This window comes from Camelimonas fluminis, from assembly GCF_014656355.1.
GTDB classification, from domain to species: domain Bacteria; phylum Pseudomonadota; class Alphaproteobacteria; order Rhizobiales; family Beijerinckiaceae; genus Camelimonas; species Camelimonas fluminis.
This window is the reverse complement of record NZ_BNCG01000007.1, coordinates 1-86,067: the sequence shown is the minus strand read 5'-3', so window position 1 is coordinate 86,067 and position 86,067 is coordinate 1. Positions and strand designations below refer to the sequence as shown.

74 protein-coding genes are annotated in these 86,067 nt (G+C 65.4%); 38 read left to right on the top strand and 36 right to left on the bottom strand.

The annotated features are described in order from the left end of the window. The 9 genes from IE243_RS10320 to phnG all read right to left on the bottom strand — a co-directional run. A partial coding sequence (locus IE243_RS10320; protein ID WP_244643052.1) for an SDR family NAD(P)-dependent oxidoreductase occupies positions 1-580 on the bottom strand: 580 nt, incomplete at its 3' end. 396 nt (positions 581-976) lie between these two features. Beyond that, on the bottom strand, positions 977-1,531 hold the full coding sequence (phnN, locus tag IE243_RS10315; protein WP_191319281.1) for a phosphonate metabolism protein/1,5-bisphosphokinase (PRPP-forming) PhnN: 555 nt from the start codon (positions 1,529-1,531) through the stop codon (positions 977-979). A 1-nt stretch (position 1,532) separates the two neighbouring features. Beyond that, complete coding sequence (locus IE243_RS10310; protein WP_191319280.1) at positions 1,533-2,675, bottom strand: alpha-D-ribose 1-methylphosphonate 5-triphosphate diphosphatase; 1,143 nt, start codon at positions 2,673-2,675, stop codon at positions 1,533-1,535. 90 nt (positions 2,676-2,765) lie between these two features. After that, positions 2,766-3,485, bottom strand: coding sequence for a phosphonate C-P lyase system protein PhnL (phnL, locus tag IE243_RS10305; protein WP_191319279.1), 720 nt, complete (start codon positions 3,483-3,485; stop codon positions 2,766-2,768). Between the two features lies 1 nt (position 3,486). Continuing rightward, entirely contained in the window at positions 3,487-4,281 is a 795-nt protein-coding gene (gene phnK / locus IE243_RS10300) for a phosphonate C-P lyase system protein PhnK (RefSeq protein ID WP_191319278.1), read from the bottom strand. After that, the gene (locus IE243_RS10295) at positions 4,281-5,204 is read right to left on the bottom strand and encodes an alpha-D-ribose 1-methylphosphonate 5-phosphate C-P-lyase PhnJ (RefSeq protein ID WP_191319277.1); all 924 of its coding nucleotides are present in this window, start codon (positions 5,202-5,204) and stop codon (positions 4,281-4,283) included. The genes phnK and IE243_RS10295 overlap by 1 nt, the downstream gene beginning before the upstream one ends. Further along, entirely contained in the window at positions 5,201-6,340 is a 1,140-nt protein-coding gene (locus tag IE243_RS10290) for a carbon-phosphorus lyase complex subunit (RefSeq protein WP_191319276.1), read from the bottom strand. The genes IE243_RS10295 and IE243_RS10290 overlap by 4 nt, the downstream gene beginning before the upstream one ends. Before the next feature lie 4 nt (positions 6,341-6,344). After that, positions 6,345-7,022: a phosphonate C-P lyase system protein PhnH gene (phnH, locus tag IE243_RS10285; RefSeq protein ID WP_191319275.1), complete on the bottom strand. Its 678-nt coding sequence runs from the start codon at positions 7,020-7,022 to the stop codon at positions 6,345-6,347. A 20-nt stretch (positions 7,023-7,042) separates the two neighbouring features. Then, positions 7,043-7,519, bottom strand: a complete 477-nt coding sequence (gene phnG / locus IE243_RS10280; RefSeq protein ID WP_191319274.1) for a phosphonate C-P lyase system protein PhnG — start codon at positions 7,517-7,519, stop codon at positions 7,043-7,045. A 330-nt stretch (positions 7,520-7,849) separates the two neighbouring features. Here phnG and phnF point away from each other — a divergent pair, with 330 nt between their 5' ends. Beyond that, positions 7,850-8,614 (top strand): phosphonate metabolism transcriptional regulator PhnF, encoded by a 765-nt coding sequence (phnF, locus tag IE243_RS10275; protein ID WP_191319273.1) that lies wholly within the window; start codon positions 7,850-7,852, stop codon positions 8,612-8,614. Between the two features lie 40 nt (positions 8,615-8,654). Here the strand turns inward: phnF and phnE (IE243_RS10270) are convergent, their stop codons facing one another. From phnE (IE243_RS10270) to phnC, 4 genes are all read right to left on the bottom strand, one after another. After that, positions 8,655-9,545: a phosphonate ABC transporter, permease protein PhnE gene (phnE, locus tag IE243_RS10270; protein ID WP_373301645.1), complete on the bottom strand. Its 891-nt coding sequence runs from the start codon at positions 9,543-9,545 to the stop codon at positions 8,655-8,657. Beyond that, on the bottom strand, positions 9,542-10,411 hold the full coding sequence (gene phnE / locus IE243_RS10265) for a phosphonate ABC transporter, permease protein PhnE (RefSeq protein ID WP_244643050.1): 870 nt from the start codon (positions 10,409-10,411) through the stop codon (positions 9,542-9,544). Before phnE (IE243_RS10265) ends, phnE (IE243_RS10270) begins: the two co-directional genes overlap by 4 nt. Before the next feature lie 178 nt (positions 10,412-10,589). Further along, positions 10,590-11,507: a phosphonate ABC transporter substrate-binding protein gene (gene phnD, locus IE243_RS10260; protein WP_191319272.1), complete on the bottom strand. Its 918-nt coding sequence runs from the start codon at positions 11,505-11,507 to the stop codon at positions 10,590-10,592. A gap of 77 nt (positions 11,508-11,584) precedes the next feature. Beyond that, complete coding sequence (gene phnC / locus IE243_RS10255) at positions 11,585-12,415, bottom strand: phosphonate ABC transporter ATP-binding protein (RefSeq protein ID WP_191319271.1); 831 nt, start codon at positions 12,413-12,415, stop codon at positions 11,585-11,587. Positions 12,416-12,956: 541 nt separating this feature from the next. Here phnC and IE243_RS10250 point away from each other — a divergent pair. From IE243_RS10250 to IE243_RS10190, 13 genes are all read left to right on the top strand, one after another. Next, entirely contained in the window at positions 12,957-13,400 is a 444-nt protein-coding gene (locus IE243_RS10250) for a MarR family winged helix-turn-helix transcriptional regulator (RefSeq protein ID WP_191319270.1), read from the top strand. A gap of 69 nt (positions 13,401-13,469) precedes the next feature. Beyond that, positions 13,470-14,609 carry a nitronate monooxygenase gene (locus IE243_RS10245; protein WP_191319269.1) on the top strand — a complete coding sequence of 380 codons (1,140 nt, stop codon included), beginning with the start codon at positions 13,470-13,472 and terminating at the stop codon, positions 14,607-14,609. A 206-nt stretch (positions 14,610-14,815) separates the two neighbouring features. Next, the gene (locus IE243_RS10240) at positions 14,816-15,859 is read left to right on the top strand and encodes an acyl-CoA dehydrogenase family protein (RefSeq protein WP_210319831.1); all 1,044 of its coding nucleotides are present in this window, start codon (positions 14,816-14,818) and stop codon (positions 15,857-15,859) included. Then, positions 15,856-17,046, top strand: coding sequence for an acyl-CoA dehydrogenase family protein (locus IE243_RS10235; protein WP_191319268.1), 1,191 nt, complete (start codon positions 15,856-15,858; stop codon positions 17,044-17,046). The genes IE243_RS10240 and IE243_RS10235 overlap by 4 nt, the downstream gene beginning before the upstream one ends. 266 nt (positions 17,047-17,312) lie before the next feature. Further along, on the top strand, positions 17,313-17,711 hold the full coding sequence (locus IE243_RS23455) for a YtcA family lipoprotein (protein ID WP_244643049.1): 399 nt from the start codon (positions 17,313-17,315) through the stop codon (positions 17,709-17,711). Between the two features lie 3 nt (positions 17,712-17,714). Next, on the top strand, positions 17,715-18,764 hold the full coding sequence (gene mdtN / locus IE243_RS10225; protein ID WP_191319267.1) for a multidrug transporter subunit MdtN: 1,050 nt from the start codon (positions 17,715-17,717) through the stop codon (positions 18,762-18,764). Continuing rightward, positions 18,748-20,640 carry an FUSC family protein gene (locus tag IE243_RS10220; protein ID WP_191319266.1) on the top strand — a complete coding sequence of 631 codons (1,893 nt, stop codon included), beginning with the start codon at positions 18,748-18,750 and terminating at the stop codon, positions 20,638-20,640. The genes mdtN and IE243_RS10220 overlap by 17 nt, the downstream gene beginning before the upstream one ends. A 4-nt stretch (positions 20,641-20,644) precedes the next feature. After that, on the top strand, positions 20,645-22,189 hold the full coding sequence (locus IE243_RS10215; protein WP_191319265.1) for a TolC family protein: 1,545 nt from the start codon (positions 20,645-20,647) through the stop codon (positions 22,187-22,189). Positions 22,190-22,270: 81 nt separating this feature from the next. Further along, the gene (locus IE243_RS10210) at positions 22,271-23,395 is read left to right on the top strand and encodes a linear amide C-N hydrolase (RefSeq protein ID WP_191319264.1); all 1,125 of its coding nucleotides are present in this window, start codon (positions 22,271-22,273) and stop codon (positions 23,393-23,395) included. Positions 23,396-23,473: 78 nt separating this feature from the next. Beyond that, positions 23,474-23,965, top strand: coding sequence for a hypothetical protein (locus IE243_RS10205; protein ID WP_191319263.1), 492 nt, complete (start codon positions 23,474-23,476; stop codon positions 23,963-23,965). Positions 23,966-24,097: 132 nt separating this feature from the next. Further along, positions 24,098-25,549 carry a H(+)/Cl(-) exchange transporter ClcA gene (clcA, locus tag IE243_RS10200; RefSeq protein ID WP_191319262.1) on the top strand — a complete coding sequence of 484 codons (1,452 nt, stop codon included), beginning with the start codon at positions 24,098-24,100 and terminating at the stop codon, positions 25,547-25,549. 249 nt (positions 25,550-25,798) lie between these two features. Beyond that, complete coding sequence (locus tag IE243_RS10195; RefSeq protein WP_191319261.1) at positions 25,799-27,460, top strand: hypothetical protein; 1,662 nt, start codon at positions 25,799-25,801, stop codon at positions 27,458-27,460. Positions 27,461-27,584: 124 nt separating this feature from the next. Then, positions 27,585-28,544, top strand: a complete 960-nt coding sequence (locus IE243_RS10190; protein ID WP_244643047.1) for an alpha/beta fold hydrolase — start codon at positions 27,585-27,587, stop codon at positions 28,542-28,544. Between the two features lie 65 nt (positions 28,545-28,609). Here IE243_RS10190 and IE243_RS10185 read toward each other — a convergent pair whose 3' ends face one another. Both IE243_RS10185 and IE243_RS10180 read right to left on the bottom strand, forming a co-directional pair. Then, a complete protein-coding gene (locus IE243_RS10185; RefSeq protein ID WP_191319259.1) occupies positions 28,610-29,821 on the bottom strand; it encodes an MFS transporter in 1,212 nt (403 codons plus the stop codon). 12 nt (positions 29,822-29,833) lie between these two features. Beyond that, positions 29,834-30,658 carry an aldo/keto reductase gene (locus tag IE243_RS10180; RefSeq protein ID WP_191319258.1) on the bottom strand — a complete coding sequence of 275 codons (825 nt, stop codon included), beginning with the start codon at positions 30,656-30,658 and terminating at the stop codon, positions 29,834-29,836. A 186-nt stretch (positions 30,659-30,844) separates the two neighbouring features. On the opposite strand from IE243_RS10180, the gene IE243_RS10175 reads away from it, so the two are divergent. Next, the gene (locus tag IE243_RS10175) at positions 30,845-31,762 is read left to right on the top strand and encodes a LysR family transcriptional regulator (RefSeq protein WP_191319257.1); all 918 of its coding nucleotides are present in this window, start codon (positions 30,845-30,847) and stop codon (positions 31,760-31,762) included. A gap of 27 nt (positions 31,763-31,789) precedes the next feature. Here the strand turns inward: IE243_RS10175 and IE243_RS10170 are convergent, their stop codons facing one another. Next, positions 31,790-32,698, bottom strand: a complete 909-nt coding sequence (locus IE243_RS10170) for a DMT family transporter (RefSeq protein WP_191319256.1) — start codon at positions 32,696-32,698, stop codon at positions 31,790-31,792. Between the two features lie 47 nt (positions 32,699-32,745). After that, complete coding sequence (locus tag IE243_RS10165) at positions 32,746-33,951, bottom strand: ABC transporter substrate-binding protein (protein WP_191319255.1); 1,206 nt, start codon at positions 33,949-33,951, stop codon at positions 32,746-32,748. Positions 33,952-34,472: 521 nt separating this feature from the next. On the opposite strand from IE243_RS10165, the gene IE243_RS10160 reads away from it, so the two are divergent. From IE243_RS10160 to IE243_RS10125, 8 genes are all read left to right on the top strand, one after another. Further along, complete coding sequence (locus tag IE243_RS10160) at positions 34,473-35,483, top strand: ABC transporter permease (RefSeq protein ID WP_191319254.1); 1,011 nt, start codon at positions 34,473-34,475, stop codon at positions 35,481-35,483. Between the two features lie 35 nt (positions 35,484-35,518). Beyond that, a complete protein-coding gene (locus IE243_RS10155; protein WP_191319253.1) occupies positions 35,519-36,592 on the top strand; it encodes a sugar ABC transporter substrate-binding protein in 1,074 nt (357 codons plus the stop codon). A 166-nt stretch (positions 36,593-36,758) separates the two neighbouring features. Further along, positions 36,759-38,939 (top strand): ABC transporter permease, encoded by a 2,181-nt coding sequence (locus tag IE243_RS10150; protein WP_191319252.1) that lies wholly within the window; start codon positions 36,759-36,761, stop codon positions 38,937-38,939. 2 nt (positions 38,940-38,941) lie between these two features. Next, positions 38,942-40,063, top strand: coding sequence for an SMP-30/gluconolactonase/LRE family protein (locus IE243_RS10145; RefSeq protein WP_191319251.1), 1,122 nt, complete (start codon positions 38,942-38,944; stop codon positions 40,061-40,063). After that, the gene (locus tag IE243_RS10140; protein WP_191319250.1) at positions 40,060-41,604 is read left to right on the top strand and encodes a sugar ABC transporter ATP-binding protein; all 1,545 of its coding nucleotides are present in this window, start codon (positions 40,060-40,062) and stop codon (positions 41,602-41,604) included. Before IE243_RS10145 ends, IE243_RS10140 begins: the two co-directional genes overlap by 4 nt. A 239-nt stretch (positions 41,605-41,843) precedes the next feature. Beyond that, the gene (locus IE243_RS10135) at positions 41,844-42,293 is read left to right on the top strand and encodes a VOC family protein (RefSeq protein WP_191319249.1); all 450 of its coding nucleotides are present in this window, start codon (positions 41,844-41,846) and stop codon (positions 42,291-42,293) included. Between the two features lie 102 nt (positions 42,294-42,395). Beyond that, a complete protein-coding gene (locus tag IE243_RS10130; RefSeq protein ID WP_191319248.1) occupies positions 42,396-43,604 on the top strand; it encodes an MFS transporter in 1,209 nt (402 codons plus the stop codon). A gap of 134 nt (positions 43,605-43,738) precedes the next feature. Continuing rightward, entirely contained in the window at positions 43,739-44,881 is a 1,143-nt protein-coding gene (locus IE243_RS10125; RefSeq protein WP_191319247.1) for a hypothetical protein, read from the top strand. A 111-nt stretch (positions 44,882-44,992) separates the two neighbouring features. On the opposite strand, the gene ocd is transcribed toward IE243_RS10125, so the two are convergent. From ocd to IE243_RS10105, 4 genes are all read right to left on the bottom strand, one after another. Then, positions 44,993-46,048, bottom strand: a complete 1,056-nt coding sequence (ocd, locus tag IE243_RS10120; RefSeq protein WP_191319246.1) for an ornithine cyclodeaminase — start codon at positions 46,046-46,048, stop codon at positions 44,993-44,995. After that, positions 46,045-46,980, bottom strand: a complete 936-nt coding sequence (rocF, locus tag IE243_RS10115; protein ID WP_191319245.1) for an arginase — start codon at positions 46,978-46,980, stop codon at positions 46,045-46,047. The genes ocd and rocF overlap by 4 nt, the downstream gene beginning before the upstream one ends. Positions 46,981-47,212: 232 nt before the next feature. Then, positions 47,213-50,881, bottom strand: a complete 3,669-nt coding sequence (gene putA / locus IE243_RS10110) for a bifunctional proline dehydrogenase/L-glutamate gamma-semialdehyde dehydrogenase PutA (protein ID WP_191319244.1) — start codon at positions 50,879-50,881, stop codon at positions 47,213-47,215. Positions 50,882-51,183: 302 nt separating this feature from the next. Continuing rightward, complete coding sequence (locus tag IE243_RS10105; protein WP_191319243.1) at positions 51,184-52,233, bottom strand: hypothetical protein; 1,050 nt, start codon at positions 52,231-52,233, stop codon at positions 51,184-51,186. A 142-nt stretch (positions 52,234-52,375) separates the two neighbouring features. Here IE243_RS10105 and IE243_RS10100 point away from each other — a divergent pair, with 142 nt between their 5' ends. Further along, positions 52,376-52,651 (top strand): hypothetical protein, encoded by a 276-nt coding sequence (locus IE243_RS10100; RefSeq protein ID WP_191319242.1) that lies wholly within the window; start codon positions 52,376-52,378, stop codon positions 52,649-52,651. A gap of 215 nt (positions 52,652-52,866) precedes the next feature. Here IE243_RS10100 and IE243_RS10095 read toward each other — a convergent pair whose 3' ends face one another. The 11 genes from IE243_RS10095 to IE243_RS10045 all read right to left on the bottom strand — a co-directional run bounded on the left by IE243_RS10095 (position 52,867) and on the right by IE243_RS10045 (position 64,182). Further along, positions 52,867-54,087 carry an ABC transporter substrate-binding protein gene (locus tag IE243_RS10095; protein ID WP_244643046.1) on the bottom strand — a complete coding sequence of 407 codons (1,221 nt, stop codon included), beginning with the start codon at positions 54,085-54,087 and terminating at the stop codon, positions 52,867-52,869. 79 nt (positions 54,088-54,166) lie between these two features. Beyond that, on the bottom strand, positions 54,167-54,319 hold the full coding sequence (locus IE243_RS10090) for a hypothetical protein (protein ID WP_191319241.1): 153 nt from the start codon (positions 54,317-54,319) through the stop codon (positions 54,167-54,169). A gap of 43 nt (positions 54,320-54,362) precedes the next feature. Then, positions 54,363-55,817: an MFS transporter gene (locus IE243_RS10085; RefSeq protein WP_191319240.1), complete on the bottom strand. Its 1,455-nt coding sequence runs from the start codon at positions 55,815-55,817 to the stop codon at positions 54,363-54,365. 252 nt (positions 55,818-56,069) lie between these two features. Continuing rightward, complete coding sequence (locus IE243_RS10080; RefSeq protein WP_308432033.1) at positions 56,070-56,693, bottom strand: YdeI/OmpD-associated family protein; 624 nt, start codon at positions 56,691-56,693, stop codon at positions 56,070-56,072. Positions 56,694-56,972: 279 nt separating this feature from the next. Then, positions 56,973-58,013 carry a GDP-mannose 4,6-dehydratase gene (gmd, locus tag IE243_RS10075; protein WP_191319239.1) on the bottom strand — a complete coding sequence of 347 codons (1,041 nt, stop codon included), beginning with the start codon at positions 58,011-58,013 and terminating at the stop codon, positions 56,973-56,975. After that, positions 57,946-59,154 carry a glycosyltransferase gene (locus IE243_RS10070; protein ID WP_191319238.1) on the bottom strand — a complete coding sequence of 403 codons (1,209 nt, stop codon included), beginning with the start codon at positions 59,152-59,154 and terminating at the stop codon, positions 57,946-57,948. Before IE243_RS10070 ends, gmd begins: the two co-directional genes overlap by 68 nt. 312 nt (positions 59,155-59,466) lie before the next feature. Next, positions 59,467-60,687 (bottom strand): FAD-dependent oxidoreductase, encoded by a 1,221-nt coding sequence (locus IE243_RS10065; protein ID WP_191319237.1) that lies wholly within the window; start codon positions 60,685-60,687, stop codon positions 59,467-59,469. Between the two features lie 467 nt (positions 60,688-61,154). Then, on the bottom strand, positions 61,155-61,694 hold the full coding sequence (locus IE243_RS10060; RefSeq protein WP_191319236.1) for an HdeA/HdeB family chaperone: 540 nt from the start codon (positions 61,692-61,694) through the stop codon (positions 61,155-61,157). Between the two features lie 172 nt (positions 61,695-61,866). After that, entirely contained in the window at positions 61,867-62,169 is a 303-nt protein-coding gene (locus tag IE243_RS10055) for a hypothetical protein (protein WP_191319235.1), read from the bottom strand. 301 nt (positions 62,170-62,470) lie between these two features. After that, positions 62,471-62,953: a hypothetical protein gene (locus IE243_RS10050; protein WP_191319234.1), complete on the bottom strand. Its 483-nt coding sequence runs from the start codon at positions 62,951-62,953 to the stop codon at positions 62,471-62,473. A 158-nt stretch (positions 62,954-63,111) separates the two neighbouring features. Further along, complete coding sequence (locus IE243_RS10045; RefSeq protein ID WP_244643044.1) at positions 63,112-64,182, bottom strand: helix-turn-helix transcriptional regulator; 1,071 nt, start codon at positions 64,180-64,182, stop codon at positions 63,112-63,114. Positions 64,183-64,654: 472 nt separating this feature from the next. Here IE243_RS10045 and IE243_RS10040 point away from each other — a divergent pair, with 472 nt between their 5' ends. From IE243_RS10040 to IE243_RS10020, 6 genes are all read left to right on the top strand, one after another. Further along, the gene (locus IE243_RS10040; RefSeq protein ID WP_191319233.1) at positions 64,655-65,764 is read left to right on the top strand and encodes an HlyD family secretion protein; all 1,110 of its coding nucleotides are present in this window, start codon (positions 64,655-64,657) and stop codon (positions 65,762-65,764) included. Positions 65,765-66,099: 335 nt separating this feature from the next. After that, positions 66,100-67,026, top strand: coding sequence for a hypothetical protein (locus IE243_RS10035; protein WP_191319232.1), 927 nt, complete (start codon positions 66,100-66,102; stop codon positions 67,024-67,026). Between the two features lie 152 nt (positions 67,027-67,178). Continuing rightward, complete coding sequence (locus IE243_RS10030) at positions 67,179-68,606, top strand: DUF1254 domain-containing protein (protein ID WP_191319231.1); 1,428 nt, start codon at positions 67,179-67,181, stop codon at positions 68,604-68,606. Positions 68,607-68,912: 306 nt separating this feature from the next. Next, positions 68,913-69,158, top strand: coding sequence for a hypothetical protein (locus IE243_RS10025; protein ID WP_191319230.1), 246 nt, complete (start codon positions 68,913-68,915; stop codon positions 69,156-69,158). Between the two features lie 50 nt (positions 69,159-69,208). Then, positions 69,209-69,331 carry a hypothetical protein gene (locus IE243_RS23770; RefSeq protein ID WP_280514588.1) on the top strand — a complete coding sequence of 41 codons (123 nt, stop codon included), beginning with the start codon at positions 69,209-69,211 and terminating at the stop codon, positions 69,329-69,331. A 139-nt stretch (positions 69,332-69,470) separates the two neighbouring features. Further along, positions 69,471-70,691 carry an alpha/beta hydrolase gene (locus IE243_RS10020; protein ID WP_191319229.1) on the top strand — a complete coding sequence of 407 codons (1,221 nt, stop codon included), beginning with the start codon at positions 69,471-69,473 and terminating at the stop codon, positions 70,689-70,691. A gap of 192 nt (positions 70,692-70,883) precedes the next feature. On the opposite strand, the gene IE243_RS10015 is transcribed toward IE243_RS10020, so the two are convergent. Next, positions 70,884-71,747: a bile acid:sodium symporter family protein gene (locus tag IE243_RS10015; protein WP_191319228.1), complete on the bottom strand. Its 864-nt coding sequence runs from the start codon at positions 71,745-71,747 to the stop codon at positions 70,884-70,886. 156 nt (positions 71,748-71,903) lie between these two features. On the opposite strand from IE243_RS10015, the gene IE243_RS10010 reads away from it, so the two are divergent. Continuing rightward, the gene (locus IE243_RS10010; protein ID WP_191319227.1) at positions 71,904-74,135 is read left to right on the top strand and encodes a hypothetical protein; all 2,232 of its coding nucleotides are present in this window, start codon (positions 71,904-71,906) and stop codon (positions 74,133-74,135) included. Between the two features lie 256 nt (positions 74,136-74,391). Here the strand turns inward: IE243_RS10010 and IE243_RS10005 are convergent, their stop codons facing one another. Beyond that, positions 74,392-75,093, bottom strand: a complete 702-nt coding sequence (locus IE243_RS10005; RefSeq protein WP_191319226.1) for a TetR/AcrR family transcriptional regulator — start codon at positions 75,091-75,093, stop codon at positions 74,392-74,394. Positions 75,094-75,181: 88 nt separating this feature from the next. Here IE243_RS10005 and IE243_RS10000 point away from each other — a divergent pair, with 88 nt between their 5' ends. The 6 genes from IE243_RS10000 to IE243_RS09975 all read left to right on the top strand — a co-directional run bounded on the left by IE243_RS10000 (position 75,182) and on the right by IE243_RS09975 (position 81,625). Then, positions 75,182-76,024 (top strand): TauD/TfdA dioxygenase family protein, encoded by an 843-nt coding sequence (locus tag IE243_RS10000; RefSeq protein ID WP_191319225.1) that lies wholly within the window; start codon positions 75,182-75,184, stop codon positions 76,022-76,024. A gap of 149 nt (positions 76,025-76,173) precedes the next feature. Beyond that, positions 76,174-77,202 carry an ABC transporter substrate-binding protein gene (locus IE243_RS09995; RefSeq protein WP_191319224.1) on the top strand — a complete coding sequence of 343 codons (1,029 nt, stop codon included), beginning with the start codon at positions 76,174-76,176 and terminating at the stop codon, positions 77,200-77,202. Then, on the top strand, positions 77,199-78,053 hold the full coding sequence (locus tag IE243_RS09990; RefSeq protein WP_244643042.1) for an ABC transporter ATP-binding protein: 855 nt from the start codon (positions 77,199-77,201) through the stop codon (positions 78,051-78,053). The genes IE243_RS09995 and IE243_RS09990 overlap by 4 nt, the downstream gene beginning before the upstream one ends. Beyond that, on the top strand, positions 78,046-78,801 hold the full coding sequence (locus IE243_RS09985; protein WP_191319223.1) for an ABC transporter permease: 756 nt from the start codon (positions 78,046-78,048) through the stop codon (positions 78,799-78,801). Before IE243_RS09990 ends, IE243_RS09985 begins: the two co-directional genes overlap by 8 nt. Before the next feature lie 122 nt (positions 78,802-78,923). Further along, positions 78,924-79,607, top strand: a complete 684-nt coding sequence (locus tag IE243_RS09980) for a DUF2270 domain-containing protein (protein ID WP_191319222.1) — start codon at positions 78,924-78,926, stop codon at positions 79,605-79,607. A gap of 83 nt (positions 79,608-79,690) precedes the next feature. Continuing rightward, positions 79,691-81,625 (top strand): alkyl/aryl-sulfatase, encoded by a 1,935-nt coding sequence (locus IE243_RS09975; RefSeq protein ID WP_191319221.1) that lies wholly within the window; start codon positions 79,691-79,693, stop codon positions 81,623-81,625. A 79-nt stretch (positions 81,626-81,704) separates the two neighbouring features. On the opposite strand, the gene IE243_RS09970 is transcribed toward IE243_RS09975, so the two are convergent. Both IE243_RS09970 and IE243_RS23765 read right to left on the bottom strand, forming a co-directional pair. Further along, positions 81,705-83,603 carry a heavy metal translocating P-type ATPase gene (locus tag IE243_RS09970; protein ID WP_191319220.1) on the bottom strand — a complete coding sequence of 633 codons (1,899 nt, stop codon included), beginning with the start codon at positions 83,601-83,603 and terminating at the stop codon, positions 81,705-81,707. Positions 83,604-83,850: 247 nt separating this feature from the next. After that, positions 83,851-84,465, bottom strand: coding sequence for a TetR/AcrR family transcriptional regulator (locus tag IE243_RS23765; protein WP_191319219.1), 615 nt, complete (start codon positions 84,463-84,465; stop codon positions 83,851-83,853). A gap of 120 nt (positions 84,466-84,585) precedes the next feature. Here IE243_RS23765 and IE243_RS09960 point away from each other — a divergent pair, with 120 nt between their 5' ends. After that, a complete protein-coding gene (locus tag IE243_RS09960) occupies positions 84,586-86,037 on the top strand; it encodes an FAD-dependent monooxygenase (protein WP_191319218.1) in 1,452 nt (483 codons plus the stop codon). Positions 86,038-86,067: the final 30 nt, after the last annotated feature.

Here is an 86,067-nt window from a genome sequence, read left to right as displayed (position 1 = left end):
TGGTGTTGCAGCGGATGCCTTCGCTCATCAGGTCGCGGGCGATCGGCAGGGTCATGCCGATGACGCCAGCCTTCGAGGCGGAGTAGGCGGCCTGGCCCATCTGGCCGTCCTCGGCCGCCGCCGATGCGGTGTTGACGATGGCGCCGCGCTCGCGGTGCTCCAGCGGGTCGAGCGACAGCATGCCCTGCGCCGATTTGGCGATGCAGCGGAAGGTGCCGACCAGGTTGATCTGGATGATGCGGTCGAAGGCGTCGAGCGGGAAGTGCGTGGCTTCGCCGGTCTTCCTGTCGCGGCTGGCGGTTTTAACGGCAAGGCCCGTGCCGGCGCAGTTCACCAGGATGCGCTCCTGGCCGTGGGCGGCGCGGGCCCTGGCGAAGCCGGCGTCGACCATGTCCTCGCTGGTCACGTCCACCTTGCAGAAGACGCCGCCGGTCTCCCTGGCGAGTTGCGCGCCCTTCTCTTCGTTGAAGTCGAAGATGGCGACCCTGACGCCCTGGGCGGCGAGCGCGCGGGCGGTCGCGGCGCCGAGGCCGGAAGCGCCGCCGGTGACGACTGCGGAGACGGATGAATCGAGCTTCAAGGCGTAGACCTCCCAAACCGTGGCGCGGTGCATCTGTGGCGACCACGCAAACGAGACTGCGAGCCAGATTGCATGACCTGCCGGAGCGGATTTCGCCGCGGGGCCAGGAGATGCTGCGAGCGCGCGGCCGGCGTTGCCCTTGCGCTGTTGGCAAGGCGGAACCGCGCGCCCATCTGGAGCTTGCAGCGAGGCTGACGTCCCGAAAGTCCGTTGTCAAATAAAAAGACGGACGTTCTTTTTATTTATGAGCCGGCGATGCGCCTTCCCGCCCAGACTGCCCTGGCCTCAAGACTTGCCTGGCGCCAAGGTTGATCCCGGCTCCAGGACTTGCCCCTGCTCCAAGACTTGCCCTTGCTCCAAGACTTGCCCTGGCGCCACGCGCAAAAGGCGCGACGGCTAACGCTCGATGCAGGACAGCAACAGCGCCTTCAGCTTCGCCGCGGCCGTCGCGGGCGCGTCTTCGTTGATGAGGCGCAGGTCGGCCGCCACCTCAGGGGCGCTGTCGCTGCGTCGCATGCGGCTGGCGAGGCCTGCGCCCTGATCGCCGTCGCGGCCGCGCGCGGCGATGCGCGCCGCCAGCACCTCCGGCGCCGCCGTGATCTCCACCACAGCCAGCACCGGCAGCGCGGCGCGGGCTTCGGCGACGCTGCCGCGCGAGATATTGGCCACGACCACAAGGCCAGATTCCGCCTGGCGGCGCGCGGCGGCGGTAAGCGCATAGCAATTGCCATGGGCCTCCCAGGCCAGCGCCCAGTCGCCGGCCGCTTCACGAGCCCGGAACTCATCCACCGTCACGCTGTCGTGGCGCTCGAATGCGTCGGGCGGGCGCGTCACGACGCGCTCCGGAAATGAGAAGCGGCCATCATCCGCCAGTGCGGCGCGCGCCAGGGCGATGAGCGTATCCTTGCCGGCCCCGCTGGGGCCGACAATGAGGACAAAGCCGCCGGCCATCTCAGGAAATCCGCCGGCCGCCGCGCCAGACCTGGCGCACCACCGGGGTCTCGCCCATCATGGTGACGCGCGCCAGGTCCCCCCGCAGGCCCGTGCGGATTTCGCCGCGGTCATGCAGGCCTGTCACCCGGGCCGGATTGCGGGTGACGGTGGCGATGGCCTGCGGCAGGGAGATGTTCGGCGCGGCTTCGGGCAGATGGAACGCCGCCATCAACAGGCTGGCCGGCACGTAGTCCGACGAGAAAATGTCCAGCAGGCCGGCGCGGGCCAGATCGGCGGCGGCGATATTGCCGGAGTGCGAGCCGCCGCGCACCAGATTGGGCGCGCCCATCATCACGGTGACGCCGTGTTCGCGGCAGGCCCCGGCCGCCTCCAGGGTGGTGGGGAATTCCGCAAGGGCGACGCCTTCGGCCACCGACTGGCTCACGTCGTCGACCGTGGTGTCGTCGTGGCTGGCGATCGGGGTTCCGAGCTGTCGCGCCAGCGCCGTCAGGGCGCGGCGGTTGGCCGGAACGACATCGGAGCTGACAGCCTGCTTGCGGCTGATCTCGCCGCGCACGGCCTCGACGCTTTTGCCGCTCTTGCCGCAGTAATATTGCAGGTACTTGTCGATATCGCGGAACTGGCGCTGCCCCGGCGTGTGATCCATCAGCGACATCAACCCCACCGGATAGCGCGCCGCGAAAGCGCCGACGGCCTCAAGCACATCAATTGAGGGAATTTCGCAGCGCAGATGGGTCAGGTGATCGCAACGCAAGAGCCCGGCGTCGCGGGCCTGCTGCAGCGCTTCGCCCAACGCCATCAGTTCGGGGCCAAAACCGCCGCCGTCCACGTCCGATCCGGCGCGCAGGCTGTCGAACACCGTGGTGATGCCGGAGGCGGCGATTTGCGCGTCATAGGCCATGACCGCGCCCATGCGGTTCCATTTGACGCCAGGGCGGGGGCTGTAGTGGCTTTCCAGATGGTCGGTGTGCAGTTCGACCAGACCGGGGATCAGGTAGTCGCCGTTGAGGTCCTCGCCCCTTTCCGGCGCCTTTCCGGCGCCCGTCTCGACAATGACGCCGTCGTGGACCGCGACCCAGCCGTAGGCGATGTCGTCCGCCAGCACGACGCGGGCGTTCTCGAAAATGATTGCGTTGTTCATGGTGCCCTTCCGGCGCCGCTCCCGCCTGCGCGGCGGGACTGTCGGCGCGAAACATGACATTCGGGCGACAAGGCCCAAAACCGCTGGGGGTCAGGCCGCGGGCGCGAAGCGCGTCACGTCGACAATCCGGGTAGCGACCGCGTCGCGCACGTCCTCATCGTGAAAAATCCCGACGATGGCGGCGCCCGCTCGCTGCTTCTCGCGGATCAGTTCGACCACCACGGCGCGGTTGCGGGCGTCGAGCGATGCGGTCGGTTCGTCCAGCAGCAGCAGGGGACGCGGGGCGATCAGCCCGCGGGCGATGTTGACGCGTTGCTGCTCGCCGCCGGAGAAGGTGGCCGGCGGCAGGGCCCACAGATGCCCGGGCACGTTGAGCATGGTCAGCAACGTGCGGGCGCGTTCAGACGCAACGTCCGGGGCAAGTCCGCCTTCGCGCCCCGCCGCCGCCACCACGTCCAGCGTGCTGACGCGCGGGATGACGCGCAGGAACTGGCTGACGTAGCCGATAACATGACGGCGCAGGGCCAGGATGCGGCGCGGCGCGGCGCTGGCCAGGTCCGTCACGCCATCGTCGTGGCGGATGCGGATGGCGCCGTCGGGGCAATGATAGTCGCCATGGATCATTTTCAGCAGTGAGGATTTGCCGGCGCCGGAGGGGCCGCCGAGCGTCACCACCTCGCCAGGCGCCGCCGTGAAGCTGATGGCGCGCAACACATCGCGCCGGGCGCCGCCATGCAGGTGCATGGTGAAGGATTTGCTGACATTGGCCACCTCCAGCAATGGGGTGGCGGATGAAGAATTGCTGGTCATGTCAGGCCGCCAACACGGAGGAAACGAGAAGCTGCGAATAGGGATGCTGTGGATCGTCCAGCACGCGGTCGGTCAGGCCTTCCTCGATCACGGCGCCGCCCTTCATCACCATCATGCGGTGCGACAGCAGGCGCGCCACGGCGAGATCGTGGGTGACGATGATGACGGCAAGGCCCAGTTCCGCGACCAGATTGCGGATCAGGTCGAGCAGCCGGGCCTGCACGGACACGTCAAGGCCGGAGGTCGGTTCGTCCATCAGCACCAGACGCGGCCGCGTCACCAGGTTGCGGGCGATCTGCAATCGCTGGCGCATGCCGCCGGAGAACTGGCGCGGGCCGTCGTCGATGCGGCGTGGGTCGATTTCCACCCGTTCGAGCCAGTCGCCAGCCGTGGCGCGGATGTCGCCATAGCAGCGCGCGCCAGTCATCATCAGCCGCTCGCCGACATTGCCGCCGGCCGAGACGCCCATGCGGAGGCCCTGGGCGGCGTCCTGGCGCACGAAGCCCCAGTCGGTGCGGAACAGCAACCGGCGTTCGGCTTCGCCCATGCCGAACAGATCGCGGGTTTCGCCGCTGCGCAGGCGGTAGGCCACCGAACCGGCGTCCGGCTCCAGTTCGGCGGCAATCAGGTTGAGCAAAGTGGATTTGCCCGAACCGGACTCGCCGACGATGGCCAGCACCTCGCCCTGGTGCAGATCGAAGCTCACGTTGGCGCAACCACGACGGGCGCCGTAGTATTTCGCCAGCCCACGCACCGCGAGCAGCGGAACCTCATCCTGGTCATGCAAGCCGGACATCAGCAGGCCTCCTGTTGCGCTGGCTGGCCGGAGAGCGCGGCGGGCGCCTCGCCCAGCAGATGGCCGCGATGACCGCTGGCGCGGCGCTCCTCGCAAAAATCCGTGTCGGAGCAGACGAACATGCGCTGGCCCCGGTCATCGAGAATGACTTCATCCAGATAGACGCCGCGCGCCGCGCACAGGGCGCATGGCTCGGTGAAGACCTGCGGCGTGAACGGATGGTCGGTGAAATCGAGGCTGCGCACGCTGGTGTGCGGCGGCACGGCGTAGATGCGCTTTTCGCGGCCGGCGCCGAACAGTTGCAGCGCCGCCATGTCGTGCATGCGCGGATTGTCGAATTTGGGGATCGGCGAGGGGTCCATGACATAACGACCCGCCACCTCCACCGGATAGGCGTACGTGGTGGCGATATGGCCGTTGCGGGCGATGTCCTCGTAAAGCTTTACATACATCAACCCGTATTCGCCCAGGGCGTGCAGCTTGCGGGTTTCGGTTTCGCGCGGCTCCAGGAAGCGCAGCGGCTCCGGGATTGGCACCTGGTAAACCAGCACCTGGCCGGCGGAAAGCTGCGTTTCCGGGATACGGTGGCGGGTCTGGATGATGCTTGCGTCCGCGGTCCGCGTCGTCACGGCGACGCCCGCGGTCTTGCGAAAGAAATTGCGGATCGACACGGCGTTGGTGGTGTCGTCCGAGCCCTGGTCGATGACCTTCAGCACGTCCTGCGGGCCGAGGATCGCCGCCGTCACCTGCACGCCGCCGGTACCCCAGCCGTAGGGCATCGGCATCTCGCGCGAGGCGAACGGAACCTGGTAACCGGGAATGGCGATCGCCTTGAGAATGGCGCGCCGGATCATCCGCTTGGTCTGCTCGTCCAGATAGGCGAAATTGTAACCGCTGGCGGGTTCGTAGCTGGTGGGGTTCATTCTGCAGCCTCCCGGGCTGGCGCAGGGTCCGCTGTCAGGGTTTCGTTGTTTGCTGGAGCGTCACGCCGCGCCGCATGGGCGGCGCGCATGCCGCGCACCAGCTCCAGTTCGGCCTGGAAGTCGACGTAGTGCGGCAGCTTCAGGTGCTCGACGAAGCCGGTCGCCTGCAACGGGTCGCAGTGGGCCAATACGAATTCCTCGTCCTGCGCCGGCGAGGTCATCTCCTCGCCCAGCTCCCGCGCCCGCAGGCTGCGGTCGACCAGCGCCATCGCCATGGCCTTGCGCTCGGCCGCGCCAAAGGCGAGGCCGTAGCCGCGCGTGAATTGCGGCGGCCGCTCCTTCGAGCCGTGAAACTGGTTCACCATCTGGCACTCGGTGAGGGTGACGCGGCCGAGCGGCGCGGCAAAGCCCAGTTCCTCAGGCGTGAAGAACACCTCCACATCGCCAGTGCGGATTTCGCCGACGAACGGATGGGTGCGGCCATAGCCGCGCTGGGTGGAATAGCCGAGCGCCAGGATGAAGCCTTCGTCGCCGCGCGCCAGAGCCTGCAAACGCAGGCTGCGGTTCGCTGGAAACGCCAGCGGCTCGCGGGTGAGATCCGGCGCTGGCCCATCGGCGACGGCGTCATGGCGCTCGATCAGGCTTTCGTCATCGAGCAGGTCGGTGACGCGGGGGCAGTCGCGGCTGTCGTCGGCGGGCTCCGCAGTGGCCGCGGCCTCGGGCTCGCCGCCAGCGGCGAGGGCGAAATCCACCAGCCGGTGGGTGTAATCGAAGGTTGGCCCGAGCACCTGGCCGCCTGGCAAGTCCTTCCAGGTAGCGGACACCCGGCGGCGAATACGCATGGCTGCGGTGTCCACCGGCGCCGAGGCGCCAAAGCGCGGCAAGGTGTTGCGCCAGGCGCGCACCAGGAAAATCGCCTCGGTGACGTCGCCGCGCGCCTGCTTCAGCGCCAGCGCGGCGAGGTCCCGGTCATAGACAGATCCCTCCGTCATGATGCGGTCGACCAGCAGACTCATCTGCTCGCGGATTTGCGCCACGTCCAGCTCCGGTACGCTGCGGTCGCCGCGTCGCTCGTCGGCGAGCAGGCGGTGGGCGTTGGCAATGGCGGCTTCGCCGCCCTTCACGGCCACGTACATGACGTCAGCCCTCCAGGATTGCGCTGCGGGGCAGGGCGGACACCGCGCCCGGCGCGACGAAAATCAGGTCGACGCCGAGCGGAAACTGCGCCCGGTTCAGGGTGATCTGCCGGTCGAAGCCGGCGGGCAGCGGCGCCACCGCCAGCACGCCAGATTCGTTCGCGCTGATCCGGGTTTTCTCGCTATCGCTTTGACCTGGCGGAATTCCTTCAGGCGAAGCAGCGTCCACGTCGCCGGACAATGCCCTGGCGTCCGGGGCGAGGCCGGGGCCGCTGAAACGGCGGCTGTCGGGCGCGTCGAAACGGTCGGCCTGGAGCACCAGCGTCGCGGCGCGTTCGGGGAACTGCGGCTCGCCCTGGCGGAACGCCGCCAGCGGTGGGCAGGCTTCCGGCGCGGCGATCAAGGCGAAATCCGCATCGGCGGGGTTGTCCACCAGCGCGGCGCTGGTGTGAAAACGCAGGTAACGCGCCACTTCCGGCGCGGCGCGCAGGGGCGCATCCAGCCACAGAGCCACGTCATTGTCGGCGAGCGTGAGGATCACCGCCGCCAGTTCCGGCGACAGCGGCGCCGGCGGCTGCACGCCGGTGGGCAGCGGCTGCACGCTTGTGGGGCGGGCCATCGCCTCCATGATGGCGCGGAACGCCTGCTGCGATTCAAGCGCCGGATCAGCGAAGCCGGTCATCAGTTGTCTCCCCGGAGCCATCAGTCTTCGCCCCGGACCATCGTGAAAAAATTGACCCGGGTCGCGGCCGTGCGGCTCTCGGCGACCGCCAGGTCGTCGGCGAGGCGCTGGCGCACCGGCGTCATGGCGGCGTCGAGATCACTGGCGTGCGTCGGGCTCTGGACCAACGCGTCAATGATCGCGGCGGCCCGTGTTCGCGCGCCATCACGACCCGGCGTCCAGGCGTAACCCTCAACGCCGTCGTCAAGGCGCACGACGCAGCGGGTCAGCGTCATCTCGCCCAGATTGAAGGCGTCGCCGTCGCCCCCGGCGCGGCCACGCACCAGGACGAGGCCGGTTTCAGGCCGACGCAGGATGGCGACGGCTCCCGGATAGCCCACCGCCGCCACGACGGTTTCCAACTCCTCGCGCGTGGCTTCGGCGCAGATGGCCATGGCGGCGCGACGCGCCTGCTGCAGGGGCGTCAGACTGGAGGCGATTTCTGGCGTATCAGTCATGATCGGGACTTTCGCAGAACGTTGTCTATTTGTATAGACAACTATGGCGAAGATCCGTGACACCCGCATGACGGCGGCGCGTTTCCGGTTGACGCCGCCGCGCGGCGGCGGATCATCTGGAGCCCTTCCAGCGAAGCGGATGCCGTTTCCCGTGAAGAAAATCTATCCATTCAAACGGATAGAGTGAGAATCCGGTACAGCGTGAACCGGCTTTGCCCCGGATCGCAAACCGGTTCATGTTTTCCTGTCTTGAACGGTTTCTGGTCGACCAGCGATTCCGTCCCGTCGGAAGGCGCTCCCGCACAACAGCAACGGCGGATTGACGGATTGATGGACAGCAGACAGGTGCAACGTGGCGGCGGCCTTGCCGCATGGCGGCAGATCGCCGATGCGCTGGCGGCGGATATCGCCGCCGGCCGGCTTGTCTCCGGCGCGCGCCTGCCGGCCGAGGCGGACCTCGCGGGACAGTTTGGCGTCAACCGTCATACGGTGCGGCGGGCGCTGGCGGCGCTGGCGGCCGATGGCCTGGTCCGCGCCACCCAGGGTCGCGGCACCTTCGTCGAGGCGTCCCCGCTGCCCTATCCCCTGTCGCGGCGCACCCGCTTTTCCGCCGCGCTCGCGCGGGTCGGACGCGAGGCGTCGGGGGCGCTGCTCGCGTCGGAAACCGTCGCCGCCAGCGCCGCGGTGGCGGAGGCGCTGGGGCTGGCGGAGGGTGCGCCGGCGCTGCGGCTGGCCACGCTGAGCCGGGCCGACGACGCGCCCTTGTCCCTGGCCTATACGCATGTTCCGCTGCCCCGTTTTGCCGGGTTGGCGGCTCAATACGGAGAAAGCGGCTCCTTCACCCGGGCTTTCGCGGCGCTCGGGGTCAACGATTACACCCGGGCGTCGACGCGGATCGGCGCGCGGATGTCCAGGCCTGAAGAGGCGACCTTGCTGGAACTGGCGCCGGGCCGACCGCTGCTGGTGGTGGACAGCGTCAATGTCGATCTGGACGGTGTTCCGATCCAGGCGACCCGCTCGCTATTCGCGGCGGACCGCGTCGAGTTTGAAATCCGGAACCCGGGTCAGGCGCTTCCAGGCTCCGCCTCCCCTTGAGCGGGGGAACAGGGCCAGCCACAGGTTAGAGCACCCGGTCCTACAGCTTCTGCACGCCGCCGTTGATGATGGCGGCGCGCAGGACACCGGAAATCCGGTCGATAATCGCCACGGCGATCAGGATCAGGATGATGGCGAAGGCGACGCCCTGCCACTCGAACATGCGGATCTGCTCCGACAGATACAGGCCGATGCCGCCGGCGCCGACGATGCCGATGATGGCGCTGGAGCGGGTGTTTGACTCGAAGAAATACAGCGCTTGGCCGGCGATCACCGGCAACACCTGCGGCAGCACGCCGAAGCGCACCTGGCGCCAGTGGCTGCCGCCGGTGGACGCAACGCCTTCAACGGGTTTGCGGTCCGCCGCCTCGATGGCCTCCGAGAACAGCTTGCCGAGCGCGCCGAAGTCGCTGGTCATCACCGCGAGCACGCCGGCGAAGGGGCCAAGCCCGACCACATTGATCCACAACAGCGCCCAGATCAGCATGTCGACGCCGCGCACGCCGTCGAGGCCGCGCCGGGTCAGGAAGCGCGCCACGCCGCTGAACGTGGTGTTGCGGGCGGCAAGAAAAGCCACCGGAAAGGCGAATGCCGTCGCCAGCAGCGTGCCGAGAAACGCGATGGCGACAGTTTCGCCGAGCGCCTTCACCACCGTCCACGCCTCGGCGAGGCCGCCCGGCCAGGGCGGGACCATCAGCACGGCCATGTCGCCGAGCCTGGCCAGGCCCGTCGCGAGCCTGACAGGCGAAAACTCGAAGCGCCACAGGGCGAAGACGGCGAGGGCCGTGGCCAGCGCAACGATCAGGTATGGCGCGGCGCGGCGCAGCGGCGGCGCGTGGAAGGCCTCGGGATGGCGGGCCCGCATGCGGGCGATGCTGGCGGCGTCGGCGTGGGTGAGGCGCATGGCCCCGGGCGCGGATGGGATGGTCATGCGTGCGCCTCGCGTTCAAGCAGGGCGTGGCGCAGCTTCTCCGACAGGAAGTCAATGACGCAGACGCACAGGACGATCAGCAGCAGCAGCGCCGAGACGTCAGCGTAGTAGAACTTGCGAATGGCCTCGATCAGGTCCTGACCGATGCCGCCGGCCCCGACGAAGCCCATGACGGAGGCGCCGCGCACGTTGATCTCAAACCGCATCAGGCAATAGCTCACCACATTGGAGAGAATTTGCGGGATCACCGCAAAGCGGATGGTGGGCCAGCGCGCCGCGCCGGAGGCCATCAGGCCCTCCACCGGCTTCATGTCGATGTTCTCCACCACCTCGGAGAACTGCTTGCCCAGCGCGCCGGCCGTGTGCACGGCGATGGCGAGCACGCCGGCCATGGGGCCCAGACCGAAAGCCACCACAAAGATCAGCGCGAAGACGATTTCCGGCACGGTGCGACAGAATTCGAGAAACCGGCGGGCGGCCACGCGCGCCCACGGATTGGGCGTCAGGTTGCGGGCCGGCGCAAAGCAAAGCGCCAGGGCGCCGAGGGCGCCGAGCAGGGTGCCAAGATACGCCATCAGCAACGTGTCGGCGAGCAGGGGCAGCCATTTGTCGAGGCCCCACAGCCATTCGCCAGGCGCCGTCCAGACCCGCCGCCCCATCGCGGGGCCGGAATCGAGCGTCAGGATACGGTCGAAATATCCGAAGAAATTGCCGATGTTGCTGAACAGCTTCGACAGGTTGACGTCCGACATCCAGGCCGACCACAGCGTCGCCGCCGCCAGTCCAGCGCAGAACATCAGGGTGTGTCCGCGCTTGCGGCGCTGGACCTCGCGCCAGTGGCGGGCGTGATCCGCCTGCGACCCCACAGGGTCCTGGCGAGGAGGCTGGCGGGGCGCCTGGTCAAAAGCGTGAAGAGAAGGAGCTTTCACAACGTTCGGGCTCTGCCGTCAGGGAAGCCCGCCGGCGTGAACCGGATGGCGTCCTGATCTGATGCTTGCGGGATTCCCGGACGGCGCGGCCGCGCCGTCCGGGCGTTTCCAATGGTCAGGAGCGCTTCTTGCGCAGGGTGTCGACAAAGCCGTTGAGCTGGACGATCGGCTCATAGGCCTTGTGATCGACTGGCTGGTAAGAGCCGCCCTTGCCATCGAAGATCTTCTTCAGCACGTCCGGGGCTTTCTGCGGCATGGAGACGACAGCGACGCTGATCGCCTTGCGCAGGTCCTCCGGCAGGTCGGTGAGATAGGCCACCGGCGAGTTCACGATCTGCTCGGAGCGGAAGATGATGCGGAAGTCGTCGGCCTTCACGGCGCCCTTGGCCGCCATGCGCTGCAGGGTCGATTCCGTGTCGCTGACCCAGAGATTGAAGCCGGCGTCGCAGGTCCCCTGGTTGATGGCGAAGATCACGTTCTCATGGCTGCCGGCGTAGACGACCTTGCCGAAGAACTTGTCCGGTTCGATGCCCATCTTGCTCATGGCGAAACGGGGCACGTTGTTGCCGGAGGTCGAGTTGGGATCGACCAGACACAGATTTTTGCCCTTCAGGTCCGCGATCTTCTGGTATGGGCTGCCGGCTTTGGTCCACAGCACCGAATAATAGCCGCGCGTGCCGTCCGGGTTCACCTCGATGGCGAACGGCTCAACCTTCACGCCCGTCATGCGGGCGCGGGCGTAGGAGGCCGGTCCGTACTGGGCGATGTGGATATTGCCGGAGCGCTGGCCCTCGATCACCGCCGCATAGTCGTTGGCGACGCGCAGCGTCACCCTGGCCCCCAGCTCCTTCGAGAGATAGTCGACGAAGGGCGTCCAGCGATCGAGCACCGTGCCGGAATTCTCGGCGGGAATGATGGCGTAGACCAGTTCGGGATACTTCGCTTTCCAGGCGGCGCCGGTTTCGGCGGCGACAGACGGGGCGGCGAGCGCGAGGGTTGCTGCTGCGGCGAGCAGCAGGCGGCGATGCAACATGAGATATTCCCTGGGAGCATTCCGCGACAGGCGCACCGGCCTCTCGCGGGGAAAAAGGACCGGGCGAAAGCCGTGCGTCAGGCGCCGGCCGGGATCAGGCCGCGTGCGGCGAAGGCGGGTTCCGCCTGGGCCGCCTGGGCGGCTGGACGCGGCTGGACGGCGCGGGTCTCGTCGCAGTCCATGCCGTAAAGTTCGGCGATGACGGCGTCGGTCAGTTCGTCCGGGCAGCCGTCGAACACCACACGGCCGTGAGCCATGCCGATCAGGCGGTGGCAATAGGCGCGGGCCAGCTCGATGGAATGGAGATTGCACAGGACGGTGATGCCGTATTCGCGGTTGACCGCGGCGAGACCGTCCATGACGAGGCGGGTGTTGCGTGGATCAAGCGAGGCGATCGGTTCATCGGCCAGAATGATGTCCGGGTTCTGCATCAGCGCCCGGGCGATGGCGACGCGCTGCTGCTGGCCGCCGGAAAGCTGGTCGGCGCGCTGGGTTGCGAGGCTGGCGATGTCCAGCCGCTCCAGCGCGGCGAGCGCCAGCGCCCGGTCCTCGTCCCGCCACAGCTTGAGCATGGCCCGGTGCGTGGGAATGACATTGAGCCGGCCGAGAATGACATTGGTCAGCACGTCCATGCGGCCGACCAGATTGAACTGCTGGAAAATCATCGCGCAACGGGCGCGCCAGGCGCGCAGTCCGGCGCCGCGCAGGGCGGTGACGTCCTGGCCGTCGAAGGCGATGCGCCCGGCGCTCGGCGTCGCCAGGCGGTTGATCATGCGCAGCAGGGTCGACTTGCCGGCGCCGGAGCGGCCGATCACGCCAACGAAGGCGCCGCGGGGGATGTCCAGCGTGACGCCGTCGACGGCGCGTTTGGCCCCATAATGGCGCGAGAGGTTTTCAAAAGTGAGCATTCTGCCCGTCCCGGCGTCGCTGGGGACGCCAACAGACCTGGAAGTCTGGAGTGGCGGATTGCGGAAACAGGCGGCCGCCGCATGGCGACGCCGCATTCTCTTCCCACGATGAACCTGGAGAAGCATGCGCGCGGCGGATGAAAGCGGAATGACGGATGGATGACGCGGCGATGACAGCAGTTGTCGCCGACCGGACGAGACGGGAGGGTGGTGGACGGCGGGCTGGTCTGGCGCATTGTATCGTTGAGGCCGTCAGGACTTGCGCGCGGAACCCGCGCATCCGGCATGCCGGCGTATTGAGGAAATTATTCCGGCATGGTGTTTATGGGGCGTCGCGGCAAGCAGTCGGGAATGCGGGCGGGCGAGGCGCCCTGACGGCTTCCCGCCAGATCCGGTCACAATCCCTTGCGCATCGGGATAAAGTCCGCATCCTGCGGCGCGGGATTTGCCCTGTGTTTGCGGCGGGCATTCATTTTTTGCGGGCAACCGCTCTGAAGTCCAGTCTGGCGCGGCTGTCGCGCCACGTATCCGGAGGCAGTTTGTGACAGGCGAGCCCGAGCCCGACCGGCGCTGGATTCTGCTCATGCGCGTGACCGTCATCCTGCACCGCCTGCTGGAGCGGTCCGGGCAGAACGGCGCGCTGACCGTCGCGCAATACCGGTTTCTGCTGATGCTGAAGCGTGGTCCACGGCGGGCGAGCGTGCTGGCGTCGCTCTCTGGCATCGGCCGGCCCACTGCGTCTGTTCTGGTCAACGCCATGGAGAAGCGCGGCCTGATCGAGCGCTACGCCGACCCGGATGACGGCCGCGCCGAAATGTTGCGGTTGACCGCCGGCGGTCTGGCCAGTTTCGCGGAGTTCGAGCGCATCGCCGCTGGCGAACTCGCCGATTATCTCGATGTCGCCGACGCTGACGCGCTGCTGGATCGCGTTGAAGAGCTGGCCCAGGTCATCGACCGCAAGCGGGACCGGACAGCCCGGCGTTGACAGGCTTTTGCGTAATCTTATAGTTCGCATAACGAACGGTATCGCGTGAAATCAAATGCCGGAGGAAACATGGCGTCGAAACTGTGTGAAATGCTCGGAATCGAGTTTCCGTTGCTGGCCTTCAGCCACTGCCGCGATGTCGTGGCGGCGGTCAGCCGGGCAGGTGGGTTCGGCGTCCTTGGCGCGACGGCGCATACGCCCGAGTCGGTGCGCGAAGAGCTGAAATGGATTGACGATCACGTCGACGGCAAGCCTTACGGCATCGATGTTCTCGTTCCAGAAAACCTCGCCACCCGGGGCGAGGGCAGCGTGTCCGCCGCGGCGCTGGTGCGGCGTATCCCCGCCGCGCACCGTGAGTTCGCTGAGCACCTGCTGGCCGGGGCCGGCGTGACGATCCCTGACGACGCCAGCGACCGCTACCGGAACCGCGCCCAGCCCTTCGATCCGGACACCGCGCTCCGCACGCTGGAGGCGGCCTTCGAGCACCCGATCCGGCTGATCGCCAACGCCCTGGGCGTGCCGCCGCCGGAAATGATCGCCATGGGAAGGAAGCACAACGTTCCCGTCGCGGCGCTGGCCGGCGCGCGCGAGCACGCGGTGCGTCTGGTCGAGGCCGGCGTCGACATCATCGTGGCGCAGGGCACCGAGGCCGGCGGCCATTGCGGCGAGGTCAGCACCCTCGTGCTGGTGCCGGAGGTGGTCCGGGCGGTGCGCGCCATTCGCGACGTGCCGGTGCTCGCCGCCGGCGGCATCATGACCGGCGAGCAGATGGCGGCGTGCATGGCCATGGGCGCCGCCGGCGCCTGGACCGGATCAGTGTGGCTGGCGACGCCAGAGAGCGAAACCTCGCCGGTCTTCCGCGAGAAGATGGTGGCGGCGCGCAGCCGCGACGCCGTGCGGGTTCGCAGCCGCACCGGCAAGCCGGCGCGCCAGTTGCGCTCCACATGGACGGATGCCTGGGAAAACAGTCCCGACAGTCCCGGGGCCCTGCCGATGCCGTTCATGAGCCTTGTCAGCGAGAAATCCCTGCGCGCCGTGGATCGCGCCGCTGAAAACGGCAACGACCAGGCGCGCGACATGGTCACCTATTTCGTGGGGCAGGGCGTGGGTCTGATCGAGGACGTCCGCAGCGCTGGCCAGGTCGTGCAGGACTTTAAGGAAGGTTACCTCGAAGCCGTCGAGCGCATGAACGCGCTGCTGGGCGACTAGGGCGGTTTCCGGTCAGCATGGATCGGAAAACTCTCCAGGCGACCAGCGCCGCCGGGGCTGGCGCCTGTCATGGGTGATCCCGTGTTTTGGCGCTGGATGCGATGCGCCAAAACAGTTTAACCTGCTGCGCGGGCCGGCGCGGACAGACAATAACAGGCCGGACAATGACGCGGGCGCAACGGCGCCCCTGGGAGAGAGACGCTTGCATGACGCAGGTTATGACACACGAAGAACGGACCGCGTTGCGCGACAGCGTGCGGCGGCTCCTCGCTGACCGGTGCGCCGAAACCGACGTGCGGCGGGTCATGGCCAGTGACACCGGGCATGACGACGCCCTGTGGCGTGAACTCGCCGGCCTGGGCGTGGCCGGCATGCTTGTCAGCGAAGACAATGGCGGCTCCGGCCTGGGGCCAGTCGAGCTTGAACTGGTGATGGAGGAATTCGGGGCCGCGTTGTCGTCAGCGCCGATGATCTCCACCGCGATGGCCGCCATGTTGCTTGACGGCGCGCGCGCCCAGGCGCTGGCCGCTGGCGAACTGATTGTCGCCGTCGCTCCGCTGGGCGTGCATGACTGGACAGGCCAGAGCGACGTCCGCGTCGCCGGTGGCCGGGCTGAAGGCGTCGCCCGCTTCGTGCCGGACGGGCAGATCGCCGATCTCGTGTTGCTGGCTGGCGACGACGGCGTTTACGCCGTGGCGCGCGATGCTTTCAGCGCCACCTCGTTGCCCGTTTTTGACCGCACGCGCCGTCTGGCGGACCTGCATATCGATGGTCCGGTCGAGCGGATTTGCGACGGATCGCGGGTCGCCGGCGCCCTGGCGGTCGGATTGCTGGCCCTGGCGGGCGATCAGGCGGGCGGGGCGCGCCGGGTGCTCGAGTTCACGGTGGATTACGCCCGCGAGCGCCGGCAGTTCGGACGCGCCATCGGCAGTTTTCAGGCGATCAAGCACATGGCCGCTGATCTGTTGCTGGAGGCGGAAAGCGCGACCAGCGCGGCGCGAAACGCGGCGGAGCAACTTGCCGGCGATGCGGCGGATCGCGACGGCGCCCTGGCGCTGGCCGCCTTTGCCTGCGCCGACGCGTATGTGCGCTGCGCCAAAGACGGGGTGCAGATGCATGGCGGCATCGCCTTCACCTGGGAGCATCCGGCGCATCTGTATCTGCGCCGCGCCCGTTCCGGCGCGCAACTGTTTGGCGATAGCCGCCACTGGCGCGAACGTTTCATCCAAGCGCTGGAGGCGCAGTCATGACGGACGAAGAATTGAAGGCGGAAGTCACGGCATGGCTGGCGGCCAACTGGCGCGGCGCGCCGCAGCGCACGGAACGCTTTGGGCCTGACCCCCGCGCTGAATGGCTGGCGAAGGTGCGTGACGCCGGCTGGGCCGCGCCGCGCTGGCCGAAGGAATGGTATGGCCGCGGTCTCAGCGACGCCCAGGCGCGCATTGTCGAGAGCTGTTTTGCCGAGGCCAAGGCGCCGGGAACCGGTCAGGACCGCTCCAACCTGTGGGCCAACACGGCGCTGGCCCACGCCACCGAGACCTTCAAGCGACAGATCGTGCCGCAACTGCTGGCCGGCGAAGTGGGCATGTGCCTGCTGTATTCCGAACCCGGCGCCGGCAGTGATCTGGCCGCGATCCGCACCCGCGCCGACAAGGTGGAAGGCGGCTGGCGCGTCACCGGTCAGAAAGTGTGGACCTCCGGCGCCCATATCGCCGACTATGGCATGCTCATCGCCCGCACCGACTGGAGCGTGCCGAAGCACAGGGGCATCAGCTTCTTCTTCATGCCCATGCGCCAGAAGGGCGTCGACGTGCGTCCGCTGCGGCAGATCACCGATGAAACCCATTTCAACGAGGTGTTCATCGACGACGCCTTCATCCCGGAGGAAAACCTGCTCGGGAACCTGGGCGGCGGCTGGGGCGTGCTGCAGACCGCGCTGGCCTATGAACGCTCGGTGATGGGCGATGCGGCGCGCGGCGCCAGATCCGGCGCGAAGGAAGCCCACGGCGACGCCGCCTTGCTGGAGCTTGCCCGGGAGGCCGGAAAGCTGTCGGATCCGCTGGTCCGTCAGGATGTCGCCCAGGTCATCGCATGGCGCATGCTCAACAGCCTGAACACCCGCCGGGCCAAGGCGGAGCTCAAACAGGGCACCTCGTCGTCGATCATGTCGTTGGGCAAGCTGGCCATGAGCCGGATCCTGCATGAGGAGGGCCGGGTGCGCACCGAACTGCTCGGGCCGGAAAGCCTGCTGCAGGGACCTGATCACCCGCGCGCCGAGGACGCCAACTTCCTCAGCCTCAACGCCTATTTCACGTCCATCGGCGGCGGCACCGACCAGATCCAGCGCAACATCATTGGCGAGCGCGTGCTGGACCTGCCAAGGGAGCCGGAAGTTGATCGCGACGTGGCGTTTTCGGCGGTTGTCGCTGGCCGATAAAATCCCCCCCCGGGGCGGCGTGATCCGCCCCGTCGTCCGTCCGGCGGCCGCGTGGGCCCGGCATCGGGAGGAGCCGGTCACGCAAGCCAGACCGCGCCTGGCCATTTTGGGGTAATTGTCCTTGGTTGCTTGCTGCTGCGGCAGGAAGCGGCTAATGCATGACTGCGCCCGATTGTGGCGCTCGCGTGGCGCCATCCGGGCGCAGCATGCGCCAGCGCCTTGTCCTGAAACGCCACGATTTTCTCGCGTGCTCCGGTGGAGGTTCTTTGCCTGTCGTCCAGGATCATCGCCAGGGCATGTCGATGGGAGGCCTTGCTCGTCCTGCCCGTTCGCCCCGCCTCATGCGTCAGCCGCCGGCTTCGCGACGCCATCTGGCGGCGGTCACGGTACCGACGGCCCTTGCCGGCCTCATGACCCTTGCCGGCCTTTTGGCCGGCTGCGCTCCCGTCAGTTCATCATTAGGCGCGCCAGCCATCCCCCTGTTTGACGCCTACTTTCCCGCCTGGCTGCTGTGCGCGTTTGTCGGCGTGATTGGCGCCGTGCTGGTGCGCGTCGCGTTCATTCGCATTGGCCTTGACGACATGTTCCCCGTGCGCCTGCCGGTGTATGTGGCGGTCGCCGTCATCATCGGCCTTCTGGTTTCCTTCTTCGGCTTTGGCAGGTAACGCATGGCTCCCGCGAGCAAACAGCGCGCGCTGAAGGTTTGGGGAACGCTGGCCGGCCTCATCATCATCGGCGTCGCCGTGCTCGGCGGCGAGCGTTTCATGCGGCAGGCCGATCGCAATCCCCTGTCCCAGGACGCCAGCCTGAGCGCCAGGACCGTGGCGATTTCGGCCAGCGTCCCGGGCCGAATCGCCAGTTTCCACGTTGCCGATAACCAGGCAGTCGGCAAGGGCGACCTGCTGTTTGTGCTTGAGAAAGAGCCCTACCAGCTGGCGCGCGATCAGGCCGCGGCCGATCTGCGCATCGCGGAGGCGGCGCTGGCGGACAAGCGCCGGGCCGTCGTGGCGGAACAGAACAACGCCATCATCGCCGACGAACAGATCGCGCGGGCAAAATCCAATCTGGCCCTGGCTGCCCAGACCCTCACCCGCCTGACAGCGTTGCGCCCGAAGGGCTATGTCAGCGCCCAGGAAGTGGACACGGCCCGCACCGCGAAGCAGGACGCGGAGGTGAGCCTGCGCCAGGCCATGCGCCAGAAGGATGCGGCGGACGCCCTGGTCGGCAGCCTGACGGCGGCGGAAGCCCTGGTGGACGCCCGCCGGGCGGCGTTGGCGCTGGCGGAGCGGGGCCTGGCCAACACCGAAGTGCGGGCTCCCTTCGCCGGCAAGGCGTCCAGCCTGAACACCGGCGTTGGCGAGTATGTGATCCCGGGCCAGTCCATATTCACCCTCATCAGTACGGGGGAATGGTTCGCGGTGGCGCCGTTCACCGAGACGGAATTGCCGGCGATCCGCGTTGGCGACTGCGCCACCGTCTACGTCCTGTCCGACCGCAAGCGGCCGATCCGCGGGCGGGTCGAGAGCATCAGCTGGGGCGTGGCCTCGGAGGATGTGATCCGCATTCCACGCAATCTTCCGGTCGTGCCCAAGAGTCTGGACTGGGTGCGCATCGCCCAGCGCTTTCCCGTTCGCATCCGGCTCATCGATCCTCCGGACGGGCTGATGCGCGTTGGCGCTTCCGCTACCGCAATGGTGCATCATGGCGACGGCTGCTGACGCGCCCTGGCGCATGATCGCCCGGCAGGTCTGGAGCGACCTTCAGCCGTTCGAAGGGCGTTTCGGCCTGACCTGGCGCGTGGCCCTGCTCTGCGCCATAACCGCCGCCGTGGCGATGATGCACCGGATCCCGGAATCCGCCATCAGCTGCTATCTGATCATCTTCCTGATGCGGCCCAACGGCGCCGAGTGCGTCGGCCAGGCCATCGGCCTGATCATTCTCGCCACCCTCGTGGTTTTCGGCATGGCGCCGCTGATCCAGTCGCTGGCGGAGACGCCTTTGCTGCGCCTGGCGGTGATCGCCGGGGCGACGTTCATCTTTCTGTTTCTCAGTTCGGCGTCGCAACTCGGCGAGATCGGGGCCATCATCGGCCTGGTCATCGCCTTTATCCTGACCATGGTTGACCTGGTCCCGGTTGGTGAGATCGTCACGCGCGGCCTGCTGTACGCCTGGGCGATGGCTTGCATGCCCATGGCGCTGATGATCGGCTTCTGCCTGGTGCTCGGAACCGGCCCGCACACGCTGCTGCGCCAGACGGTGGCCGAACGCCTGAACGCCGCCGCCGATCTTCTGGCGACGGGCGACCGCGGCAAGGCGATGGCGCTGTTGGCGGAAGGCCAGGCCGAGGTCGACAAACGGGTGCTGATGACCCGGATTTTCTACACCGCCCCCAAAGCCGAGGCGCAATGGCTGGCGGGCGCCGCTTCCGCGACTTACCGGATGCTGCTTGCCGCCGCGGCGCTCGCGGACGACGACAGCAAGAGCGCCGCGCGCCAGTCGCTGGCCGCCGCCAGCCGCGCCGCCGCGCGGGCGGTGCGCCATCGGGGAACGCTGGTTCAGCAGGAGCTCCTGGCGGCCGATGCTGACGACGCGCCCGCGCTGGCGGTGATCCGCAGGACCCTGGCGGGCCTTGGCGCGCCGGACGGCGGCATGACGGCGGTTCCGGCCAAAGTCCCCTTCCTGGCGCCTGACGCCTTCACCAACCCGGACCACCAGCGCTACGCCCTGAAAACCACGGCGGCGGCGGTGCTGGCCTATCTGACGTACTCCCTGCTGAACTGGGAGGGCATCGCCACCGCCATGGTCACCTGCTACGTGGCGGCGTTGGGCACCACGGGCGAGACCGCGCACAAGCTGACGCTGCGCATCGTCGGCTGCCTGATCGGCGCGTTGATCGGCATCCTGTCGATCCTGTTCGTCATGCCGCATCTCACCTCGGTCGGCGGGTTGATGGCGCTGGTCTTTGTCGCCATCCTTCCGGCCGCATGGGTGTCGACGGGCAGCGAGCGCATCTCCTACGGCGGCGTGCAGATTGGCCTGGCCTTTCTGCTGACCATTCTCAACGGTTTTGGCCCAAGCCTTGACATGGGTTCGGCGCGGGACAGGATCATCGGCATCCTGCTTGGCAATACGCTGGTGTTCATCATGTTCACCAATTTCTGGCCAAAGAGCGCGGTTGTGCAGGTGCGTCGCCAGCTTGCCGGGGCGCTTGTGGCGCTGGCCCGCCTGGCCGCCATGACGCCAGCGGCGCGCCCGGACGCCGTCAACGACATCGCCAACGCCGCCACCAGCACGGCCGCCGCGAAAATGGCCCTGGACATGACGCCATTCGAACCACGCAGTCAGAGCCCGGCGCCGGCGGAGTTGCGTCGCCTGTACGGGCTGATCGATGAGATTGTCGCCCTGCTGCCGGCCGTTGCCTTCAGCAACCGGGCGCTTGATGAAGAAGCCGGCCAGTTCCGCGCCGCCTCTGCGGCGCTCGAACCGGAGCGCGCCGCGACATTGACCCCGATTGCCGCCGCCGCCATGACCGAAAGCGGCGCCCCTGACACGCTGGCGCGGGCGCGCCGCATCACGCAGCTTGCCGCCGGATGAGAACATGACGTTACACAACGCCTCCTGGCTCATCGTGAAACGGGTGAACCGCCATCTGCGGTCGGGCCTGCTGCTGGCGGCGGCGGGCAGTCTGGCGGCCTGCGCCACAAGCGCCCTGGAGAACGCGCCCGAGCATCCTGCGACGCCCTGGAAACCGAAGGGCGAACAGGCGGTGGAGGCCCCCGGCGGCGCGCCATCCTTCAGCGTGGCGCCGCAACCGGAAGTGGCGGGGCTGGAGGCGACGCCGGATATTTCGTCGAAGCGGGCCTATGACCTGCCGGAACTGATCGACGTCGCCCAGAACCGCAACCCGACAACCCGTCTTGCCTGGCAACAGGCGCGCCAGGCCGCGCTGTCGGAAGGCATGGTGGCGGCCACCTATCTGCCGGTCATTTCCGCCAGCGTCATCGGCGGTCGCCAGCGGGTGGGCGGTAGCGTCGACAATGCGTTGCCGGGCCTGCGCGACCCCAGCGTCACCGTGGGCGGCGTCACTCCGACGGTGACGCTGCAATGGCTGTTGTTCGACTTTGGCCAGCGCCGCGCCCTGCATGACGCCGCCCGGCACAATTCGGCCGCGGCCAATGTGCTGTTCAACGGCGCCCACCAGAAGATCATCTTCGACGTCACCCGCGCCTATTTCCTCTATGGCGCTGCGCGCAGCCGCGTGCGCATCGCCACACAAACGCTGGGCAACAGCCAGGCGATCGAAGCCGCCGCCGCCGATCGCATGGAAAAGGGGCTCGGCAACACAGTAGAGGTCGCCCAGGCGAAACAGCAGGTCGCCCAGGCGCGCTTTGGTCTGGTGCAGGCCCAGGGGGCGGAGCGCGGCGCCTATCAGGCGCTGCTCGGCGCCATGGGCGTCTCGCCGATGACGCAGATGCAGATCCGCGACGCCAGCGGCCGGGCGCTGTCGGCGAATTTCCAGGCTCCGACCGATGCGGCCATCCGCGCCGCCCTGGCGCGCCGTCCCGACGTGCTGGCCAGCTACGCGGCGATGAAAGCCAGCCGCGCCGGCGTCGCCGCCGCTGAATCGGAGTTCATGCCCAAGGTGTTTCTCAGCGCCGTCGCCGCCAGCGGCTCCAACAGCCTGAGCACCACGGGCCTGCCGACCATTGGCCAGCAGGGCTCCACCACCGGCTTCCTGGTGGGCGCGACCATGCCGATCTACGACGGCGGGCTGCGCGCCGCCCAGCTGCGCAAGGCCGAGGCGCTGGCTGATTCCGGCGAAACCACGTTCAACCGCGTGAAGAACGACGCCGTGCGCGAGATCATCGTCGCCTCCGATACGTTGCGTTCGGCGCTGGCGTCCTACAAGGCGGCCTCGGCGCTGGCCGATGCGGCGCGGGTGACCTATGACGCGGCGTTCGCCGCCTGGAAGTCGGGCGTTGGCTCGATCACCGCCGCCACCGCCGCCGACAGCGGTCTGCTTGTGGCCCGTCAGGCCCAGGCTGACGCCCACGCCGCCTCGCTGGTTGCCGCCGCCAATCTGGCCTTCGTGCTGGGGGCCATGACGTCGCGCGATACGGCGTCAGGCCTCATGCACCGGTGATGGCCCCGGATATGACCATTTTCCTTTTCTCGCGGATCATGTACCGCTTGACGCAATGAAGCCGGACAGGGGGATTTCTGGATGTGCACGTCGCTTGTCTATAAGGACGCCGCCGGCAAGGCCTATTTCGGCCGGACGCTCGAACTGACGGTGGCCTTGCCATACCAGCTTGTCGTCTTCCCCAAGGGCGCCCAGTGCGCGTCGGAAGTCGCCGGGCATCCGGCGGTGACGTTCGAGCGGCGGCGCGATTTCGTCGCCATCACCATGCCGGGTCGGCTGCCGACGACCGCCGCGCCGCTGGGGCCGGATGATCTCAAGGTCATCGAGGGCATGAATGACCAGGGCCTCAGCTTCAGCCTGTTGTCCTATCCTTCGGCTGGCGGCGCACAATCCCTGGACATGACCCAGGCCGCCCTGGCGGCTTCCGATCTGGGCGGCTGGATCCTCGGCAGTTTCGCCACGGTGGCTGAGGTGCGCGCCGGGCTTGAACGCCAGCCTGTGCTGCTGGAGCCGCTGGCCATGCTCGGCGGCGCCGTGTCGCCGTTCCACTATGTCGCCCACGACCCCTCAGGGGCGGCGCTGGTCATCGAATTCACCAAAGGGGTGATGCGTCTGTTCGACAATCCGGTCGGCGTCATGACCAATGGCCCGGAGTTCGACTGGCACCTCACCAACCTCAACAATTACACCTTCCTGAGCAACGTCGACCGTTCCAGCGCCACCTTCGGCGCGTTGGCGGCGCAACAGCCGGATTCGGGCATCGCCACCGCTGGTCTGCCGTCCTCCAGCACCTCGGTCGGACGTTTCGTGCGGGCGGTGTATTACGCCCAATACACGGAGAAGGCCGCCAACCCCGACGCGGCGGTGCGGACGCTGGCGCATATCATGAACAATTTCGACCGCCCGCGCGGCGTGTCCATTGATTGCTCGGCCAATGGCGGCGGCGGTCTGGAGGTGCAGGGCCTCAAGGCGGGGGACGGGGAGGCCTATGCGACGGAGTTCACCTCCTGGACCAGCATGAGCGACCTCGAGCGCAAGCTGTTTTTCGTCCGCGATTACAATGGCCTCAACTTCGTCAGCGTCGACCTGACGACACTCGCCGGCCTGGATGCGCCGCGCGTTGTTCCATTGGCGAAGATCGTGGATCAGGCCGGCGATGTGAGCCGCATCCTGGCCGCCGCCAGCGTGGCGCAACCGCATTCTTGAACCACCGCCGTTGCGGAGCCAGAATTGTCAATCACCCCGGCTGTGAATCGCGGCCTGGGGTCACCAGGAGACGATATCTTGAAGAAGGTGTTTTCCATCGCCGCCGCGCTTGCCGTCATGCTCGCCGCTCCGGCCTTCGCTGCTGACAAGGCTTTCGAATGCCCTGCGATCAAGGCGGGCGAGGAGCCGGCCGCGGTGAAGGATCTGCGCCTGAACTTTGGCAAGCAGGACCCGCTGAACGATCCGGACGCCCTCAACGCCGCCGTCGACAAGCTGCGCAAGGACGGGGCGAACCGCACCCTGGTGATCGATAACCTGATCAGCGCCTACTGCCCTGTGGTCGCGGCCAACACGATGCTGAACAACCAGCAGAAGGCGAGCCGCGTGCAGCGTTTCGCCAGCGTGGTCGTTCCGCTGGTCTACGGGCTTGAGAGCGCCGAGGAGATCATCCTGAACGTGCCGCTGCCGTCGTCGGTGATCGACGCCGTCAATGAAAAGGCGCGCGCGGCCAAAATCTCGCCCGAGGAGTGGGCGGCGGGCGCTGTCGAGCGCGCGCTCGGCGGCAAGTAAGCGGCAGGTCGGCCGCCAGGTCTCTGGAGCGACAGCTTCAGATCATCGAAGAAGGGACGCTCCGCCGCCGGTCATGATAGGCGTGGCGGGGCGGACCGCCACGATTCTGTTTCAGGGGAGGCGTCAGGCTTCATGATCGGGTCCGCGACGTCGCAACAGGCGGATGCGCCATCACTGAATGACGCCACGTCAGTGCAGGGCGCCAGGGTCTACCAGTTCCTCTTTGTGGCGCTCGCCGCGCTCGTTGGCGCCGTTATTGGTCTGATCGGCTCGGGCTTCCATCTCACCATCGACTATCTGTCCGCCTGGCCGCAATGGCTGGCGACCCGGGTTGCGCCCGACCAGCGCATCTGGTGCACCATGGGCGTGACCACGCTGGCGACGGTGGTCAGCGTGTTGCTGGTGCGCCGCCTGGCGCCAGAAGCTGGCGGCAGCGGCGTCCAGGAACTGGAAGGCGCGGTTCAGGGCATCCGTCAGGTGCGGTGGCGCCTGGTGCTGCCGGTGAAGTTCGTTGCTGGCGTCGCGGCGATTTCCTCCGGCCTCGTGCTCGGGCGTGAGGGCCCCACCATCCACATTGGCGCGTCGGTTTCCGCCGCCGCAGCCGACGCGACGCGCTGCACCACGATAGAGCGGCGCGGTCTGCTGGCCGCCGGAGCAGGGGCGGGCCTGGCCTGCGCCTTCAACGCGCCGCTGGCCGGGGCGCTGTTCGTGATCGAGGAAACCCGCAAGCAGTTTCCCTATACATTCCGCACCTATATGGGCGTGATCGCCGCGGCCGTCACCTCAACGATCGTGACCCAGGCGATCGCCGGAACCCGCGTTGATCTTCCGATGATTGGCCAGCAGGCGCCTCTGGCCACCCTGCCAGCCTTTGCGTTGCTCGGCGTCGCGCTTGGCGCCATGGGCGTGGCGCTGAACGCCGCCCTGCTTGCGACCCTGAATCTGGCCGCCGCCTGCAACCGGCGCGTCCCTTACCTGTGGCCGGCGCTGGTCGGCCTTGGCGTCGGCGCCCTGCTGACCGTGGCGCCGCAAACCGTCACTGGCGGTGAAACCGTCATCATGAAATGGGCTGCCCAGACGCCGGCGCTGCCAATGCTGCTGGCGTTCGTCGTCATGCGCTTCATCACCATGGTGGGCAGTTATTCGGCGGGAACGCCAGGCGGGGTTTTCGCGCCAATCCTGGCGCTGGCCGTCTGTTCCGGCATGGCGTTCGGCTGCATGGTCGAGTTCGCCGTTGTCCAGACCGGATTTGGCGGCGACCTGGGCGATGGGGCCTCGCCGCTGGCCTTCGGCATGGTCGCGATGGCCGCGCTGTTCACCGCCTCGATTCGCGCCCCGCTCGTTGGCGTTGTGCTGGCGCTGGAGCTGACCGGCTCCTATGGGCTGACTCTGGCCATGATGTGCGCCTGTCTCACCGCCAATCTGACGGCGCAATGGATCGGTGGACGCCCGCTGTATGAGCAACTGCTGGAGCGGACCTTGCTGTTGGAGGGGCGGGCCCCTCCGTCGGGAAGCGCAGCCGTGGGGCTGGCCTCCTGGGCCGGCGGCGGCCGCGATGCAGGCCCGGCGCGGGGGCGGGACTGACGCCGGTTCGCGCGCAACAGGCCCGGCGTGGCGGATGCATGCAAATCCGGTTGACATTGCCCCTGGCCCGACGCCGATCATGACGCATCTGGCGTGACGGAACCCTGCCAGGAGCTTCACATGAGGCGCTGCCGGCGCCGGTTTCGCCGCATCCTTTGATCCGCGGGATACCGGGCAGACCCACATCACGGCGTCTCACATGCTGCGGACGCACGCTGAAGCGGGGTTTCAGGAGGGGCGGGGCGTTTCATGGACCAGCAGCGGCCGATGGTGCGGGAGTTCCGGCAAATACTGTTGTGGCCGGTGCAGTTGTCGCCGCTGTCCGGGGCCGACGCCAGCATGCGGCATGCCGAACGCCTGGCGCGGCTGGCGAGCCAGTGGGAGGAGGCCTCCGATACCTTTGCTGGCGACGGGAGCGGTTTCGAGGAGCGCCACTACGCCGAGTTCGCCGCTTTCATGCCAGCGGTGCAGCGCTTTCTGTATGGCGAAAGCGACCAGCCGCGCGCTGGCGCGTCCTATGGCGCCTCGCCGGTGCGCATCTTCCGGCGCCGGGACGTGGCCACGGTGCGGGCGCAGTTTCAGCCGGAGAGCGCGCCAGTGGATTTCACGGTCGTTCGCGCTGCGTTGTATTTTTTCTACGACATTGATCTCGCCATTATCACCACCGAGCTTCTTTGCCACGATCTGACGCTGGACCAGGCGCAGGAGGCGCTGTTCCGGCTTGGCCGCGTGTATCCCACGACCTGGGAGGCGGACGGCTCGGGGACCAATTGCTGCGCCAGCATCAGCCTGCTGGACGCCGCCGGCGCTGTGCTGGCCGTTTCCGACTATGCGCACAAGACCCGTTATCTCGATTTCGTCCGGGCGCACCGCACGCCCCGCATTGCGTCGCACTGGCAGTATCTGATGGATCCGCTGGCGCCGGAGCATGAACAGGCGACGGATGGGCGGGAGCCGATCCGCTTCCGTCCGCTTGAGCACCAGCGCCTGCCAGTGTTCGGGTGCCTGGCGGTCGATCATCCGCTGGCCATCAGCCGGGAAGACTGGATGCGGCTGGCCCTGGTGGCTCCTTCCGGTCCCCGGGGCGTCGCCCCGTTCGCGCCGGGCTTTCTGGCCGATTTCGAGGCGCGTTACTGCTATGACCGGTTCTGGGAGCCGGCGGGGGGGCACAACCAGATCGCCACCCGCATTCTGTGTTCGGGCCAGGCGTTCATCATGGTCGGCGACGCCGCCGACCCGCGCTATGCCGATCCGGCGACTGGCATTACCTGCCAGTTCCGGCGGCAGTATTTCCTGCTGGGTCTGATCGCGCACTTCCACCGCGCTGCTTTGCTGATCTTTCGCGACCGGCTGGTGACGGCGATCAGCGGGCTGACAGACTATGCGCCGGAAACGGTGAAGCGTTTCAAGCGCGCGGTGCGGCTGACGCACGAAAATTTCCTGCGTTTTGGCCACCGCTACTGGTTCCAGGAGGTGTCGAACCAGGCGCCGGCCCACGACCTGTTCGCCATGTGGGGGCGGCACCTGGAACTGAACGGGCTGTTCGCCGAGGTGCGGCGGGAAGTGCTCGACATGATCGATTATCTCGACAGCGATTCTTTCCGTCGTCAGGCCAACACGGTGGTGCGGCTGACCGTGGTGACGTTTTTTGGCCTCATCGGCTCGCTGACGGTTGGCTTTATCGGCGCCGGCCTGGTCAGCGTTTCCGGGCGGGGCGCGCTGGAGAAGGTTTTCCATGTGCTGGCGGTGATCATCCCCGTGACGGCGCTCATTTTGTACACCGCCAAAAAATCACACCGGCTCGCCGAGTTTCTCGACGCCATTTCTGATGAGCGGCGCACGTTCTCCCACAAGGCGCGCGCATTCCTGCGCATCTGGCGGCGCAGCAGCGACCGGCCGCCGCGCGGCTGACGATCGGCGTCTGGCCAGACATGGATCAGGGCTGTCGCATTGGGTACGCTGCAACCAGGCGCACGCTCCGTTGCGCCAGCTTGGGGGAACAATGGTCAGCAGCCCAGAGGGTCCGGAATTCCGGATGATTGAAACCAACGGCATCCGTCTGCGCGCCGCCATGGCGGGGGAGGGGCCGCTGGTGGTTCTTGTGCACGGCTTTCCGGAGAGTTGGGCGGCGTGGCGACATCAGATTGGCCCGATTGCCAAAGCCGGCTTCAAGGTTTGCGCCATCGACTGTCGTGGCTATGGCGGCAGCGACAAGCCTCACCCTGTCGAGGCGTATGATCTTGAATCCATGACGGCGGACATCGCCGGCGTCGTGGCGGCGGAAGGCGGCGGCGCGCCTGGCGTGCTGATCGGCCACGACTGGGGCGCCTATCTCGTGTGGAATACGGCCCTGCTGCATCCAGACAGGATCAGGGCGGTGGCCGGCCTCTCCGTGCCGTTCATGGGCGTGTCGGAGCGCACGCTGATCGACGCGCTGAAGCCGGTTTACGCCGACCGCGGCAAGTTTTTCTATCAGGATTACTTCCAGGCGCCGGGCGTCGCCGAGGCGGAGGCCGAGGCCGATCTGGGCGCCTTTGTCCGGCGCTTCTATTTCTGGCTGGCCGGCGAGGCGCCGGATGGACTGGGCGACAACCGTCCGGCCAGCGCCAGGGTGCTCGATGGTCTGCCCGATCCACAGCCATTTCCCGGCTGGATGACCGAAAAGGACATCGCATATCTGGTCAGCGAATTTCGGCAGAGCGGTTTGCGCGGACCACTGAACCGTTACCGCAACCAGCACCGCGACGTCGCCTTCATGACGCCGTGGCGCGGCCGCCAGATCCAGCAGCCGGCGCTTTATATCGGCGGCGCGCGCGACGTCGTGCTCTCCATGGTCCCGGGTCTGGACATGATCGCCGCCATGCGGGCGAACGTTCCCCATCTCACCGACGCGGTCATCCTGGAAGGTTGCGGCCACTGGACCCAGCAGGAGCGCCCTGAAGAGGTGACGGCGGCGCTCGTCAACTGGCTGAAGAGCCTGCCTGACGAGCGTTGACCCGGAAAATGATAACAGGCCCGCTCCCGGAGACCTGGAGAGCGGGCCTGTCGCCGGGCCCTGCGTCAGGTGTCGCAGGCCGCCAGTTGCGGCGTTTGAGACCGGCTGCCGCTGAAGGCCAGCAGCAGACCGGCCGCCGCCAGCAGACCGCCGGCGATGATGACGGCCACATAGCCAAGGCCAAGGCCGATGACCGCCGCCCCGACGGCGGCGCCAACGGCGTTGCCGAGGTTGAACGCGCCGACATTGATCGAGGAAGCCAGCCCTGGCGCCTCGGAGGCGGCTTCCATCACCCGCATCTGCACCGGCGGCACGATGGCGAAGGCCGCCGCGCCCCAGACAAGCAGGCCGATGGCCGCGCCCACGTGGCTGGTCAGCGCCAGCGGCAGGATGAACATGATCGTCGCCAGCGCGCCCAGAAAGATCATCGTGGCGCCGTCAAGCGACCAGTCAGCCAGCTTGCCGCCCAGCCAGTTGCCGGCGGTGAAGCCGACGCCAATCAGAACAAGGCCGAGCGTGACGAAGCCGCCGGATGCGCCGGTCAGTTCCGTGAGGATCGGGGCGACATAAGTGTAGAGCGTGAACATGGCGCCGGCCCCCATGACCGTGGTCGCCATCGCCAGCAGCACCGCGGGCCGGATTAGGACGGCAAGCTCGCGTTTCACGTCCGGCATCACGCCGCGTTCACCCTTCGGCAGGGCGAACCACAGGGCCGCGATGGCGACAAGGCCGATCAGCGCCGTGCCAACGAAGGCGAGGCGCCAGCCGATCTGCTGGCCAATCCAGGTGGCGGCGGGGACGCCGCCAATGTTGGCGATGGTCAGGCCCATGAACATGGCGGCCACGGCGCTCGCCTGTTTGTCCTTTGGCACAACGCTCGCCGCGACCACGGCGCCAAGGCCAAAGAACGCGCCGTGATTGAGGCTGGTGACCAGCCGGGCGGCGAGCAGCGTGTAGTAGCCAGGCGCCGCGGCTGACATCAGGTTGCCAATGGTGAAGATCCCCATCAGCAGCATCAGCGCGGTGCGCTTGCCAAAGCGGCTGAACGCCAGCGTCATCACCGGCGCGCCGACCATGACGCCGATGGCGTAGGCGCTGATCAGCAATCCGGCCGTGGGGATCGACACGTCGACCCCCTTGGCGATGACGGGCAGCAGGCCCATCGGCGAGAACTCTGTCGTGCCGATGCCAAATGCGCCGATGGCCAGCGCGGGCAACGCCCAGCGGGTGTGGGAAGAGGTTTCGGCTGGATCAGCCGTCAGGGATGTGGCGCTCATGGCTGCTGGTCCTCACGCGTCCCAGGCCGGGGCAAGGCCCGCCGGGCTGACGATCCGGCCGTCCGGGCGGGCGAGACTGGCGATCGCCGCCATGTCGGAGTCGTCGAGAGCGAAATCGAAGATGGCGAAGTTTTCTTTGACGCGCTCCGGGCGCGCCGTCTTGGACAGGGCGACGTGGCCCTGCTGGACCAGCCAGCGCAGCGCCACCTGCGCGGCGCTCTTGCTGTATTTCGCGCCAATCTTTTGCAGCGCCGGATCTTTCGGAACGGCGCCATCGGCCATGCCGTAATAGGCGGTGATGGCGACGCCGCTGGCCCGCGACGCCGCCACAAGCGCCGCTTGCGGCAGATAAGGGTGCATCTCGACCTGGTTGGTCACGATCGGCGCCTGCGAGCGCCGGACCGATTCCTGCATTTGCGCGATGTTCTGGTTGCTGACGCCAACGAACCGGGTCTTGCCGGCGGCCTGGGCGGCGTTGAGCATTTCGATCTGCGCCGCGACGGGAACCTTGTCCGCTGGCCAGTGCAGCAGAAGCAGATCGACCTGCTCGACCTGCAACCGGTTGAGGCTTTCATCAATAGAGGCGGCGAAGCGGTCGGCGCTGTAGTTGTCGACCCAGACCTTGGTGGTGAGAAACAGCTCGTCGCGGCGGGCGCCGGCGGCGCGGAGCGCCTGGCCGAGGGCGGCTTCGTTCTGGTAAATCTGGGCGGTGTCGAAATGGCGAAAGCCGGCTTCAAGGGCAGCCGGAATGACGCGCTCCACCTCTGCATCGGACATGCGGAACACGCCGAAACCGAGAGCCGGAATGGTTGCGCCATGGGCGACGACGTTTTGCATGGGATACTCCTGGCAAGAAATCCGGCGATCTTGGCCGCCGCAAAATGGGGCTGCATCAGCATGCTTTCCAGGCAATGCCGGTTGTCATGGCAGGTGAGATAGCCCGCCGCCGGCCCCTTGATAATCCGTCCGTTCTGCACATCATTTGTGAAACGAAATCCAGGACGGACGATCGGCGGGTGAGTCATGGACAATCGCGTGGGAGAGATGCAGGTGTTCCTCCGGGTGGTCGAGGCAGGCAGTTTCTCGGAGGCGGCGCGCCTGCTGCGCATGACGCCGTCGACTGTCAGCAAGCTGGTCTCGCGCATCGAAACCAGGCTTGGCGTGCGTCTTGTCGAGCGCTCGACGCGGCGTCTGTCGCTGACGGCGGAAGGCCAGATTTACTACGAGCGCAGTCAGGCCCTGCTGCATGACCTGGACGAGGCGGAGCGCGAGCTTTCGCAAGGCGCCGCAACCACCGGCGGCACGGTCCGGGTCAATGTCTCTGTGGCTTTTGGCGTGCTCTGTCTGGAGCCCCTGTTGCCAGAGTTCTGGCGGGCCTATCCCAATATCGTGATCGACCTGTCATTGTCGGACGAGATTGTCGACCTGTACCTCGACCGCACCGACGTCGCCTTCCGCACCGGGCCACTGCCTGATTCAGGCATGATGGCGCGCCGCATTGGCGTGGCGCACCGCAAGATCGTCGCCGCGCCGGCCTACCTTGAGCGTTACGGAACGCCCCGGACAGTGGACGACCTGGCGCGGCATAACTGTCTCGGCTTCAATTTTCGCCGGGCCGCGCCGGTGTGGCCCATCAGGGAAAGCGGCCGGATTGTTGATCGCGCGGTGCGGGGCTCGCTGCTCACGAACAATGGAGAAACCGTGCGGCGCATGGCGCTGGCTGGCGTTGGCCTGGCGCGGATGGGCGACTATCACGTGCGGGCTGACGTCGCCGCCGGCCGCCTTGTGGAGGTGCTGGCCGACGTCGTGGCGCCTGACGAGGAACAGATCCATGCGGTGTTTCTTGGAGGGCGGCGCATGCCACAACGCGTGCGCGTCTTTCTCGATTTTGTCGCGCCCCGTCTCCAGCAAATGCTTGAAGGAGCAGAGGCGCCGTGCTGAACCCGGGAAGCGGCCGCCCGGGTTCGCTCAGGCGCGTCCAAGCGCCAGGCCGACGCCGCCAAGCGTCAGGGCGATGGCGATGACCTCGCGCAGGCCAAGCGGCTCGCCGAGAACCCCGGCGGCGGCGACCGTGGCGATCGCCGGCACCAGCAGCATGCCGGCTGCGGCGCCAGCAGGCGGCAGGCGCCGCAGCGTCGCAAACCAGGTCAGATAGCAGACCGCCATGGGGATCAGCGTCATGTAAACGAGGCAGGCAAAACCGGTCAGGGACAGCGCCTGATACGACGGCGTTTCAAACGCCACGCCCAGAACCAGCATGGCGAAACAGCCAATGCCAACCTGCCACGCCACCGCCGAGAAAGGGGGCAGGGGCAGCGGCGTCCGGTTCAGGATGTTGCCCAGGGCGAACAGCACCGCCGCCGCCAGCGACAGGGCGACGCCCAGCATTCTTTCTCCGCTGAAGGAGAAACCTCCGCCGCCCAGGAGCAGCGAGACGCCGGCAAGGCCCAGCAACACGGCGGCGATGTCGCGCAGGGTGGGGCGGGCGCCCCGCAGCGGCCAGGCCAGCAGCAGGGTCCAGATGGGCATGGTGTAGACAATCAGCGCGCCCTCACCGACGGAGATGAACTTCATCGCCACCGTGGTCATCCCCATCCAGGCGAAGACATTGGTGAATGAGGCAAACAGCAGTTGTGGGATCGCGGCGCGCGGTATGGCGAGCGATTGCCGTCGGCTGATGGCGATGGCTGCGAGAATGCCGGCGGCGGCCACGCCCGCGACTCCCCGGGCGAACAGGGGCGGCCAGTCGCGCAGCAGAATCTTCATCAGCGGCCAGTTGAGCCCCCAGCCGATTGCCGTGATCCCGAGGCAGGCAAGGCCTGCGAGACGTGCGCGCCGGGCGGCGTCCGTTTCAGCAGCGTCCGTTCCAGTCGTCATGGGGCCCCGGGTTGGAGAGCGCTTCGCCGTTGTGGCATGGCGCGGGGTCAGTCAATGTCTTCCTGCTTCCATTGTTCCCCGTCGAACACCGAAATGTAGAGTTTCCGGAATGGCGTATAGTCGTCCGGCGTCGCGGAATAGGTCACGCCAGGCAACAGGGCCGGGGCCTTGACGCCGTTCATGCTGGTCATCTGCTTCAGCAGGTTCTTGCGGGTCAGATCATCGCCGCAGCGCTCCAGCCCCAGCGCCAGCACCGTGGCGGCGGAATAGGCGACGAAGGCGAGATCGTTGTCGGGATCGACGTTGGGCAGATACTTCTTGCGGAACGCGTGGAACTGCAGGATTTCCGGATCGTTGGCCCACTCCGGGCTGCCGAGACTGCGGAACGTGCGGGCGGTGGTCAGGCCGACGGCGTTCTCCTTGCCGGCGGCGTTGATCATCGGCGCGCCGACCGCCGTAGAGGAAATGAGGTGGAGCGGCTTCCAGCCCAGCTCCGCCATCTTGCGGATGGCCTGGGACGACGCCTTGCCGGTGGACGCGTTGAGAACGATGTTGGCGCCCGACTGGTAGAGCTTCAGCACCTGGCTGTCGATGGTTGGGTCGGTCAGGTCGTAGGGCGCCTCGGCGATGATCAGCTTGTCGGCCCGATCGCCCAGCGCCTCGCGAAATCCCTTGACATAGTCGCGGCCGAATTCATCGTTCTGGTACAGCAGCGCCACCTTGGGCTCCGACACTTTCTTCAGGGCGTATTTCGCCAGGATGTGGCCTTCGGTCGGGTATAGCGCCTGGCCGGGCACGGTCCACGGGAACTCCTTCGGATTGTTCCAGCGCGAGGCTCCGGTGAACAGGTAGAGCTGCGGCACGCCCTTGCCGTTCAGATATTTCTGCACCGCCAGCTGACCGGCGGAGCTGGTGCTGCCGAAGAGCGCCAGAACGCCATCCTGCTCCACCAGCTTGCGGGTTTGCTCCACGGTTTTGGGGGTGCTGTAGGCGTCGTCCATGCTCAGGAAGATGACCTTGCGGCCGTTAATGCCCCCCTTCGTTTCATTGAGCATGTCGAAATAGGCCTTCATCGACCGGCCGATGACGCCATAAGGCGCGCCGGGGCCGCTATGCGGGATGGTCTGGCCAATTTTGATTTCGGCATCGCTGGCGCCGACGTCATACGCCTTGCCTTGCGTCTTGCTTTGGGCCCAGGCAGGCGCCGACAGGGTCATGGCGGCGGCGATCACGCCGGCAACAAGTGCGCGCATCTGATCCTCCCGATTTGCCGACTGTCCTGCCGGCGATCTGCGCCAGCGAACGAACGGCTGGATTATTTTTCTACAGGCTAGAAGCAGGCGATGCGCAGATCAATGCGCGCCCTGGCATGCCGCTGCTGCATGGGCCTGCGGCGGCGCGCGAAACAGAGCAGCGTCGCCGAGCATATGCCGGCAGGATGTCTGTTGATGGGTCAGGTCGGTGTGGGTGCATGATACGGTATTGAAATTATTGAATAATATAAATCGCCGCCGTCGATCATCCATAAAAATTTCTTATGCGCATATACAAAATTTGTTATTTCTCTTTACGGCCGCCTCATGACGTAATCTGATGCGGTTCAGACGACGGCTGGCGCCTTCGATCATCCTGCGATCATCCTGCCCGCCCGATTGGCCGGGAGCCAGGGGCCGGGCGCCAGGACAGCGTTTTCTTTTTGCGATGCCCTTGACATCGCCGGTTCGTCAGGGCGGCCAACAGCCCGGCGTGGGTGGAAACAGACAGCGGAGCGGGCATGACCCAGGCAGATATCGCGGTTGGCCGGCGCCAGTCGGCGGGAAGTCGCCGGAAGTTGCAGTCACAGGAGCTGGCGATCCTGGCCATCGCGGCCCTGCTGGCTCTGATATTCGCGGTCACGCTGCCCGGCTTCGCCACCATCAACAACATGCTCACCCTGGCGCGCAGTGTTTCCGTGCTCGGCGTTCTCAGCCTCGCCATGGCCCTGGTGGTTATCGGCCGGGGCCTTGATCTGTCGCTGATCGCCAGCATGGCGGCCGGCGCGGCGGCGGTGATGGCCTTGCTGGGCGCCGGCTATGCGTTCCCGGTGGCTGTTCTGGCCGGGCTGGCGGTGGCGATGGCGATTGGCCTCGCCAATGGCTGGATCATCGCCTTCATCGAGGTGCCAGCCCTGTTCACCACGCTGGCCATGTCGCTGCTGGTGTTTGGCGTGGCGCGGTTCGCCTTCAAGACCGTGCTGGTCTATCCGCCGACCGACGCGCACGCCTTTCTGTTCCTTGGCCAGGGCAAGCTGTTCGGCGTGCCCATGCCGATCATCGTGTTCGCCGTCACCGCGGCGGCGATGCACCTGTTCCTGTCGCGCACGACGCCCGGGCGCTTCACCTATGCGCGCGGCGACAACCCCGAGGCCGCCCGGCTGACTGGCGTCGACGTGCGCCGCGACATCATCATTTCCTACATGCTCGCCGCGGGCCTGAGTTTGCTGGCGGGCCTGGTGTCAGCCTCGGCCACCGCCAGCATGAACCTGCAGATCATCACCGGCACGATGATTTTCGACGTGGTGCTGGTCGTCGTGCTGGGCGGGGTCAGCCTCGTCGGCGGGCGCGGCAGCGTGCTCAGCGTCCTGGCCGGAGCGCTGCTGATCGGCGTGCTGCTCAATGGCCTCACCATCATGAACGTCAACAACCAGATGCAGGACGTCGTGCGCGGCCTGGTGCTGCTGGGCGCCATCATTCTCGATAACCGCCTGCATCCGCGAGACGAGGAAACAGCCCGTCAGGGCGACTGAAACTTCCAGAGACAACAAAATCGGGGGAGACTTCCATGCGCGTATCCAGAGCGTTTTCCAGCGGCGGCGCCCGGGCGCCCGGCTCCATCCGGCGCGTCATCGCCAGTTCCGTGCTGGCCGGCAGTTTCGCCCTCGCGGCGTTGGCTGGCCCGGTCCTGGCCGCTGACGCCCCGAAACCTTCCAAGAACGCGCTCGAACTGCAGGCCAGGGCTGAAAAGGCGCTCAAGGGCAAAACCATCGGCTGGGTGCCGGTGACCCTTGGCATTCCGCTTGCCGATGAGTGGACCGCCACCATGAAGCAGGAAGCCGAGAAGCTCGGCATGAAGCTGGTGGTGCGCGATCCCGGCTGGAACGCCACCGCCCAGTTGCAGGCCGTCTCCGCCCTGATCGGCGAAAAGGTCGATGTGATCGTGGTGCAGAACCCCAACGTGCAATTGCTGGCGCGCGAGTTGAAGCGCGCCAACGAGGCCGGCATCTATGTGGTTCAGGTCAACATGGCTTCCAACTATGACGGAGACGCCTATGTCGGCGCCGACTTCATTCGGGTCGGCCAGTTGCTGGGCGAGGACGTGGTGAAGGCCTGCGGCAAGGGCTCAGGCACGTCGGGCAAGGTGCAGATCGTCCAGGGCGAACTCACCGCCACCGCCAGCCTCGACCAGCTCGCCGGCCTGATGGAGGCGCTGAACAAGGACGAGACGATCAAGGTTGTCTCCAACCAGGCCGCCAACTGGGACGCCACCAAGGCGCTGGACATCACTTCATCGGTCATCCAGCAGCATCCGGACCTGTGCGCCAGCGTCGGTTTCTGGGGCGTGATGCAACGCGGCGCCTCCCAGGCTCTGAAGACCGCCGGCAAGCTTGACCAGGTCAAGAGCTACGCCTCCGGCGAGGGCGGGCCGGCCGATTGCGACATGCTGCAACAGGGGCTTCTGCACAAATACATGAACTATCAGGCGCGTCTGCAGGGTCACGACATCATCCAGACCATCAGCTTCCTGCTGCAGAACGGCGACAAGCCAGGGACGAAGCACATCGCCAACTTCAGCCAGCTGGTGATGCTCGACAAGGAAACCGGCAAGGGCGACGCCTGCTACAGCGCGCGCAAGTAACGGCCCGCAACCTCCGGCTCCGGGCGCCGGCGCACGCCGCCGCCCGGATCTCGCGGGGCGTTTCCAGCCGCCGCCTCGCGCAGCGCCATGCGCCAAACCAGAAGGACGCTGTCAGAACCGGCGCTGTTGACCGGGCCTGGCCGCAGGCTTTCGCAGGGAACCCTTCATGTCGGTCGTGACGTCGCCAACCCCGTCCCAATCATCGTCCAGCGACACGCTGAAGGCGCTGCGCTACCGGTTTTCCGCCAAGCTGTTCCTGTCGGAATTGCTGGCGAAGAACTGGATGGAGCCCATTGTCCCGTTCACGCTGATGCTGGCGCTGCTGGGTTATTTCGCCGCCACGGTGCCTGGATACCTCTCCGTCGACAATCTCCAGCAGATGCTGAACCTGTTCGCGGAGATTGGCCTGGTGTCGATCGCCATGGGCTTTGTGATGATTTCCGGCGGCATCGACCTCAGCGTGGGCGCCATCTTCGCCGTGACCAATCTCGCCGCCCTGATCATGTTCAAGATCTTCGGCTGGCCGGTTCCCGTCGCCGCCGTCTGCACGCTGCTGCTCGGCGCCGGGCTGGGCGCCATCAACGGCTGGCTGGTCGGCTATCTGAAGGCGCGACCGTTCCTGACCACCCTGGTCACGCTGATCATCCTGCGCGCCGTCTTCGACATGGTCAGCGGCCGTTACGCAACGGATTTCGCCACCTCCGACGTGGAAAGTCCGGCGTGGGATTTCCTCGGCGCCGGCCGGATACTTGGCGTGCCCACCAACGCCGCGGCGCTGCTGTTGGTGATCGTCATCGGCCACGTCTATCTCAGCCGCTCGCGCTGGGGCTGGCACATCACCGCCGTTGGCTCCAGCCGCAAGGCGGCGCGCCACGCTGGCATCCGGGTCGAGCGGGTGCTGTTCGGCGCCTACGTGCTCTCCGGCGTGTTGTGCGCGCTGGCCGGCCTGTTCTACGCCGCGCGCCAGAACAGCGCTGGCTCCGACACCGGGCAGGGCTGGGAAATGCAGGCGCTGACGGCGGTAGTGCTTGGCGGCATCTCGCTCGCCGGCGGACGCGGCACCGTGTTTCGCGCCTGCCTCGGCGCCATCATCGTCTTCCTGCTGATCAACGGTTTCGTCCGCCTCGGCCTCGAAGGCTATCTGACCCTGTCGGCGCTGGGTCTGGTGCTGCTGATCGCCGTTGGCGTCGACGTCAAATGGGCCAAGAACCGCGGCAAGGCGATCCAGAAAATCTACGTCAATCCCACCTGGCTGAAGCTGCCGCCAACGCCGTCGATCACGCGCGGTTCGGATTCGCCTTTCGCCGAAAATGACCGTCTGTCCCACGCCGAGCCGATCGGCCTTGGCGAGGTGGAGGGGCCGGAAGACGTCATCCTCGACCGCCAGGACCGGCTCTACACCGGCACGCGCGAAGGCTGGATCCTGCGGTTCTCGGGCCCCAATTTCACGCACCGCGAAATCTTCGCGCGCATCGGCGGGCGACCGCTTGGCATGGCCTTTGACAGGGATGAAAACCTGATCGTCTGTTCCGGCGGCATGGGCGTCTACGGCGTCAGGCCGGACGGCGAGGTCTTCAAGGTTACCGACGAGACCAACCGCACCTGGGGCAAGCTCAACGACGACTCGCGCCTGCGTCTCGCCGACGATCTGGACATCGCTCCGGACGGCAAGATCTACTTTTCCGAAGCCACCATCCGCTACGAGATGCACTCCTGGGACATGGACGGCATCGAAGGGCGCGGCAACGGTCGCATGATCTGCTTCGATCCCGCCACCGGCCAGACGCGCACCATCATCAAGAACCAGCGCTTCCCCAACGGCGTTTGCATCGCCCACGACGGTCAGTCGGTGCTGTATTGCTCCACCTGGCTGTGCAAGGTGTTCCGCTACTGGATCGCGGGGCCCAAAAAGGGACAGGTCGAAACCTTCACCGACAACCTTCCGGGCTACGCCGACAATATCAATCGCGCCTCGGACGGCGGCTACTGGCTGGCGCTGGCCGGCATCCGCTCCCCCGCCTACGACCTCGCCATGCGCAACCCGGATTTCCGCCTGCGCATGGTGAAGGAAATTCCGCGCGACGAATGGCTGTATCCCGGCCTCAACAACGGTTGCATCGTCAAGCTCGACGCCAACGGCAAGCCGGTCGAAAGCCTGTGGGACCCCAGCGGCGCCCTGCATCCGGCCGTCACCTCAATGCGCGAGCACCGCGGCTGGCTGTACATCGGCGGCCTCGAAAACAACCGCATCGGCCGCGTGCGGCTCGACGGAGCGGACCCGGACTGGACCGGCCAGGACTCTTACTGGGGCAAGCCGTCTGACCAGAGCGGGCGGCGGGAGAACTGAGCATGGCCTTCTACAGTCACATGCTGCGCAACATGCGTCAGATCCTGTTCCGCGACGAGGACCAGCACGCCATTCCCTCCATGGACGGCCCGCTAAGCCCGAACAACGACCTCGACGCTTTCGCGCCGGTTGTCGATGATCTCACGGAGGTCGATGACGCGGTTGCCGGTCCGGACGGCCTCTACATCGCCAATGGTCGTGACGTCGTGCTGATGGGGAGGGATGGTTCGCGCGCGACCATCGCCCGCTTCGAGGCGCCGTGCGGCGCCCTGGCGCTGCATCCGGACTATCGCGTTCTCGTTTGCGTCGCGGGTCGGGGGCTCGCCGCCGTGCGCGCCGATGGCGGGGTGATCTGGCTCACTGAGGCCGGCGGCGCGGCGCTGACGTGCCTGACAGCGGTCGCGGTCGCGCCGGATGGGGCGATCGTCGTCGCCAATGGCAGCGCCCGCCATCCCGCCGCCGACTGGTTGTGGGATCTGATGGAGAAGAACGCCGGCGGTCAGATCGTCGTCTGCAACGCCGGGCTCGGCGACGCCCGCATCGTCTTTGACCGGCTGGCCTGGCCGCATGGCGTCGCATTCTCCCATGACGGCGCCAGTCTGTGGTTTACCGAGAGCTGGGCCCACCGCGTCAGCCGGGCGCCCTGGTCGTCCGGCGGCCCCGGCGCCCGTGAGATCGTCATCGGCAATCTGCCCGGCTATCCGGCGCGGCTGTCGGCGACGGCGGACGGCGGCTTCTGGCTCGCCCTGTTCGCTTTGCGGACCCATCTGGTGGAGCTGGTGCTGACCGAAGACGGCTTCCGCAAGGAGATGATGGCGACGATCCCGCCGGAGCTGTGGATCGCGCCGCAATACGCGTCCGGCCGCAGCTATCTGGAGCCGCTACAGGGCGGCGGCATGCGCAAGCTTGGCATTCTCAAGCCATGGGCGCCGCCGCGTTCCTACGGCTTCGTCGGCCATATCGACGGCCATGGTGAATTTGACTGCAGCCTGCAAAGCCGCGTGGGCGGCCAGAGCCATGGGGTCGTCAGCGTGGTCGAAAACGGCGGCGACCTGCTGGTTGTTTCGAAAGCGCGCGGCCAGGTTCTGGGCGGCCAACGTCAGGGTGGGGAGAGCAGGCAATGAACAGCCCGGTGGACCACCAGAAGACGGCGACAGCAACCGCGCGCAGGGACGCGCCGGTGCTTGAGGTGCGCGACGGCTCCAAGATTTATGGTGGCGTGCACGCCATCGAAGGCGTGAGCTTCGATCTGTATCCGGGAGAGGTGCACGCCCTTGTCGGCGAGAACGGCGCCGGCAAGTCCACGTTGTGCAAGGCCATCGCCGGCGCCATCCAGCTGTCGGCCGGAGACATCCTCATCGACGGCAAGCCGGTGAAGTTTTCCCGCCCGGGCGACGCCCTGGCCGCCGGCGTTTCCATGGTTTACCAGGAAACCTCGCTGGTGCCGACCATGACGGTGGCGCAGAACCTTGAGCTGGGAAACGAACCGCGGCTGACGCGGTTCCGCTCGCTCAACATCCAGGCGCAACAGCTGCTGCAATCGCTGAATTTCCATGTCGAGCCCACCGCTTATGTGGCGACGCTGGGCGCCGCCCGCCGGCAGATGGTGGAAATTGCCCGCGCGGTGAAGCATCAGGCGCGGGTCATTGTCTTCGACGAGCCAACGGCGACGCTGACGCCAGAAGAAATCATGCATTTCTTCCACCTGGTTGAGGATTTGCGCGCCCGCGGCGTGGCCATCATCTACATTTCGCACGCGCTGGAAGAGGCGCTGAAAATCTCCGATCGCATCACCGTGCTGCGCGACGGCCGCCACGTCGTCACCGCGCCGACGCGGGACCTGACCCGGGCTGACATCGTGCGCCACATGGTCGGCCGCGAGGTCATCCAGGAGCGGCCGCAGCGTTTGCCCGCGGCCGCGAGGGCGTTGCGTGAGAAGGTGCTGACCGTCGAAAACGTCACCATGGGCACGGCGGTGAAGAACATGTCCTTCACACTGTACGCCGGCGAGGTGGTCGGCATGGCCGGGTTGATCGGCTCGGGCCGTACGGAAATCGCCCGGGTCATCGCCGGCGCGCTGAAGCGCAACCTCATTAACGGCGGCAAGATCTATTTGCGCGGCAAGCCAATCCGTTACCGCACGCCGCGTCAGGCCATCGACGACGGCATCGTCTACATCACCGAGGACCGCAAGGTCGACGGTTTCTTCGAAACCATGGCGATCGACGACAATATCTACATCGGTCGTCTGGCGACGAAACAGGGCTGGACCTTCGCGCTCAACGCCGGCGATCGCAACCGCATCGCGTCCGAACTGATCAGGCGGCTGCGCATCGCGGCGCTCGACAGCCGCGCCAAAATCATCGAGCTTTCGGGCGGCAACCAGCAGAAGGTCGTCGTCGCCAAGGCGCTGGCGCAGGAGCCGCAGGTGGTGATTTTCGACGAGCCGACGCGTGGCGTCGACGTGGGCGCCATTCCAGAAATCCACGCCGCCATCCGCAAGCAGGCGGAGGAGGGCAAGGCGGTGCTGGTGATCTCGTCCTATCTGCCCGAAATTCTCTCGGTGTCAGATCGCATCCTTGTGACCCGCATGGGGCGCATCGCCGCCGAGATCGATGCAACGGAAGCAGACGAACAGAAAATCATGTACGCGGCGATTCACTAGAGCTGCCCCGTCATCCGGGAATGCTTCTGCGATACCGGGTTCACGCGCTTGCGGCCGGGGCGTTCCCGCAGATTACAAATATGTTGAAGCAAACGCGATCCGGCCAGGCCCCTGGCCGGATCGCGTTTGCCGGGCCGCATCGTCGCCGGCCGGCCGACGCCGCCATGGGAGCCGGGTTGACATGGCCGGCTATATAAGTTGATATCAACATATATCACGAACCCCATCGGGAGGATCCCATGAAGATCGTCACCAGCCTCAGCTTTCAGGGGCAGTGCCGTGAGGCGTTTGAGTTTTATGCAAAGGTGCTCGGCGGCAAGATCACGGCCGCGTTTCCCTACGGCGATGGTCCGCCCGACATGCCGATCACCGACGACAAGTACAAGTCATGGCTGATGCATTGCTGGCTGGAGGTCGGCGATCAGGCGTTGATGGGCGCGGACATGGACGTTGCCTGGGCGTCAAACATCGACAAACCCAAGAACGGCTTCGACGTCACCCTGCATACGGAGGACAAGGCCGAGGGGAAGCGCTGGTTCGATGAGCTGTCCGCCGGCGGCGCGCAAATGATGCCGTTCGGTGAAACCTTCTGGTCGCCGGGCTTTGGCTCGCTGGTCGACCGTTTCGGCATTCCGTGGATGATCAACACCATCCCGCCGGCTGGCTGGACCCCGACGCAACAGGGTTGAATCCTGACGCCGGGGTTCTCCCCCGACCGGCCTCGCTGACAACGACGGACCCGGTTTCGCAGGGATGCGATACGGCGGGGCGCCAGATGCCTGGAGGACGCCATGGCGCATTCATATCGCTGGGTGATCGTTGCTGCTGGCGGCCTGCTGGGTTGCGTCGCCGTGGGCGCGATGTTCTCATTGCCTGTTTTCCTGCGGCCGATGTCGCAGGACACCGGGTGGTCGATCACCGGCATTTCAGCGGCGATGACGATCGGCTTCCTCGCCATGGCGGTGGCAAGTCTGGTCTGGGGCGGGCTTTCCGACCGGTTCGGCCCCCGACCGGTTGTCCTTGCGGGCTCCATCGTTCTCGCGGCGAGTCTCGCTCTCGCCAGCCGGGCCGGGTCGCTTGTCGCGTTCCAGTTGCTGTTCGGCGTGCTGGTGGGCGCAGCCACCGCGGCGGTGTTCGCGCCGATGATGGCCTGCGTGACCGGCTGGTTCGAAACCCAGCGCGGCCTTGCCGTGTCGCTGGTTTCTGCTGGCATGGGCATGGCGCCCATGACCATGTCGCCGTTGGCGGCGTGGCTGGTCACCGCCTACGACTGGCGCGTCGCCATGCAGATCATCGCCGGCATCGCCGCAGCCCTGATGATCCCGGCCGCGCTGCTGGTTCGCCGTCCGCCGGCGCTGGAAGGCGCCCAGGCCGGGGCAGGCGCGGACGACGCGCAATCCGGCATGACGGTGCGGCAGGCCATGGCCTCGCCGCAGTTCATCACCCTGATGCTGGCGAATTTCTTTTGCTGCGCGACCCACTCCGGGCCGATTTTTCACACGGTCAGCTATGCGGTGACCTGTGGCGTGCCGATGCTCGCGGCGGTGTCAATCTACAGCGTTGAAGGCGTGGCCGGGATGTTCGGGCGCATCGGCTTCGGCCTGGCCGGAGACCGGTTCGGGGCCCAGCGCATTCTCGTTCTCGGTCTGCTGGCCCAGGCGTTCGCCGTGCTCGCTTATGCCTTCGTCGGCCAGCTTGGCGCCTTCTACGCCGTCGCGGTGATGGTGGGGTTCATATACGCCGGCACAATGCCGCTCTATGCGGTGATTATCCGGGAAAACTTCCCGCTGCGGATGATGGGCGCCATCATTGGCGGCACGGCGATGGCGGGCAGCCTCGGCATGTCCACCGGACCATTGCTGGGCGGGCTGATCTACGACCATTTCGGCAGCTATGCGCCGATGTACGCCGGTTCGTGGGTGATGGGCCTCGCCGCCATGATGATCCTGATGACATTCCGGCCATTTCCGCAACGTCAGGCGGCAGTTGTTGTGGCCTGACGCCAGACCTGGTCCGCCTGGTCTGGCGGATGCACCCTGGAGGGGCGGCGCCACAATCGCGTGTGGCCGGTTCTATCGGCGAGGCCGGTGATCTATAGGTAGCTGGTCGCCAACCGGACGTCCTGGAGATGGCCGTGGACCTTGCTACGCTCGTCGCCGCCATCGCCCTGTGGGCGCTGATCCAGGGCGGTATTTTCCTCGTCCGCTGGAACAGGTTGCGCGATGGCGAGGAGCTGCTCTGGTTTGGAGCCGGCTTCGTCGCGGTTGGCGTTGGCGCGGGCCTCATGGGCGCGCGGTATTTTGGTCTTCCCTATCTGCTGACGAATGTCGCGGCGAACATTCTGCTGCTGACCGGCACGTCCCTGTTCATTCAGGGAACCCGGGCGGTTGACGGTCTAAGGCCGGTTCCCCTGTTGATCGTGGCCCCCGGCGCGCTTTGGGCCATCGCGAGCATGTCCGGGAGTTTTCGCGCGGACCCCCACATGGCGGTCCGCCTGTACTCCGTTCTGTCCGTAACACTCGTGGGCGTCGCGGGCGCGCAACTCATTCGTGGCGGGACAACGCTCTGGGGGCGGCGCATCCGGCTAGGCCTCTGGGCTTTCGTGGCGACCGCCATGATCATCCGGATCGTTCATGTCGACGAAATGATCCCGGGCCTCCGCGACCGCTACGCGGCGACGACCTGGCACGTCATTTTTCTGAGCATGTCGGCGGCGTCGATCGTGTCCATTGGCTACATCAATCTGGCCTTGTCCGAGAGTATCGAAAGGCTCGGGGCCTTTACCAGGGCATTGGAGCACAGCCTGTCGACGTTGACGGCGCGTGGACGCCTGCCGCCACAGGCATTGCCGCAGGAACGCGCGTTCCTGTGGTCGCTGCGCATTGACCGGCTGCTGTTCGAACGCGCGCCGGTGGGGGAATTCGGCGACGTGGATATCCGCGACATCGCGCAGGGGATCGTGGCCTGCTGCCCGGGGATCGTGGCGCTCCGGCGGGTCGGCGCCGACAGGCTCATCTGGTGGACAGCGGCCGGCGCGGGTGACGCGGCGGGCCAGTTGCACAAATTGACAGAGATGCTGGCGTGCATCGCCGCGCGTCCGACGTTTCCAGGCATCCCCATGAGCTGTGGCGTTGCGCCCGTCAGTGGCAATGATCTTGCCGACGCCGCGACCGCGGATCGCCGGGCGCGGATCATTCGCGTCGGCGCGCAGCCCTGGCGAACGGCGCCTGACGGCGGGTCGCCTGTTGGTCAGCCTGAGCGTGATCCCGTTCTCTGACACAGCCGCTGCGGTTGTTTCGGGGAAAAGCCGGCTCCATTTTTGTGCGGACAATGCGGTAGACCCAGGGGGAAACCGGCGGTTCTGGCGCTGGCGCGTCCGCAGGTTCGCTCAGGGGCGGGCCGCCCCCGGAGCGGCGCGCATCAGCATCCCGAACAGGTCGCGCGGGTCGTCCGGGTCGGCGAGCAAATCGAGTTCTTCATAGAATTCCGGCGTCAGCCGGTCGCGGACGTAGCGCAACGCTGAAAAGTCCTCTATGGCGAAACCAACGGAATCGAACAGCGTGATCTGTTGCGCTGATGTGCGGCCGGGCGCGGCGCCAGTCAGGACGCGCCACAGTTCGGTGGCGGGATAATCCGCCGGCAATTGCTGGATTTCGCCTTCGGTGCGCGTTTGCGGCAGGTGCTCGACAAAAATGTCGGCGCGCAACAGCAGTTCGCGTTGCAGTTCAGTCTTGCCGGGACAATCGCCGCCAACGCCGTTTATGTGCGCGCCGGCGCCGACCATGTTGTCGCTCAGGATGACCGCGCGCTGTTTGCTGGCGGTGACTGTCGTGATGATGTCGACGTCGGCCACGCAGTTCTGGACGCTGTCGCAGATGCTGAGATCGAACCCGCGATTGGCTAGGTTGCGGGCGCACCTGACGCTCGCGGCCCTGTCAATGTCGTAAAGCCGCAACCGGTTGACGCCGAGCAGGGCCTGGAAGGCAATGGCCTGGAACTCCGCCTGGGCGCCGTTGCCGATGATGGCCATGGCGCGCGCATCCGGCCGCGCCAGATAGCGGGCGGCCATCGCCGATGTCGCTGCGGTGCGCAGGGCGGTCAGCAGGGTCATTTCGGTCAACAGCATGGGATAGCCGCTGCCGACATCGGCAAGCAGGCCAAACGCCGTAACGGTTTGCAGCCCCTGGGCGGCGTTGCGGGGATGGCCGTTGACGTATTTGAAGCCGTACAGCGTTCCGTCGCTGGTCGGCATCAGTTCGATCACGCCATTGCGGCTGTGCGACGCCAGACGCGGCGTTTTGTCGAAAACCTCCCAGCGCCGGAAATCCTCTTCCAGGTATGCGCCAAGCCCGGCCAGAAAGGCGTCGACGCCGCTGGCGTGGATCAGCCGCATCATGTTGTCGACGCTGACAAACGGCACGATATTGCGGGCAGGCGTACTCATGTGAATCCCCTGGTGGGGCGGTCGAGTACGCGGCGTCCGAGCAGGCTGGCGACGAGATCGACCATCAGCGTCGCCGTGCGGCCCCGTTCATCGAGGAATGGATTCAGCTCGGCGAGGTCAAGGCTGCCAACCAGGCCGCTGTCACACAGCATCTCCATGATCAGGTGCGCCTCCCGCACCGTCGCGCCGCCTGGCACGGTCGTGCCCACCGCCGGGGCGACGCCGGGGTCGAGAAAGTCCACGTCAAGGCTGACGTGCAACACGCCGCCGGCGGCCGCGACCTGCTCAAGAAACGCTCGCAACAGCGGCGCCAGGCCATATTCGTCGATCGCCCGCATGTCGTGGGTGATGGCGCCGCTCCGGGCGATGGCGCGCCGCTCGTCCACATCGACGCTGCGCAGCCCGATGAGACAGACGTTGGCCGGATCGATGCGCGCCTGGAGGTCTGGCAAATAGCCGGAAAATCCGGGCAGGCCGCAGGCATAGGCAAGTGGAACGCCGTGCAGATTACCGGAAACCGAGCTGTCGAGGGTGTGAAAATCCGTATGGGCGTCAAGCCACAGCACAAACAGTTTGCGGCCGCTCTGCGCGCAAAGATGGGCCCGCCCCGCCAGGCTTCCGGCCGACAGGCTGTGGTCGCCGCCGAGGCAGATGGTCAGGCCGGCGTCGCCGGCGCGCCAGACGGCGTCAGCGATCGCCGTTGTCCAGGCGGCGATTTCAGGCAGGTTCCGGATGGCGGGATTGGGGTGCGCCATTGGCGGAGGGGCGATGGCCGCCGGCTGGACATCGCCATGGTCAATCACCGTGTGCCCCAGTTCGGCAATGGTTTGGGCCAGGCCAGCGGTGCGGTACGCGGCGGGCCCCATGATGCACCCGGGCCGGCCGGCCCCGTCTTCGACTGGCGCGCCAATAATGTTGCAGATCGTGCTCATGCCGCCGCCTGTTTCAGTTGGAAATATAGCATGCTTGGGAGGGCGCAGCCCTGTCCTGGTGCGGTTTCCGCCAATACCAGATCCGGTGAGCCTGACGCATGGCCTGTTTCCTGAAGTGTTGCCGGCGGGTTCTGGTGGGACCCACGCTGCGGAAGCGTGTCCTGCGAGGCCCTGCCTCCCGGGTTGCCGCGCAGATCGCGGATGCATCAGCAGTTTCGCGACCTGGTCCAGATCAGCCTGGTCCGTCGCCCGCCTCCAGCGCCAGCAGGCCCGGGTTTCCCCCTGCCGCTGCGATATTAAGGGAGAGGGCGGTTTCATCCAGCAGCCGGTCCAGCGCCCACAGGTCAGGCTGCGCCGCGATGGCCCCGGACGTCGCCGACAGGACCGGGACGATTGGCCCCGCGCGCATCGCCAGTTGCCGGCGCAGTTCTTTCAACCGGTCCGGCGCGCCTTCGATCATGGCGGCGCCAAGGGCGGGAAGCTGATCGATGTGCGACGCCCATGTCAGATATTCCGCCGGTTCAGACGGCAGAGGCTGTTCCGGAAGATGGGACGCGACGATGACGGCGCGATTGCCCGTGGCCAGCGTCGCGGCGATCATGCTGTACAGACCCGTTGCTGTGGCCGGCGCCAGCAGAATGGCGCCGACGGGACCGATGCGCAGGCTGTTGTCTTCGCCGGCCGGACCGGGCAAGGCCTCACGCCCCTGCGGCCGGGCGCGCTGCGCCATGACGCGGGCCGCCGCGGCCACGGACGCCTGACCCTGGCGATCCAGCCAGGCCGCGAATGCCTCCGCCGCGCCCGCGCCGGCGTTATTTTCCGCAGGGGCAACCGGCCTGGCGAGCAGGGCGCTGATCATGAGTGGCCCGCCAGCTTTCGGGCCGGAGCCGGAAAGGCCACGACCGCCAAAGGGCTGGGAACCGACAACGGCGCCGATCATGTTGCGGTTCACATAGACATTGCCGGCCCGTATCCGCGCGACCACCCGGGCGATGGTTGCGTCGAGGCGCGTGTGCAATCCGAAGGTCAGGCCGAAGCCGGTATCGTTGATGGCGTCAACCAGCGCCTCCAGCCCGGGACGACGCCAGTGCAATATGTGCAGGATCGGGCCAAACGCCTCGCCCGGAACGTCGTCGAGGCTGTCGATCTCGATCAGGGTCGGCGCGACGAAGGTTCCGTGGATTGTCCCGTCCGGCAACGGCATGCGGTGGATGCGCTTGCCGGCGGCGGCCAGGCGGGAAACGTGCGCTTCCAGCATGTCCCGGGCCCCGGCGCTGATCACGGGGCCGACATCGACGGCGAGGTGGTCACTGCGGCCGACCGACAGCTCCGCCATCGCGCCACGCAGCATATGGATGGTGTGGTCGGCGATCTCCTCCTGCAGGCACAACACCCGCAAGGCCGAACAGCGCTGTCCGGCGCTGTCGAAGGCGGAAGCCAGCGCGTCCGCCACTACCTGCTCCGTCAGGGCGGAGGAATCGACGATCATGCAGTTAACGCCGCCGGTTTCAGCGATCAGCAACGGCGTTTCGCCTGCCACGCCGACCCGTTCCGCCAGCTGGAGGTTGAGTTTTCGGGCGACGGCGGTTGATCCGGTGAACAGCACGCCGGCGACATTGGGCTCCGCCGCCAGCGCCGCGCCCACGGAGCCGTCGCCGGGCGCCAGTTGCAGAACCGCACGCGGCGCGCCGGCCTCATGCAGAATGCGGACAGCTTCGGCCGCGATTAATGGCGTTTCCTCGGCCGGCTTTGCCACCACCGCATTGCCAGCGGCGAGGGCGGCGGCGATCTGGCCGACGAAAATGGCGAGAGAGAAGTTCCACGGGCTGATGCACAGCACCACTCCGCGCGGCGCGGCTTCAGGCGGCAGATCGCGCGCCTGCGCGCCGTAGTAGCGCAGGAAGTCGACGGCCTCGCGCACTTCCCCCAAGGCGTTGGCGGCGGTCTTGCCGGCCTCCCGCATCAACACCCCGGCCAGCGTCGGCGCGTTGGTCTCCAGCAGGTCTGAGGCGCGCGCCAGGCAGGCGGCCCGCTCTGCGCCGGAAGCATCCGACCATACGCGGGCCGCGGCGACTACGGCTCCGGCGCTCTCAGGGGCCAGATCGCAGGTCACGCCAACCTGGTCACGGTGATCGCCCGGGTTGACGATGATCCGCTCCGCCTGCGACGCGACCCCGTCCGCGACGGCGGCGGGCGCGCAGCGCCACTGTCGGGCGGCCGAGGCGTTCAGGCCTCGCCACAAAGCGGCGAGATCAGCCTCGCTGGCAAAATCCATGCCCATGGAGTTGCGCCGCGCCGGCGCGAACAGTTCGGCCGGGGCGCGGATGCCCGGGTGTGGGGCGCCGGGATCAGGCGTCGCCTCCATCGTGGCGACGGGGTCGGCGATCAGCGTCTCAATCGCGGCGCCCGGATCGGCGGCCAGGCGCACGAAAGACGAATTGGCCCCATTCTCCAGCAGCCGCCGCGCCAGATAGGCGAGCAGGGCGCCATGGGGGCCAACAGGCGCGTAGATCCGCGAGGCGACGCCATCGGCCAGCAACTGGTCATGAAGCGGCTCGCCCATGCCGTGCAGGCACTGGAATTCAAAGCTGTCGTGGTCGCGGCCGGCGGTCATGGCCAGCACCGCCGCGACCGAGCGCGCGTTGTGGGTTGCAAACTGCGGATAGATGGCGTCCGCCGCGTCCAGGAGCTGTCGCGCGCACGCCAGCCAGGACACGTCCGTATGGACCTTGCGGGTAAACACCGGGAAGCCAGCGAGGCCGGCGGTCTGGGCCCGCTTGATCTCGGTGTCCCAGTAGGCGCCCTTCACCAGCCGCACCATGATCTGTTCGCCGGAACGGCGGGCAAGATCGACCAGCCAGTCGATGACGCGCGGACAGCGTTTGCCGTAAGCCTGAACCACAAAGCCAAGACCGGCCCAATCGCCCAGATCCGGATCAAGCCTCAGGCGCTCGAACAGGTCCAGCGACAGTTCGAGCCGGTCAGCTTCCTCAGCGTCAATGGTGAGGCTGATGTCATGGCGACGGGCGAGCATCGCCAACGCCTTCAAGCGCGGGGCAAGCTCCGCCATCACCCGTCCTGCGTGAGCCCGGTCGTAGCGGGGATGTAGCGCTGACAGCTTGACTGATATGCCCGGGCCGCGTTTGTATCCGGCGCCATGGGCGGCGGCGCCGACAGCGCGAATGGCGTGTGCGTACTCGCGGTCGTAGCGACTGGCGTCATCCGCGGTGATCGCCGCCTCGCCCAGCATGTCGTAGGAGTGGCGATAGCCGCGCCGTTCGCGCGTCGCGCCATGCGCCAGCGCCGCCTCGATGGTATTGCCGGCGACGAACTGTTCGCCCAGCAGACGCATGGCGAAGTCCATTCCCGCGCGGATGGCCGGCGCGCTGCCCCTGGCAAGGAACTGCTCCAGCGTCCTGGCGGCTTCTCCATCAGGTCCGGCGCCGGCGATCCGGCTGGCAATCAGCAGCCCCCATGTGGCGGCGTTGACCAGCAGCGGGCGGTCCAGCCCCAGATGCTCCTGCCAGTGGCCGCCTGAAATCTTGTCGCGCAAGAGGGCGTCCTGCGTCGCCGCGTCGGGGATGCGCAGCAGCGCCTCCGCCAGACGCATCAGCGCCAGGCCCTCGTCGCTGGCCAGCGAATATTCCTGCAGCATGGCGCTGACGCCGCTGGCGCCCCCGGCGCGCAACGTTTCCGTCAACTGTCGCGCCCGGGCCCGCACCGCGCCTTCATCAGAGCATCGGGCGGCGGCGAGGAGTGGGGGCAGGCATTCGCTTTCAGGCGTCAGACACGCCGCCGTGATCGCCTGCCGCAGAGCGCTGGCCGCCTGAACAGGCGGAGCGAAGCATGAAAAGGGAGGCACAAATCCGTCGGGGGGGCTGCTGACGGCTCGTGGCTGCATGAAGCGCCTCCGGAATGCCTGGGTCGGCTCACATGATGTCGCCTGAGCGGGAGCATACAACAAAACCGGGAACGATAGCGGTCTCACGATTTGCCAGAATGGATGAGGGCATAACGGACGATGCGCGCCAAGGCATTTCCGGTGAACCGGACTTCACCAGAAATACCCTGACCGGACGCCGGCGCCCTTGATCGTCGGGCATGAACCGGGCGGGTATGGGCTTCGGGAAACCCCCGCTCAAAACAGCATCGCGCCCCCGGAGGGCGCCGCGCCCGGCGCCGTCCGGGTCTGTGCGAAGATCCTTATCGAAAGCGCCAGGCCCAATGCGCGTCGCCATGGTCGCGCCGCTCGATCACCTCCATGCGCATGAAGCGGTCATGCGCCAGGCCTGCGCCCACCCAGAGCTCGTTCCAGGCGTCGAATACACGCGGCGACAGATTCGTTCGCTCAGCCATCAGCCGCCATGACGTCTGGCGGACGATGATGGCGTCGCCTTCACGACTGAGCCCGGCGTCGTCGCCCTGTCCCCTGGCCAGCCGGACAAAGGCGGCGGCAAAGCCCTCCTTGCCAGGCGCGACGTCGCCCAGCAGGGCCGCGACGTCATCGAATGTGTGCATGCCGATGAGCCGGGCGGCTGCCCCGGCGAGATGGCCGCCCCGCTCGGGACCGAGCGCCGCCACGGCCTCGGGAATGATCGAGGTGATATATTCCATTGCATAATTGCGCAGGGTCTTCTGAAGCCGTTCTTCAGGCCAGTCCCCCTCAGGCAGGCGTGGCGCCGCCGCCGGGTCAAACGCCGGGCAACGTTCGCCCGGTGAGAACTGCAGCCGTTCTTCCGGCGCAAGCTCCCGGTCCCACTCCTTGTAGTAGCCCTCAAGCCCTGGTTGCCCGTCGACTGTCTGCCCGGTGCAGACAAAGCCGATCCTCGGGTTGCCGAGAACGACGCCGTTGTTGGCGTGCCAGCCCCACAGCATGGCGCGCGACACTTCGGACGGGACGCCGCATATGGCCGTGCCTGACCAGATCCATCGCGGCGGGGGATAGCGCACCCACGCCTTCTGGTCGTTTTCGTAGACGTACTCGACCTTTACCCCGCCGACCTGATTGGAAAGATAGTGATACTGGGCGCAGGCCACGGCATGGGGAAGCGCGTCCAGGCCAAGCTTTTTGAGGCCTGGCAGGAAACGGGCTTGTTGCTGGCGGCGGAAGGTCCGGAAAACAACCTCGGCGGCAAGCCGGGGCCCAGCCTGCGTCACCAGTTGGAGGATCATTCCCGTCAGGCAGGCATGATAAATCAGCTCGATGGCGCGAAACGCCGCGACGTCGGGCGTCGGTCGGGTGATGTTGCTCAATGTTGGCGCTCCCGTATGGGCTTGGGCGAATTTTCGACATCGTTCGGCGGGGAAACGGCGACCGTTCTGGTCATGTGCCGCGCCGCACGCCGGACAAACCGGCTCCGTGGTGAACTCCAGTCAACAGATTACGGGGGCTCACATGATCAGTTCCGCAACCACCGCAACAGCTGTCATCGCCGCGGCCATCGCCATGGCGTCCACCTCCGCCAGCGCCCGCGACCGAGGGTACGGCGCCCAGGATTACAACGCCAAATTCCGCGAACACGTCGCCCCCCAGGTCAATGGCTACGGCAGCTATGTCGATGGTCACTACCGCACCAGTCAGGATGCATTCCGGACAGGGGCTGGACGGGCCGGGGGCAACGTTCAGCTGGAGAACGGCGTGCAGTTCAACTGGAATACAAACTCCCGGTAAGGAGAGGCGTGGCCCCGCCGGTCAGGCTGGCTTCGCCAGCGGGCCGGTTGGCGTCAAAACCTGGCGCGTCTGGCGCGTTGGGTTTCGACGCAGGGGATTTGGAGTCAAACCCTGGCGGCGCATGGCGTTTCCTGAAACGTCATGCGCGCGCTGGATTGAACCTGGCTGGATTGAGCCTGGCAGGTCGCGGATGCGTCAGCATCGTCGCAGCCTGGTCAGTCGACGAATTCCCAGCCCCTTCCATTGAACTTTTGCAGCTTCATGTAGGTAATGACCGCATGGTTGTCGGGCGTGGTGTTGATCCGTCCCTCCGGGAGCAGGAAGGGATTCTGGTAGTCCTTGATATTTGACGCCTGCTTCATGATGTTTTCGCGCGTCAGGTTGTCGCCAGCCATTCTCAGGACGTGCTCCAGCGCCATGGCGTAGGAAATGCCGGATGAGTACATCGAGTCGGTCGCATCGGCGCCCGGCATGTTGTCCTTCATCCAGGTGAAGTACCACTGCACAACGGGGTCGCTCTTCCATTGCGGATCGTCCGGATCCTTGCGGAATCCGGCTGTCAGGACGCCCGCCGACCGTTCCAGGCCCGCTGGCTTGAATGTCGAACCGATCGAAGCGGAGCCGAGATGCAGGAATGTCATCGGCTTCCAGTTCAGATCGGACCGCTTGATCAGCGCCTGCGCGCACTGTTTCGCGTAGGCGAACAGGAACAGCACATCGACGTTGGCGTTTTTGAGGATGACCATCTGGCTGTCGATGGTCGGGTCCGACGCCTGGAAGCTCTGGGCGCTGACAATCATCTTGCCAGCCTTGTCTCCGAGGCCGTCTTTCAGCCCGCTGAGCAGATCCTTGCCGAAATCATCGTGCTGGTACAGCACGCCAATCCTGGCGTCGGGTTTCGTTCGCAGAATATATTTGGCGTAAAAGGCGGCCTCATCATGCAGGCTTGGCTGCCAGCCCATGACATAAGGATAGTTTTTCGGATCGTTGAACGCGGATGAACCTGCGGCGATAAACAGGAGCGGGACTTTTTTGGCGTTCAGATAGGGGCGGATCGCCATGTTGATCGGCGTGCCGAGATTGCCAAAGATCACCGCCACGTCATCGTTCTCGACAAGGGCGCGAACGTTCTCGACGGCTTTCGGAGTCTGGTAGGAGTCGTCGCGGCTGATGAAGGTGATTTTCCGGCCGTTCACGCCGCCCTTGTTTTCGTTGAGCCACTTGAAATAGGCCGCTTCGGCCTGACCGAGGCGGCCATAAGCCGAGGCCGGGCCGCTGTGGGCGATGGTCTGGCCAACCTTGATTTCTGTCGCCGACGTTCCTGGACCATATTTGGCGTCCGCGAGCGCGTGGCCAGCGGTGAGCATGGCGCCGGCGAGCGCGGCGAGGCCAAGCCATGTCCGCGCGCTCCGCGCATAACCCGACATGCGAAACATGCGTTTACTCCCTTTCTGGCGATTCCTTTGACAGGTTCGCGATATTTTTCATTATGAGACGGCAAGAATTCCCGTCCTGTCAATTCACGGCGCACTTGAAGCGCTGCCGATCAACCTGACCCGGAGACGGCTCCGGGGCGCTCTGCTTGAGCGAGTTCTGATCGAGCTGCTGGCGCCGGCAGGTCGACATGCGCTTTGATGGCGACGCCTGCTTCGTGACTGCGCCGTACATCACCTCCCGCCGTTTCCGGCGGAGGCGATTTTCTTGGCGATGCTCACGAACGCTTGCGGGGGAACATGAGCGGCAGAACAAGGATACAAAGCGCCATGGCCAGCACCGGATAGGCGGTGGCCAGACCGAAGGCGACGGCCGGGCCTGAAGCCTCGCCGGCATGACGGGCCAGCATTCCGAAGTACAAAAGCCCCGCAATGGCGACGCCAAAGGCGCCGCCCACCTGCTGGGCCGTGGACACCACGCCTGACGCCGACCCCGCTTTTTCCGGCGGCACATTGGCCAGCACCACATTCAACATCAGCGGCATGAAGAGCCCCTGGCCGCAATTGACGACCACGAGGCCAAGCCCCAGCCAACCGGCTGGTATCGCTGGCGTCGCCTGGGCGATCACGATGCACAGCAGATAGCCGGTAATGGCGAGCACGGCGCCGATCAGCATGGTGACGCGCACGCCAATACGGGGCGCCAGACGGTCGCACAGCATGGAGGCGAAGATGAACGAGACGCCAGCCGGCGCGATGATGAGCGCAGCGTGGAGCGCCGAATAACCGAGGCCGACCTGAAGATACATGGCCTGGACGAACGGCATCGAGACGATCGTCGAGTGCAGGAGAAAGGCGACAATGACGCCGCCAGCAACAGGCCCACGGGCGAACAGCCGCAGATCGACCAGCGGGTCCTGGCCGGATCGCGCTTTCCCCAGCTGATCGCGCACGAACAGAACGAATACCGGCGCCGCCAGCAGGGGCAGGATGGGCAGCCACGCCGGCCAGCCCAGCGCCCGCCCTTCCACCAGGGGGAACAGGATCAACGCAAAGCCGGCGGCTGATAGCGCCACGCCCACCAGATCAAGACGCGCCCTGCCAGGCGCGCGACTTTCCGGAATGACGCGCGGCCCCAGCACGCAAGCTGCAAGGCCGATCGGAATGCAGAGAAGGAACACCCAACGCCAGGCGAGATCATAGATATTGGCGCTGATCAGCAGCCCGCCCAGCAACTGCGCCATGGTGCCCGACAGGCCAAGCGTCACGCCGAAAGCGGAGAGATTGCGCGCCCGGGCGGCGTCGCTTCCGGACGCCACGCGAATGATCGACAGCACCTGGGGGAAAAGCAGCGCGGCCGAAAGACCGGCGGCGACGCGCGCGGCGATAATCATCGTCAGTGACGACGCCAGCGCGCAGGCCAGCGACGCCAGGGTAAAGCCGCCCATGCCAATGACGAACAGCCGGCGACGACCATACAGGTCGCCAAGGCGTCCGCCGGTGATCAGGGCCAGGCCATAAGCCAGGCCGTAATAGGCGATGATCGAGGAGACGGCGGGACTGGCGCCGAATTCCGCCTGAATGCTCGGAATGGCGATAGAAACGATGATGCCGCTCATCACCGACAGGAACGCCCCGGTCAGCAGCGTGACCAGCCCAATTCCCTGCAGTTCCGGTTGCGCGGCGGCCGTGCTCACGGGCGTCGCCATGTCCGATGCGCTGCTGTTCAGCATATGTCCTCCCGCCTCGGATCACAGCATCAATACGATGGTGTCGTCAGGCAAGGTGCGCTGGACGCATAACGCCCGTCCACAAACGCACGGCCGGCGTTCGGGCTGTTCCAGGGAGGGATGTGCGGCGGACAGGCGCGGCGCGGATTTGTCGGGTTTGTGGCGTCGCGGGTGGGGCAAGGAAGATCAGGGCAGGGTGGGCAAAGTCATTGCCCTTACCGGACAAATGCGCCCGCCGGCGGCGCGGGCCGGCGATCAACGCTCTGTCGCGCCCTTGCCAGCCAGGATCTTGTGACGAAAGCCGGCGATGCGCCGCAATCTCGTTTCCGTCTGCTTTGCGGCGTTCAGGTTAAGGACATAGCTGTTCTGACGGCCTGGGGTCAGAACATGAAATGCTTCTGCAAGCGCGGGATCGGCGTCCAGCGCTTCCGACAGTTCTTCGGGCAGGTCGTAGCTGGCGGTAACCCTGGCAGGCTTTACGCCCGCTTCCGCATAGCCGCTCGCCTCGCGCAGGTAAGAGCGGATGACTGGCTCCAGCCTGGCCACGTCATCATTGGAGGTGAAGCGGATCATGTCCGGCGATCTGGCGTTTGGTCCCTGACGCTCCAGCACGGCCTCAGGGTCTGTCATCAGGGCGGCGTTGAAAAAGCTCAGCCGGAAGTCATTGCGAAAGGCGCCAATGATCGCGATGTTGCGCCGCCCGTGCATGTAGCAGGGATGAGCCCACTTCACGACCTCCGTCAGCCCTGCGTCGCGGCAGACGGCGCGCAGTTTGTGAAGGCCAGCCTCCCACGGACGCGTCGAACAGTCCGGCGTGTCGAAGCGATTGCAACGCCCGCATCCCCTGGTGAAGAAATCCTCAATGTCGACAATCATCATGTCGGGCAATTCAGCGCTCGAATGAGGGACAGCATGCCGGAGAATAGCATCGATGTTTGCCGGAATGGAAGCTGGCGCCTGTCCGGGTCGCTTGTCCATGCCGCCGTCCAGGCGCCGGCGATCGGCGCCGGCAGCTTCAATCTGGCGGATGATCGTGGCCAACCGGAGCCTGGATCAGTCAGGGCATTTCGGGGAAAACCCGTTCATCTGGAATGCCCATCTCTTCAGGATGAAGCATTTTCTTCACGACACGTGGGCTCCACTTTCCTCGACAGCGCGTTAGCTGGCGCGCCGCCGTCCCTGGTCCTCGCGGACAAGATCGGCTTCCACCATCATTCGGGAGAGCTGGGCCACCGTGGTTGTCGGCCGCCAGCCCAACCGTTGCGTCGCCCTGGCAGGGCTGCCCAGCAGCAGGTCGACCTCGGAGGGGCGGCGGAACGCGGGATCAACCTGGACGAGGGGACGTCCCGTTTCGGAGCACCGGCCCACTTCGTCGTCGCCGCTCCCGCTCCAGTTCAGGGTAATGTCCGCCGCAGCAAAGCATTGCGTGGCGAACTCACGCACGGTTGTGGCCACGCCCGTGGCAAGAATGAAGGTATCCGGCTCATCGGCCTGCAACATCCGCCACATGCCGTCGACGAACTCCCCGGCAAAGCCCCAGTCCCGTTTTGCGTCCAGGTTTCCGAGCATCAGGCAGTCCTGCAGCCCAAGGCGGATCCGGGCCGCGCCAAGGCTGATCTTTCGGGTCACAAACTCAGCGCCGCGCAGGGGCGATTCATGGTTGAACAGAATGCCTGAGCTGGCAAATATGCCGTAGGATTCACGGTAGTTCACCGCAGACCAGTGACCGAACAGCTTGGCGACCCCGTAGGGGCTTCTGGGATAGAACGGCGTTGCCTCCGTCTGGGGCATGCCTTGCACCTTCCCAAACATTTCAGCTGATGACGCCTGGTAAACCCGGATTGCCGGGTTCACAATGCGGACTGCTTCAAGCAGTTGCAGCGCGCCGACGGCTGATATCTGCGCCGTCAGCGTGGGTTCCTTGAATGAAACGGCCACGAAACTTTGTCCGGCCAGATTGTAGACCTCGTCCGGCTCGGCGAGCGTGAGCGCGCGAATGTTGGAGCCAAGATCCGTCAGGTCATGCTCGATGAACGAGAAATTGTCGTGTCCCTCGACACCCAGCTGAGCAAGTCGCCAAAAATTTTGCGTGCTTGTTCTTCTGTGTCCGCCGAAGACCCGATATCCCTTGTCAAGCAGATGCCTGGTCAGATAGGCCCCATCCTGCCCCGTTACTCCTGTCACGAAGGCGCGCTTCATCGTCCACCCCTTCCTGTCCGGCTGTATCCGCGCCGCCATGCGCCCGCCACCTGGCCAGAACCAGATCCCTGAACTGACGCCGGAAGCGATCAATGGAAAATTTTTCCGCATGCTGACGGAGCGTTTGCGGATCGAACGTGATTGTGGAAGCTTCAAACCTGGCGATGACATCGCATACGGCCTGCGCGCTCTGCTCCCAGAAATGAAAGCCGGTGACGCCATCAATGACAGTCTCGGAAGCGCCGCCCCGGCCGAAGGCCAGAACGGGGGTGCCGCATGCCTGGGCCTCCAGCGGCGTGATGCCAAAGTCTTCTTCCGCCATGAAGATAAAGGCCCGGGCTTCCTGCATGTGCTTCAGAAGCACATCGTCCGGCTGGTAGCCAAGAACTGACACATTGGGGCCGGCCGCCTTCAGGGCGTCCCTGTATTGCGGGCCGTCGCCGATCACAACCAGCTTTTTGTCAGGCATGCGCCTGAAGGCTTCAACGATCAGCGGAATTTTCTTGTAAGGCACCATCCGTGAAGAGGTGAAATAGTAATCCGCCTTCGTTCCCCCAATCTGGAAATAGTCCGTATCAACCCCCGGATAGATGACGTCGGACGTGCGGCGGTAAGCTTTGCGGATGCGCCGTCCAATATATTCGGAACAGGCAATAAAGTGATCAACGCCGTTTGCCGTGCGGGTGTCCCAGATGCGGGCCCTGTGCAGCACGGCTCTGGCGACAAGCGCGCTCGGCCGCCCCTCAAAGTGCTGTTCACGCAGGTATTGGTGCTGCAGATCCCACGCATACCGCATCGGCGTATAGCAGTAACATATGTGCAGCTGGTCCGGGCCGGTGATCACCCCCTTGGCGACCGAATGGCTGTTGGAGATAATGACATCATAGCCCGACATGTCGAATTGCTCGACGGCTACCCACATCAATGGGAAAAAATATCTGTAAATACTGGATAAATATTTAAATCTCTGAAGAAAACTGGTGCGAAAAGATTTGCCCATATAGTGGGACTTGAACCCGTCCTTGCTGAAGTCGACCAGGCAAAACAGGTCGGCCTCCGGAAACTCCTTCAGCATTTCCGACAGAACTTTCTCGGAACCGGCATAGGTTACGAGCCATTCATGAACAATGGCCACCCGCATCTCAAGCTCCCTCGAATAACCAGAGTGCAGGATGGGTCCTGTTTGGAAGTATCGGATCGTCACGCCATTGGGCGGCTATTGGAAGTTATCCGTTTGGCCGGCTTTGATCCAGAATCTACCACTTTAGGTGGAAGTGCTGTCGAGGCCATGCATCGCAGCGACACGGGCAAGCAAACGAACGACGGCCGTTGCGACGCATGTCCGGCATTCTGCTCTTTGCCTGGGGCTGACGTAGCGTTCGTGTCCTGGGGGCCGCGCCGTTTCACGGCGACCGCCGCATCGGGCCTTGTGTTTCAGGGCGGCGGCAGGTGGTTATCGGTCCGCCGGCGGCGCGCTGCCCGTCAGGACATGTTCGCGGCGGACGCCAAGACCCATGAGCCACGCCGGCAGCGCCTGCAACGCCGGCACAGCCTGGAGCAGACGGACGAAAACGGGGGCGCGGGGCGCTTTCTCCCGCATGGCGGCGCCGATCACGTTGTGGTGGATCAGGCGCTGTATGGTCTGGATCACCCTGACGGGCAGCATCCGGCGCTTCTGCACCTTGTGCAGCAATGGATCCGGATCGTCGCCGCGCGCCAGCGGCGCCGCGAGGATATTCGCCGCGGCGACAGCGTCCTGAATGGCGAGATTGATGCCGACGCCGCCGACAGGGGACATCGCGTGCGCCGCATCGCCGATGGCCAGCAGACCGGGGCGGTCCCAGCGGGTAAGGCGGTCCAGCGAAACGGTCAGGAGCTTCACATCGTCCCAGCTGGAAATGGCGTCGACATGTCCGGCAAGAGGCGGGGCGGTCGCCGCTACCTCCGCCCTGAAGCGCTCCAGGCCAGCGGCCCGCACCCGGTCCGCCGCTCCCTTTTCAATGACGCGCGCGCACTGGAAATAGTCGCCCCGATCGATGGTGACGACCATCTCGCCTCGGTCAATGTAGCCCTGGGTGCGATTGTCGGGAGTGCGGGGTTTGGGCGCGCGGAACCAGAGCACGTCGATCGGCGCGCCCAGATCCTGTCGCGGCAGTTCGCCAGCCTCGCGCAGCATGGAGCTGCGTCCGTCGGCGGCGATCACCAGCGCCGCCTCCAGGATCTCTCCATCGGCCAGCCGGACGCCCTCGATCCGCGTCGCGCCTGCGACCAGCCCGACCGCCTCCGCTTCCATGCGCAGGGTAAAGTTGGGCAGTTGTTGCGCCTCTCCGGCGACGAAATCGAGGAAGTCCCATTGCGGCATCATGGCGATGAAGCGCGCGGGACCAGGCAGCCGGCGGAAATCGGCGATCCGGTATTCCCGGCCGCCAATAATGGCGCCAATGGACTCGACCTTGTCGTGTTTGCGCGCGAGCAGCGCATCCAGGAGGCCCAGTTCGCTGAAGATGTCCAGCGTGGAAGGGTGCACGGTGTCGCCCCGGAAATCCCTGAGAAAGTCCCGGTGCTTTTCCAGCACGACAGTGCGAACGCCCATGCGCGCGAACAACAGCCCGGCCATCATGCCGGCCGGGCCGCCCCCAACAATCATGACCGGGCGATTGGAGCAGGCGACCATGGCGTCAATCCATGCTTCTGGCGTCAAGCCGACAAACGTGCAGCGGACCGAATTTGACGTCGGGAGGTGATTTCACGTCACGCCGGGCACAAATGTCAAATCTTCAGGCCCGGCCTGACATGCCCCATGGGTCTACCCGATGCGCGACGGTCTTCTGACCGGGCGCGCCCCAGGCAGACCGGCGGCATGGAGATTGTCGCGGGACCAGACAAAAAGCTGGGCTGGACGGCTGGCGTGCTGGTCCGGCGACAGGCGGTTCAGGTTTTTGTCGGAAGGCAATGGCCGCGGCGATGTTCCGGTTGCTGCATTGTGCGCCGGAACACGGTCCCACGCTTTGAAGAAACGGGGTCTTCTGTCAATGGAGCGAGGACTGACCAAGGCTTCGCCCGGGTTGACCGGCCGGATGCAAAAGTTGAGGGCGCGCGCGGATGAGGCGCGCGCCATTTTGGCGATCAGCTGCGCGGGGGTCAGCGCCAGTTTTGCTTGACGGTATCCATCAGGCTCTTGCTCTTGTGCGCCTTGCAGTGCTCGACAACCTTCTCCAGATTGCGCTTGGCATAGCGCTCATCCACATTGGTCAGGTTCTTGGTGGACATGAACCAGCCGCCCATCCAGGAGGAGATCAGCAACTGATCGTCCGGGCTGGCGCCAAGGTATTCGCCGCAGGTGATCTGGGCGGCGTTGATGTCCGCCGGGCCACCCTTCGCCGTGGTTCCTTCCTGAATGGCGCCCTGGATTCGGCCCATCACGTTGCCCGACTTGTTCCAGCTGCACCAGTCCTTGATGGTGGCGACATTCTTGCGGTGCGCTTCCAGATTGATGACGGTGTTGCCGCTGCGCTGGTTGAACCAGCCGCTCATCCACGCAGCTGCGCTCTGCGCGGCGGCCGGATCCATTGCGTTGTAGTCGGTGCAGGTCACCTTGGACATGTCATAGGTAACCTGGGCCTGGGCCGGCGCGCCCAAGGCTGCAATGCCAAGCAGCGCCAGCAGAAGGGTCTTCTTCATGTCTACTCTCTCCCTACGTTGAAACAGATTTTGCGATACAGGTCGCGAGACAGTTCCGGACCGGGAGGCGCCTGCCCTGGACGCCCCTGAGCCGGGCCAAAGCCCCACAACTTCAAATGCCAGACCCGGTGGGAGGGCCTGGGCAATCAGGAGAACCGGGCGAATTGCCGGTTCAGCGCTTGAACCGGATCACGACGCCATCGGCGCCGAGCGCCAGCTGGATGCCCTGGCGGCGGGTGGCAAGGCGCAGGGTGACGCCCTTGTTATTGCGCAGCCACAGGCGGCCGCGTCCGGCGTCGCCAATAGCCCAGCCTTCGCGAAGCTGGACGTAAGGGCCAGCCAGATCCTCGATCCTGCGCAGGCCGTACACGGATCCGGTCGCCGAGAGCTTCGACGCGCCGAAGCCGCCGACGCCGAGACCTCCCACGGTGATAGGGTAGGCGAGGCCGCGATACGTGACGTAGCCGCCGCCCAACTGCCCCGAGAAATGAAGGCGACCTGGATCTCTTCTATGCTGATCGACGCATTGGCCGGTCCCAGCGACGACATCTGGGCGGATGCCGGAGCTCCCATGAACAGTCCCGCGGCAAGCGCAAGCATCATGGTCTTGTATCTTGGTGTCATCACATGTCCTTGGAACTTGCCGACGGCCAACGGGCGTTAACGGTGAGCAGGGAATGGCGGGATCAGGAAAACAGGACCGGTGTAAAAACGGGCGCTTGTGACGTCAAAATTCATTGAAGGGCGACAATGACCGTCGCGTGACTGTTGGACCGTCAAACCTTTCCGGTCTGCATGTTGACGTCCCGCCGGCCCTGTGACGGCCATACGGCCTGGAACATGGCGAACATGAACGCGGTTGTAAGTCCAAACAGCATCAAGCCGGCCAGCGACTGCAGCACGGCCATCATTTGCCAGCGTTCAGGCAGCGACAGGTTGCCGGGCTCGAAGCCGGTCATGGCGCCGAGCGAATAAAGCATGGCGGTTTTGGCGTCGGGAAGGGCGCCCAGGGACAGATAGGCCAGCGCCCAGGTGACCGCCTCAACGCCATGTAACGCAACGATCAGGATCACCGTGGCGTTCATGATCATGGCGAACCGCATCATGTACCTGCGGCTGCGGTCCATGGCCTGCAGCATGGATGTAAAGCCATCATAAATACATGCAAGGCCAAACACATGAATGATCACGTTCAGCAGGATGAGCGGCAAACTCCAGGCCCAGTCGACGCTCCACGGCGTCTCTTCCAGAGAAATCATCTTGTCGCCCTGTCCCGGTCAATGCACCGGCGTTTCCTTGCCGCGACGCCAGCCATCATTGGCGCCCGAGCCTGATTTCAAGCACGCATAGCAGGATCGTTTCCTCAAAAATTGCCTTTTCGCGCCAAATTCGATCGCCTTTATTCAGGCGTGAATGTTCAGACCTCTGTCAGCCGTGTCTGCCTCCGGAACTGTCGCGGCGTGACGCCCGTCATCCGGCGGAATGCACGGGTGAAGTGCGCATGATCGGAGTAACCGGAAGACAGCGCGATATCGATAACCTTGACCTGGGTGTCGCGCAGTAACCGGCTTGCGTTCTCATAGCGCGCAGCATCGACCAGATCAGAGTAGCTGATGCCGGCCGTGGCGAGCTTGCGCTGGAAGCTGCGGCTGCTGAGACCGGCGATCTCGGCGGCTTCGCCCAGGCTGGGCGGACCCTGATCCAGATAGGCGGGCAACATCCGCTTCAGCGACATGATCATTTCATGGCTGGCAGGATCGTCTTCATGCGTGTTTTCGGCCGGCGGCGGAACTTCGCCCGGGCTGGGCAGGCTGAGATACGACATCGGCACATCAATCCAGGATGCGGGTTGACCGGACAGGAAGCGGGAATTGGGCCAGAGCGCCCGGGTTTCGCGGCCCGGCGTGTAACCGGATTCAAAGGCGATCGTCGTCGGATGCCAGCGCGCGCCGACGTAATGTCTGACGATATGTATCGGGAAGATAAGCTGAAGCCATTGCGAATGCTCAAGATTCGGCAGGCCTGTGGTCCCGGTGAGCCGATTGCAGATCCTGATATGGTCGCCGTGGGGCTCCAGCCAGACGCGAAGATTGGTGTCTTCATATGACGCCAGTTTGCAAACCTGCTGCAGGGCGGCGAACAGGGTTGGCGCATGGGCAAGCGCGGAGAGCATCCTGGGGCTCAGGTGGCAAAGCTCCATCTGGCGGGCAGCCAGGAAGCCAATATCCGGAATCCCCTGGGCCCGTTGGGCGACCTCGACAAACTGGATTGTCGGCAGAATTGGGATAAAGAGATGGGCCTTCTCCACCACAGAGGTGGGCAGACAAAACTTGTCCAGCAAACCTTCGGTAGGCGCGCCAGTTTCGTTGAGAACTTCAATGAAAGGGATCAGGAATTGACAACGCGTCAATGGAATCCCGCCCATTTGAAGCTCCAACGCTATAGATAATACATTTTTACTGCCAGTAACTGCTTCGGGTTTGGCCAATGTCCACGACGTCCGGGGCCGGACGCACATTGATCGCCTGATCCGCCCATAAATCTGTATTGGGCAACGACAGGCCGCCATTCCGTTAGCTCGTTGCTTGGAGTTTCTCCATCTGGCGCGATTTGGCAAGAGATTTTGATGAAGACGCCTGTCAGCAACTTCGACCATCAAATGCTTGTGAAGGGGCGGCCTCCGTTCCCTGCGAACACCAGGATAATCGCCTTCTTTTTGAGCACGGACTGGCAAGGGGGCACGGAAGATGGCGATGCGTTGGGATGACGCCGGAGATCGCTCCCCTTTGGCGCAAAGTGGCAAGTTTCAGTCCATGTATCCGCTATTGGATGCTTTCCAGACTGCCCGCCCAGGATCATGCCCGGCCAGGGATCACGCGCCCGGATCCAACGTCTTGCGCCCGGGCCGCATGGCGCCGTGGAGAACGGGCGTGGGCTATACGCGTTGAAAGAGCTGGACAATGGTTATCATCCTTATCTGCTACCTTGTTCTGGCGTGGCTGCTTTTTGCGCGCCTCAAGTTCATACGCCTGACCTGGTTGAGTGGTGCGCTCGCCACATTGGCGGGCGTGCTGATCCTCGCCGTTTTCGCGGGGCTGCTGAATTCGCTGACGCCGACGGGCCGTATCGTGGTGGGCGCGCGCGTGGTCGAGGTCACGCCGAATGTGAGCGGCGAGATCATCGCCATTCCGGTCAGGCCCAATGCTCCCGTCAGAGCGGGCGACGTGCTGTTCCAGATTGATCCGGCGCCTTTTCAATACAGGGTTCGCCAGCTTGAAGCGGCGCTGGTCGGGGCCAGACAGCAGGCCGATATCCTGCAGACCAATCTTGATCAGGCGAACGCCAATGTCGCGGGCCTCGAAAAGCAGGTGGCCTTTCACCAGCAACGCCTCGCCGACATTGCCCGGCTGACGCAGGGCGGGGCGTCGACGCAATTTCGCGAGGCTGGCTCCCAGGACCAGTTCGACATCGCCTTCGCGCAATTGCAGGCCGCCAAAGCGCAACAGCGCGGCGCGCGCGCCGCCCTCGACTCTTCAATTAACGGCGTTAACACCAGCGTGCTGCAGAGCCGCGCGCAACTTGACGATGCGAAATGGGAGCTGGAGCAAACCACCGTCAGGGCGCCGTCTGACGGCTACGCCAGCACGGTGGCGCTGACGGTGGGCTCGCGCGCGCTCAAAATGCATTCGGCCATGTCGTTCATCGTCGCCTCAGAGCTCACCATCATCGGCACGTTTTCCCAGAACGGGTTCAATACCATCCAGCCGGGAGCCAGGGTGCGGCTGTTCTTCGACGTGAACCCGGGTCGGGTTCATGAGGCGACGATCGTCGATATCCCGCGTGGCGTTGGCCAGGGCGAGATTGCGGTGTCCGGAACGCTGGCGCGGGTTGGATCGATTGGTGGAACCAGCGCCTATCCCGCCGTCATTGCGCTGCCGCTGGATGCGCCTCGCAACGCCCTGCGTCCCGGGACATCGGGAACCGCCACCGTCTTTGCCCCAAATGCAGGCGCCATTGGGCTGATCGCGCGTGTTCTCCTGTTCATCCAGGCATGGGCCGCCTACCTTTGAGAGCCGGTCCGGGCATGCCAGGCGGGAGGATCTCACGGCTTTGTCAGCCCCGCGGCGTCGCCAGTCTTGCCCGTATCCAGGTCACGTCCATATCGGGGGATGCTGTCGGCGACTGCGTCCGGGCGCGGCGTCAAAATTCACGCCGGATCGCGGCAACAGAACACCCAGCCAGACTTGTCCGCGCCGCCCCAAAATTTCTGGGGCAAGCGCCGGGAGCGGCGATAGCTGGCGCGAAATGGCAAGATTTCGGCGGCGACAGGTATGAAATGCACGAGGATTGTCTGACCCGACGGTCATCTCATCAGGCTGCGCCTGCAGGTAAATGGATGACGGGATTGACCGGACGGAACGCGGTGAAAAATTACTTTGGGGGAGTGATGGGAGCGGCAAGGATCAGCCTGTCAGCGTTGGCCAGCATCGTGTTGTGCAGTGGATGGTCATTCGCCGCCGATCTTCCGCCGCCGCCGGAGCCCGCGCCGCCTGCGCCGGCATGGACGTTCAGCGTCATGCCCTATGGCTGGTTGCCGGCCCTCAATGGCTCGACGACGGTTCGCGGCCGGACCGTCGATATCAACGCCAGCATTGATCAGGTGCTGGACCGGAAAATTCCGGCGCAACTGTTCGGCATGATGGGCGCTTTCGAAGCCAGAAACGGGCGCTTTTCGTTCATGGGTGACCTGACCTACATGAAGCTGGGCGCGGATGGCGGCGGCGTCCGTAGTGTCCAGCCACAGGTTGGCGGCGTTATCGGCGCGCGCGCGTCGGTGCAGGTCCAGATGGTCGTTGCCGAAGCGGCGGTGAGTTACGAATTGCTGCGTGCGACGTCAGGTGATTCCGAAACCGCGCTCGATATCTACGGCGGCGGCCGCTTCTGGTGGCAAAACATGGAAGCCGGCCTGGGTCTGGCGGCGGGCCTGAACGTTGACGGGCTTGTTATCGGGCGTGGGCGCGCCCTGGCAAAATCCGGCGACGTGACCTGGGTCGATCCGATGGTTGGCCTGCGCTTGCGTCACCGCTTCTCGCCGAAAGTCGACATGGTGTTGCGCGGCGATGTGGGCGGCTTTGGCGTGGGCAGCAAGTTCTCCTGGCAGGCAATGGGCTATGTCAATTGGGAGTTCGCGCGCACGGAGCGCGCCGTCTGGAGCGCCATGATTGGCTATCGCGCGCTTTACGTGGACTACGAACAGGGCTCCGGCCACAAGCTCTATCAATACGATATGCTGACGCATGGCCCAATTCTGGGAGTGACCGCGCGATTTTAACTGGACGCTGGCCTGGGTTGGTTGTCGGCGCGAGCGGCCGCTACCCAGGCAGAAGCTGTCATGAGTGCGTGTTATGGAATTTGGCCAGGTTGAAGCCGGCCCCATTCCGTCATTTTTGAGCGAACACTTGCGAGAGTTTTGGGGAGACTGTCATGGATATTACACGTAGAGCCGCAGCGTTTGGCGGACTGGGCCTGCTGGCCGCAGCCGCAATGAGCCGCTCGGCCCTGGCCCAGCAGGGCTCGTTCCTTGGCATTGAAGATGGTCTGGAGGATTTCTGGACCGCGACCAACGCCTATATCTACGGTTATCCTCTGGTAACCATGGAGCTGACCCGTCGTGCGCTCACCAATGTGGCGCAGCCCGAGGGCACGAAGGCGCCCATGGGACAGCTTATCAAGATGCGGCACTATCCCGACGCGTCTTTCAAGGATGTGACGGCGCCAAACGCCGATACGCTTTACACCACGGCTTTCTTTGATGTTGGCAAGGAGCCATGGGTTCTCAGCATCCCGGACATGAAGGATCGCTATTTCCTCATGCCCATGCTGGACGGCTGGACAAATGTGTTCCAGGTCCCCGGAAAACGCACCACCGGCACGGCCGCGCAGACGTATGCGATCACCGGGCCGAACTGGAAGGGCAGCCTTCCCGCCGGCGTGCGTGAGTACAAGTCCCCGACCAACATGGTCTGGCTGCTCGGCCGCATCTACTGCACCGGCACCCCGGAGGACTACGCGGCGGTTCACAAGCTGCAGGATGAGTTCCGCCTGGTTCCGTTGAGCTCCTATGGCAAGCCCTATACGCCGCCTCCGGGCAAGGTCGACCCGTCGGTGGACATGAAAAAGTCCGTGCGGGATCAGGTGAACGGCATGGATGCCGTCAGCTACTTCACGCTGCTCTGTGATTTGATGAAATCCAATCCGCCGGCTGCGGCCGATGCCCCGGAACTGGAGAAATTCGCCCGCATTGGCATCGTCCCCGGACAGCCCTTCGACGCGAGCAAACTGAAGGCGGACTTTGTCAAGCGGATACCTCAGGTCGGCTTCGACCGGATCATGCTGCAGTTCAAGATCAATGACGCGGTCAAGCACGAGAAAGGCTGGGCCTTTACCACCAAGACGGGCGTCTATGGCACGAACTACCTGATGCGCGGACTTGTCACCGCCATTGGCCTCGGCGCCAACCGCCCGCAGGACGCGGTCTACCCGACGTCAACGACAGACGCCGAGGGTCGCAAGTATAACGGCGGCAACAAATATGTGATGCACTTCCCCAAGGGGCATCTGCCGCCGGTGGAAGGGTTCTGGTCGCTGACCATGTACAACAGCCAGTACTTCTTCGTCGAAAACCCGCTGAACCGTTATTCGATCAGCCCCCGTCAGGATCTCAAGTCCAATCCGGATGGGTCGACGGATCTCTACATCCAGCATGAATCGCCCGGCAAGGACAAGGAATCCAACTGGCTTCCCGCGCCGTCAGGCGATTTCCTTCTGATGCTCCGGATGTACTGGCCGAACGAGACGGACCCTTCGATCCTCAATGGCACGTGGGGCATCCCGGCTGTCAGGAAGGTCTGAGCGCATCTGCATGCGGTTCGTCCTTGATCCGCATGTCTTGCGCTGACGACAGGATGTCGACTGATGGAAAAGCGGGCGTCTGACCCGCTTTTCCTTTCATCCGAATGCTCCCCAGTCACCGCGTCATGCCAACACGCCATGGGTCAGGCCCATGGCGTGCGGGAGAAGCCCCCGACGGCGCTTGAACTTTGCAGGTCGCGGAGGCGTCAGCAGCCTGGCGATCCGGCGCCGGAATATAAATTCCGTTTTAGATGCAGGTTTGAACGCGTGTTGGCTACAACGATCAGTTGGCGAAAGGTAAAACCAATGAACGACGCCGGGCGTCATCAGATGTCATCATTCCGTTTGTTTGGCGTCGTCGCCATGGCGGCAAGTTGCCTGTTGTTGGCGGCGTGTCAGTCCTCAGCGCAGCGCAAGCAGGAATTGCAGACGCTTTGCGCCGATCCGTCCAACCGGGCGCCCGGGAGCGATTACTTTCAGGAGTGCCAGAGCCTGTATCCGCTGACTGACCGGCAAAGGGTCAACCTGTATATGCAGTCCGCGCCGCAATAGGTCATGGCGTTTCCCGTACAGCATGGTTCTCCTGGGCGGTTGGAAAATATGTGTTTCAGATCGGGACGGGACAATTGATCGTGGCGTCGCTGCCGCCAGTGCTGGAAACCGTTGCGCTTATGGGAATTTTCCTGGTTTGCTCGGCGATCATCGGCCGGGTGCTGAAGCCGTAAGAGCTTTGCGATCCTTGGGTTTTGCCGCAGTTCTCCCCGCAGTCTGACGCCAGACCGTTGCCCCAGTGGTGGAGGGAGGATGGGTGCTGGCGATGTGTTCGTTGGAGCTTGGGCCCGGAGCGGGCCTGTTGGGGGCGTCATGATATCCGGTAATCGTCGTTGGCCCATGCTGGGCGCCATGGCCCTGGTCGCCAGCGGGCTTTCGGGCTGTGCAAGCCGGCCATCGGGCGTGCTCCAGCCCGTGGCGGCCTCGCCGTCAGCTGCGCGCGTCGACATGCTGGTGGCCACGACCCGCGAAGCCTCCAGCAAGCCTGGCGAATTGTTTGGCGGCGAACGGGCCCGCACGCCGGCGTTCGCGGAGATTTCGGTTTCGATCCCGCCGGACGGCGTCCGCAAGCCCGGAGAGGTCGCCTGGCCCAAAAAGCTCCCGGCTGATCCGGCCACTGACTTCGCAGCGCTGAAGGCGGAGCAGGTCAGCCAGGCCGATGCGGAGAAGTGGCTCAACGCAAACGTTCGCAAGACGTCGGATCGCAGCGTGGTCGTGTTCATCCACGGCTTCAACAATCACTTTGAAGACGCTGTGTTCCGGTTTGCACAGATCGTTCAGGATTCGAAGCTGCGCAGCGTGCCGATCCTGGCGACGTGGCCGTCTCGCGGGAGCCTGCTTGCCTATGGCTATGACCGGGAGAGCACAAACTACACGCGCAACGCCGTAGAGCGGCTGTTTCAGTATCTTGCCCGCAACCCCGAGATCCGGGAGGTTTCCATCCTGGCTCATTCCATGGGGAACTGGCTGGCGCTGGAAGCATTGCGGCAGATGGCCATCCGCAATGGCGGTCTGCCGGCCAAATTCAGGAATGTCATGCTGGCGGCGCCGGATGTGGACGTCGATGTGTTCCGCTCGCAAATCGAGGATATGGGACAGAGGCGGCCACGCTTCACGCTGTTTGTCTCCCGTGACGATCGCGCCCTGGCGCTGTCCCGCCGCGTTTGGGGAGACGTTTCCCGGCTTGGAGCCATCGACCCGGAACAGTCGCCCTACCGGGAGGAACTCGCGGCAAACAAAATCACGGTGATTGATCTGACCAAGATCAACGCCGGCGATGGCTTGCACCACAGCAAATTTGCTGAATCACCACAGATCGTCCAGTTGATCGGCGGCCGTCTTTCCTCCGGGCAAACCCTGACTGACAGCCGGCACGGGCTTGGCGATGCGATTGTCTCCGTGACCGCGGGCGCGGCGCACACCGTTGGCACCGCCGCCGGCCTCGTCATCTCGGCGCCGGTCGCCGTTGTGGATGAGCATACCCGGCAGAATTATCGCGATCACATCAATACGCTTGGCGTCGTGAACAAATAAGCGCCGGAAACCGGGACGCCGTTTTTGGATCGCCTGAGGCGCCTGTTCGATGTCCCCGGGGGAGGACCTCAGCGAACGGCGCCAGGGCTGGCCTCATCCAGATCGGGCGTGCGATGCATGCGGCGTCAGGCATCAGCCGCCACGTCAGGCTGGTTGCTGCCCGGCCGGGTTGTGTCCCAAGCCCTGCTTTGCTCAGGCCAATTGACGGTGACTGGCCGCTGCGGCTTCAGCCACGCGCCGTCGCCAGCGCAGGTAGGGCAGTGAGATGATGGCCGATGTCAGCAGGTAGCAGGCAAGGATGACCACGACGCGTGGCCCTGGGAACGCCGTTGCAATGATCACGGCGACGCCCAGATGGCGCGTCGCGCATGCGATCGCCAGGGTCGTCCGGTTGCCTTCGGACGGACCGCCGCAGACATGGCCAATGAGGGTTGCGATCGTCACGAGCAGCAGCAGGGCCACCAGCCCGATGAGGTCGATCTCCGCCAGCATTCGCCAGTGCGCGCCCAGCAGGACGACAGCCCCGAGCGCCAGAACCAGCCCGGCAATCGCCGAGATCCGGCTGGCGTAGCGATCCGCCAGCGCCGGAAAAAACCTGCCCGCGACCATGCCTGCAAGGAGGGGCGCCAGGAAGGTGATCGCGATCGCCGACGCCACATCCCGCACGGAAATCAGGGTTGGCGCACCGAAATGGCGGGCAAACAGGGCAAGCCACGCAGGGGCCAGCACGATTGCCAGCAGTGACGAGATCACCACCAGGCTGAAGCTGAAGGCGCCATTGCCATATGCCTGCAACTTTCTGGGCAGCAGGGGCGCGCCAGCTGACACCGCAAGAACCAGCAATGCGGCCCGCATGCTGCCGGTAAGCGGCAGCAGCTTCGCCAGCGCGAAACTCGTCAGGGGCACAAGAACATACATGGCGAGGACTGACCGCAGCAGGAGCCCCGGCCGGCGCAGCAGGAAACTGGCGTCGGTGAGCCGGGCGCCGAGGCCTATCGCCATGATCAGCAACGCCACGCTGATCTTTATGGCGATCAGGGAAACTGTCGTCACCATGGTTGCGACCTCACATCCTGAACCCGCAGCTAACGCGCCTTTGTTTTCCCGCCCGGCGGCGGTGGTGGCAACATGAAGTTGCGACAGCCCACCGCCCGTCAACGTAAAATATGAGAATTACGTTTCGGCAAAGTTGGATCTGCTTGCGGAGGCAACATGATGCGAAATGCGCTTCGATCCCATTTTCACGCCACAGTAGCTACCCTCGCCGTCATCGGCATCCTCGTTCCACCGGCTCCAGCGTTCGCCCAGCCAGCGCCGGCGCCGGCCGGCCGCGCCGCGTCCCAGGCCTGGGACGCGCAGACATGGCCACGGGTGATTGCCGATGGAGATCGTGAGATTACCGTCTACCAGCCGCAGGTTGAACGTTGGCGGAACAATGTTCTTGAAGCGCGCGCAGCGGTCTCGGTCGACAGGCCCGGCGCCGAAGCGAAGACGCTCGGCGTGGTGTGGTTCAAGGCGCGCACCCAGGTCGACAAGGCGAATGACCAGGTGGCGCTTGATGATGTCGAAGTGGTGAAAACGAATTTTCCTTCAGACATGGCGAACGCCGCCGCTTATGCCGCCGCCCTGAGCCGTGACGCGCAGGGCCTGCGCTCCATTTCCCTCGCGCGTCTGCAGACAGGCCTCGCCGTGGCCGAAGCCGAGGGCGGAACCCAAGCTCTTCCGGTGAAGAACGAGCCGCCGAAGATCATCTTCAGCAAGACGCCCGCCCTGCTGGTGCTGGTCGACGGCAAGCCGCAACTGCGACCACTGACTGGCAAACTGCTCCGGGTCATCAATACGCCCGCCCTGATCGTCTTCGATGAAGCCCAGGGCGTGTATTATCTTCGCGCTCTGAAGCACTGGTGGTCCGCGCAATCGGTCGAGGGAGCCTGGTCTCTGGCGGCGCAGCCACCGGCGCAACTGGCCGGGCTCATCAAGGCGGAGGCTTCGCGCGTGAACCTGCTGGACAACGCTCCGCCGGAGATTGCGGACGCGGTCGCGGCCGGCGCGCTTCCTGCGCTTCATGTCAGCGAGACGCCCGCCGCGCTCGTCCAGAGCACGGGCGACCCGGAATATGCGCCGATTGCGGATACGCAATTGCTTTACGTGAAGAACACCTCCAGCCAGGTCATCGTCGATGTGAGCTCGCAGGACTATTACGTCCTGATCGCCGGGCGCTGGTTCCGGTCAAAATCCCTCGACAATGGCCCGTGGAGCTTCGTCGCCAGCAACCAGCTCCCGGCGGATTTTTCGAAAATCCCCGAGAGTCACCCCAAGGGCGACGTCCTGGCCTCGGTGAGCGGCACGCCACAGGCCCAGGAGGCGTTGATCGACAGCCAGATTCCGCAGACGGCCACCGTTGACCGGCGCAAGGCCACGTTGACTGTCCGCTATGACGGCAAGCCTGAACTCAGGCCGGTTCCCGGAACCAGCCTGGAGTACGTCGTCAATGCAGCCGTCCCCGTCATCAAGGTCAACAACGTCTTTTATGCGATCGAAAACGGCGTCTGGTTCACCGCGGCGAGCCTGAACGGGCCGTGGCGGGCGGCTGCCGAGGTGCCGTCAGCGATCTACGCCATCCCGCCTGAATCATCGTTGCACTACGTCACTTACGCCCAAGTCTATGGCGCGACAGACGACGTGATCTACACCGGATATACCCCCGGCTATTACGGCGCCGTGGTGGCCCCGGCCGGGGTCGTGGTTTACGGCACGGGGTATTATTATCCATCGTGGATTGGCGCCTATTGGTATCCGGCGCCGCTGACCTATGGCTATGGCGCGGGCTTCGCCTGGGGCGCCGCGACCGGCTTCACCTTTGGCGCGATCGCAGGCGCAGCTTGGGCTGGTGGTGGCTGGGGTTGGCATGGTGGTTGGGGCTGGGGCCGCAACGTCGTCGTCAACAACTTCAACCACGTCAGTTTCAATCAGGCGAACATCTACAACCGCTGGAACAGAAACATCGTTCACACGCGCATCGGCGGAGGAGGAAACCACATCGCCAATGTCGCAGGCAACCGGCTGGAAAACCGGGGCCGGGGTCATCTTGCCGGCCCCGCGGGCGCAGGCAACGCCGCAGCCCAATTTCGTCAAAACCACCCCCGGGCCAATGATCTCTATGCCGGCCGTAATGGCGAGGTGATGCGGCGGGGCGCACAGGGGTGGCAACAGCATCAGGGCGGCCATTGGGCCAACGCCGCAGGCGACAATTTTCGCCAGCTCAATCGTGAGCAGGCCGCCCGGTTCCGTGGGGAGCGCGTTGAGCATTTCCGCGCCGGCGGATTCGCTGGAGGAGGCTTCCGTGGCGGCTTCCCTGGAGGCGGCGGGTTTCGCGGCGGAGGCTTTCATGGGGGCGGTTTCCATGGCGGCGGCTTCCACGGGGGTGGATTTCACCGGCGGTAGGAGCCGCCTGGCGCCAGGTCGCGACGGTACTGGCGCCCGCGACCTCCACAGTTCAAATCGGCGCAACGCATGTCCTGCAGATATGCGTTGCGCCGTTCGGACGTCGTCGGAACGCGATGAATCATGCTCTCGCGTTCTGGTGTGAAGCGCCATCTCCGGGTTGCCCATGGCCGTCACGAGGTCGGCGGCGGCTCGGCCGGGAGCCTGGCGTCAGGCTCGCATGCCGTGGGTCGGGCCACGCCCCGTGTCGTTGTCGTCAACCTGTTGGGCCGGCCCCGTCGGCCCTCCGGTCTCCCGCGCGAATGAAACCGGTCATCGCCTCAGCGATGAAGGGCGCCGTGCGCCGGTCCTCCAGGGTGAAGGGACCGGGGTTGACCTGAACGATATTGTTCAGCGTGCCAAACAGCATCTGGAACGCCAGCCTGATCCTGTCGACCGCGCCGTCATGGGCCTGCGGCGGCAGGAACGTCAGGATACGGGGCAGGGCGCACGAAATATTCAGCTCGCCCAGTTCGCGGAGCGGCGTCCACATGTCCCGCTCGCCATTGGCGCGGCGCAGCGACGCCCGCACCAGCCCCTCGTGCCGCCGGTACCAGAGGGCGGCCCCTCTCGCTACGGCGCCGATGAGCTGGTCCAGGGTTTCCCATGAGGCGTTCTCATAGTTCGCGTAAATTTCCCGGCGGGCGCCGACCACGACAATGCGCTGTAGCGCGTTGACGAATGCGTCCTTGTTTTCAAAACGGCTGTAAAAGGCCCCGACCGTCGATCCGGTGCGGTGACAGAGGGTTTCGATCGAGAGCCCGTCGAAGTCGACGTCATTCAGCAGGGCAAGACCTTCGTTGAACAGGCGGATCACCAGTTCACGGCTGCGCGCCTGATGGGCCGGCCGCATGCCGGTCGCGGCGAAACCCTCCAGCATGCCGGCGTTCAACACATTGCGAACGGGAAGCGTGTTCATGCTCTTGACAGCTTTCAAATCAGAATTATCATTCTTAAAAATAAGAATGTGAACTATGGTTCTTTAACGAACCTGAAGCGAGGAAACAATGCGTAATCACCATATCGATATCAACCCGACGTCTGGCGCGCTTGGCGCGGTCATCGAAGGCATCGACCTGTCCCAGCCGCTTGAAGACGCGGCGGTGGCCGAAATGCGCAACGCCCTGAACGAACATGGCGTAATCTTCTTTCGCAACCAGAAGCTGACGCCCGAGCAGCACATTGCTTTTGCCGAACGGTTTGGCGACATCGACATCAACCGCTTCTTCCAGGCGACCTCGGGCTATCCGCAGATCGCCGAGGTGCGCAAGGAGCCCGGTCAGAAGACCAATATCGGCGGCGACTGGCATACGGATCACTCCTATGACCAGATCCCGGCTCTGGGCTCCATCCTGCTGGCGCGCGATACGCCAACCCGTGGCGGCGATACGGTTTTCGCCTGCATGAACCGGGCCTATGAGGCGCTGTCCGACGGGTTGAAAAGCGTTCTGGAGGGGCTGCAGGCGGTCCATTCCAGCCGTCATGTCTTCGGCGACAAGTCAGCTTACGCCAAAGGCTCCGACGGACGCCTGGGCAACGCCGAGGCAGCGACGCAGGATGCGGTCCATCCGGTCGTGCTGCGGCACCCGGAGAGCGGCAAAAAAATCCTGTTCGTCAATCCGGGCTTCACCACGCAGTTTGTTGGCTGGACGCCGCGCGAAAGCGCGCCGCTCCTCAACTATCTCTATGCCCACGCCTCCCGCCCCGAGTTCCAGTACCGCTTCCAGTGGGGTGAAGGCTCCATCGCGTTCTGGGACAACCGCTCCACCTGGCACTACGCCGTCAATGACTATGACGGCGAGCGGCGCCTGATGCACCGCATCACGATCGGCGGATCGCCACTCGTCTGACAGGCCCCGGTTGCGGCGTCGCTCCTTCGGCGGGGAGGGCGACGCCCTGGTCTGATGGCGGGCCATCGCCTGCCCGGAGCGTTCGCGGCAATGCCGCGGACGCCAGTACGCGACGCGGACAGGAAAAATCATGACGCGAGGGGGAAACCATGAGGAAGTCGATGTGGGCCGGCGCCTTGCTGGCGGCGGGAGTGGCCGTGACGGGCGCCAGCGCCCAGGAGACCAAAGCCGAAACCGTGATCCGGATTCAGGATTACCCCGGTCTCGGCAATCTGCTGTACCGGGTTGCGACCTCAAAAGGCTTTTGCGCGAAGCACGGGATTCGCTGCGAGATGCAGCCGATCCCGGCCGCGCCGCTGGGCATGCAGGCGCTGCTGGCGAAAAGCATCGATGTGGCGCTGCCGCCGCCGGAGGTTGCCATCAATGCCGCCATCAAGGGGGCTGACATCAGGGTGATCGGCAGCGGGGCGCAACGTAACCCGTTCCAGGTTGTCGTTCGTCCCGATCTCGACGTGCCGGATGGCAATCACGATTTCAAGCCAATGATGCTGGCCCTGAAGGGCAAGAAGATCGGCGTGCCGGCCCGGGGCGCTGGCGGCGAACTGCTGTTCGTCCAGCTCGCGAACCTCGCGGGCCTGAAGGCCAGCGATTACACCTTTGTCTCGGTTGGCGCGCCCAACACGTCCTATGGCGCGCTCAAGTCGAAGCAGATCGACGCCAGCATGACCTTCGAGCCCTCGGCGTCCATTTGCGAGGTCATCAAGGACTGCAAGGCGGTTTATGTTGGCTCGCGGGCAAGCGGACCGAAGGAAATCACAGGAACCAATGGCGCTTCAACGCTGCTCGTCGTCAACAGGGACCTGATTGATCGCTCGCCAGAGACAGTCAAAGCCATCATCGCGGCGGGCAATGACGCTGAAGCGTTCATGCAGGATCCGGCGAACCTCAAAGAGGTCATCGCCATCGCCAGCCAGAATTCAAAGATTAACATTCCGCGCGGCGACGCGGTGCTGACGACGTCCGTCACCTCGCGCGTCCCCTCGTTCAAAATGGCGCTGTCCCGCCCGGCGCTGAAGCAGGTTGTGGCGAACATGGTCGCGACCGGGCAACTGTCGAAGCCGTTCGATACGGATAGTCTTGTTTATGATGCAGCCGCGAAGCCGGGGGGCGGTCAATGAGCCGGCCCGCCGTCGCGCCCGGGGCGCAAATCGCGGGGCTTGCGCATGCGCCGCCTGCCGCCGTTGACCTGCCCCCATCCATCGCCATCCACGATCTGACCATGCGTTTCGGCGCGGGAACGGCCGGCGCCGTCCTCGCCGTCGACAATGTCTCGCTGTCCCTGGCCCCCGGCGAGTTTGTCTCGCTGGTTGGCCCAAGCGGCTGCGGCAAGACCACGATCCTCAACCTGCTGACCGGCCTGCTGAAGGACGAAGCGGAGGGCGATGTCCGCGTCCTCGGCAAGCCGCCGCACGAGGGAAACCCAGACATCGCCTACATGCTGGCGCGCGACAGCCTGCTGCCATGGCGCACGGCGCTCGACAACGCCGCCTTCGGCATGGAGGTGCGCGGACTGCCAAAACGCGAGCGCGACAGCCGGGCGCGCGACCTGCTGCAACAGGTGGGCCTGGGCGATTTCGCCGACAAGTTCCCGAAGGCCCTGTCGCACGGCATGCGCCAGCGCTGCGCCCTGGCGCGCACCTTCGCCCTCGACAGCCCGGTGCTGCTGATGGACGAGCCGTTTGGCGCGCTCGACGCCCAGACCAAACTCACCCTCGAAGACCTGCTGATGCAGCTCTGGTCAGCCCACCGCAAGACGGTCGTGTTCGTCACCCATGACCTCGCCGAAGCCATCGCGCTCTCCGACAGGGTGATCGTCATGAGCGCCCGTCCCGGACGCATCGTCGCCGACGTGCCCATCGACCTGCCGCGCCCGCGCGACGTGCGCAAGCTGCAGACCGATCACCGGTTCCACGACCTTTACGCCCGGCTCTGGCGCCTGCTTGAACAGGGAGCTTCCGCCCATGATTAAGCCGTTCCGCATCACCCTCGGGCACGTCGTCTTCATCGTCGCGCTGGTCGCCCTGTGGGAGTTCCTTGGCGCGCGCGGCGTCATCGATCCCACCTTCGCGGGCCGTCCCTCCGGCATCGCCAGCTATCTGTGGCGCGGGTTCATCACTGACCGCAACCTGTGGAACGACCTGTCCTACACCATCGCCGCCGCCGCCATCGCTTTCGTCGGCGGCAGCCTCACCGCGATCCTGGCGGGACTGCTGTTCACCATGCTGCCCGGGCTTCACCGCGCCTGCGAGCCGTATCTCTCGCTGCTGAACGCCATGCCGCGCATCGCCCTGGTGCCGCTGTTCCTGCTCTGGTTCGGCCTCGGCATCGGCTCCAAGATCGCCGTGGCCATCAGCCTGACCTTCTTCATCGTGCTGGCGGCGACGGTCGCGGGCATCCGCGGCGTCAACAGCGACCATCTGGTGCTGTCGCGGGCGCTGGGCGCATCGCCAGGGCAGATCTTCTTCAAGGTCACCCTGCCGTCGGCCGTGCCGGTGATCTTCTCGGGCCTGCGGCTTGGGCTGGTCTACGCCCTGCTCGGGGTGGTTGGCGCGGAGCTCATCGCCGCCGAGCACGGCCTGGGCCAGGTGCTGGCCTATCTGCAGTCCACCTTCGACATGGACGGCGTCATGGCCCTGCTGCTGCTGCTCGCCCTGCTTGGCCTCTCAATCACTGTCGCCATGAACTGGCTCGAGAAGAAACTGCTCGTCTGGCAGTAACGCCAGGGCAATTTCCGATCTACATGGATCGGAGATTGCTCCAGTTCCCCCTGTTTTGAGCGAATTCTGATCGACCAGACGATTCCGTCGGGTCGGAAAGCGCTCCATACCGGAAGACGGCCATGGACACGATTGAACCGGCCGCCGGCGTGGCGCGTCAGGAATTCAACGGGGCTGAGATCGGGGCCATCGCCCATCTGTATCGCGCCGAAGTTTACCGCAGCACCATCTGGCGCACCCGCCTGGACAACACCACCAACTGGGCGATCGTCACCATGGGCATCGCCCTGTCGACCACGTTTTCCAGTCGCGAGGCGTCGCCGGCCCCGCTGTTGCTGGTGGGGCTGCTGCTGGCGCTGTTTCTGGCCCTCGAAGCCCGGCGCTACCGCTACTTCAACGTCTGGCGCGCCCGGGCGCGGTGGCTGGAAACCAACCTTTACGCGCCGATGCTGTCTGGAACGGCAGGGCATGATCAGGCCTGGCGGACGCGGCTGGCGCGGGATTACACGACGCCGCGCCACCATATCTCGTTCGCCGGCTCGGCCGGACGCCGGCTCCGTCGCAGCTATGTCTGGATCCTCGGCATCCAGACCGTCGCCTATTGCATCAAGATAGCGGTGCATCCCGCTCCCGCATCCGGACTGACGGAGATCGTGGAGCGGGCGGCGCTGGGGCCGCTGCCAGGATGGCTGATCCTGGCCGCCGGCGTTCTCTACAATGCTGGCTGGATGACCCTCGCGATTACCTCATGGTGGCGGGACCACCAGAGACACCGCGGCAGGACCGCCAGCGATTCCATGGGATAGGCCGCCCGTTCATGGGCGGCGCCCACCATGCAATGACGCGCCGCGCAGGCGCCCGTGACACTCCTGAACCCCGAGGAAACGCCATGACCACTCACGATTCCGATCTGACGCCCAAAGCCGCGACGCAGGCCGTCGCTGACATGCACGCGGCGACCCTGAAAGCCCTGCCGTTCGCCGACACCCGCGATTTCGAGGACGCAACGCGCGGCTTTCTCGGCACGATCGACAACGCTCACATCGTTTCGAACAACGGCCGCGTCGTCTGGAGCCTCAACGACTATGGCTTCCTGTCCGACGAAGCCGCGCCGCTGACCGTCAATCCGAGCCTGTGGCGCCAATCGCGGCTCAACATGCATCACGGCCTGTTCGAGGTGACGCCTGGCGTCTATCAGGTGCGCGGTTTCGACATCGCCAACATGACCCTGATCGAGGGCAAGACCGGCGTCATCGTCTATGACGCCATGTCGGCGATTGAAGGCGCGCGGGCGGCGATCGAGCTCTATTACAAGCATCGCGGCTATCGTCCGGTCGTCGCCATCATCTTCTCGCACACCCATGCCGACCACTGGGGCGGCGCGCGCGGCGTTGTCGATGAGGAAGCGCTGGCGAGCGGCAGGGTGCCGGTGATCGCGCCCGACCTGTTCATGGAGCACGCGGTCTCGGAAAACATCATCGCCGGCCCCGCGATGTTGCGACGGGCGCAATACCAGTTCGGCCCCTTCCTGAAGAAGGGCCCGCGCGGTCAGGTTGACACGGGTCTTGGCAAATCAACCTCATCTGGCGCGGTGGCGCTGGTTCGTCCAACCGATCTGATCCGCAAGACGGGTGAGACGCGGACCATCGACGGCATCGACTTCGAGTTCCAGATGGCGCCGGAAACCGAGGCCCCGGCGGAAATGCATCTGTACGCGCCGCAGTACCGGATGCTGAGCCTGGCGGAGAACTGCACCCACAATTTCCATAACCTGCTGCCTTTCCGCGGCGCGGCGGTGCGCGACGCGCTGGCCTGGTCGAAATACCTCGATGAAGCCCTGCACATGTGGGGGGACAAGGCCGAGGTGATGTGCGGCCAGCACCACTGGCCGGTCTGGGGGCAGGAGCGCGTCGCCACCATGATCCGGCAGCAGCGCGACCTGTACAGATTCGCCCACGACCAGACCCTGCGTCTGATGAACCACGGGCTGACCGCCCCGGAAATCGCCGAGACCATCCGGCTTCCCGCCAGCCTCGAAAACGCCTGGCACGGCCGGGGGTATTACGGCCATATCCGCCATAACGTGAAGGCGATCTACCAGAAGTATCTGGGCTGGTACGACGCCAATCCCGCCAGTCTCGATCCGCTGCCGCCGGTCGAGAGCGGGCGCAAGTTTGTCGAATACATGGGAGGCGCCGACGCCATACTCGACAAGGCGCGCCGCGATTTCGACAGGGGCGAGTTCCGCTTCGTCGCTCAGGCGCTGAGCCATCTGGTCTTCGCCGAACCCGACAATGCGGCGGCCCGCGCCCTGCTGGCCAGCACCTTCGAGCAGCTTGGCTATCTGGCGGAAAGCGCCACATGGCGCAACGCCTACCTGTTCGGCGCGCAGGAGTTGCGGCATGGCATGCCGTCGGTGCCCTCGCGCGGGGCCATGCCGCTGGAAACCATCGCCGCCCTGCAAACCGGCCAGGTGTGGGACATGCTGGCGGTGCGGCTGAACGGCCCCAAAGCGGAGGGCCGGCGCATGGTGCTGAACTGGGCGCTGACGGATCCGGACGAAAGCTGGGCGATGACGCTCGAGAACAGCGCCCTGACCTGCATCGCCGTTCCGCCGCGCCCGGCCGCCGACCTCACCATCACCCTGTCGCGCGCCATGCTGAACCGCATCATCGCCAGGCAGACGGATTTTGCCGCGGCGGCCGCCGCCGGCGAAATCAGCATGACCGGCGACAGCGCGCGACTGGCGGAACTGATGTCGCTCATGGACGAGTTCCCGCGCATGTTCGAAATCGTCGAGCCAAAGCGCGCTGTCATATCCTGAGCGCCGCTGGAGCATATATTGTGGTACAGGCGCCGCTTCTTGCGGCGCCTTTTTGTGCGGCGAAAGTGAGCGTCGCGCTTCAGCGTGGGTCAGGGGTCCTGATCCTGTCCGACAACAGGCGCAAGCCGTTCAGAACCACAAGAACGGTCCCGCCTTCATGCCCGATCACCGCAAGCGGCAGCGGCAGGTTGAAGAACAGGCCGCCGGTGACCAGCACCAGCATGGCGCCGATGGCGAAGATGAAATTCTGCCGGATGATTGACACCGTGCGGCGCGCCAGATGGTGCGCTTCGGCAAGTTTTCGCATGTTCTCCGACAGAAGGGCGACATCGGCGGCCTGAAGAGCCACATCCGACCCGGCCGCGCCCATGGCGATGCCGACGTCAGCGCGGGCGAGAGCGGCAGCGTCATTCACGCCGTCGCCGACGAAAGCGACAGTCCCATCGCGCGCCAGTTCGCCAATGGCGTCCACCTTGTCCTTCGGCAACATGCCGGCGCGGATGTCTTCTGGCGCGATGCCGAGCTCGCCGCCAATGCGCAGCGCCACGGGCCTGCGGTCGCCGGTCAGCATGACGATTTTACGGACGCCGCTGTCACGTAGCGCCTGCAATGCGGGCGCGGATGTGGCGCGCGCTTCATCCGCGACGGTCACCGCGCCAAGCACTTTGGGGCCGCGTCCAAGGTAGACAACGGTGCGCGCTTCTTCTTCCAGTTGCGTCAGGGCCGGGTTGTCAATGGTCGCCCCCATGGCGGAGACCATGCGCGCGTTGCCAGCCCATACCTGGCCGAGGCTGTCGCGGCCGAGTATCCCGGCGCTTGGATGAGCGCTGACATCGGTGACAGCAACGCCTGTCAGCCCGCGCGCCGCCGTCTCACGGAGGATGGCTGCGGCGATATGGTGTTCAGAGTGGGCCTCAACACCGGCAAGCAACGACAGAAAACCGTCTTCATCGCCATCAGACGCGACAATCTGGTTTACGGTGGCGCGCCCCGTCGTCAGGGTGCCGGTCTTGTCAAAGGCGAAGGTTTTCACCGCCGCCAGGGTCTCAATGGCGCCGCCGCCCTTGAACAGCACGCCGCCGCGCGCCGCCGCGGACAAGGCCGACAGGATGGCGGCGGGCGCAGAGATGACAATCGCGCAGGGGCTGGCCGTGACAAGCAGGGTGGCGGCCCGGTACAGGGCCTGCTCCCAGTCGCGTCCCAGGAGGAAAAATATGATGAAGGCGAGCGCCGCGCCGACGATGACGGCGACAGTATAGCGTTGGCCGAACCAGGCGCTGAAGCGCTCGGACGGCGCCCTGGCCTCCTGCGCCTCGGTCACCAGCCTGATCATCCGGGCGATCGTGCTGTCGGCGACGGTGCGGGAGACAACGACCTCCAGCACCCCGTCAAGATTGATGGTGGCTTCGAACACCTGCTGGCCTGGCTCCTTGGAGACGGGCATGGACTCGCCGGTGATATTGGCCTCATCGACGCCGCCCCGACCGTGGGCGATCACCCCGTCGGCTGGCACGCGCGCGCCTGGGCGCAAGATCACCACGTCGCCGACCACAAGTTCCGAGGCGGGGATTTCAACGACGGCGCCATCGGCCCCCTTGCGTGACGCCGTCTCAGGCCGCAGCGCCATCAGCGCCTCGACGGCGCGGCGCGCCCGGCCGAGCGCCCGGTGCTCGAGCGTGGTGGAGACGCTGAATAATGTCAGCAGCACGGCGCCTTCAAACGCCGCCCCGACAACGGCGGCTGCAACAGCCGCGGTGATCATCAGCAGATCAATGTCCAGAATACGTTGCCTGTACAGGGAGGACAGCGCGCTCCAGGCGGTTGGAACGCCCCCCGCAAGAAAAACGAGCGTGACGCCCGACCATTTCAGGAGCGCATGGCCGCCTGCCGGGCCCCAGATTCCAGTCGCGGCCAGCAGGAGGCCCAGTACAGTCACGAGCGACAGGCATGTGGGAAGATCAAAAGAAAAACGCTTCATGCACTGATGGTCCAGATTGTGCGCCGGGCGCGGCCGTTTACTTTGCCGACGATCTGCAGTCAGCATTGGAGCCAGCGGATGCGGAGCGCCCCACTGCTGCACCGCCGCTGGCGCGCCTCGTTGGGGAGCGGGGCTCCATGACGATATGATACGCGGTCAAAGGACCGCAACCCGAAGGCTCAGGGCAGAACTGCGGGGTCCGCCCGTTTCAGCTTGCCCAGAGTAGCGGGGGATAGATAAGACTGGCTCACAACAGATCGCGGGTGCTCTCTGACGGCGCGCTGACCAGGGCCGCCTCCAGCGAGTCGAGAATGTTTTCGAGGGTAAACCGTTGCCCCCACAGTCTGCTTTGCGCAGTTTTGCTGTCCTCAAGGGCGGCGTCGCGGGCGGACAGCACAGCATTCGCGTATATGTTCAGCAGGGACAGTCGTTGATCAAGTAATTTTGAAGATATTTTGACCATTTTCTTCAGGTGGTCAAAGCAGGCGACATAGCCGGAATTCCAGCGGTTATCGAGCGCACGGGCGAGCGCCTCCCGATCTGAAGCATGCAGATGTGACGTAAACCGGATGTATCCGCGCCACTGCGGCTCGTTCTCAAGCTCTATGACCGGCATGATCAGAACGTGGAGGACGTCGCGGACGGTTTTCGGTCCGCCTTTTGCATCCATTTCCTTCAACATTTCCTGACGTCTGCGCTCAAGAACGGCGGCGCCGTCGACGACGATTTCACGAACAAGCTCTTCTTTCGAGCCAAAATGATAGTGAATGGCCGCGTTATTCTTCTGGCCGGCCGCCGCGACAATCTGCTGGACGGTGACGGCGTTCACCCCGTGATGGGCAAACAGGAGCTGGGCCGCCATCTTGAGTTGCGCCCTGGTCTGGATTGACGGCGAGCGACCACCCTTCCGGGCTCTTGACTTTGGTTCAGTGGCTGACATTGTTAAGCGAAATCACTTAATAACTGGGTCGAGGAAATGCTCATGCGGGTACTCATTGCAGGCGGCGGCATTGGCGGTCTGACGGCCGCCATTGCCTTGCGGAAACACGGTATCAATGCGCTGGTGCTCGAGCAAGCAAGCGAGCTGGGCGAGATCGGGGCGGGCGTCCAGATCGCCAGCAACGCGGCGCTTGTGCTTCGTGAACTGGGGCTGGAGGCGGCGGTGCAGGCAGTCGGCGTGAAGCCGCTGTCTTACGACTACAGGGAGCTGCGGAGCGACCAGCTTGTGTTTCAGGTGCCGCTGGGGATATCGGCGGAGGAGCGCTACGGGGCGCCGATGTACAACGTTCACCGGGCGGATCTCATTGACCTGCTGCGCGCGGCGCTACCGGAAGCAGCCGTGAGACTGGGCGCCCGCTGCGAAACCATCAGCCAGAGCGCATCCGGCGTCACCGTCACGCTCGCCGGCGGTGAAAAAATTGAAGGCGACGTCCTGATTGGTTGTGACGGAATTCATTCGGCTGTCCGCCGGGCCATGCGGGGGGACGAAGAAAAACACGATGCGCGGATCCTCATGTGGAGGTCGCTGATCCCCGCCGACAAGCTGGAGGGCCTCGGACTGGAGGAGCGCGGCAACTACTGGTTCGGGCCGGGGCGGACGCTGATTACCTATTGGGTCCGCCCAAAGAAGCTCTACAGCATCCTGGCGTCTGTTCCCGCCAGTGAAGTGACGCGTGAGAGCTGGTCGGACAGCGGAGATATTGATGAAATGCTCGCGTCCTTCTCGGATGCATGCCCCCGCGTGCTGCAGATGCTGCGGCAATGCGAGACTTCATTCATTACCGGGATGTACTACCGCGATCCGATCGATGTCTGGACAGAGGGCCGGATTGCGCTTCTTGGCGACGCCGCACATCCGATGGTTCCGTTCCTGGCGGCCGGGGCGGGACAGGCGATCGAAGATGCGTGGGTGCTTGCGCGCTGCCTGAGCCGGAGCGCCGGTGACGTGGAGGCGGCTTTGCGGGAGTATCAAACCCGGAGGCAGCCGCGGACAACGCGCATTCAGTCGGGAGCCCGCGCCGTCGTCAAGCTGATGCACGAAACCGATGGCCTGCGCATCCGGAACAGGAATGAACGCTGGAAGGGAATGGCGCGCATCGACCCGCTGGGGGAGACGAGCTGGGGACTGGCCTGGGACTACAATGTGATCAGCGCCAGCGAGCAGCCCCCAGGCGAGGTGCTCAATCTGACCGGCCTCAAGGAGGGCAAGACGCTGAAGCGTCCGGAGGCGCAGCGGGCCTTCAACATGTGGAAGTTTGCGTTCACGCCCGAGGATGTGGCGCGCGGGCATGATGGTCTCAGAGAGGGCTACGACAGATTTCTGACCACAAACTTCCCCTTGCCCGCGCACGCCAGGGCGGAGATGTGTGAACTGGGCGACGTCAAGGCCTGGAAGGTCTCGCCAGTGCGTGTTCCACGGGATGGTGGGCACTGATTCCACCGGATGATGGGCGCGCGTTCCACG

What these genes read in the sequence shown, in the direction of transcription:
- phnN (WP_191319281.1), bottom strand. Translation starts at nt 1,531, where the DNA reads ATGGCCGGCGGCTTTGTCCTCATTGTCGGCCCCAGCGGGGCCGGCAAG.
- IE243_RS10310 (WP_191319280.1), bottom strand. Translation starts at nt 2,675, where the DNA reads ATGAACAACGCAATCATTTTCGAGAACGCCCGCGTCGTGCTGGCGGAC.
- phnL (WP_191319279.1), bottom strand. Translation starts at nt 3,485, where the DNA reads ATGACCAGCAATTCTTCATCCGCCACCCCATTGCTGGAGGTGGCCAAT.
- phnK (WP_191319278.1), bottom strand. Translation starts at nt 4,281, where the DNA reads ATGTCCGGCTTGCATGACCAGGATGAGGTTCCGCTGCTCGCGGTGCGT.
- IE243_RS10295 (WP_191319277.1), bottom strand. Translation starts at nt 5,204, where the DNA reads ATGAACCCCACCAGCTACGAACCCGCCAGCGGTTACAATTTCGCCTAT.
- IE243_RS10290 (WP_191319276.1), bottom strand. Translation starts at nt 6,340, where the DNA reads ATGTACGTGGCCGTGAAGGGCGGCGAAGCCGCCATTGCCAACGCCCAC.
- phnH (WP_191319275.1), bottom strand. Translation starts at nt 7,022, where the DNA reads ATGACCGGCTTCGCTGATCCGGCGCTTGAATCGCAGCAGGCGTTCCGC.
- phnG (WP_191319274.1), bottom strand. Translation starts at nt 7,519, where the DNA reads ATGACTGATACGCCAGAAATCGCCTCCAGTCTGACGCCCCTGCAGCAG.
- phnF (WP_191319273.1), top strand. Translation starts at nt 7,850, where the DNA reads ATGGACAGCAGACAGGTGCAACGTGGCGGCGGCCTTGCCGCATGGCGG.
- phnE (WP_373301645.1), bottom strand. Translation starts at nt 9,545, where the DNA reads ATGACCATCCCATCCGCGCCCGGGGCCATGCGCCTCACCCACGCCGAC.
- phnD (WP_191319272.1), bottom strand. Translation starts at nt 11,507, where the DNA reads ATGTTGCATCGCCGCCTGCTGCTCGCCGCAGCAGCAACCCTCGCGCTC.
- phnC (WP_191319271.1), bottom strand. Translation starts at nt 12,415, where the DNA reads ATGCTCACTTTTGAAAACCTCTCGCGCCATTATGGGGCCAAACGCGCC.
- IE243_RS10245 (WP_191319269.1), top strand. Translation starts at nt 13,470, where the DNA reads ATGGCGTCGAAACTGTGTGAAATGCTCGGAATCGAGTTTCCGTTGCTG.
- IE243_RS10240 (WP_210319831.1), top strand. Translation starts at nt 14,816, where the DNA reads ATGACGCAGGTTATGACACACGAAGAACGGACCGCGTTGCGCGACAGC.
- IE243_RS10235 (WP_191319268.1), top strand. Translation starts at nt 15,856, where the DNA reads ATGACGGACGAAGAATTGAAGGCGGAAGTCACGGCATGGCTGGCGGCC.
- mdtN (WP_191319267.1), top strand. Translation starts at nt 17,715, where the DNA reads ATGGCTCCCGCGAGCAAACAGCGCGCGCTGAAGGTTTGGGGAACGCTG.
- IE243_RS10220 (WP_191319266.1), top strand. Translation starts at nt 18,748, where the DNA reads ATGGCGACGGCTGCTGACGCGCCCTGGCGCATGATCGCCCGGCAGGTC.
- IE243_RS10215 (WP_191319265.1), top strand. Translation starts at nt 20,645, where the DNA reads ATGACGTTACACAACGCCTCCTGGCTCATCGTGAAACGGGTGAACCGC.
- IE243_RS10210 (WP_191319264.1), top strand. Translation starts at nt 22,271, where the DNA reads ATGTGCACGTCGCTTGTCTATAAGGACGCCGCCGGCAAGGCCTATTTC.
- clcA (WP_191319262.1), top strand. Translation starts at nt 24,098, where the DNA reads ATGATCGGGTCCGCGACGTCGCAACAGGCGGATGCGCCATCACTGAAT.
- IE243_RS10195 (WP_191319261.1), top strand. Translation starts at nt 25,799, where the DNA reads ATGGACCAGCAGCGGCCGATGGTGCGGGAGTTCCGGCAAATACTGTTG.
- IE243_RS10190 (WP_244643047.1), top strand. Translation starts at nt 27,585, where the DNA reads ATGATTGAAACCAACGGCATCCGTCTGCGCGCCGCCATGGCGGGGGAG.
- IE243_RS10185 (WP_191319259.1), bottom strand. Translation starts at nt 29,821, where the DNA reads ATGAGCGCCACATCCCTGACGGCTGATCCAGCCGAAACCTCTTCCCAC.
- IE243_RS10180 (WP_191319258.1), bottom strand. Translation starts at nt 30,658, where the DNA reads ATGCAAAACGTCGTCGCCCATGGCGCAACCATTCCGGCTCTCGGTTTC.
- IE243_RS10175 (WP_191319257.1), top strand. Translation starts at nt 30,845, where the DNA reads ATGGACAATCGCGTGGGAGAGATGCAGGTGTTCCTCCGGGTGGTCGAG.
- IE243_RS10170 (WP_191319256.1), bottom strand. Translation starts at nt 32,698, where the DNA reads ATGACGACTGGAACGGACGCTGCTGAAACGGACGCCGCCCGGCGCGCA.
- IE243_RS10165 (WP_191319255.1), bottom strand. Translation starts at nt 33,951, where the DNA reads ATGCGCGCACTTGTTGCCGGCGTGATCGCCGCCGCCATGACCCTGTCG.
- IE243_RS10160 (WP_191319254.1), top strand. Translation starts at nt 34,473, where the DNA reads ATGACCCAGGCAGATATCGCGGTTGGCCGGCGCCAGTCGGCGGGAAGT.
- IE243_RS10155 (WP_191319253.1), top strand. Translation starts at nt 35,519, where the DNA reads ATGCGCGTATCCAGAGCGTTTTCCAGCGGCGGCGCCCGGGCGCCCGGC.
- IE243_RS10150 (WP_191319252.1), top strand. Translation starts at nt 36,759, where the DNA reads ATGTCGGTCGTGACGTCGCCAACCCCGTCCCAATCATCGTCCAGCGAC.
- IE243_RS10145 (WP_191319251.1), top strand. Translation starts at nt 38,942, where the DNA reads ATGGCCTTCTACAGTCACATGCTGCGCAACATGCGTCAGATCCTGTTC.
- IE243_RS10140 (WP_191319250.1), top strand. Translation starts at nt 40,060, where the DNA reads ATGAACAGCCCGGTGGACCACCAGAAGACGGCGACAGCAACCGCGCGC.
- IE243_RS10135 (WP_191319249.1), top strand. Translation starts at nt 41,844, where the DNA reads ATGAAGATCGTCACCAGCCTCAGCTTTCAGGGGCAGTGCCGTGAGGCG.
- IE243_RS10130 (WP_191319248.1), top strand. Translation starts at nt 42,396, where the DNA reads ATGGCGCATTCATATCGCTGGGTGATCGTTGCTGCTGGCGGCCTGCTG.
- ocd (WP_191319246.1), bottom strand. Translation starts at nt 46,048, where the DNA reads ATGAGTACGCCTGCCCGCAATATCGTGCCGTTTGTCAGCGTCGACAAC.
- rocF (WP_191319245.1), bottom strand. Translation starts at nt 46,980, where the DNA reads ATGAGCACGATCTGCAACATTATTGGCGCGCCAGTCGAAGACGGGGCC.
- putA (WP_191319244.1), bottom strand. Translation starts at nt 50,881, where the DNA reads ATGCAGCCACGAGCCGTCAGCAGCCCCCCCGACGGATTTGTGCCTCCC.
- IE243_RS10100 (WP_191319242.1), top strand. Translation starts at nt 52,376, where the DNA reads ATGATCAGTTCCGCAACCACCGCAACAGCTGTCATCGCCGCGGCCATC.
- IE243_RS10095 (WP_244643046.1), bottom strand. Translation starts at nt 54,087, where the DNA reads ATGTTTCGCATGTCGGGTTATGCGCGGAGCGCGCGGACATGGCTTGGC.
- IE243_RS10090 (WP_191319241.1), bottom strand. Translation starts at nt 54,319, where the DNA reads ATGTACGGCGCAGTCACGAAGCAGGCGTCGCCATCAAAGCGCATGTCG.
- IE243_RS10085 (WP_191319240.1), bottom strand. Translation starts at nt 55,817, where the DNA reads ATGCTGAACAGCAGCGCATCGGACATGGCGACGCCCGTGAGCACGGCC.
- IE243_RS10080 (WP_308432033.1), bottom strand. Translation starts at nt 56,693, where the DNA reads ATGATGATTGTCGACATTGAGGATTTCTTCACCAGGGGATGCGGGCGT.
- gmd (WP_191319239.1), bottom strand. Translation starts at nt 58,013, where the DNA reads ATGAAGCGCGCCTTCGTGACAGGAGTAACGGGGCAGGATGGGGCCTAT.
- IE243_RS10070 (WP_191319238.1), bottom strand. Translation starts at nt 59,154, where the DNA reads ATGCGGGTGGCCATTGTTCATGAATGGCTCGTAACCTATGCCGGTTCC.
- IE243_RS10065 (WP_191319237.1), bottom strand. Translation starts at nt 60,687, where the DNA reads ATGGTCGCCTGCTCCAATCGCCCGGTCATGATTGTTGGGGGCGGCCCG.
- IE243_RS10060 (WP_191319236.1), bottom strand. Translation starts at nt 61,694, where the DNA reads ATGAAGAAGACCCTTCTGCTGGCGCTGCTTGGCATTGCAGCCTTGGGC.
- IE243_RS10050 (WP_191319234.1), bottom strand. Translation starts at nt 62,953, where the DNA reads ATGATTTCTCTGGAAGAGACGCCGTGGAGCGTCGACTGGGCCTGGAGT.
- IE243_RS10040 (WP_191319233.1), top strand. Translation starts at nt 64,655, where the DNA reads ATGGTTATCATCCTTATCTGCTACCTTGTTCTGGCGTGGCTGCTTTTT.
- IE243_RS10030 (WP_191319231.1), top strand. Translation starts at nt 67,179, where the DNA reads ATGGATATTACACGTAGAGCCGCAGCGTTTGGCGGACTGGGCCTGCTG.
- IE243_RS10025 (WP_191319230.1), top strand. Translation starts at nt 68,913, where the DNA reads ATGAACGACGCCGGGCGTCATCAGATGTCATCATTCCGTTTGTTTGGC.
- IE243_RS10020 (WP_191319229.1), top strand. Translation starts at nt 69,471, where the DNA reads ATGATATCCGGTAATCGTCGTTGGCCCATGCTGGGCGCCATGGCCCTG.
- IE243_RS10015 (WP_191319228.1), bottom strand. Translation starts at nt 71,747, where the DNA reads ATGGTGACGACAGTTTCCCTGATCGCCATAAAGATCAGCGTGGCGTTG.
- IE243_RS10010 (WP_191319227.1), top strand. Translation starts at nt 71,904, where the DNA reads ATGATGCGAAATGCGCTTCGATCCCATTTTCACGCCACAGTAGCTACC.
- IE243_RS10005 (WP_191319226.1), bottom strand. Translation starts at nt 75,093, where the DNA reads ATGAACACGCTTCCCGTTCGCAATGTGTTGAACGCCGGCATGCTGGAG.
- IE243_RS10000 (WP_191319225.1), top strand. Translation starts at nt 75,182, where the DNA reads ATGCGTAATCACCATATCGATATCAACCCGACGTCTGGCGCGCTTGGC.
- IE243_RS09995 (WP_191319224.1), top strand. Translation starts at nt 76,174, where the DNA reads ATGAGGAAGTCGATGTGGGCCGGCGCCTTGCTGGCGGCGGGAGTGGCC.
- IE243_RS09990 (WP_244643042.1), top strand. Translation starts at nt 77,199, where the DNA reads ATGAGCCGGCCCGCCGTCGCGCCCGGGGCGCAAATCGCGGGGCTTGCG.
- IE243_RS09985 (WP_191319223.1), top strand. Translation starts at nt 78,046, where the DNA reads ATGATTAAGCCGTTCCGCATCACCCTCGGGCACGTCGTCTTCATCGTC.
- IE243_RS09980 (WP_191319222.1), top strand. Translation starts at nt 78,924, where the DNA reads ATGGACACGATTGAACCGGCCGCCGGCGTGGCGCGTCAGGAATTCAAC.
- IE243_RS09975 (WP_191319221.1), top strand. Translation starts at nt 79,691, where the DNA reads ATGACCACTCACGATTCCGATCTGACGCCCAAAGCCGCGACGCAGGCC.
- IE243_RS09970 (WP_191319220.1), bottom strand. Translation starts at nt 83,603, where the DNA reads ATGAAGCGTTTTTCTTTTGATCTTCCCACATGCCTGTCGCTCGTGACT.
- IE243_RS23765 (WP_191319219.1), bottom strand. Translation starts at nt 84,465, where the DNA reads ATGGCGGCCCAGCTCCTGTTTGCCCATCACGGGGTGAACGCCGTCACC.
- IE243_RS09960 (WP_191319218.1), top strand. Translation starts at nt 84,586, where the DNA reads ATGCGGGTACTCATTGCAGGCGGCGGCATTGGCGGTCTGACGGCCGCC.